This window comes from Streptomyces sp. NPDC044061, from assembly GCF_056434305.1.
This window is the reverse complement of record NZ_JBWKFL010000005.1, coordinates 242,312-357,654: the sequence shown is the minus strand read 5'-3', so window position 1 is coordinate 357,654 and position 115,343 is coordinate 242,312. Positions and strand designations below refer to the sequence as shown.

Sequence of the window (115,343 nt, the reverse complement as noted above, 5' to 3'; positions counted from 1 at the left end):
CCTGGATCTCGTCAGGGTCAGATGTAAATGCCAACCTTTCAGATGCCCAAGTAAATTCCGAGGTCCGGCGGCGGTGACGAGGCTCACGTCGCCGGGTGCTCGAGATCCTCTCGGCGGCGCCGCAGATACGCCCGCTCGGCCTCGCTCCCGGCCAGCTCGATCGCCGCCTCGTACTCCTTCGCCGCCTCGGCGGGCCGGTCCAGGCGCCGGAGCAGGTCGGCGCGCACGGCGTGCAGGACGTGGTACCGGCTCAGGGCGAGGGAGTCGACCAGGTTCAGGGCCTTGGCCGGGCCTTCCACCTCGGCCACCGCGACCGCCCGGTTCAGCGCGACGACCGGCGAGGGAGCCACGGCCGTCAACTGGTCGTACAGGCTGAGGATCTGCCCCCAGTCGGTGGCGGCGGCGGTCGGCGCGTCGCTGTGCACGGCATTGAGGGCGGCCTGGATCTGGTACGGCCCCGGCCGGCCGCGGCGCAGACAGCGGCGCACCAGGTCCTGGCCCTCGGCGATCCTCTCGCGGTCCCACAGTTCGCGGTTCTGCTCGGGCAGCGGCACCAGGGCACCGTCCGCGTCCCGCCTGGCCCGCCGGCGCGCCTCGATCAGCAGCATCAGCGCGAGCAGGCCGGTCACCTCGACCTCGTCCGGCATCAGCTCGGCCAGCAGCCGGCCGAGGCGCACGGCCTCCGCGCACAGGGCGGGATCGCCGTTGTAGCCCTCGTTGAAGATCAGGTAGACGACGGCGAGGACGCCGCCGAGCCGGTCGGGCAGGTCCGCGTCGCGCGGCACGCGGTACGGGATGCCCGCGTCGCGGATCTTCGCCTTGGCCCGCACCAGGCGCTGGGCGAGGGTCGGTTCGGGGACCAGGAAGGCGCGCGCGATCTGGGCGGTGCTCAGGCCCCCGAGCAGGCGCAGGGTGAGGGCGACCCGGGACTGCGGGGCGAGCGCGGGGTGGCAGCAGGTGAAGATCAGACGGAGCCGGTCGTCGCGCACGGGGCCCTCCTCGGGCGGTGCGTCGGGCGCGTACAGCAGGGCGGCCTCCGCGTGCCGGGCATCCCGGGAGGACTCGCGTCGCCACCGGTCGACGGCCCGGTTACGGGCGGTGGTGATGATCCAGCCGGCCGGGCTCGGCGGCATTCCGGTCCGCGGCCAGGTGCGCACGGCGGTCGCGAAGGCGTCCTGCACCGCCTCCTCGGCGAGGTCGATGTCGCCGAGGAGGCGGACGAGGACGGAGACCGCGCGCCCGTACTCGGCGCGGAAGACGGCCTCGACGCCGGGCGCGCCGGTCATCAGTGCTGGTCCACGAACGGCCGCACCTCGATGGGCAGGGTGGTCGCCAGAGCGGCCTTGCGCCCCCACTCAAGGGCCTCGTCCAGGTCGGCGGCCCGGATCAGGCAGAGCCCTCCCAGGTACTCCTTGCCCTCGGCGTAGGGGCCGTCGGTGATCAGGACGTCGCCGTCCTTGGGCCGGAGCACGGTGGCGGTCTCCGGGCCGTGCAGGCCGCCGGCGAAGACCCAGGCCCCGGCCGCGCGCAGTTCGTCGTTGAAGGCCTCGACGTCGCGCATGATCTCCGCCAGTGCGTCGGGGGCGGGCGGCTGTCCCCCGGCGGGCTGGACCACGCTGAGCAGGTAGTGCTTCATGACGTCCTCCTTGGTGTCCTGCCGGGCGTCTTCCCGGTCTCAGGGGTGTCTGTCACCTCCTACACGAACGGCGACAGCCCGGATCGACAGCGCGCCCCACGGAACGGGAAGAAAAATCCGGCGGGAATCTTCGGAAGAATCTCCCCCATGACCGACACCGCGCATCCGCTCGTCGCCTCCGCCCGCCGGCTCGCCGCCGATCTGCTCGTCCCCGAGGCCGAGCGGGTGGACCGGGAGGGCGTCCCCGCGAGCCACATCGCGGCGGTGAAGCGGTCGGGGCTGCTCGGGGTGGTCGCGCCGGTCGCGTACGGCGGCTCGGGGGCGCCGCCGGCCGTGCTGCGGGAGACCGCGGAGATCCTGGCCGGGGCGTGCTGCTCGACGTGGTTCGTGCAGACGCAGCACCACACGCCGGTGCAGACCCTGGCGCAGAGCGGACTACCCGTGCGCGAGCGGCTGCTGGGGCCGATGTCACGGGGCGAGCTGCTGTCCGGGGTGGCGTACGCGCACCTGCGGGCCTACCCGCGCGTCCCGGTGCGGGTCCGGCGGGCGGGGGACGGCTGGCGGTTCGACGGGACCGTCCCCTGGTACACCGGATGGGGCCTGAACGATGTGATGCTGCTGGCCGGGACGAGCGAGGCGGGTGAGGTCGTGTTCGCCTTCGTCGAGGCACGCGACCAGCCGGGGCTGCGGGCGTCGGAGCCGATGCGGCTCGCCGCGCTCACCGCCGCCCGTACGGTGTCGCTGGACCTGGACGGCCTGCGGGTGCCCGAGGAGGCGGTGGCGCTGCGGACGCCGTACGAGCGGTGGGCGCCCGGCGACCGGACCCGGACCCTCAACGCCAACCCGGCGGTGTTCGGCGTCGCGCGGGCGGCGCTGTCCCTGCTGGACGAGGAGTCCTCCGGACCGCTGCGCGCCCGCCTCGCAGACGTCCGCCGCCGGGCCTACGCCCTGGCCGACCACCCCGTGCCGCAGGAGCGGGCCGAGGAAAGGCTGGCCGTGCGGGCGGAGGCGTACGAGGTGCTGGGCGCCGCCACCACCGCGGCGGTGGTGGCCGGCGGCGGCCGCGCGATGTCCCTGACCAGTCCCGCCCAACGCCTCGCCCGCGAGGGGCTGTTCCTCCTGGTACAGGGCCAGACGACGGAGACACGCCGGGCCCACCTCCGGGCCCTGGCCGGGGCCCGGACCGGCTCGGCGGACGCGGCCCACGGATGAACCGGTTCAGTGGCGGCGCCGTATGCGGCGGGCCAGGGCGTGGGTGCCCACCGCCGCCGCGGCGGCGAACGCGAGGCCCTGGGCCGCGTCGCGCGGGCGGGTGGGGCGCAGGACCCCGGCCCGGCGCAGCCGGCCGCGGGCCCACAGGGTGAACGGTACGACCAGCAGCGGGCTGGTCACCGAGCCCGGTGTGTAGCCGCGGAACACGGCCGCCTGGGCCAGGTGCACCACCCCGTGCAGGCCGAAACCGTTGAGTGCCGTCTGGTAGACGGCGGAGCGACCGCCGGTGCGGTGCCCGTCGGCCGCGGCCGCCGCGACCACGACGGCCATCGCGGCGACGGCCGTCGTGAACTCGCGGCCGTCCACCGACTCCAGCTGCCGCCACACCGTCTCGGGCACCCCCGGAAACCTCTTGCGCAGCTCCGGAAGCCGCGTGCGCACCCAGCGCGGCACCATCACCACTTCCTCGGTGTCGTGCAGAGCCCAGGCGGCCAGCAGCCCGAGGGTGACGGACGCCCCCACATCCAGCGGTTCTCGTGCCATGAACCCGCAGTCTGCCAGGGCGGGTTGATCACTTCGCGAACGGCACCTGCGCCGAGGCGGCGGCCGTCTTCCCGTCGGGATGCCGCCACAGCCCCTGCGCGGCCAGCCGGGGCAGCACGCCCTCGCCGAACCAGTAGGCCTCCTCCAGATGCGGATAGCCGGAGAGCACGAACTCGTCGATGCCGAGGGCGTGGTACTCCTTGATCCGCTCGGCGACCTCGTCGTGGCTGCCGACCAGGGCCGTACCCGCGCCGCCGCGCACCAGGCCGATGCCGGCCCACAGGTTGGGGTGGATCTCCAGCCCGTCGCGGCTGCCGCCGTGCAGGGCCAGCATGCGCCGCTGTCCCTCGGACTCGCTGCGGGCGAGTCCCGTCTGGACGGCCCGTACGGTCTCCGCGTCGAAGCCGTCGAGCAGCCGGTTCGCCTCCGCCCAGGCCTGCTCGGAGGTGTCCCGGGCGATGACGTGCAGCCGGATGCCGAAGCGCAGGGTGCGGCCGTGCCGCGCGGCCAGTCCCCTGATCCGGGCGATCTTCTCGGCGACCTGTGCGGGTGGCTCGCCCCAGGTCAGGTACACGTCGACGTACCGGGCGGCGATCTCCCCGGCGATGGGCGAGGAGCCGCCGAAGTACACCTCGGGCACCGGATCGGGCACCCGGCTCAGCCGCGCGTCCTCGACCCGGAGGTGCTCCCCGTGCAGGTCGACGCTCTTGCCCTGCCACAACTCCCGCACGATCTGCAGGAATTCACCGGTACGTCGGTAGCGGCCGTCCTTGTCCAGGAAGTCGCCGTAGGCCCGCTGTTCGTGGCTCTCGCCGCCGGTGACCACGTTGAGCAGCAGCCGTCCGCCGGTCTGCCGCTGGAAGGTGGACGCCATCTGCGCGGCGAGCGTCGGCGAGACGAAGCCGGGCCGGAAGGCGACCAGGAACTTCAGCCGTTCGGAGTTCTGGCTGACCATGGCGGTGGTCAGCCACGCGTCCTCGCACCAGGCGCCGGTCGGGGTGAGCGCGCCGACGAAGCCCAGGTCCTCGGCGGCCCGGGCGATCTGGCTCAGGTAGGCGACCGTCGGCGGCCGGTCCCGCCCGGAGGCGGTGGCCGGGGTGCCGTGGCCGCCGCCGACGACGTGCCGGCTGTCGCCGTTGGTGGGCAGGAACCAGTGAAAGGTGAGGGACACGTGGGGTCTCCGTTCTGGTACGCGCGTCACAGGAGGCCGTGGCGGGGCGGCCGGGTTCCGTTCAGCACGTACCGGCCGATGTGCTGGATCTTCCAACGGGTCGGGTCGTGCAGGGTGTGGGTGCGGGCGTCACGCCAATGACGGTGCAGATTGAGTGAGTTGAGCGCCGAGCGGGTGCCGGACACCTCGAACAGGGCGCCGGACACCTCCACCGCGGCCTCGGCAGCCCGTACCTTGGCGGCGGCGACCGCGATGGACGCCTCGGCCGCCGTGCAGTCGGTCAGACGGTCACGGGCCGCGTCGACCGCGCGGGCGGCCTCCCGCAGCAGCGCCTCCGACGTCCGTACCTGGAGGGCGAGTTCACCGAAGCGCTGGATGAGCAGCGGGTCCTCGGCGGCGGTCTCGGCCTCGCTCTCGAACCAGGGGCGGCTCTTGGTGCGCACGAACTCCACGGCCTGTTCGAGCGCCGCCCCGGCGATGCCGGTGTCGATGGCGGCGTGCAGCAACTGGGCCACCGCCCCGTGGAGTTGCGGCCCCCGGAAGGTGAGGTGGTGGGGCAGGACACGGTCGGCGGGCACGGGGACGGCGGCCAGGCGGACGGTGCCGCTGGCCGTGGTCCGCTGGCCCATGCCGTCCCAGTCGTCGATCACCGTCAGGCCGGGGGCGTTGCGGGGGACGTAGGCGACGTGCAGCTCGTCGTCCTCGGCGCGGGCCGGCACGGGGATCCAGTCGGCGAACAGGGCTCCCGTGCTGTAGTGCTTGACGCCGTTCAGCAGGTACGAGCCGTCGGCCCGCGGTTCCAGGCGGGTGCGGATGTCCTGGACGTGCCGGGTGCCCGCCTCCGACTGCGCGTTGCCGAAGCGGCGGCCGGCGAGCAGCTCGGCGAAGAAGAACTTCCGCTGCTCGTCCGTGCCCTGCCGGCGGATCACGTTGACGTAGGCGAAGTGGCTCTGCGGGATCTGGGCGAGGCTGCCGTCGGCGGAGCCGAGCAGCCGGAAGATCTCCGCAAGGGTGCCCGAACCGACATCCGCGCCGCCGTGTTCGGCGGGCACGGTCACGGCGAGCAGCCCGGACGCGGACAGCCGGTCCAGCTCGGCGCGGGGCAGCCTGCGCTCGGCGTCCCGTGCGGCGGCCCCGGCCCGGAACTCCTCGGCCAGGGCCGCGGCGACCGCGAGCGCCTCCGCGTCGTCGGCGATGACATGGGCGGTCATGACGCTCAGCTCGCCGCCGCCAGCACCGGCGTGCGGTCCAGGGCCGCCGAGAACTGGTCCACGACCTGTCCCAGGGCCTCGGCGGTCGCCGGGGCCACGGTGAGCGAGCCGTCCTCCAGGACGGTGATGTCCTTGTCGAGGGTGAACCAGCCCTGGACGACATGGGCGGCGCCCATGGAGTGCAGCACCGGGCGCAGCGCGTAGTCGATGGCGAGGACGTGCGCGGTGGAGCCTCCGGTGGCGAGCGGCAGCACCGTCTTGCCGGTGAGCGCGTACTGCGGCAGCAGGTCGAGGAGCGCCTTGAGGACGCCGGAGTACGACGCCTTGTAGACGGGGGTGCCGACCACGACGCCGTCGGCGCGCGCGAACAGCTCGGTCGCCTCGACGACGGCCGGGTGCCGGAAGTCCGCGCCGAGCAGGGCCTCGGCCGGGATCGTACGCACGTCGAGCGGGACCACCCGGTGTCCCTGGGCGATCAGCCGCTGGTCCAGGTGGCGCAGCAGGCGGTTGGTGCGGGAGGCGGCGGACGGGCTGCCGGAGACGGACAGGACGGTGGCCATGGGTCACTCTTTCTGGGAGGCCGGGCACCCGCCGACGGGCGGGCGCCCGGAGAGGAGCGGTCAGGAGTGCCAGAGGGGCTGTCAGGCGTGCGCGGGCACGGACCCGGGCTCGCCGGCGGTTTCGGGCAGCCGGGCCTCGAGTTCGCGTACGAGCGGGAGCACGCGCTTGCCGAAGTACTCGACCTCCTCGTGGTAGTGGAGGAAGCCGAGGAGGAAGAGGTCGACGCCGAGCTTCTTGTAGGCGACGACGCGCTCCGCGATCTGCTCGGGGGTGCCGATGAGCCCGGTGCGGAAGCCGTCGTTGTACTGGACGAGGTCCTCGAAGCTCGAGTCCTGCCACATGCCCTTCTGGTCAGCCGTGGACCGGCCCGCCTGCCGCACCGCGGCGCCGAAGCCCTCGACGGCCTCGGTGTCGGCCTTGGCGACGATCTCGCGCAAGGTCTCGCGGGCCTCGGCCTCGGTGTCGCGGGCGATGAGGAAGCCGTTGAGGCCGAACTTCGGTGCCCGGCGCCCGGCTTCGGCGGCGGACTCGCGGACGTCGTGGATCTGCTCGACGATCCCGTCGAAGTCCTTGCCGTTGGAGAAGTACCAGTCGGAGACCCGGCCGGCCATCCGGCGGGCGGCGGTGGAGTTGCCGCCCTGGAAGATCTCCGGGTGCGGCCGCTCGGGGGTGTTGAGAGGCTTGGGCTTGAGGGAGAAGTCTCGCAACCGGTAGAAGTCGCCCGCCAGTTCGGCGTGGTCCTCGGTCCAGATCCTGCGCAGGGCGGTGATGAACTCCTCCGAGCGGCGGTAGCGCTCGTCGTGCTCCAGCCAGGGCTCGCCGAGCGCGGTGAACTCGCCCTTGAACCAGCCGGAGACGACGTTCACGGCGAAGCGGCCGCTCGACAGGTGGTCGGCGGTGGCGCCGAGCTTGGCGAGGACACCGGGGTGCCACAGGCCCGGGTGGACGGCGGCGATGACCTTCAGGCGCTGGGTGGCCAGCAGCAGGGCGAGGCTGAAGCTGGTGGACTCGTGCTGGTACTCGGCGCCGTAGCCGGCGATGTAGCGGACCTGGCTGAGGGCGTAGTCGAAGCCGTTGTTCTCGGCGAGTACGGCGAGTTCGCGGTTGTAGTCGTATCCCCAGTCGGTGCGCTGCTCGATCTTGCTGGTGACGAGCCCCCCGCTGACGTTGGGAACCCAGTAGGCGAATTTCACGGGCACTGCGGGCATGCGGAACTCCTGTTGCGGAATTGCTCGGTGAAGGTCTCGGGCACGCGGAATTCCGGCACGGAAAAGGAATGGAATTCCAGGCGTGTCGCAAGAACCCGAGGAGCGGGCAGAAGGCGGAGATCAGACCGCCCGGCAACAGGACGCGCTGGAGACGCGCGCGAGGTCGACATGGCGTCGCCGCGTGAGGTCCAGTCGCATCGTCATGCCGCCGATCGTGGCAGTCCCTCGCGAGGGCCGTCAAGGAAAACCCGACCGGTCTCGTATCGCGGACCATTGAATTTCACGAAGGTGTGACAGGGAAACCCTTGAACCCGATGCGTCCGGCCGCGCATTCTGCGTCGGTGCGGACCGAACAGCTGGAATACATCGCGGCGGTGACCCGGCTCGGCTCACTGCGCCGGGCGGCCGACGAACTGCGTCTCTCGCAGCCCGCGTTGAGCGAGACCGTGCGCAATCTGGAGCGGGAACTGGGGGTCGACCTGCTGGAGCGGAAGCGATCGGGCGCGACGATGAGCGCGGCCGGGCGGGAGTTGCTCCCTCACATCGTCAGCGTGCTGGAGGCGGTCGACCGGCTGCGCTCGGCGGCGGGCGAGCAGCACCGCATCAGCCGGATGGTGCGGGTCGGCACGGTCAACGCGGCGACCGTGCCGCTGCTGATTCCCGTGCTGCGGGAGTTCCGGGCGGCGCACCCGGTCACCCAGGTGGAGGTGGTCGGGGCACAACAGTCGGAGATACAGCGGGGGTTGGTGGAGGGCGGCTTCGACCTGGGTCTGGTCAACCACCTGCAAGGCGACGACGTGCCGGCCGGAGTGGAGTCCACGGAGCTGCTGCGCGGCCGTCCGGTGGTGTGCCTGCGTCCGGACAGCCCGCTCGCCGCGCGGTCCGTGGTGACCGTCGAGGACCTGCTCGGGGTTCCGCTGATCGCGATGCGCGCCGGGTATGTGATGCACCGGTACGTCCACCGGCTGCTGGCCGGCCGCACTCCGTCCTTCTCGTACTCGACCGACGGCGCGGAAATGGGCAAGCTGCTGGTCGCCGAGGGGCTGGGCGTCACGGTGCTGCCGGACTTCAGCGTCGTCGGGGACCCGCTGGAGCGGCGCGGCACGATCGTCCACCGGCCCCTCGCCGACGACACGGCCCGGGTGCTGCTGATGCTCCAGCGCCGGCGCGCGGAGTCGGTACCCCGAGCGGCCCGGGAACTGCACGAGGCATTCGTACGCCGGGCACGAGAGCTACCGACGCCCTGACGGCCACTCCTGACTCGGGAGCGCTCGGGCCGACCCCTGTTTCTCACGTTCTCGCTGGGGAGCGCCTGGGCCGACAGCCGCCCCGTGTGCGGGAGCTCGCGGGCGTCCGCGGCTGAACACGGGAGCGATCGACCGGCCCGACGGCCACTCCCCGCGCGCCCGCGAGCCCGACGACCCCTGCGGGGCAGTCGCGCGCGGCGTCTGTTCGCAGAGCGCGAGAGCTGCTACCGGGCTGAGAGCCACTCACGTGGGAACCCCGGGGCTACAGCCACCCCTGCGCGGCAGCCGCGCGCCGAGCGCGGTGACCGGTGGATGGCTGAGGACCACTCCTCAGGCGGGAGCCCGGGCCTACGGCCAACCCTGCGCCGCAGTCGCGCGCGGCGCTCCTGTGGCGGGTGCGGAAGCGTCGGGCGGACCCGTGCCACTTCCTGCGCGAGCCCCCGCCGACAGCCGATCCTCGCACGGACGGCCCCACGCCCGCGGCCGCTCATCACGCGCGGGGCGGCCGTCGGGTCATGGGTGGGTGTCGTCGTTGGGTCCCTCGAGCACGACGAGGAACGCGTCGGACTTCAGGTCCATCACCACGGTCGCGGGCTCGCCCACGGCGCGGCGGGCTGCCGCGTACTCCTCCGCGGGCCATGAGCCACGCGGCGCCCCGGCGGGGAACCGCTCCAACACCTTCGCACCCATGACGGCCGGTCACCTCCAGCGCGGTCGGTCTCACGACTCGTACATCCTGTACTGGTCCGGCTGCCCCGGATGAGTGCGGACATGTCACCCGAGTGGGTGCCGGCGGAAGCAGGCGCATCCGCAGGCCGCCCGGCCCGGGAAGTGACCCGACGGGGACCACCGACGCGGAGGACCTGAGCCATGGACCACGACGAGGGGGCGGCGGGACTGCGCTGCCTGGTGACGGGCGCCACGGGCTACATCGGCGGCCGGCTCGTGCCCGAGCTGCTCGCCGCCGGACACCGCGTGCGCTGCCTGGCCCGCTCCCCCGGCAAACTGCGCGACCACCCCTGGGCCGGCGAGGCCGAGGTGGTGCGGGGCGACGTCACCGACGCCGCCTCGGTCGCCGAGGCGATGCGGGACGTCGACGTGGCCTACTACCTGGTGCACGCGCTCGGCAGCGGCAGGGACTTCGAGGCGACCGACCGCCGCGCGGCCCGCATCTTCGGGGAGCGGGCGAAGGCGGCCGGTGTACGGCGCATCGTGTACCTCGGAGGTCTCACCCCGGCCGGCGTGCCCGACCACGCGCTCTCCCCGCACCTCAGGTCCCGGGCGGAGGTGGGCCGGATCCTGCTGGCGTCCGGGGTGCCCACCGCCGTGCTGCGTGCCGCCGTCATCATCGGCTCCGGCTCGGCCTCCTTCGAGATGCTGCGCTACCTCACCGAGCGGCTGCCGGTGATGATCACCCCGAGCTGGGTACGCACCCGCATCCAGCCCGTCGCCGTACGGGACGTCCTGCGCCTGCTGGTCGGCAGCGCCCGGCTGCCCGAGGACGTCAACCGCGCCTTCGACATCGGCGGGCCCGAGGTGCTGACGTACCGGGACATGATGCTCCGGTACGCGCGCGTGGCGGAGCTGCCCCGGCGGGTCATCGTGCCCGTGCCGGTCCTCACCCCGAGGCTCTCCAGCCTCTGGGTCGGCCTCGTCACGCCCGTGCCCGCGTCCATCGCCCGGCCGCTGACCGAGTCGCTGCGCCACGAGGTCGTCTGCCAGGAGCGCGACATCACCCGACACGTGCCCGATCCGCCGGGGCATCCGCTCGGTTTCGACCAGGCGGTGCGGCTGGCCCTGCGCCGGGTGCGGGAGGCGAAGGTGACCACGCGCTGGTCGTCCGCCGCGGTGCCCGGCGCCCCCAGCGACCCGCTGCCGACCGACCCCGACTGGGCGGGCGGCAGCCTCTGCACCGACCAGCGCGAGACGCCGGTGAACGCGCCGGTGCGGGAGCTGTGGCGGGTCATCGAGGGCGTCGGCGGTGAGAACGGCTGGTACTCCTTCCCGCTCGCCTGGAACCTGCGCGGCCTGCTGGACCGGCTGGCCGGCGGCGTCGGACTGCGCCGGGGCCGCCGGGACGCGCAGCGGCTGCGGGTGGGCGACTCGCTGGACTTCTGGCGCGTGGAGGAGATCGAGTCCGGACACCTCCTGCGGCTGCGGGCCGAGATGCGGCTGCCCGGGCACGCCTGGCTGGAGATGTACGCCGAGCCGGACGGCACGGGCCGCAGCCGGTACCGCCAGCGTGCCCTGTTCCATCCGCACGGGCTGCTCGGGCACGCCTACTGGTGGAGCATCTCGCCCTTCCACGCCGTGGTGTTCGGCGGCATGGCGCGGAACATCGCACGAGCGGCGGCGCGGCCGGTTCCCGCGTCCGCGCCGGCGTCCGCCCGCTGACGCCCGCGCCGGCGGGCGGGCCGAGCGCGACCGGGAGGCGCGCATCCGTCCGGCCCCCGGGGCCGGAAGAGGTCAGCGTCCACACCCCTCTCCTCGGAGTCGCACCATGCACGTCTCGGTCGTCCTGTTCACCGCCGACCTGCGCCTGCACGACCATCCGCCGCTGCGGGCCGCGCTGCGGCGGGGCCGCGAGGTGGTCCCGCTCTTCGTGCGCGACCGGGGCGTGCTCGGGACGGGGTTCGCGGTGCCCAACCGGCTGGCGTTCCTCGCCGACTGCCTGCGCGACCTGGACGACGGGCTGCGCCGGCGCGGCGGGCGGCTCGTGCTGCGTTCCGGCGACGTGGTCGAGGAGGTGTGCAAGGTGGCGGCGGAGGTCGATGCCGACGAGGTGCACCTGGCGGCGGACGTCAGTGCCTACGCCCAGGGACGCGAACGGCGACTGCGGCGCGCGCTGGAGGGCGAGGGGCGGCAGTTGCACGTCCACGACACGGTGACCACCGTGGTGGCCCCGGGCACGGTGACCCCGGCCTCCTCGGACCACTTCGCCGTGTTCACGCCGTACTTCCGCCACTGGTCGGCGCAGCCGCCGCGGGACGTCCTCGGCGCACCCCGGACGATCCACGTGCCGGAGGGGGTCGGGTCCGAGGACCTGCCGTCCCGTGCCGCGCAGTCGCGGGTGTCGCCCGGCCTGGCGACGGGCGGTGAGACAGAGGCCAGGAGACGGCTCGGCGACTGGCTGCGCTCCGGCGCCGCCGCCTACGAGGACCGGCACGACGACCTGGCCGGTGACGCGACCTCACGGCTCTCCCCGCACCTGCACTTCGGCACGCTGTCCCCCGTCGAGGTGGTCCGGCGGGCGCGCGCGGCCGACAGCCCCGGTGCGCGGGCGTTCGTACGACAGCTGGCCTGGCGGGACTTCCACCGCCAGTTGCTGGCGGCGCGGCCCGCGGCGGCCGCCGCCGACTACCGCACGAAGCGCGATCGCTGGCGGTCCGAGCGGACGGCCGGCGCGGACATCGAGGCCTGGCGGGAGGGCCGCACCGGCTACCCGGTGGTCGACGCGGCGATGCGCCAGTTGCGGCACGAGGGCTGGATGCACAACCGGGGGCGCCTGCTGACGGCGAGCTTCCTCACCAAGACGCTCTACGTCGACTGGCGGGTGGGCGCCCGGCACTTCCTGGATCTGCTGGTCGACGGGGATGTGGCCAACAACCAGCTGAACTGGCAGTGGATGGCGGGGACGGGCACGGACACCCGCCCCAACCGCGTCCTGAACCCCGTCACCCAGGCCAAGCGGTACGACCCCGACGGCAGCTACGTGCGGCGGTGGGTGCCCGAGCTGCGGGAGATCCGGGACGGCGCGGTCCACGAGCCGTGGAGGCTTCCGGGCCTCGAGCGGGCCGCCGCCGGCGACTATCCCGACCCGGTCGTCGCACTGGCCGACGGGCTGGCCCGCTTCAAACGGGCTCGGGGTCACGGCTGAGAAGCGTGCGTCCGGCGGTTGTCACCCCGGGTGCGTGGCGGCCACCGTCAGGGTGTCGAGGGCTTCGGACAGGCTCGCCGGGCGCAGCATGCCGCGCCCGGGCCGGCCCGCCCAGCCGGGGCCGCCCAGCACGACCAGCGGCTGCGACCGGGCTCCCTTCACGCCCCACTCCGTGGCGGCGACGTGCTGCGCCAGCGGGACACTCGCGGCGGAGCGGGCCTGCGCCCACAGCACCACGGCGGCCGGGCCCAGCCGGCGTACCGCTGCCGCCAGCGCCTCCGCGGGGACGGCGGCGCCGAACATCCTGGTGGTCATGCCGAGTTGGCTCAGCCCGGCGTTGAGCGCCTCCAGCGGCAGGGTGTGCTCTTCGCCGGGCACACAGGCCAGCAGCACCGGGCCCGGCGCCGCGGGACCGGGCGCCACGACGGGTGGCCGGGTGTGCCGGCGCAGGGTGGTGGAGACGTGCCAGGACAGCAGGTGCTCCACCTCCACGTAGCGGTCCCCGGCCGAGGCCCACTTGCGCCCCACGGCGTGCAGGGCGGGCACCATCACCTCCTGCCAGGCCCCGACGAGGCCGTGGCCGGCGACCGCGGCGGCGAGTTGCTCCTCGACGGCCGGAGCGTCCAGGCGTACGGCCGCGCGGGCCAGCCCCCGGAGTTCCCGGCGCACGTCATCGGACGGCGGTGGGCCGCCCGCGCGCACGGGTGCGGACACGGGTGCGCCCTCGAGCATGGTCGTGGTCGTCTCGTCCGGCCCTGCGGCGCCCCCGCCCGAGGCCGCCGTCTCCGGCCCGGCGGCGCCCAGGGGCCCGGCCGCGGCCGCCTCGGTCCGTGCGGCCCGGGCCGCCTCGGCGGGGGCCACACCGGTCGCGGTCAGCCGGCACATCGTCTCCAGCATCGCCACGTCCGGGGGCGTCCATCGCCGGTGCCGGCCTGACGCGCGCTCGGCGGGACCGATGCCGTAACGACGCTCCCAGGAGCGCAGCGTCGTGGGTGAGACCCCGAGCCGCCGGGCGAGGGCTCCCGTGGTCAGCCCGGCCTCGGCCGACCGTCCGGGGCCGAGACGCTTGCCGTCCATGGGGCCGACTATACGGTGCAGAATCGATGCGGGTTGAGGGGTGAGCCAAGGCTCGGGCGATGACAGCACCGGCCCACCCGGGGAACCGAGGTCGCTCCGGAGCTCACTCGGGCCGCAGGTGGAGGGCCGATGCGGAAACGGTGCGGTGACCGGAGGGCGCGGCTGAGGCATGGCCCGTCGACGGACACCGGGCCGCCCGCTGCCTCCGGATTTTCCCGGCCCCTACACATAAGCGGCGAATAAGAGCAAACTGGGTAAGCGGCGCTCCCGCACCACGCATCGGCGCGGTCGGGGCTGCGCGTCACGAAGGAGACAGACATGGCCAACGTCTCGCACAGGGGTGACATGGCAACCCACCCCGACGTCTCCGAAATGCGGGAACGCTATGCCCGCATGCTCGGTGGTCGTGATGTGGCGCTGGTGGACGGGCCGGTGTTCCTGCTCGGCCTGTACTGCGCGGCATCCCCATGGATCCTTCACTACTCGACGAGCCAGCCGGCGCTGACGACCCACAACCTGATCATGGGCGTCGCGATAGGCCTGCTGGCACTCGGCTTCACCACGGCCCCCGCGCGGATGTACGGCCTCAGCTGGGCCATGTGCGCCATGGGTGTCTGGATGATCATCGCCCCGTGGATCGTGGGCAGCGCCCCCGACGCCGGAGTGATCATCAACAACGTCGTCATCGGGGCACTGGCCCTGCTCCTCGGGCTGATGTGCGCCGGTACGGCGGCGAAGAGCGCCCCCAGGCCCTGACGACGGCAGCGACCCCAGGCCCTGACAACAGCTTTCCCAGACCCTGAGGAGAAGACCGAGGAAGGGAGGACCAAGCGAATAGTGAAGGCCACGAAGAACGCGAGGCCGGTTCGCCCGGGCGGACCGGCCTCCCGACGTCCACGGCTCAGCGGCCGGGCACCTGCCAGGGCGCCTGCGGCATGGTGCGGCCGGTCTCCAGCAGCGACTTGAGGTTGGACAGCACCGCCGGCCAGCCGTAGGCGACGTCGCCGCGCTCACCCTCGTCGTTGAGGTCCTCGTGGGTGACGGTCAGCCGGACGATGTCCTCGTGCTGCCGGATCTCGAAGGTCACCCGGGAGTGCCGGTCCTCCTGGTCCTCCTGGTCGGGCGCGGCCCAGGAGGTGACCAGCCGGGTCGGGGGCTCGCTCTCGATCACGCGGCCGACCACGTCGGCGACGCGGGAGCCGTCGGTGCGCACGTGCTCCCAGCGGGAGCCGACCTGCCAGTCGGAGACGTTGCGGTGACCCCAGTAGGCGGCGGTCAGATCGGCGTCGGTGAGCGCTTCCCAGACCTTCTCGGGCGTGCTGGCGATGTAGGTGACGTACACGAAACTCGGCTTGTCGGTCATGGCTTCCTCGGCTCGTCGCTTCACGGCACCGAGCGCGCTGAGGCGCGGGCGCTCGAACTTGTCGATCCACCGCTCCTGGATCTCGTGGAGCGGTACGGGGTTGAGGTAGTGCAGCTTCTCCCGCCCCCGCCGCACGGTGCTGACCAGGTTGGCGGCCTCCAGGACGGCCAGGTGCTGGGTGACCGACTGGCGCGTCATCTCGATGCGCTCGCACAGCTCACCCAGCGTCTGGCCGTTGTGTTCGTGCAGCCGGTCGAGAAGGCGTCTGCGCGTGGAGTCGCCCAGCGCCTTGAAGACCTTGTCCATCAGGCTGTCGTCCTCTGATCGCACACTCAACGTTATGCAGGCAATCACTTGCATGTCAAGGACGGCCAGGACAGGGCCGAGCCGGGGCCCTGTCCGGCGGACGGGCGGCCGAGGGGCCTGCCTCAGCTCGCCGCGAGCTCGGCGTCCGGGTCCCGGCCGGCCACGTACTCCTCGCTGATCTCCTTCGCCCCGAACGGCCACACCTTCTCCAGCCGCGCCCAGACCAGGAAGGCCGCGCAGCCGAGGGCGAGCCAGGCCAGGGACCACTCGACGGGATGGCGACCGGGCGAGTTCCTGTCGGCGTATGCGTAGATCACGCACCAGCCGACGAAGGCGACGATGCCGGGCAGCGGGTAGAGCCACATCCGGTAGGGGCGGTGGAGCGTCGGCTGCCGCTTGCGCAGGACCGTGAGCGCCACGATCTGGGCGAGCGCCTGGACGATCACCATGACCGTGGTGAGCAGCTGGATCAGGGTCGCGAGGTCGGTGTGGCGGCCGATCAGGAAGCCGATCGCCGTGATCACGCCCATGGTCGCCAGGCCCAGCATCGGGAAGCGGTGCCTGGGGTGCAGCTTCTCGTACGGGCGGAAGAAGACCCGTTCGCGCGCGGCGTCGTAGGGCACCCTGGAGCCGCCGAGCAGACCGGTGAACACCGAGGCGAAGGCCGTGATCAGGATGAGCACGGTGACCGTGTCGGCGGCCCCCTTGCCCCAGGTCTCCTCCAGCACCGCCGAGGCCACCGAGGTGGAGGCGATGTCCTTCGGGTCGGTCATGCGGTGCCAGTCGATGACGCCGAGCGTGCCGATCTGCAGCAGCAGGTAGATCGCCATGATGCCGAGGATCGAGAAGACGATGGACCGCGGCAGGACACGGCCGGGGTCCTTGATCTCGGCGCCCATGTAGGCGGTGGTGTTGTAGCCGAGGTAGTCGTAGATGCCGATGGTCAGGCCCGCGGCGAAACCGAGCCAGAAGTGGTCGCCCGTCAGGTCGAAGGCGTGCGCGGGGTACGTGAAGGCCAGGTGGGGACTGAAGTCGGTGGCCGCGGCGACGATCACCAGCAGGACGGAGGCGATCATCACCGTCCACATCACGGCGGTGATGCGGGCGATGTGCTCGATGCCCCGCCAGAGCAGCAGCACGACGAGCGCGATCACCCCGAGGCCGATCAGGTCGCCCTTGGTCCCGCCCAGACCGGGGGCGAGATAGTTCAGGTACTGGACGAAGCCGACCACGCCCGTGGACATGATCAGCGGGATGAACAGCATCGCCGTCCACACGAACAGGAACGGCATGAGCCGCCCGGTGCGGTACTGGAAGGCCTGGCGGAGATAGACGTAACTGCCGCCGGAGCCGGGCATGGCGGCGCCCAGCTCGGCCCACACCAGCCCGTCGCAGAGCGCCAGCACGGCGCCCGCGACGAATCCGACGACCGCCTGGGGGCCGCCGAACGCGGCGACCATCAGCGGGATCGTCACGAACGGGCCGATGCCGCACATCTGGCTCATGTTGATGGCCGTGGCCTGGAACAGGCCGACACGGCGGACGAAGCCACCCGAGGGTGGCGGGCTACCGGACATGGGGACTCCTGACACGACGGGCGCGCGGACCGCGCGAGGCGCGCCGACTCGCCCGGCCGGGCTGACTGGCCGATAAAGTTAAGGAGCCTTACTAGAGGCGTCAAGTACCCGCCGCGAATGCATGAGAATGGCGAGATGCCCGCCCGTGACGTCGTAGCCCAGCAGGACCAGCCCTGGAGCCGCCGCCGCCTGCGCAGCACCAACGAGCGACTGCTCCTGGACCGGCTGCGCCGCCTCGGCGCCGCCTCGCGCGCCCAACTGGCCCGCGACACGGGCCTGTCGAAGCCGACGGTGTCCAGCGCGCTGGCCTCGCTCGAGGCGGCGGGCCTGGTCCACGAGGTCGGCACCCATGCCCCCGAGCGCGGGCGCACCGCCGTGCTGTACGCGCCGGACCCGGCCGCCGGGTACGCGCTCGGGGTGGACATCGGCCGCGGCTGGCTGCGGGTGGCGGTCGTCGACCTGGACGGCACGGTGGTCGCCCGCGCCGATGTGCGCAACCGCGCCCGCGCCTCGGCCGCCATGGCCGACCTGGTCGTGGACACCGCCCGCCAGGTGATAGGCAACTCGCGCGTGGACCCGGCCGAGGTGGTGCACGGGGTGGTCGGCACCCCCGGCGTGTACGACGAGAAGCAGCGGCGGGTGCGGTACGCGATGCATCTGCCGGGATGGGGCCGCGCGGGGCTCCTCGACCGGATGGGCGAGGAGCTGGGCATCCCGCTGGAGGTGCACAACGACGCCAACCTGGCCGCGCTCGGCGAGTACACGTACGGCGTCGGCGCGGGCAGCCGGCTCTTCGCCTACATCCTGATCGGCACCGGCCTCGGGATGGGGGTCGTCAGCGAGGGGCGGCTGTTCACGGGGGCGCGCGGGCTGGCCGGGGAGATCGGGTTCCTGCCCTGGCCCGGCCGGCAGAAGCCGGAGCGGCTGGAGGACGCGGTGTCCGGGGTGGCCGTGGTGGAGGCCGCGCGGCGGTTCGGGATGAGCGGGCAGCTCACCGCGAAGGCCGTGTTCGACGCCGCCCGGCAGGGCAACCCGGCGGCGGTGCGGGCGGTGGAGCTGGAGGGCGAGCGGATCGCGCACACCGTGGCGGCCGCGGCCGCGGTGCTCGATCCGGACCTCGTGGTGCTCGGCGGCGGGGTGGGGCACAGCGTCGACCTGCTGCTCGGGCCGGTCCGCGAGCACCTGCGAACCCTGACACCGCTCCGGCCGCGGATCGCCCCCAGCAGGCTCGGCGAGGACGCGGTGCTGCTGGGCGCGGTGGCGACGGCGCTGGGCACGGCCCGGGACGTCGTGTTCGAGCGCAGGGCGGGCTAGGGCCTTTCCTTCGGATCTGGCCGGCTCGGAGCGGCGGCGCCTTGTGCGCGACCCGGACAAGATCCGAGAGAGCCGCCCTGGGCCTGACCCGTTCGCACCCACCCCAAGGCCCTTGGCGGCCAGGCTCGTTGACATGCCCCTCCCCGCCCCCTACCTTGAGCCAGGTTAGTAAAGTTTCCTAACTTTACGAGGCTGGAGACCACGTGTTCCCTCGCCCCGCCCCCCGCCGCCGGCTCGCCGCGGGCGCCGTGCTCCTGAGCCTGCTCGGCACGCTCACCACCAGCGCCTGGGCCGGGCCCCGGGACCGGCACCCGGCGCCGCACGAACACGAACCCAGTGTCACCCATGTCCCGTCCACGGCCGGGACCGCCACTCCGCTGTCCGGGTACGCGATTCAGTCCACGGCGAAGGTGACCGACTCCGCGGAGGCCGTCTCCTCCCCCGGCTACCCGGCGAGCGGCTGGTACCCGGCGGGTCCCCGCTCCACGGTGCTCGCCGCACTGCTCGCCGACGGCGTGTACGCCGACCCGTTCCACTCCACCGACCAGCAGAAGATCCCGAAGGCCGACTTCCTGGTCCCCTGGTGGTACCGCTCCGACTTCACCGTCGAGGACACCACCCGCCGCACCCACCTCGACTTCAGCGGAGTCGTCTCGGCGGCCGACGTCTACGTCAACGGCCACCGAGTGGCCGGGGCCGCGGAGGTGGCCGGTGCCTACACCCGCCACGAACTCGACATCACCTCCCTGGTGCGGTCCGGCACGAACACGGTGGCCTTCCGGGTCCGCCCCAACGACCCGAACAAGAACCTCACGATGGGCTGGCTCGACTGGCTCCAGCCGCCGCCCGACCGGAACATGGGCCTCGTGCGTGACGTCCTGGTCCGCCGGGACGGCCCGGTCGCGCTGCGCGACGCGCACGTGGTGAGCAAGCTGGCCGTGCCCTCGCTGGCCACCGCCGACCTGACCGTCAGGGCGCAGGCCCGCAACGACACCGGTTCCGCGGTCACCGCCGAGGTCACCGGCAGCGTCGCCGGGACCGGCTTCACCAGGACCGTGCCGCTCGCCGCGCACGAGACGAAGACGGTGACCTTCTCCCCCGCCGACGTCCCCGGGCTGCACCTCACCTCCCCGAAGGTGTGGTGGCCGGCGGGCATGGGCGGGCAGCCGCTGTACGACCTCGACCTCGCCGTCTCCGTGTCCGGCACCGTCTCGGACACGGCCCGCGAGAGCTTCGGCATCCGCGAGGTGCAGGCGCCGCTGAACTCCGACGGCGCCCGTCAGTACCGGATCAACGGGCGCAGGCTGCTGATCAAGGGCGGCGGCTGGTCCCCGGACGAGTTCCTGCGCTGGGACTCCGCCTATGTGGAGGACCGGCTGAAGTACGCCCTCGACCTCGGGCTGAACACCATCCGCCTGGAAGGGCACATCGAGCCGGACGAGTTCTTCGACCTCGCCGACCGCCTCGGCGTGCTGACACTGCCGGGCTGGGAGTGCTGCGACAAGTGGGAGGGCCAGGTCAACGGGGGCAGCGAGTCCGGCGAGAAGTGGACCGAGGCCGACTACCCGGTCGCCAAGGCGTCCATGGCCGCCGAGGCAGCCCGGCTGCGCGGCCACCCGAGCGTGATCTCCTTCCTGATCGGCAGCGACGCCGCGCCCGACGCGAGGATCGAGAAGGACTACCTGGACGCCCTGAGGGCCGCCGACTGGCCCACCCCGGTGGTGGCCGCCGCCTCCGACAACGCCTCCCCGCAGCTGGGCCGTTCCGGCATGAAGATGACCGGGCCCTACGAGTGGGTCCCGCCGGCCTACTGGTACGCCAAGCGCGAGGGCGGGGCCACCGGCTTCAACTCCGAGACCAGCGCCGGCCCCGACATCCCCACCCTGGACACCCTGCGCCGGATGATGACGCCCGCCGAACTCGACACGCTGTGGAAGAACCCGGACGCCCGGCAGTACCACCGCTCACCCTCGTCCGTGTTCGGCACGCTCAAGATCTACGACAGCGCCCTCACCGGCCGCTACGGAGCCCCGACAGGCCTCCCCGACTACGTGCGCAAGGCGCAGCTGGCCCAGTACGAGAACGTCCGCGCCCAGTACGAGGCCTACGGGCGCAACGCGACGGACGCGAGCAAGCCGGCGACCGGGATGATCTACTGGATGTTCAACAGCGGCTGGACGTCCCTGCACTGGCAGCTGACCGACCGCTTCCTCGACCAGGGCGGCGCCTACTTCGGCGCGAAGAAGGCGAACGAGCCGCTGCACATCCAGTACTCCTACGACGACCGCTCGGTCGTCGTCGTGAACAACCGGCACGAGACCACGGGCCCGCTCACCGCGCGAGCGACGCTGTTCGACCCGGACGGCACGCAGAAGTACGACAGGACGGTCACCGGCGTGACGGTGAACGGCGACGGCGCGCACGGCACCGCGCTCACGCTGCCGTCGTCGGTGAGCGGGCTGTCGCCCACGCACCTGCTGCGGCTGACCCTGACCGACGCGGACGGCAGGGAGGTGAGCCGGAACGTGTACTGGCTCTCCACCCGGGCCGACACGCTCGACTGGGCGCACACCGACTGGTACTACACGCCGACGACCAGCTACGCCGATCTCAAGGGACTCGCGTCGATGGCGCAGGTGCCGGTGTCGGCGACGGCCTCGACCGAGTCGCCCGGCGGCACGTCGACCACCACGGTCACCGTGCGCAACACCGGCAGCGGGAGGACGCCCTCGCTGCTGACGGACGTCCATCTGGTCGACGCGCAGGGGAAGCCGGTGCTGCCGGTGCGCTGGTCGGACAACGAGGTCAGCCTGTGGCCGGGCGAGTCGGCGACGCTGACCGTCACCTACCGGACCGCCGACCTGCACGGCTCGGCGCCCCACGTCCGGGTCTCCGGCTGGAACACACCGGAGCGGACGGTCCCGGCCGCCTGAGCCACGCGGCCGTGCGGGGGTGGGCCCGGACGGCCCACCCCCACGTGGTTCAGCCGACGTTCAGCGCGGTGTCGTCCACGACGAACGACGTCTGCAGGGTGGAGCCCTCGGTACCGGTGAACTTGACCGTGACCGTCTGGCCCGCATAGCTCGCGAGGTTGAAGCTGCGCTGGGTGTAGCCGCTCGCCGCGTTCAGGTTCGAGTAGGTGGCGAGGGTCGACAGCACCGTTCCGCTGCTGTTCAGGACCTGGGCCTTCAGGGTGTCGTAGGCCGTCGAGGTGGTCGTCTCGGCGGTGTCGACATGGAGGTAGAAGCTCAGGGTGGCGCTGGTGCAGCCCGCGGGGATGGTCACCGTCTGCGAGAGCGTGTCGGTGTGGGCCGAGCCGTAGCCGTTCAGCCAGGCCTTGTAGGAGCCGGTGCGGGCCGCCTCGCCGGAGTCGCTGGTGATGACGCCGCTGGAGGCGGTCCAGGAGGTGGCTCCGGACTCGAAGCCGGGGTTGGCCAGCAGCTGGGCGGCGGTGCAGGTGCCGCCACCGCCGCCGCCTCCGCCGGTGCTGCCGGAACCGGCGAGCCACGCGGTGGCGTTGAGGGCGAGGGCCGCGTCGGTGGCGCCGGAGTCGTTCCAGCCGTCGTACAGGGTGTTGCCGGACTGGCCGGTGCCGTCGTCGATCGGCGAGCTGTCGCCCCAGAAGGCGACACGGCCACTGCCGAAGGTGCTGGTGAGGAAGAAGGCACCGGTGTTGCCGGAGTAACCGGTACGGTAGAGCAGGCCCTTGACGGCGGAGTTGTCGGCGGCCTTGAGCGTGGCGGTCGTGCCGCTGGCGATCAGGCTCTTGGTGACGGTGCCGAAGGAGCCGTGCAGCACCGGGTCGGAGCTGTCGCTGATCGCCGACGGGTAGTCGGAGCCGATGCTCAGCGAGTCGATGGAGAAGCCGAACGGGTCGGTGGAGTCGACGCTGTTGTTCGTCATCAGGTCGTTGAGGATCTCGACCGCGTCCTCGCCGTCGTTGTTGCGGTCGGCGCCGGTGTGGTCGGAGATCATGAACAGGCCGCCGCCGTTCTTCACGAAGTTCATGATGGCGGTCTTCTCAGCCGTCGTGAACAGCGTGTTGGGCTCGGGCAGGACCAGCGTGTCGAAGTTCGACAGGTCGGTGGTGGACGAGCCGCCGTAGCTGAGGCTGGAACCCGAGGGCAGCGTCTTCAGGCTGTAGCCGCCTGCCTTCTGCAGGGCCACGCCCCAGGAGGACAGGGCACCCGTCCAGTCGGTCTCGGCGGACGGGGAGGAGTCCTGGCCGAGCGGGTCGGGCTGGCTGGTGGAGATGATCCAGTCCGCGTTGCCCGCCGTCTCGGCGTGGGCGTTGTCGAACAGGATCCGGTGCGTGGTGGCCGCGTGGGCGGGGGTGGCACTCGTGCCGATCTGCAGGGCCGCCGAGCCGACGAGCAGCCCGAGTCCGGCCAGAGCGGTGGTGAGTCTGCGGCGGGATCTTCTCGATCCGAGCATCCGGCGAACCTCCATGAGGGGTGGGGAGAGGCGGTGCGGGCGCCAAGTCTGCGCGCGTAGAACCGGGTTGAGGGTTCTACACGCGTCGATTGGTTGAAAGGTACATGGCATGACGGCTCGGTGAACAGAAAGTCCCGGCAATGTCCGGAGCGGACTACCTCGGATCGCAGCGGGCACATGGCTCATCAGCGGGGGGGGCGAGACGAAGAGGGTGAACATGGAGATATCAGGCGTCATCAGTGCCATTCTCATTGGCATCGTCATCGGTGTGCTGGGCCGGCTGGTCGTCCCGGGGCGGCAGCACATCGGCATTCTGTGGACCATCGTCGTCGGCATCGTGGCGGCACTGCTCGGCTCGGCGATCGCCGCCGGGCTCGGGGTCGCGGACACCAAGGGGCCCGACTGGATCGAGTGGCTGATCCAGATCGCCCTGGCGGCCGTGGGCGTGGCCGCCCTGGACCGGACCAGGGTCCACCGCTGAGGAAGCGGTCAACTCCCGTACAGATAGGGGGTCGTGGTGCTGAGGGCATGGAAGCCCAGGCGTTCCAGGATCGGGCGGCTCATGGATGAGGCGTCCACCTGGAGGTAGCGGTATCCGTGGGCGGCGGCGACGCGGGCGCGGTGGGAGACCAGGGCGCGGTAGATGCCCCGGCCCCGCCAGGACTCCACGGTGCCGCCGCCCCAGAGGCCGGCGAAACGGGTGCCGGGCACCAGTTCCATGCGGGCGGCGCTGACGGGCTCGTCACCGGCGAGCGCGACCACGGCGACGACCGTGCCCGGGGCGCCGGCCAGCCGCGCGAGGAGCCGGTGGCGCAGCCGGGTGCCGTCGGTGCCGAAAGCCCTCTCGTGCACGTCCACCACGAGGTCGACACCGGCCGGATCGGTGGCCTGGACGAAGCGGATGCCCGGCGGCGGCTCGGCGTCCAGGGCGAGCCGGGCGACCTCGCCGACCAGGAGCGTCTCCTCGGGCTCGGCCCGGAATCCGGCGGCGGCGAGCCGGGCGCCCAGGTCCACCGGCCGGTCGTGGCCGTAGAGCTTCCACTCGAAGTCGCGGCCGAGGCCGGTGAAGTACGCGATCTGTTCGCCGATCACCCGGTCCGCCGACCGCCCGTCGAGCGCGGACCACACGACTCCGTTCCAGCCCTGCGCGTCGGCGACCTGACGGACCACCACGCCGGTGCGCTCGATTCGGGCGCCGGGCCCGTCGGGAGCGGCGCCCTCCCGCATGTCCCGGTCGTATAGAGCGAGCACCGTGGCGTGGTCCATGGCCTCACTCCAGCATCCGCGCCCGGGCGGGGCAACGGAATTATGGGTGCCGTCGCCCTGTGGGGCGTGGCCTTCGGCGGGGCGCCGACGCCGATCCGGACCGCGCTGGTCGAGGTCTCGGGCCCAACCGACGCCGATGTGGCGAACTCGCTGCGGAACACCGTCCGCAACGCGGGGATCGCCGCCGGTTCCCTCACGGGCGGGGCGGCCCTGGACGCGCCGGGCGCCGGGGCACTGCCCTGGACGGCGTAGCCCACGGCCGTGCTCGCGCCGGCGACGGTCGCGGGTGGGCGCCGGTACGTCTTCCCGGTGGTACGGCACGACAGCGGGGCGGCGGCCGGGGCGCCGGGGCGCGAGGCGGCCGAGCGACGGCCGGCACCGGACCACGGCCGGGCCGGACCACGTCCCAAGCGCCGTGGATGATCAGCCGAGTTCGAGCGTGGTGACGCCGAAGACCCGCTCCCGGGCATGCTCGCGGACCGGTCCGGTGTACATCCGCGCGGTCTCGAACGAGGCGCTGAATCCGGCCTCCTCGGCCAGCGCGATGCCGGCCGTGTTGGTCCCGGGAACGTCGATGGCGACCTCGCGCCCGGGCACGTCGGCGGTGAGCGCGGCGAACAGGGCCCGGGCGTCGTCCGCGGTGTCGGCGAAGAGGGGGCCGATGCGCAGGGTGTCGTGGCCGGGGCGGATCACGCCGTAGCCGGTGAGGCGGTCGCCGTCGTGGCGGACCCGGGCGCGGTGGCCGGGGCCGGTCAGCCACTCGCGGAGGAAGCGCGGGCGGTCGGCCGGGGTGCAGGCGCTGTCGTACGCGGTGACGGCGGCGAGGTCGGCGAGCCCGGCGGGGCGCACACCCTCGGGTACCGCGCCCCGCGGGGCGGTACCGGTGAACCTGATGGTGCGGTGGGCGAGTTCGAAGCCGGACTGGCGGTAGTTGTCCTGCTGGGCGACGACCCCGTCCAGGCCGATGGTGCGGTTTCCGGCGTGGGCCAGGGCGGTCTTCCAGGTGGTGAGGCCGTGGCCCCGGCCGCGCAGGTCCGGGCGGACGAGGTAGCAGCCGAGGAAGGCGAAGTCGGGACCGTGATTCACGACGGAGATGGCGGACACCGGCTCACCGTCGATCCGGCCGAGGAAGAACCCCTCGGGGTCCTGGGCGAAGAAGGCGGGGCCGTCGGAGAGTCCGGGGTTCCAGCCCTCCGCCGCCGCCCACCCGCTGATCACCGGCCAGTCGTCGAGGCCGGCCTGAGTGACGACGAGGTCCTGGGGGGCCGGAGAGGTCATCGGTGCGCTCCATTCCGCGGGGTTCGGGGTGTGCCGCACGGCGCCGTTCCGGCGGCCGCACCGCAGCATCCTCGCCGACCGGCCCCGCCCCGCGCCACGCGTGCATCGGCCGTTGTGGGCCTCAAATCGCCCGGCAGCGCGGGGCGTTGGACGGGCCGCGGCACAGGGTGGACCTCCCGTGCATGCCGAAGGCCCCATCGGATCGGCGTCCGGTGGGGCCTTCGCGCGAGAGGGTGAATCAGCGGGTTCGGCGGGGGCCGAAGCGCCGGTACAGGGCCGTACCCGTCAGCAGGAGCGCGGCGCTGCCGGCGACCGCGGGTGCCGTCAGGTCCGCCCCGGTGTGAGCGAGGGTCTCCACGGACGACCGCGGGGCCGGGTCCGAGACGTGCTCGGGGGTGTGCGGAACCGACCTGGTGGGGGCCGGCGGCTTCCGGGTCGGAGGAGTCGTGGGCGTGCTCGGCTCGTCCACCCCGTTCTCGGAGTGGTTGCCGAAGACCGGGTTGCCCACGCCGACCACGTCGACGCTGTTGCCGCTGACATTCACCGGCAGGTGGACGGGGAGCTGAATGTCGTTGCCGGAGATCACACCGGGCGAGTCCGTGGTACTGCCGTGCGCCGATGCACCGCCGCCGGACGTGGTCGAGCTGGTCGTCGACCCGCTCGCCCCGGACCCGCTCGTCCCGGACCCACCGGTCCCGGACCGGTGGCCGTTCGCGCAGCCGTTGCCGAACGTGGGATTGAGCAGCCCCACCACATCCACGGTGTTCCCGCACACGTTCACCGGAACGTGCACCGGGAGCTGGATGGAGTTGCCGGAGATCACACCGGGTGAGCCGGCCGCCGAGCCATCGGCGGTGGCTCCGTCGGCCGCGTAGGCGGCGCACACCGGCATGGCCACAGCCATGGCGCCGGAGGCTGCGGCGACGGCGAACACGCCGTTTCGGGTAGCCCGTCTCATAGGTTCCTGCCTTCCAGACATCGTCGCGGGCGCTCGCCCGCATCCGCTACAACGCACGCGAACCGTCCGAGTTATGGCCAATTCGTCTTTCACCCCCCTGAGCGACATGTTCCTTCGAAACGTATGTAACGTCATCGAATGATCATTGATCACACCGGAAAGGGGCGAAGAGTAGATCACCGGACGGGGTCCCGCTCGCGGAGAGGCGGCCCGCCCAGGGGCCGCTTATGGTGAGCGAGGGCACCGCCCCGGTCCCCGGCGGGTGGGCCCCGGGAGGCTGACGATGCAGGCCAAGCTGTCCACACGGCCCGCGGTGCGGCGCTGCGCGGGCGCCGGAGCCCTCACCCTGGCGCTGCTCGGCGCCGGGCTGCCCGCGGTCGCGGCCGACCAGCCGCAGCCCGACCTGTCGCGCTTCTACCGGCAGAAGGTGTCCTGGGCGGCCTGCGCGGACGCGGACATGCCCAAGGATCTCCAGTGCGCGAAGGTCACCGTCCCGCTCGACTACGCGCACCCCGGCAAGGACACCCTCGACCTGGCGCTGGCCCGCTACCGCGCGACCGGCAAATCCCGGGGCTCGGTGCTGCTGAACTTCGGCGGTCCGGGCGGGCAGGGCATCGCTTCGCTCGCCTCGGGCGGCAAGGAGTTCATGGACCTGACCAACGGCTACGACGTGGTCAGCTTCGACCCTCGTGGCGTCGGCCGGTCCTCCCCCGTCAGCTGCGGCGGCGGCGACCTGGTCTCGCCGGCCACGCGCGAGAGCCTCGACATCAGCCGCCCCCATGCCCTGCTGAGACAGTTGCGGCAGGCCGCCGACGAGTGCGCCAGGCACTCCGGCGCGGTCCTGCCGCACATAGGGACCGTGAACGCCGCCCGCGACATGGACGTCATACGCCAGGCCCTCGGCGACAGGAAGCTCAACTACCTGGGCTTCTCCTACGGCTCCCGGCTCGGCGCGGTGTACGCGGCGCAGTTCCCGCATCAGGTGGGCCGACTGGTCCTGGACGGCGTGGACACCCTCACCGAGCCGCTGTCCGAGCAGGGGGTGGCGGGCGCCGAGGGGCAGCAGACGGCTCTGGACGACTTCCTGGACTGGTGTACGACCGACATCGCCTGTCCGTTCGGGCAGGACCGGCGGGCGGCCGGGGAGCAGGTCGTCCGCCTGGTGCGCTCGCTCGACGAGAACCCGGTGCCGACGGACTTCGGCGGCACCTTCACCGGGCAGGACCTGGTGGGCGCCTTCGCGCAGGCCCTCTACAGCAAGGAACTGTGGCCCACCCTGGAGCGGGCGCTGACCTCGCTGGTCGACGACGGCGACACCCGGGCGGTGCTCAGCCTCTCCTCCGGCGGCGGCTTCGCCGTGCCCGTCCGGCAGGGCGGACACGGCAAGGGCCACGACCGGCAGCGGAAGAGCGGCGGTCTGGTGGACGCCGAGGACATCCCGGCGGACAACCTGCCGGCCGCGCTGGTGGCGATCAACTGCGCGGACGATCCCGACCGGCCCGCCGAAGCGCGGATCGCCAAGGACCTCAAGGACCTGCGGGCCGCCTACGAGCAGGCGTCACCGGTCTTCGGCCGCTTCCGGCTCACCCAGGTGCTGATGTGCTACGGCCGCCCCAAGGGCACGACCTTCATCCGCGACAAGGTCAAGAAGGTCCACGCGGCCAAGATGCTTCTGGTCGGCACGCGCGGCGACCCGGCCACGCCGTACCGCTGGACGGTCGAGACGGCCGAGCGGCTCGGCTCGTCGGCCGTCGTGCTCGACAACAAGGGCGACGGACACACCGGTTACTCGTCGTCCGCGTGCGTGCACCGCAAGGTCAACGACTTCCTGCTGTACGGCTCCCTGCCGGCGAGCGGCAGCTCCTGTCCGGCGGACGGGAAGGACTGGAGTTCCATCCCGAGCACCACCAATTGATGACATCAGCACTGCAAGCGGGTATCAGGCCCGAATCCGGGACAACCTCCTGGCCGTCCCGGACGTCACACTGGGCAGGCGCGCCTCGGCCCGCCCTACCCGTACGTGACCGCGACAAGGGGAACCCGCCATGCGCATCCACGCCGCCCTCGCCGTACCGGCCGTCTCGGCCGCCGCCGCGGCCCTGCTGCTCACCGCCCCGCAGAGCCAGGCGGCGCAGGGGCACGCCAAGCCCGCACGCTGCGCGGAGAAGGCACTGACGATCCGGGCGAAGGCGGCCTCCGCCCACCCTTCCGTGGTACGCGTCAGCGTGACCAACCGGGCTGCCCGCGCCTGTGTCGTCGACCGAGTGCCCACGGTCACCTTCGGCGACCTGGACGGGGCCGCGCTGCCGGTGCCGGAGGGCGGCGGCGGGACCTACCGGCTCGGGGCGGGGAAGACCGCCCACGCGGCCGTGCGCACCATCGCGGACCCGGCGGACCCCGAGGCCCGCCGGGTGAAGGCGATCACGGTGGCCGCGTCGGCCTCCCAGTGGGGCCGCTCCTTCACCGCCCCACAGCTGGGCGCCGGGAGCGAGGTCCGGGTGTGGGAACCGGTGACGACGTGGTGGCAGCCGACGGCGGCGGCCGCCGACCGGGCGCTCGGCCTCAGCTGAGGGCCAGCTCCGGGGAGTAGAGGTCCAGCCACTGGGCCAGGTCCAGGGTGCGCTCCAGTCCGCGCCGGGCCACCTGGGTGCTGACGGGGGTGTCGCGTTCGGCGGCCTGCCGGACCCGCTCCCGGTCGACGAGCTCGAAGACGGGGTGGGCGGGCCGGGCCAGGAGGTCCTTGGCCTGGCCCTGCAGCGCGCAGGCGTACCGCGGGTCCTGGGTGGACGGGTACGGGCTCTTGACCCGCTCGTACACGGACCGCGGCAGGACGTCCGCGGTGGCCTCCCGCAGCAGGCTCTTCTCCCGGCCGTCGAAGGACTTCAGCGACCAGGGCGTGTTGTAGACGTACTCGACGAGCCGGTGGTCGCAGTACGGCACCCGGACCTCCAGGCCCACCGCCATGCTCATCCGGTCCTTGCGGTCGAGCAGGGTCCGGACGAAGCGGGTCAGGTGCAGATGGCAGATCTGCCGCATGCGGTACTCGAAGTCGCTCTCGCCGTCCAGGCGTCGGATCGCGGCGACGGCGGTGCGGTAGCCGTCGGCGACATAGCCCTCCAGGTCCAGGGACTTGGCCAGGTCGGGGCGCAGCACGTCGGTGTCGTCGCCGAAGTGGCGGCCGAAGCGCACCAGCCAGGGGAAGGTGTCGGCGCGGCGCGCGTCCTCGTCGAAGAACTGCAGGTAGCCGCCGAAGACCTCGTCGGCGGACTCGCCGGACAGGGCGACCGTGGACTGGTCGCGGATGGCGCGGAAGAGCAGCAGCAGCGAGGTGTCCATGTCGCCGAAGCCGGCCGGCAGGTCGCGGGCCCGGATCACCCGCTCGCGCACGGCGGGATCGGCGAGGGACTGGGCGTCGAGGACGATGTCCTGGTGGTCGGTGCGGGCGAGCCGGGACACGTCGTGCACGAAGGGGGTGTCCGGGGTGCCGCGCAACTCGTCGGCGACGAAGTTGTCCGTCTGGCCGACGAAGTCGACGGCGAAGCTGCGGACCTTCTCGCCCTGCTCGGCGAGCTGCCGGGCGGCGAGCGCGGTCATGGCGGAGGAGTCGAGGCCGCCGGAGAGCAGGGTGCAGCGCGGGACGTCGGCGACCAGCTGGCGGCGCACGATGTCGTCGAGGAGCGAGCGCACGGTGGCGAGGGTGGTGTCGCGGTCGTCGGTGTGGGGTCGGGTCTCCAGCCGCCAGTAGACGCGGGTGGCCAGGCCCGTGCGGTCGACGGTGACGACGGTGCCGGGCTCGACCTCGCGCATGCCGTCCCACACGGCGTGGCCGGGCGTCTTGATCATGGTGAACAGCTCGCGCAGGCCGTCGAGCGCGACGCGGGGCCGGGCCAGCGGGTTGGCGAGGATCGCCTTGGGCTCGGAGCCGAACAGGACGCCGTCCGGGGTCGGGTGGTAGTAGAACGGCTTGATGCCCATGCGGTCGCGGATCATCACGAGCCGGTCGTCGCGGCCGTCCCATACGGCGAAGGCGTACATGCCGTTCAGCCGCTCGGCCACGGCGTCGCCCCATTCCAGATAGCCGTGGAGCACGACCTCGGTGTCGGAGTCGGTGGTGAACCGGTGGCCGCGGCCCTCGAGTTGACGGCGGAGTTCGGTGAAGTTGTACGTCTCCCCGGAGTAGACGAGGGCGACGGTCCCCTCGGGGGTGCGGACGGACATCGGCTGGCGGCCGCCGGGCAGGTCGATGACCGCGAGCCGGCGGTGGCCCAGGGCGGCGGGTCCCTCGGCCCAGGTGCCCCGGTCGTCCGGACCGCGGCAGGCCATCGTCTCGGTCATCGCATGCAATGCGTCGGCCTCGGTGGTCAGGTCGCGGTCGAAGGAGACCCATCCGGTGATCCCGCACATGCGCTGCCTCCCGCCTCCGGCCGGCGGCCGGATCCCCGCTCAGCTGTGCGTAGCGGGGTGGACAGGAGACGGCCGCCGAACCGGTTGTATCGAGCACCTACGTGACGAGCGTCCGTCAGGCACGGGCGGCGGTCAACGCGGGCGTCGCACGGACGGGCCCCGCTCCCCCGCGGTTTCGGCCGCGTTTTGCCTTTGCGAAAACGAGGGAGCGCCGCAGCAGCGGGCGGGGGCGGCAGGAACCGGCCACAGGCAAAGACTTCCCCAAGCGGCTCCCGGCTCACACCTTCGCGCTCAGGAACCGGTCAAGCGCCGCGGTGAGCTCGGCGGGCTTCTCCACCGGCAGTTCGTGGCCCGCGTCGATGATGCGGACCTCCGCGTCCGGGTACGCCTTCGCCATGCGCAGCATCTGCCGCACCGGAAGCTGGATGTCGTGGTAGCCGTGCACCATCAGGGTGGGGGTGCGGATCTCGCCGACCCGGTCCAGGACGTCGAAGGCCCGCATGGCGCCGTAGAGCGTCATGACCACCTCGCGCGGGGTCTCGGCGGAGGCACGGATGTACTCCCGGATCTCCTCGCGCGGGTGACCGGGCGCGAAGGCCCGCTGGATGTTGGTCGCGACGAACATCTTGTACGGCACCAGGGTGGAGGCCGCCATGAGCAGGCCCCGGCCGCGACTGTAGGTCATCCGCCCGATGGAGTTGACCAGTACCATCCGCTCCACCCGCTCGGGGTGGGAGAGGGCGATGGTCTGGGAGATCATCCCGCCCATCGAGTGGCCCACCAGCACGAACCGCTCGACCTTCAGGTGGTCGAGGAGCGCGAGCACGTCCGTCGCCAGCTCCTCGACGGTGCGCACCCCCGCCCCCGTGCTCTCCCCGTGCCCGCGCAGGTCCAGCCGGATCACCCGCCGGTCGGCGGAGAAGTGCGCCAGCTGGTGGTCCCAGCGGTGCCGGTTGGCGGTCCAGCCGTGGACGAACACCAGCGGCACGCCCTCGCCGTCGCGGGGGCCCTCGTCGTCGTACGTCAGTACGGCGCCGTCGACGTCGAGCTGCGGCATGGGGGCCTCCTGGGGTGCGCTCCGGTTACTGACCGGTACGGTAACGGGCCGCACGGCCCGCCGTCACCGGCGTCCGGCGAGGAATTCCTCACCGGCGCTCGCCGAGGAACTCGAGTATGTGCCCGAAGACGTCCAGGGCGGCGCCCCGCCCGAGGAAGGTGTCCAGGTGGCCGTAGCCCGGGATCTCGGTGTACGAGACGTCCAGCTGCGGCTGCCGGCGGGCCAGCACCTCGTGGCAGAGCCGCTGCGAGTCCAGCCACAGCCCGTTCTCGCTGCCCGAGAGCAGCAGGACGGGGGTGTCGATGCGGTCGGCGGCGTCCAGCGCGTTGGGCGGCAGCGCCCGGTAGCGGTGGTCCGTCTCGTGCCAGCGGACGACACTGCGGGCCAGCTCGATCCGGCGCAGGTGGGGGAGGATCCACAGCGGGGCGGGGCCGAGGAGTTCGGCGAGCCGGTCGTGGGTGATCCGGTCCAGGTTCTCGTGGACGAAGAGCGAAGCGCCCGTGCCCCAGGCCGAGTTGTGCAGGATCTGGCAGGTCGGATCGGGGCAGTCGGCCCGGCGGGAGGCCAGTGCGAACAGGGGTGTGTACTTCGACCACAGGCCGACCTGGCGGAAGTCGACCGGGATGTGGTCGATTCGGGTCTTGAGCAACTCCCCCGCCACGGACATCCGCAGCGAGGTCCGGCCCGCCAGCTTGGGCGTCAGGAACACCCCCTGGGAGACCACGCCGGCCAGGCCCGGCACCAGCCCGGCCGCCAGGCTCAGCGAGAGGGTGAGGGACCCGATGCAGTGGGCCACGACGAACAGCGGGCGCTCGCCGATGCGCTGCCGTATGTGGGCGACGGCCTCCGGGATGTCGTACAGGGCCACGTCGTCGTAGGTGTACCGGCGGCCCGTCTCGTTGTACGGCAGCCTGCGGCTGCCCCGCCAGTCCAGCAGCCAGGGCTCGTAGCCGTCGTCGAGGAGGACGTCGACGAGGTTGCGGGTCTCGGGCAGCAGGAACATGTCGGCGGAGGCGGTGTGCCCGTGCAGGAGCAGCACGGCGGGCCTTGCCGGGTCGCCGGGGCCGACACGGGTCAGGCCGAGGCGGACGCCGTCGCTCGTGCGGAACGGGATCTCCTCGACGCGGGCCGGGTCGAGGCGGTGGCGCAGGGGGCGGAGGGCCGCCGTGGTGCGGACCCGGCGAAGCGCCGGCCGGGCCGTCCGGGAGGGTGTGGTCCTGAAGATCATCGGTTGGGCTCCGTGAGGATGGGAGTGCGGCGCAGGTCCAGCAGGTCCGCGGCGGCCCGGGCGAAGGGGGCGAGCAGCCCGCGGCCCATCTCCAGGCCGAACCAGGCCAGCCAGGTCAGCTTGGCGGCCCGCTTCTCCTGACCGGTCAGGCGCGGGTCCACCCTGATGCCGTCGATCTGGTCGCGGACGTAGGAGTCGGCGGGGACGACGACCTCGCCGAGCAGGCTCGCGGCCTCGCCGTCGCGGCCGATCTCCACGGTGAGCGCGCGGGTCTGCCGCCACAGGTCCCGCCGGGCCCGCGCGTACTTGCGGCCCTCGAGCCACCACAGGCCGCCGTCCGCGTCCCGCAGCCTGAGCCGGTAGCGCAGGAGTTGGTGGCGCAGTCCGTGCCGCTGCGGGATGCCCTCCTCGGGGCGGACCCAGACGTCGCCCCGCTCCACGGTCAGCGGCTCGGGGTGGATCGCCGGGCAGGTCACCTCGCCGGCGACGTCCACCCGGCGCTCCTTGACCAGCTGGTACATGCTCGCGATGGACAGGGTCAGCGCCATCGAGCAGGGGGTCTCGGCGGCGGCGCCGACCGGGCCCACGGTGCCCTCGGTCGTCTCGGCGAACCAGAGGTAGGGCTGGTCGTCGCGGTGCGGGAGCCGGGCGAGGCCGTCGTCGGCGAGCTTCTCGAAGGTCCTCAGCTGGGCCCGGGCGTCGTACCGGGCGGCCGGCCGGAGGCCGAGGGCGGCGACCAGGGCGTCGGTGCGCTCGCCGCCGGCGGCGGGGCCCTGCAGAGTGGCCTCGCACAGCTTGAGGGCGGTGGGGCTCTGCAACACCCTTGAGAGGAAGGCGAGTTCTGGTATCGGCTCGGCCTCCAGACGGGCGAGGGCGTCGGTGCGCCACTCGTCCCAGTCCTGGACGCGGACGTGCATGCCGCCGAAGGCCATGTCCCGCACGACGTCGTCGAGGGTGTTGGGCACGCCGGTGAGGTTGTAGTCGAAGCCCCAGGCGTCGGGTTCGCACACCGCGGCGACGGCGACCCGGCTGACCCAGTCCACGGGGGCGGCGTTGAGGTAGCGGAACGCCGGGACCGTGCGGAAGCGGCCGAAGGCGGAGATCAGGCCGCTGCTGAGGTCCAGCGGGTTGTAGGCGCCGGTCTTCGTGTGGCCGCCGATGCCGCCGGGGCGCAGCGCGGTGACGACGAGTCCGTGGTCGCGGGCGCGGCGCAGGGCGACCTCGGCGGCCCACTTGGACTGGTCGTAGCCGGAGATGAGCCGGTCGACGTGGGCGAGGGGGTCGTCCTCGCCCATGGAGGTGATGCCCACCTCGTTGAACACGGCGATGGACGAGATGTGGTGCAGCGGTTTGGGGCGGCCGGTGGCTGCCAGTTCGGCGAGGGTGAGGGTGCCGAGGACGTTGCTGGAGCGCAGCGAGTGGTAGCCGCGCAGGAAGTCCACGGCGGCCGCCACACCGACGACGCTGTCGAGTTCGTGGGCGAGGGTGTGCCACTGCTCGTCGGTGAGGCCGAGGCGGGGGCGGCGGATGTCGCCGGGCAGCACCGTGATGCGTCGGCGCACCTCCGAGGACCACGGCAGCCGGTAGCTCCGCAGCTGGGCGCCGAGCCGTGCGGTCGCGGCCTCCTGGTCGGCCGCGCGGACCAGGCAGTACACGTGGGCGTCGCTGTGCCGCAGCAGGTCGAGCAGCATGTGACTGCCCAGGAAGCCGGTCGCGCCGGTCAGCAGGATGCGGCGGGGCGGCAGCGGTTCGGGTACGTCGGTGAACGGGAGCCGGTCGGCGAGGGCGAGGTCGTCGAGTATCCGGTCGAGGTCCTCCCGCCGGGCCCGGGAGTGGGGGTCGTCGGCTCGGTGGGGGGTGCCGAGTACGGCCGGCGGGGTGCGGGGGGCCGGGATGGGCAGGGTGCTGGGGGCGGGTGCCGGCGCGGCGAGGGGTGCCGGTGCTGCGGAAGGCGCCGATGGGGCGAGAGGCGTCCCGGCGGCCGGGGACGCCGTGCAGGGGAACGCCGACGGCGCGGCGATGGGGGCTTCGGCGATGGTGCCGGGCGAGCCCAGGGGGTCGGCGAGGTCGGCTGGCGGCGCCGCAGTGGTCGGGGGTGTCGCAGCCGTCCCCACCAGGGGCAGCCATCGGCGGGCCAGGCTGACCGGACGGGCGTCCGCGAAGACCTCGTCGAGGTCGACCTCGATGCCCAGCTCGCCCTCCAGTTCGGCGGCCAGCTCCACCGCGTCGACGGACGTGCCGCCCGCGTCGAAGAAGTCGGCGTCGGGCGCCAGCCGGCCCGAGGGCAGGTGGCGTCCGGCCGCGGCGGCGATGGTGGCCGTCAGGCCCTCCAGGTCCGGCGCCGGGGCCGCGGTGGACCCGGTCGCGGTGCCGGCCGCCCGCACCCTGGCGAGCAGGTCGGCCACGCGGAGTTCGCCACCGCCCCGTTCGATCGACTCGGCGATCGCCCGCCGGCCGGCGTACGCCGGTTCCTCGTTCACGTCACGCATGAGAGCCCTTCGGGTTGTGCTTGGTCTGGTTCCTCACTGCTGCTCCCAGGAGCGGAACGCCCGCAGGTGGTCGGGCGTGACCACGACGTCCAGCCGTTCGTCGTCCGGGTCGCAGCCGCCGAGCGCGGCGAGCAGCCGGCGGGCGGGCGCGTTGCGCGGGGTGCGCTCCGCGGTCAGCCGGACCTTGGCGCAGCCCAGCCGCTCGGCACGGTCGGCGAGGAAGGCCAGCAGCCGTTCCTCCACCCCGCGGCCGAGGGCCCGGCAGCTCATCAGCCAGGCGAGGACGTCGAGTTGGTCGCCTTCGGCGCGGACCGCGAGGAGCGCGATCTGGCCGTAGTCGCCGAACCGGTCCCGGGCAGCCGCCGTCCACACCTCGCCGTGCCCGCGCCACCGCGCGAGGTCGCCGCCGTCGGCGGAGCGGGCGCGCAGGGTGAACTGATTGGTGCGGCGGACGAGTTGTTCGCCGCGCTCGACGTCCGGGTCCGCCAGTTCGCGGATGTCCACCTCGAGGTTCAGCCGGGCGAGGAACTCCTCGAACCCAGCGCCCTCGCGGACGGCGTCCCGCTCGCGTTCCTGTGCGTAGAAGCGGGCCCGCAGGGCGTCCTCGGCGGTCGCCGCGGCCGGGACCAGGGGCCACAACCGGTCCAGGAACGCGTCGAGTCCGGTACCGGGCGGGCAGGTCACGGACAGCACCTGCGGGAGCGCCGAGCGCATCTTCGCGATCTCGGCCGGGTTGTCGTCGAGGAACAGGAAGCTGTCCAGTCCCAGGCTGAGGGTCCGGGCGGCCTCGGCGAGACGGCCCGGCTTGGGGCCCCAGGCGGCGGAGAGCACGCTGAAGTGCTCGGGCTTCAGCAGGCTGTCGGGACGTTCGAGGACGGCCCGGACCGTGGCCTCGTCGTTGTTGCTGACCAGCGCCAGCAGCGCGCCCGCCGCCCGCCACTGGAGCAGCCTGCGGGCCAACCGGGCGCGGGGTCCGGTGAGGTCCACCGCGTCCGGGCCGATCTCGCCGGCCACTCCGCCCCACAGGGTCTCGTCGCCGTCGACGGCGATCACCTTGGGCGCGGGGCGCCGTACGGCCCGTACCGCGTCGGCCAGACGCAGCGCGACCGCCGCCTGGAAGGCCGGGGTGAAGGGCAGGTGGGCGAGCCGTTCGGTGCGCTCGTCGAAGCGGTCCTCGACGGTGTGGTGCCGGGTCCACTCGTCGGGGCCGAGCACGGCGATGCCGGGTGTTTCGGCCAGGTCGGCGGCGACGGCCCGCTCCCAGTCGAGGAGGCGGCCGGCGGAGCGGGCGGTCGGCAGGACGCCGACGACGAGCGGCCTGCGGGTGCGCTCGGCCAGCGACTTCAGCGCGGCCGGGTAGGCGCTGCGCAGTTCGGCGAGGACCGTGTCGTCCACCGGTCCGTAGCGCTCCAGGTCGCCGGCCCGCAGCAGGACGACGCCCACCGCGGTGCCCGGGTCGGCGAGCACGCCGGCCGGGTCCTGGAGGGCGGCGAGCACCTGGTGGTACGGCGCCTCGGCGACGGTCGCCCGCTCGTCCTCCAGCGCCGCCTCGCACATCAGGGGCAGGTTGCCGAGGGCGAAGGTGGCGGCGAGGGCGAGCCGGGGTCCCTCGGCGGTGACCGCGGGCGCCGTGCGCACGTGTCCGGTCGCGTCCTCGGCCGTGTCGGCGAGCAGGCGCAGGAACTCCTCGCCGAGTTCGGTCGCGGTGTCCGCGTCCAGGATGTCGAGGTTGTGGTCGAGGCGGACGGTGCCCGCGTCCGGGGTGATGGTGACCATCAGATCCAGGTCGGTGTGGCCGACCCCGGCGGGCAGCACCTCCAGGTGCTTCAACTCCCCCGAGAAACGGACGTAGTTGAAGTACACCTCGACGAGCGGCGCGTTGGCGCGGTGCAGGCCCTGCCGGGCGAGCGTGGCTAGGACGTCGGAGAACATGGCGCCCTTCGCCAGGATCTTCTGCAGGCGCTGGTCGGTGCGCACGAGCACGTCCGCGACCCGTTCGCCCGCCGCCGCCTGCGCCGGGAAGGGCACGGGGACGCCGAAGAAGCCCACCGCGCCGTACGCGTCGGCGTGGATGCGGGTGTCCACGGGCACCGCGAGCACGAACCGCTCCCGCTCCCGCTTCCGGGCCAGCAGCACGGTGAGCGTGCCGAGGCAGAACGCGGCGGGAGTGACGGCCAGGGCGCTCGCGGCGGCCGAGATCCGCTCCGTGAGCCCGTCGGGGACGGTCACGGTGACGCTTCCGGACCGGTAGGAGCGGGTCTCGGGGCGCGGGCGGGCGAGGGTCAGGTCGAGCCGTTCGCTGCCCTGGAAGGCCTCGCGCCAGTCGTCGCCGGGGCCCTCGCCGCCGCCTTGCTGGGCCTCGATCAGCAGGTCGACGTCCCGGTTGGTGACGGTGCCGTCCAGCGGGGTGCCGGACAGCTCGGCGTCGATCTCCGCGGCCACGAGGAGCAGGGACTGCAGGTCGCCGACGGCGTGGTGGGCGCCGAACACCAGGATCTGGCCCCGCGGGTCCCCGTCGACGAGTTCGAACCGCCACAGCGACGGGACGGCCAGGTCGAACGGCGGCTCCAGCAGCAGCCGCAGCCGCTCGGCGGCGTCCGCTTCCGATGCCTCGGTCCAGCGCAGCAGGGGTGTGGGCGGCTGCCGGTCCACCCGCAGCTGCCGGCCGCCCTCGTCGCCGGTCACGACGGCCGTCCGCAGGGCGGCGTGCCGGGCGGCGAGCCGGTCGAGCATGCCGGTGAGGGCCTCGCGGGAGGCCGGTGCGGTGAGGCGTACGGCCAGGCCGACGCCGTGGGCCGCGTCGGGCATGCCGGGCTGGGCACTGCGCAGGAGTCGTACGACGTCCCGGGTCGCCGGCCGCAGTTCGGTCTCCGGCACCTCCGGCGCCGGTCCGGTGCCGGGCGACCGCTCCTCCGGTGCGGCGCGCTCGGGGAGGGCCTCGGCGAGGGCTTGGGCGAGGCCGCGGATGTCGGCGGCGGAGAACACGTCGGCGGCCGGCAGCTCCACGCCCAGCTCGCGGGCGAAGGCGTTGCGCAGCCGGACCAGCATCAGCGAGTCCAGGCCGAGTTCCTTCAGGGCCGTGGTGGCGAACACGTCCACGGCACCGCCGGAGACCTCGCCGACCCGGGCCCGTACATAGCTCTCGAGCCACTCGGCGCGCTCCTGCTCCGTACCGGCCGCGAACACCCGACGCACGAGGTCGTCGGTGTCCCCGCCGCCGGCCGGGGCGGTCACCAGGTCGGCGAGCAGGGAGCGGCCGCGTGCCGCGTCCGGGTCGAGGGCGAGCAGGTCCCAGTCGAGGGCGATCGGGGCGAGCTGGCGGCGGGTGGTGGCCAGTACGCGTTCGAACAACTCGCCGCCGTCCTGCGGGGAGAACGCGACCAGTCCCGAACGGCTGGTCTCGGCGGCGCGGGTGCCGGACCCGGAGACCATGCCGACGCCCGCCCAGGCACCCCAGTCCAGGCTGAGCGCCCGCCGGCCGGTCCTGGACAGGTGGTGCGCCCAGGCGTCGAGGAAGGCGTTCGCGGCCGAGTACGGGCTCTGGCCGGCCGAACCCAGCAGTCCGGCCGCCGAGGCGAACAGGATCAGGTTGCCCGCCTCCGGGACGAGTTCGGTGAGCAGGGCGGTGCCGAGCACCTTGGGCGCGAGGACGCGCCGGACGCGGTCCTCGGTGAGGTTGGCCAGGACGGCGTCGTCGAGGACACCGGCGGCGTGGACCACGGTGGCGACGGGTCCGGCCGCCTCGCGTACGGCGTCCAGGGCGGCGGAGAGTCCTGCGCGGTCGGCGACGTCGGCGCGGGGGAGGTGCACGGTGACCCCGCGCCGCTCGAGGTCCCGGATCCAGGCGGCGGCGGCCGCGTCGGGCGTGCCGCGGCTCAGCAGGGCGAGCCGCCGGGCGCCCCGGCGCACCAGCCGTTCGGCGACGACCCGGCCGAGGCCGCCCAGGCCACCGGTGATCAGGTGCACGCCGTCCGGCTGTCCGGGTTCGCCGCCGTCGTCGGGTCGGGTCCGGGCCAGGCGCGGGACGAGGCGGCCGGCGTCGCGCAGCGCGACCAGCCGTTCGTCGTCCGCGTGCCACAGCTGGGTCCACAGCCGCTCGGTGCCGCCGTCGGCGGGCAGGTCGACCAGCGTGGTGGCGAGTTCCGGATGCTCCTGGGCCACGGCGAGTGCGAAGCCCCAGGCGAGCGCCTGCTGCGGGTGCGTCACCTCCGTGCTGTCACCGGCGGCCTGGCTGCCGCGTACGACGACGAACAGGCGCGGTGCCCGCTCCTGCGGGCGGCGGCGCCCGGCGAGGGCCCGGACCAGGTGCAGAGTGGTCAGGCAGCAGAGCCGGGTGGCTTCCTCGGCGCCGGGGGCGTCGGAGACCGGCGGGGCGTCGAGCGCGGTCAGCTGGACCACCCGCCCGGGCGCCGCGTCCGGGAAGGCCTCGTCCAGCAGACGCGTCCACTGGGCCGGGTCGGTCGGGTCGAGGACGTAGCGGCCGGGGCCTTCCGCGGCGTACGTGTCGCCCGGGCGGGCGACGACGTGCGGGGTCGAGTCGCCCAGGCGGTGGGCGAGTTCGTCGGCCACTCCGGTCTCGTCCGCGACGATCAGCCAGCTGCCCCCGGCCGGCGGCTCCTGCGCATCGGGGCGGGGCTGCCAGTGGGTCTCGAAGAGCGCTCCGTCCAGCGGGGAGAGGGCGGCCAGCCGGAACTCGTCCGCCGTCAGCAGGAGTCGGCCGTCGTCGTCCCACAGGCGCAGGTCGAGTACGGCGGTGTCGCCGTCCAGGGCGCGCAGGTCACAGCTCACCCAGGCGGGCGCGGTGCGCAGCCCGGTGAACCGTACCCGTCCGGCGCCGGCGGGCACGAACGCCCTGCCCTGCGGGGCGGCCGACGGCAGCGCGGCCGCGTGGAAGGCGGCGTCGAGCGTGGCGGGGTGCAGGAGGTGGCCGGCGGCGGGCCGGGCCGCGAGGCGGGCAACAGCCGCCGTGCCGGTGTCCCGGTGGCCGTCCGCCAGGCCCCGGAAGGCGGGGCCGTAGTCGATGCCGAGGGCGGCGAGGCCGGCGTAGACGGCGGGCACGTCGACCCGCTCGGCGCACCGCTCGCGCAGGGCGGCGAGATCCGGGCCACGGTCCGGGCCGGGCTCCGGCGTGACGGCGACGCGCCCGGTCACGTGCCGTTCCCACCGGCGCTCACCGGCGGGGGCCGAGGCGATCGCGAAGTCCCGGTGGCCGTCCTCGGCGGGCCGCAGCACGAGCTGCAGCCGTACGGGCCGGTCGGCGTCCAGTCGCAGCGGCTGGACGAACCGGACGTCGGCCAGCCGCACCTCGTCGCCGTCCGAGAGCGTGGCCGCGGCCTCCAGCACCATGTCGAGGAAGGCGGCGCCCGGCAGCCACACCTCGCCCGTGACCCTGTGGTCGGTCAGGTAGGCGAAGCGGCTGTCGTTCAGGTCGATCTCGCTCTGGAACAGGTCCCGGCCGGGTTCGTCGCTGGCCTGGACATGGGTGCCGAGCAGGGGCGAGCCGCCGGTCGTGGTGTCCCGGACCGGGGCGAGCCAGTGGCGTTCGCGGGCGAAGGCGTAGGTGGGCAGGTCGGCGCGGCGTCCGCGCGGGAAGAGCGCCGTCCAGTCGGGCATGTGTCCGGCCGTGTACAACTCCCCCAGTCTGCCGAGGAGTACGTCGTGTCCGTCGCGGCCGCGGCGCAGCGAGCCGACACCGGCCGCCTCGGTCCCGGCGTCGGCCGCGACCGCCTCGATCACCGAGGTGAGCGAGGGGTGCGGGCTGAGTTCCACGAAGTAGCGGTAGCCGTCCTCCAGCATCCGGGCGACGGTGTCCGCGAAGCGGACCGGCCTGCGCAGGTTCGCGAACCAGTAGGCGGCGTCCAGGCCGTCCCCGGGGACCGGTTCGGCGCTTACCGACGAGTAGAGGGGCGTGGGTGTGCGGGTGCCCCGGATGCCGGAGAAGCGTTCGAGGAGTTCCTCGCGCAGGGGCTCCATGAGCGGGGTGTGCGAGGCGAACGGTGTCGACAGGACGCGGGTGGGGACGCCGCGCTCCTCCAGTTGCCGGCGCAGTCCGGCGAGCGCGTCGCTCTCGCCGGACACGGCCGTGGCGCGCGGGCCGTTGACGGCTCCGACGAACAGGCGGCCTGCGTAGGGCTCCAGCAGGTCCTCGACGTCCGCGGGCGGCAGCTCCACGGCGAGCATGCCGCCGTGTCCGACGAGCGGGACGACGGCCGCCGCCCGCCCGGTGACGGCGGTGACGGCCTCGTCCAGGGTGAGGGCGCCCGCGCTGTACGCGGCGGCGATCTCGCCCAGGCTGTGGCCGACGACCGCGTCGGGGGTGACGCCGAGTTCCCGCCAGGCGGCGGCCAGGGCGGCGTTCACGGCGAAGAGGACCGGTTGCAGGTATTCGGTGCGGTCGAGCGGGGAGAACTCCTCGGGCGCGCGCAGCACGTTGAGCACCGACCAGCCGGCCTGCCGCTCGACGGCGGCGTCGATCCGGGTCAGCTCGGCCCGGAAGGCCTCCGACTGGGACAGCAGCTCCAGTCCCATGCCGGTCCACTGGCCGCCGTGTCCGGCGAACACGAAGGCGACCTTGCCGGTCTGGTCCTCGCGGGGTGCGGGCAGGGGCTTGCGTCCCCCGCTCAACGCCTTGAGCGAGGAGAGGAGTTCCTCGTGGTCGCCCGCGACCACCGCCGTACGCCACTCGAAGTGGCCGCGATGCCGGGCCAGGGTGTGGGCGACGTCCGGCAGGGCGGTGTCGGCGGTGACGTGCCGGGCCAGCCGGGCCGCCTGCCCGCGCAGCCCGGCCTCACTGCGCGCGGAGAGCACGAACAGCCGCTTGCCGTCCGGGAGTTCCGTGTCCTCATGGACGGATCCGGCCGGGGCCTCCTCCACGACGATGTGGGCGTTGGTGCCGCTGATGCCGAAGGCGCTCACCCCGGCCCGGCGCACCCGCTCCGGTGTCGACGGCCAGGCGACCGGTTCCTGGAGCAGCCGGAGCCCGCTGCCCTCCCACTCGACGTGCCGGCTCGGTGTGCCGGCGTGCAGGGTGCGCGGCAGCGTCCGGTGGCGCAGCGACTGCACCACCTTGATCAGTCCGGCGACGCCCGAAGCGGCCTGCACATGGCCGATGTTGGACTTCAGCGACCCCAGGTACAGCGGGCGGTCCTCGGGCCGGGAGCCGCCGAAGACCTCGGCCAGGGCGCCCGCCTCGATCGGGTCCCCGAGGCTGGTGCCGGTCCCGTGCGCCTCGACGTAGTCGATGTCGGCGGGCGTCAGCCCGGACACCTCCAGGGCGCGGCGGACCACCTGTTCCTGGGCCGGGCCGTTGGGCGCGGACAGGCCCTGGCTGCGGCCGTCCTGGTTGACGGCGGTACCGCGCAGCACGGCCAGCACCTCGTCGCCGTCCCGTTCGGCGTCCCCGAGCCGCTTGAGGACGAGCATGCCCGCGCCCTCGGCCCAGATAGCGCCGTCGGCGTCGTCGGAGAAGGAGCGGCAGCGGCCGGTCGGGGACAGGCCGCGCAGACGGCTGAACTCGACGAAGGTCTGCGGGGTCACCATCAGGGTCACCCCGCCGGCCAACGCCAGGTCGCACTCCCCGGCGCGCAGTGCCTGGGCCGCCAGATGCGTCGCCACGAGGGAGGAGGAGCAGGCCGTGTCCACGGTCAGCGCCGGGCCGTGCAGGCCGAGGGCGTAGGCGAGCCGGCCGGAGGCGACGCTGAGCGCCGAGCCGGTGCCCACGTAGCCGTCGAGCTGGTCGAGCCGGGAGCCGGCCAGGTAGTCGCTGCCGAACATGCCGACGTACACGCCGGTGGTGCTGCCCGCGAGCCGGGCGGGCACGATTCCGGCGCGCTCCAGGGCCTCCCAGGCCGTCTCCAGCAGCAGCCGCTGCTGGGGGTCCATGGCGGCGGCCTCCTTCGGGGTGATACCGAAGAAGCCCGCGTCGAAGGACTCGATGTCGTCCAGGAAACCGCCCTCGCGGGCGTAGGACTTGCCGAGGGCGTCGGGGTCGGGGTCGTACAGGGCCTCCACGTCCCAGCGTCCGGCCGGGAACGGGCCGACCGCGTCGCGGCCCTCGGCGACCAGCCGCCACAGGCCGTCGGGATCGGTGACTCCACCGGGCAGCCGGCAGGCCATGGCCACGACGGCGATCGGCTCGTCGCCGGCGGGCGCGGTCGTGCGGACCGGACGGGCCTTGCGCGGGGTGCGGCCCAGCACGCCGGTCAGCAGGTGCTCGGCCAGCCGGTCGGCGGTGGGGTGGTCGAAGAGGAGGGTGGCGGGCAGGCGGGCGCCGAGTCGGGCGCCGATGCGGTTGCGCAGCTCGACGGCGGTGACGGAGTCCATGCCGAGGTCGCGCAGCGGCTGGTCGGGGCGCACGGACTCGGCCGAGCGCAGGCCGAGGGCGCGGGAGGCCTCCTCGCGGACCAGAGCCAGGACGCGCTCGGCCCGTTCGGGTTCGGGCAGCCGGGCCAGGCGGTCGGCCAGGGCGTCGCCCGCGTCCGCGCCGGTGCGCGGCGCGGGCAGCAGCGTGCGCCACAGGGCGGTGCCGGTGGCGTCCGACGCCCGCAGGCGGGGCAGGTCGAGGGCCCAGGCGACCAGGTGCGGGGCGCCTTGCCGCAGGGCCAGCGCCACCAGGTCGCGGCCCTGGTCCGGGGTGAGCGCGCGGTGGCCGAGCCGGGCCATGCGGTCCAGGTCGGCGTGGGCGGCGGCGAGGCCCTCACCGGCCCAGGCGCCGAAGGAGACGGAGACGGCGGGCAGGCCCAGGGAGCGCCGGTGGTGGGCGAGTTGGTCGAGCAGGACGTTGGCGGCCGCGTAGTTGCCCTGGCCGGGGTTGCCCACGACACCGGCGGCCGACGACACGAGCAGGAACAGGTCCAGCGGGACGTCGGCGGTGAGCCGGTGCAGATGGAGCGCTCCGTCGGCCTTGGGCCGCAGCACCCGCGCCAGCCGCTCGGGCGTCAGTTCGGCGATCACGCCGTCGTCGAGGATCCCGGCGCAGTGCACGACACCGCGCAGCGGCACCTCCTCGCCGACCTGGGCGAGCACGCCGGCCACCGCGGCGGGGTCGGTGACGTCGCACGCGACGACCTCGGCGGCGGCACCGAGCGCGGCCAGCTCCGTGACCGTCCCGGCGGCGCGGGGGTCGTCCGCGCCCCTTTGGGCCGTCAACAGGAGCCGGGGGACGCCCCGTTCGGCGAGAAGGCGGGCGATGTGCCGTCCGACGGCTCCCAGGCCGCCGGTGATCAGGACGGTTCCGTCCGTGGGGACGGCGGGGTTCGCGGGGCCGGCTTCCTCCGCCGCGCGCGGGGTGCTCGCCGGGCGGGCGCGCACCAGCCGGGGCGCGAGCAACATGCCGCCCCTGAGCGCCAGTTCGGGCTCGTCGGCCAGCCCGGCGGCCCCCGCGAGGACCGCCGCCGGGTCGCCGTCGCCCGGCTCGACGTCGGGGGCAACGTCGAGCAACGTCAGTCCGAGGCCTGGGTGTTCGGCGCGGGCGCTGCGGGCCAGGCCCCACAGCACCGACTGTGCGTGTCCGGGCACCGGGTCGCCGTCGGCGGCGGCGATCGCGCCGCGGGTCACCCACAGGATGCGCGTGGGCGCCTGGTCCTCGGGGAGCGCGATGAGATGCTGCAGCTCGGCGAGGGCGGCGGCCGCCATCTCGTGTGCCGCGCGCGCCGGTTCCTCCTCCGGTGCCGGACGCGGCCAGAACCGTACGGCGACGCCGGCGCCCTCCGTGCGGCGCTCCAGTCCGCGCAGCGCGGCCTCGGCCCACGGGTCGGCCGAGTCACCGGAGACGGCCCAGGTGCTGTCCGGCGCGATCGCCGGCTCCTCGGTGACCGCCGTCCAGGCCACCTCGTACAGGTGCCGCGCGTTCTCCGATCCGGCGTCGAGGTCGGCGGGGTCGGCGGCGCGCAGGCGTACGTTCTCCAGGCGTCCGGCGGGCAGTCCGTCGGCGTCCCACAGGGTGACGTCCAGGGTGAGGTCCGTGCCCGAGCCACCGGTGCGCCGCACCCGCGCGGTCAGCTCGCCGGCGCCGCCGGGCGGCAGGACGGCGCGGCCGACGGCGACGGGGAGCAGGGCGCGTCCGTCGGCCGGCGCGAGGGCGGCGGTCACATGGAGGGCGGCGTCGAGGAGGGCCGGGTGCACCGGGTACGGGTCGGCCGTGTCACGGGCGGTGGCGGGCAGGGAGAGCCGGGCGAGGAGTTCCCCGTCGCTGGTCGTGACCGCCGATCGTACGGCCTGGAACGCGGGCCCGTAGCCGAGGCCGAGGGCGGCCAGACGGTCGTACGTCCGCGCGGTCCAGGCCTCTTCGGCGGTGTCCGGCCGGTTCGGGGGGCGGCCCGCGGTGGGCGCGGCCGGTTCGGCGGCCGAGGCGGTGGCGTGCAGGGTCCAGCCCGTGGCGTCCTGGCCGCGCGGGCGGCTGTGCACGGTGATCTCGGGCACGGAGCCTGCGGTGACGACCTCGACGGAGACCTCGACGGTTCCGGACCCGGGCAGGACGAGCGGGCTGAGCAGGAGCAGGTCGGTGACGTCGGCCGCGGCGTCCGGGCGGGCCACGGCGAGCGCGGCCCGGCACAGCTCCAGCAGGGTGGTGCCGGAGACGACGGTGCGGCCGAACACGGTGTGGTCGGCCAGCCAGTCGGCGGTGTCCGGGGACCACTCGTTGCGGAAGGTCCAGCGGGTCTCGTCGGCGGACTGCAACTGGATGCCGAGGAACGGGTGCGCGGCGCGGTCGAACAGGGTGGGGCCGCCGGTCGCGTGGTCCGGTTCGGTCCAGTGGCGCTGCGGGTCCCAGGCGTAGGTCGGCAGGTCGGCGCCGGCGCCGTCCGGGACCGGGCGGCGCCAGTCGATCGGCCGTCCATGGACGTGGAGTTCGGCGGCGGCCCGGTCCAGGCAGGCGGTGCCGTCCGCGTCGCGGCGCAGTGAGCCGACGGCGGTCGGGTCGTGGCCGGTGTCCTCGCCGATGGTGCGCAGGGCGGTGAGCAGGGAGGGGTGCGGGCTCAGTTCGACGAAGTGACGGTATCCGTCGGCGAGCATGCGCTCGACGGCGGGCGCGAAGCGGACGGTCTCGCGGAGGTTGGCGTACCAGTAGCCGGCCTCCAGTTCCTCGGTGACCGGTTCGCCGGTGACCGTGGAGTACCAGGCGACGTTAGACGGGTACGTGGTGACGCCGTCGAGTTCGTCGAGGATCCGCGCGCGGACCGGTTCGACCCGGTCGCTGTGGGAGGCGTAGTCGACGTCGAGGCGGCGGACGAACACCTGGCGCGCCTCGAGACCGGTGAGCAGATCCTCGAGCGGTTCGACGGCACCGGCGACGACGGTGGCCCGGCCGCTGTTGACCGCGGCGACACAGACCTGTCCGTCGAGGCCGTCGAGTGCGGCGCGCACCTCGGTGTGGGGCAGGGCGATCACGGCCATGGTGCCGGTGCCGGACAGGCCGGTCAGCGCCTGGCTGCGCAGGGCGACTACGGCGGCCGCGTCGTTGAGGCTGAGCGCGCCGGCCACACAGGCCGCGGCGACCTCGCCCTGGCTGTGCCCGATCACGGCGTCCGGGCGGACGCCCCGGGCCCGCCACACGGCGGCCAGCGACACCATCACGGCGAACAGGGCGGGCTGGACGACGTCCACCCGGTCCGGGGAGGGGGCGCCGGCGTCGCCGCGCAGCACGGCAGCCACGGACCACTCGGTGAACGGGCGCAGGGCGGAGTCGCAGCGGTCCAGCTCGTCGGCGAACACGGGGTCCCGGTCCAGCAGGTCGCGGGCCATCCCGGCCCACTGGCTGCCCTGGCCGGGGAAGACGAAGGCCAGCTTTCCGGCGGGGGCGATCCGCCGGGGACCCGTGGTGAGGTCCGGGTCGGGGTGCCCGTCGGCGAGGGCGCGCAGGGCGTCGAGGAGTTGGTCGCGGTCGGAGGCCTGGACGACGGCCCGGTGGTCGAGGTGGGTGCGGTGGTGGGCGAGGGTCGCGGCGACCGCGGGCAGGGGCTGCTCCGGGCGCGCTTCGAGGGCGCCGAGCAGCCGGGCGGCCTGGCCGTGCAGGGACGGCAGACTGCGGGCGGAGAGCGGGAAGAGGGTGGGGGTGGCCCGTTCGGCGGGGGCGGGCCGGTCCGCGGGCTCGGGGGCCTCCTCCAGGACCACATGGGCGTTGGTCCCGCTGATCCCGAACGCGCTGACACCTGCCCGCCGGACCCGGCCCGCGGTGCGCGCCCAGGGCTGTCCGGCGCCGTGCACGCGCAGCCCGCTGCCGGTCCAGTCGATGTGGTCGGTGAGGTGCTCGGCGTGCAGGGATGCCGGCATGTGTTCGTGAGTCAGCGCGAGGACGGTCTTGATGACGCCGCCGATGCCGGCGGCCGCCTGGGTGTGGCCGATGTTGGACTTCAGGGAGCCGATGCCGAGGGGGTGGTCGGACGGGCGGTCCGGGCCGAACACGTTGGCCAGGGCCCGCAGTTCGATGGGGTCGCCGAGCGGGGTGCCGGTGCCGTGGGCCTCCACGTGGTCGAGGTCGTGCGGAGTGAGTCCGGCCGCGTCCAGGGCGGCGCGCAGCACCCGCTCCTGGGCGGGGCCGTTGGGGGCGCTGAGGCCCTGGCTGCGGCCGTCCTGGTTGATCGCCGAGCCCTTGACGACGGCAAGGATCCGGTCGCCGTCGCGGCGGGCGTCCGCGAGCCGCTTCAGCAGCACGAGGCCGCAGCCCTCGGCCCACACGACACCGTCCGCGTCGGCGGAGAAGGGGCTGCACCGCCCGGACGGGGACAGCCCGCGCAGCCGGCTGAACTCCACGTGGCCGCGCGGCGTGACCAGCAGCGTGGCCCCGCCCGCCAGGGCGAGGTCGCACTCCCCGCTCGCCAGGGCCCGTGCCGCGAGGTGCAGGGCGACCAGCGAGGACGAGCAGGCGGTGTCGACGGTCACCGCCGGACCCTGCAGGCCGAGGGTGTAGGCGATGCGTCCGGAGGCCACACTGGCCGCCGAACCGGTGCCGACGTGTCCGTCGAGCTGCCCGAGCGAGGCGGAGGCCAGGTAACCGCTGTCGTACAGGCCGAGATAGACGCCGGTGGAGCTGCCGCTCAGCGACTCGGGGAGGATGCCGGCGCGTTCGATCGCCTCCCAGGCGGTCTGCAGGAGCAGCCGTTGCTGGGGGTCCATGGCGGCGGCCTCGCGCGGGGAGATGCCGAAGAAGGCCGCGTCGAAGCGGTCGATGCCGCCGTCGAGGAAGCCGCCGCGCAGGGTGTAGGCCTTGCCGGTGGCCTCGGGGTCGGGGTCGTACAGGCCACTCGTGTCCCAACGGCCCTTCGGCACCTCGCAGATGGCGTCCTCGCCCGTGGCCAGGAGCCGCCACAGGGCCTCGGGGTCGTCGGCGCCGCCGGGGAAGCGGCAGGCGAGGGAGACGATCGCCACGTCGTCGACGGCGCCGCTCCGGTCCACGGCCGTGTCCGGCGCCGGTGTCCGCGCGGGCACCGGGGCGAAGACGGCCTCCGCGACGGCGGCGACGGTGGGGTGGTTGAAGACGAGGGACGGTTCCAGGGGGCGGCCGGTCAGCGTGCCGAGTTCGGCGGCCAGGGCGACCAACTGACGTGACCCGAGGCCGAATTCGGCGAGCGGTCGATCCGGGTCGACCAGCGCCGGATCGGTCCCGGCCACCTCGGCGACGGCCGACGCGAGCCAGGCCCGGACGCCCTCGGAGGTCGTCAGGGCCGGCTCGGGGGTCTGCTTCGGGGACTCGTTCGCAGGCATCTGGGCAGGTGTCCTCGTGAACTCGGTCGCCGGCTGGTTTCGGCACCGGACGACGTGCGGTGCGGTACGGCGAGGTGGGCGGCGCACGGCGCGCGGGGCGGGCCGCACGGGCGCGGCCGGGGGCCTCCGGCGCCGACGGGCGCGCCGGAGGCGGGCGGTGTCACGACACCGCGGGAGCGGTCACCACCGCGAGGGTGCCGTCGAGGTACGCCGCCCGGGTGGCGCGGCGCTGGATCTTCCCGCTGGACGTCTTGGGAATGGTGCCGGGTCCCACCAGGACGACGTCGCGCAGGGACAGGCCGTGGGCCTCGCCGACCGCGCTGCGGATCAGGTCGGTGATCTTCTCGGACTCGCCCGCGGTGTCCGGGGCGATCTCGGCTACCAGGACGGGCTGTTCGCCCTCCGCGCCGGTGTCCACGGAGAACGCGGCGGTGCAGCCGGGACGCAGGGCGGGGTGCGCCAGTTCGGCGGTCAGCTCCAGGTCCTGGGGGTAGTGGTTGCGGCCGTCGATGACGATGAGGTCCTTCAGTCGGCCGGTGACGAAGAGTTCGCCGTCGCGCAGCAGGCCGAGGTCACCCGTGCGCATGAACCGTCCTTCACGGTCGGGGAGTTGGGCGCGGAAGGTCTCACGGGTGGCGAGCGCGTTGCGCCAGTAGCCCTTGGCGACACTCGCTCCGCCCACCCAGATCTCCCCGACCTCGCCCTCGGCCAGCTCCTCCTGCCGCTCGGGGTCGACGATCGCCAGGGTCACGCCGGGCCCGGGCCGGCCGCAGCCGACGGCGGCCGCGTCGGCCTCGCCGGCGTTCGGGGCTCCGTCGGCGGCGGCGAGCAGCGTCGGCGGGGTGTCCACGGTGCCGCCGGTGACCATCAGGGTGGCCTCGGCCAGGCCGTAGCAGGGGTAGAGGGCCTCACGCCGGAATCCGGCGGGGCGGAAGGTGTCGGCGAAGCGGCGCAGGGTGGCCGCGCGCACCGGCTCGGCCCCGTTGAAGGCGACCTTCCAGGAGCTGAGGTCGAGACCGTCGAGCAGGTCCGGGTCGGCGTGCTTCAGGCACAGCTCGTAGGCGAAGTTGGGGCCGCCGCTGGTGTGCGGGCGGTACCGGCTGACCGCGGTGAGCCAGCGGTCCGGCCGCTGCAGGAAGTGCAGGGGTGAGAAGAGGGTGGCGGTGACGCCGAGGTACACGGTGTTCAGGACCGGGCCGATGAGCCCCATGTCGTGGTAGACCGGCAGCCAGCTGACGAACATCTCGTGGCCGTGCTCGGCGATGGCCCCCGGCGTGTGGCCCATGCGCTCGGTGATGACCCGCTCGTTGTCCAGCAGGTTGCCGTGGGTGACCGCGACACCGCGCGGGGCCGAGGTGGATCCGGAGGTGTACTGGAGGAACGCGACGGAGTCCGCGGTGAGTTCGGGTTCCCGCCAGGCGGCCGCCGCGTCGTCGGGGATGTCCTCGGTGGCGACGCGGGCGATGCCGTCGAGTTCGGGCAGGTGCTCGGCCATGCCGTCGAGCGCGGCGATCACGTCGCGGCCGCCGAGGATCACCTTGGCGTCGGCGTCCGCCACGAGGCGCTTCATCCGGACCAGCGCGCGGTGGTTCTGCGAGCGGCCCTGCGGGGGCACGCCCGGCACGGCGACCACACCGGCCGACAGGCAGCCCAGGTAGGCGCAGACGAACTCCAGGCCGGGCGGGTACAGCAGCATGGCGCGCGAGCCCGCCAGCCCGCGTTCCTGCAGCCAGGCGGCGACGGCCCGGGAGCGGGTGGCCAGCCGGTCGTAGGTGAGTTCCTGGATCTCTCCGTCGCAGTCACCGGTGGCGAGATGGCGGTACGCGGTGCGCTCGGGATGGTTCGAGGCGTGCGCGGTCAGTAATTCGACCAGGGAACGTGCCATGGGACGAGTCTCACCTGTCTGAAGAGGTGGGCGCGGAAGGGGCGTTCGAGGACCGGACCGGGCGGGCGGGTCGACGGTCACGGCCAACCCGGCGTCCTTGCCGGGTCGTTGAAGTCGGCCCCCGATCGAGGAGCCGCGCGTCGGACAGCTGCGTGTGATCCCCCCAGCAGCGACTTCCTACCGACGAGTAGCACCATAGCAACTCCGTTCGGCCGGTCGACCGAACGAATGTAAACGGTACGTGACCAAAGGAGTTGGACCAGCACTCACCCAGCGCATGCGATCTACGACACAGTGCGGTCGCTCGCCCTCCGTGCCCCGAATGCCGGACAGGTGAATCCGCCCTATCGTTCTGTCATGGAGCACGCACTCAGTCCCGCAACCCTCGCCGAACTGCGGCGCCCGCGTCCCTACCCGGCGGTGTCCGTGCTGACACCGACTCACCGCCGTGAACCCGAGAACGGCCAGGATCCGGTCCGCCTGCGCAATGTGGTGGCCGAGGCCAGGAAGCGGTTGGAAGCCGATCCCGCGGTCACCCGGGAGCGACGCGCCGAGGTCGTGGCACAGCTCGACCGTGCCCTGACGGAAGTGGACCTCGCCCACGTCGAGGACGGCCTGGTGATCTTCGCCGCCCCGGGCGAGCACCAGGTCTGGTCCCTGTCCCGCACCGTCCCCGAGCGGGTGGTCCTCTCGGACACCTTCCTCACCCGCAACCTGGTCTCCGCGCACGCCGCCGAGCACCCCTTCTGGGTGCTGACGGTCTCCGCCGACCGCATTTCCCTGTGGAGCGGCAGCACCGAGGGGGTGGTCGAGGACCGCTCCGGCGGCTTCCCGCTCGTCCGCAGCCGCGAGAACTTCGACGCCGAGCGCCAGCAACGCATCGGCGACCTGCCGAGCACCTTCCGTGACGAGGGGACGCGCCAGTTCCTGCGCGAGGCGGACACCGCCATGAGCACGGTCCTGCGCGACCAGCCCCGCCGGCTCTACGTCACCGGCGAGCAGGCGGCGCTCTCGCTGCTGGACGAGGTCGGCAGCTCCGCCAAGGCCGCCGTCCACGTGGGGCACGGCGGGCTCGCCCACGCCGGCGCCGAGTCCGTGTGGCAGGCCATCCGCCCGGTCCTCGAGGCGGAGGCGCGAAGAGACACCGCCACCGTGGTCAGGGAGCTGACGTCGGCGCGCGGCCACCGCACGTACGCGGCCGGGCTGGACGAGCTGTGGCAGAGCGCCCGGGACGGCCGCGTCCGGCTGCTGGCGGTGGAGGAGAACTTCCGGGTGACCGTCCGCGACCTGGGCGACCACCTCGTTCCCGCCGAGCTCGGCGATCTGGACGCCCGCGACGACATCGTGGACGAGATCGTCGAGCAGTGTCTGGAGACCGGCGCCGACGTCCGCTTCGTCCCCGACGGAACCCTGGGCGACGCCGACGGCATCGCGGGAGTGCTGCGCTACTGAGGCACTCCCCCGGCAGCGCTCCCTGACCGACGTACGCTACGAAGTGATCGTCGGCGAGAGGGAGCGCGCGCATGGGTGACCTGTTGGGTGTGGCCGTACTGGGTGCCGGACACATGGGCGCCGACCACATACGACGACTCGACGAGGCGGTGAGCGGCGCGAGGGTGGCCGCCGTCGCCGACCCCGACGTCGAACGGGCGAAGGCGGCGGTGGCCGGCCTGGACGGCGTCGCCGTGCACACGGACCCGACGGCCGCGCTCGACGCGCCGGACGTGGCGGCCGTGCTGATCGCCTCGCCCGGCCCCGCGCACGAGGAGGCGCTGCTCGCCGCCTTCGAGCGCGGTCTGCCCGTGCTGTGCGAGAAGCCCATGGTGCCGGACTCCACGGGTGCCCTGCGGGTGGTGGAGGCCGAGGCCCGGCTCGGCCGGCGGCTGGCGCAGATCGGCTTCATGCGGCGCTACGACACCGAGTACCGGCGGCTGAAGTCCCTGCTGGACGGGGGCGGCCTCGGGCGCCCGCTGATGCTGCACTGCACCCACCGCAACGTCTCCTCCCCCGGTCACTTCACCAGCGCCATGCTGATCAACAGCTCCGTCTCGCACGAGATCGACGCCGCCCGCTGGCTGCTCGGGCAGGAGCTGACGGCGGTCACGGTGCTGCGTCCGGCGTCCTCGGCGGGCGCTCCGCAGGGCCTGGCCGATCCGCAGTTCGTGCTCTTCGAGACCGAGCGCGGCGCCCTGGTCGACGTGGAGGTCTTCGTCAACTGCGGCTTCGGCTACCAGGTGCGCTGCGAGGCCGTGTGCGAGTCGGGCAGTGCGAGGATCGGCGACGAGCACACCATGGTGGTCACCACCCGGGGCGGCGCCGCCGAGGAGGTGGCGCAGGACTACCTCGTCCGGTTCGCCGACGCCTACGACCGCGAGGTGCAGGCGTGGGTCGACGCCACCCGGCGCGGCGAGGTCACCGGGCCGAGCGTCTGGGACGGCTACGCGGCCTCCGTCGTCGCCGAGGCCGGGGTCCGGGCGCTGGAGACCGGGGGCCGCGTCGCCGTCGGTCTGGCCCCGCGCCCGGACCTGTACGCGGAGCTCAGCCGCTGACGCTCGCGGCGCCCGTCTCCAGGTGGCCGGTGAACCGGCGCGACCAGGTGGCGTCGGAGTCGACGGCCACCGTGAAGTCGTACCAGCCGTTCTGGTACGCGACGGCGTTGAAGAAGTCCTCCGCCGAGGTGCCCGCGGCGACGGTGTAGGTCCAGGGGCCGTCGCCGCGGTAGTGGTTGGAGGTGATGGTGAACTTCACCGCCGACGAACCCGAGTTGGTCATCTTGAAGTAGATCGCGAGCTTGCCCGTGCCGGGCTCCACGGCGTAGCGGGTGCTCACCTCCGCCGACCTGCCCTCCTTGGTGGCGTCGCCCTGGAAGCGGCGCAGGAAGCGGTTGGGGCCGACCATGGTCAGGTCGTACTTGCCGTTGCCGTAGCCGGTGCCGATGTTGAAGGAGTCGGACGCGGTGCCGGCCGGGTCGACGGTGTACTGCCAGGGTGTGGTGTCGCGGTAGGCGTTGGGGTGGATCGAGAAGTGTGCCGCCCTGGCCGCCGGGCCGCCCTGGTTGGTCATGGTGAACCAGGCGAGGATCTTCCCGGCGGACCCGAACTCCAGGTGGTCAAGGTAGCCGCCCGGCTGGTAGGGCAGCGCGCGGGCCGGGCGGGTGCCGGGCTCCTGGACGGGCAGGGCGTTGTTCGTCGGCACGGGGTTGGGCAGCGGGCCGCAGGTGTTCATGCCGATGACGCTCGTCGCGGGCAGCGCGAGGGAGCCGTGGACCGGGTTGGCGAAGTCGAAGACGCCGGTCAGGTCGCCGCTCACCTTGCGCCGCCAGGCGCTGATGTTGGGACAGTCGGCGGGCTTGCCCAGGGCAGCCGTCCAGGTCTCCAGGAAGCGCAGCACCGAGGTGTGCTCGAAGACCTCCGAGGAGACCCAGCCGCCGCGCGTCCAGGGCGAGACGACGATCATCGGGACGCGGAAGCCGAAGCCGTACGGCACGCCGTTCAGGAACTCCCCGGCCGTACCGGCGGGCGGGACCGGCGGCGGGACGTGGTCGAAGCAGCCGTCGTTCTCGTCGTAGTTCAGGAACAGGACCGTCGAGTCGAAGACGTCCGCGTCCGCGGCGAGGGCCTGGTAGACCAGGCTGACGAAATGGGCGCCGTCGCCGGGCGGGGCGTACGGGTGCTCGGAGAAGGCCTGGTTGGGGACCACCCAGGAGACCTGCGGGAGGGTGCCCGCGAGGACGTCGGCCTTGATGGCGGCGGCGATGTCGTCCGGCGTCGAGCCGGTGACCTTCGGGACGGAGGACATGCCCCGGTCGTGGAGCGGGTCGCCCGCCTTGGCGTTCGCGAAGTTCTTGAAGTAGGCGCAGCCGTTGTCGCCGTAGTTGTCCGCCGCGTTCTGGTAGACCTTCCAGGTCACTCCGGCGGCCTGCAGGGACTCGGCGTAGTTCTGCCAGGTGAGGCCGGACTCGTCGCCGCCGTCGTAGCTGGTGGAGTCGACCTTGCCGCTCCACAGGTAGGTGCGGTTGGGGCCGGTGGCACTCAGGGCGGAGCAGAAGTAGGCGTCGCAGACCGTGTAGTTGTCGGCGAGCGCGTAGTGGAAGGGGATGTCGGATCGGTCGAGGTAGCCGAGCGAGCGGACGTTGCCGACGCCCGCGACCCAGTTGTCCAGCCGGCCCCTGTTCCACGCGGAGTGCTGGGAGGACCAGGAATGCGGCAGGTCGCCGTTGCACTGGGCGAGGGTCTCGCCGTCCTTGCCGCCGGCGGACGGCGTGGCGCTGAGCTTCCACGGGTACTGGCGGCCGGTCCCGTTCGGCTGGTCGAAGACGGGGTGGCCGCCGCTCAGGGTGATGCCGCTGCGGTCGTCGAAGCCGCGGACGCCCTTCAGGCGCCCGAAGTAGTGGTCGAAGCTGCGGTTCTCCTGCATGAGGACGACCACGTGCTTCACGTCCTTGATCGTGCCGGTCGCCGCGGTCCCGGCCGCGGCCGCCGTGCGGGCGTTCGCGCCGCCCAGCGCCACGCCCGCCGCCACGGAAGCGCCGAGCCCCACGAAGCCTCTTCGGCTGATCGGTGTCATTCGCCCCGCCCTCGTCAGCGGAGTGCCCCTGCGGCACACCGCGCGCCAGGGTGCACGCGGTGGTCGTCGGGGTCCATACACACGCGGTGAGGCACGGGTGAACAGCAGCCTAAGTCGCCGCCCCCAGGGGCGGATCCCTCTCACACGCCGCCGAACAGGGCGCTCAGTCCCCGTTCCACGACCGCCCCGACGTCCTCCTGTCCGGCCGGCACCAGGGCGTAGCTGTGCAGCAGGAAGCGGCGCAGCGCCGAGGTCGGGAACTGGAGCAGCGCGAGGCCGCACGGCGAATGGAGTTCGAAGACCGTCCGGGTGCGGCCGTACGGCCAGATCTGCACGTCCCCGTGGCCGGCCGGGGCCCGCAGGCCCTGGTCCAGCAGGGAGCGTGCGAAGGTCCAGGTGACCGCGTCGCCGTCCAGGGTGGCCTCGGGCGGGAAGTCCACGAAGACGGCCAGCGGATCGTCCGCCGCGTAGCGCAGGACGGCGGACACCGGGACCTCCTCGTCCTCGGCTGTGATGAGACGGGCATGGGCGGGCTGCTCGATGATGACGTCCATGCCATTAAGGAGTCGGCGGGAGCCGTTCCCAGGACGCCAATTCCGGACAGAGTTGGTGCGCGTCGACAGGTCGGCGCATCATGGAACACCAGAGCGTCGAACAAGCGCCTGAGCGCTACGCCGAAGCTTTCGACTCTCCGTCAAGTCTCGTAGTCCGTCTACGACTTGCGGCGCGTCACGCGTACGCGGTCCATACCCCCGGAACACGCCGGGAAGACTCTGGCATATGCCGGAAGCACCACCGTATCGTGTGTTGCCAAATCCCTTACAGGGCGTCGCGGGCTGTGCCACAGTCGTAGCGGTCCCTCCGTCCTCCCTGGCCGTACCGTCCCCCATCGGAGTGCGTCATGCCGTCCCCAGTCTCCGCGGACCGCTCAGCCGCCCAGCCGCCCGGTCGCGGCTCGGTCGAGGCCTTGATAACGCAGGCGCGACGACTCAAGGGCGACGTGGACGCGGTGCGGCGGGACACGCCCAGCGAGGGCTCGGACCCGGAGGAACGCTGGCAGCGAGCACTGTACGACCTCGCACTGCTCCAACTCGACGACCTGGACGGCCACTTGGCGCAACTGCGGGACGGCCCGGCACCCCTCCCGGTCCCGGAGCCCGCCGGCACCCCGGTGGTCCGGCCTGCATCGGCCGCCGCACTGCGCGGCTCGCTGCTCAGCCGGGTCGGCAGCGCGGAGTGGAACCTGCTCACGGACGAGGCGAGCTGGTCAGGGGAGCTGTACCAGATCCTGGGGCTCGACCCGTCGGCCCCCGCGCTCACCCTGGACGAGCTGCCCGCCCTGGTCCTCGCGGAGGACCGGCCGAAGCTGACCTCGATGGTGACGGACTGCCTGGTCGACGGCAGGCCGATCGACGGCGAGTTCCGCGTCGTACGGCCGGACGACTCCGTGCGGACCGTGCACATGATGGGCGAGCCCGTGCTCGGCGCCGACGGCGGCACCGCCTCGATGTGGGCCGTGCTCCGCGACGTCAGTGAACTGCGCCGCCACCGGCGGACCGTGCGCGAGACCCGTGACTCGCTGCAGCACCACCGGAGCCAGGCCCAGACCGAGCACCGGCTCGCGGTCGAGTTGCAGGAAGCCGTGCTGCCGCCATGGCGCGGCTCCCTGCGGCTCCCGCACCGCGGCCCGCAGACCCTCGACCTCGCCACCCACTATCTGCCGGCCACGACGAGCGCCCTGATCGGCGGCGACTGGTACGACGCGCTGGAGCTGTCCGACGGCGCGACGCTGCTCAGCGTCGGCGACCTCACCGGACACGGTGTCGCCGTCACCTCCGGCATGGCGATGCTGCTGGGTGCCGTGCGCGGCATGGCGATGGCAGGCAGCGAACCCGGCCAACTGCTGGCCATGCTCAACCAGTTACTCGACGCCACCGTGCAACCCGCCCTCGGCAGCGCCGTCTGCTGCCACTACCGGCCCGAGACCCGCACCCTGGCATGGGCGCAGGCAGGACACCCCGCCCCACTGCTGTACCGCGACGGGACGGGGCGCCCGCTGAGGGCACCGGACGGCGTCCTGCTCGGCGCCACCACGGGCGCCACCTACGGGCAGGCCGAAGTGACCCTGGAGCCCGGCGACCTCCTCCTGCTGCACACCGACGGGCTGGTGTCCGGGCACACCGGGACGACCGCCGTGGACCGCCTGCTCGACCTCGCCCCGCGCCTCGACGCGGCGCGCACCGCACAGGACTGCGTGCGGACGGTCGTGGAGGAGTTCGGCGGAGCCGGGCGCGAGGACGACGCCTGTGTACTCGTCGCCAAGGTCACCGCGTGAACTGACCTACGTCACCTGCCGAAGAACACAGCGCACGGGCCGCTACGCCTGTGCGCTGTCGTCGCGCCCTCCCCTCGGCTTCGGCAGGGCGAGCCTGATCTGCTCCCGCAGTTCGTGGATCTTCGGGTATTCGGCGTACTCCGCGGTGAGCCGGTACATCTGCCGCAACCGGTCCCAGGTACGGCGGGAGGAGTTCGAGCCCATCGACATCAGGGCCAGCCGTGCGTAACGGTCGGCCTGTTCCGGGTCGTCGGCGATGAAGCAGGCCGAGGCCATGGACAGATGGTCGAAGATCTTGGACCGCTCCCGTCCGTCGACGCGCAGGGCCAGGGCCTTCTCCGCGTAGTGCTGGGCGTGCGCGGCCGCACTCGGGTCGAACTCCGCCAGCGTGCGGTAGGCGAGGGCCTGCATGCCGTACAGATCCTCGTCCTTGAAGGTCTGCATCCAGTCCGGCGGTTCCGCGTCCTGCCGGTCGGAGACGAAGAGGTCCTCCGCCTGGCCGAGGGTGCGGCGCATCGCCTGGCTCTTGCCCATGGCCGCCTGCGCCCAGGCCTCGATGGTGTGGAACATCGCCTTCGTACGCGGCTGCAGGCGCTCCCCCGCACCGGACTGGGCGAGCTTCATCAGGTCCAGCGCGTCGTCGGGCCGGCCGAGGTGCACCATCTGACGGGCCGCCCGGGACAGGGCTTCCCCGGCGCGCGGCCGGTCACCGCCCTCTCTGGCGGCATGGGCGGCGATGACGAAGTACTTCTGGGCCGTGGGCTCCAGGCCGACGTCGTGCGACATCCAGCCCGCGAGGACGGCGAGGTTGGCGGCGACGCCCCACAGGCGCCGCTGGAGATGGGGTGGGTGGTGGTAGGCGAGCATGCCGCCCACCTCGTTGAGCTGGCCCACGACCGCCTTGCGCTGGAGCCCGCCGCCACGGGCGGCGTCCCAGGCGCGGAACACCTCGACCGAACGCTCCAGTTCCTCGATCTCCTGCGACCCGATGGGGGCGGCCTCGTAACGGTCGAACCCAGCGGGGTCGGCGTGCAGGGGGTCGTGGACGACAGGGGCGTCGGCCTTCAGGGTCGGGTCGGTGTGCAACCAGTCGTGCATGGCGCTGCTGAGTGTGGATCCCGCGGCGAGCGCGGCACCCGCGCCCACCAAGCCGCGTCGGTTGAGCATGAGGTCCATTCCCGTGAATTCGGTGAGGACCGCGGCGGTACGTTCGGGCGCCCATGGCACGTCGTCGGGATGTTCCTCGATCCCGTCGCCCTGCCGTTTCCCCGTACGCCCGTGCCGTACCAGACCGAGGTCCTCGATGGTCACGACACGGCCGAGACGCTCGGTGAACAGGGCCGCCAGCACCCGCGGCACGGGATCGCGCGGGATCTCTCCCGTGTCGATCCACCGCCGCACCCGGGAGGTGTCGGTCGACAGCTGGGGGTGGCCCATGGCCACCGCCTGCTTGTTGACCAGCCTCGCGAGTTCGCCCTTGGACCAGCCGGCCAGGCCGAACAGGTCCGCCAGGCGGGCGTTGGGTTGTCCGCTCACGTCAAGCCCCCAGGTTCTCGGCTGAGTTGACAGTAGCCCCGTGGAGGTTGCCGGGCGACTATTCGCCACGGTTCGCCAGGGTGCGCCAGATGGTGTGCCACTGGGCATCGGGTGTCGAGTAGGAACGCGCCACCCCGACCCGGTCGCCACTGGATATGACGGGCACATTCCCCAGGGTGTACCCGGGCGGCCGGGGCGGGTGGGCGTATGGACTCAGAACACGCTCTGGCACATGTGTTCCGGGCGTTGAGTCACAGGCAGGCACCGCAGGCACAGGAAGGGATCTGTATCTCCCATGAACGCAGCGTCGTCCTCCGTGTCCGCTCCGCCCCGGCCACTGCGTCCCCGCCCGGCGGGCGGCGGGCCGTACCTCGACCCGGCGGCGCGGCCGGGAACCCCCGTGCTCGGCACGGGCCGGCTGCGGCGCATTCCGGGCCAGGCCGGACCGCAACCGCTCAGCGGCAGACTGGACCTGTCGGGTCCCCAGGGCGCACAACTGCGCACCGCGATCGCCTCGGTGCACCGGATCTGTCCCGAGTTCGCCCCGGTGCAGGTGCTGCGCCGCAGCGGACGGTCCGTCCTCCTGGTCGGGACGACGGGACGCAGTACGGCCGTGGCCAAGTGTCTCCTGGACCAGTCGCCCGCGTGGGCGGATCGGATCCGCCACGAAATAGCCGCATACCGCTCGTTCGTCCGGCACCGGCCGCCGGTGCGGGCGCCGAGGCTGATCGCGGCGGACCCGGACAACTGCACCCTGGTGATCGAGCGCATGCCGGGCCGGGTGGCGGCGCTCCATCGGCACCCGTTGGAGGCCCCGCCCCGGCCGGACATCCGGGCCGCGCTCGGCGCGATCTGCCGGCTGAACGCGTGGCGGCCCCCCGCGGGCACCTTCGACGCCCCCCTGGACTACGCCGCCCGCATCTCCCGGTACCACGAGCTGGGCCTGCTGACCGACCGGGACCTGGGCGACCTGCAGAAGCTGCTGCGCGGGATCGCACACGCGGCGGGCCGCCAGGGGATGGGCCAGTTCTGCCACGGTGACGCACTGCTCTCGAACATCCTGCTCTCACCGGCCGGTCCAGTGCTGGTGGACTGGGAGCACGCGGGCTGGTATCTGCCGGGGTACGACCTGGCGACGCTGTGGCTGGTACTCGGGGACGCGCCGGTGGCACGACGTCAGATCAGCCAGATCGCCCAGTCGGCGGGCCCGGCCTCCCGGGACGCCTTCCTGGTGAACCTGATGCTGCTCCTGACCAGGGAGATCCGTACGTACGAGACGGCCGTGCAGCGTTCGATGCACGATACGGCCCCGGCGGCACCGGGCACGGCCCACCCGGGTGCTGCGCCGTCCGGCGAGGAACAGCGGCTGCTGCTCAGGCGGCTGCACGACGACTGCCAGCTGGCCCGCCGGGCCGTGCGAGCGGCGGTCGGCACTCGCTGACGGGGACGACGGTTCCGCGGTGTGCCCAGAGCGGCGGCGCACCGCGGACCTTCGTGTGTTCGGACCCGGGCCGTTCCAAGGCGCCCACTGGTGTACGCCACTGACGCCCCGCAGGCCCGCGCGCCGCCGCCGCGAAACTCGCCGAACCCCTTCGTGACGTGGGAAATCAGCTCCGTGAAGGCATCATTGACGGATCATCGGCAAGCCGGTACGACTGACCCTGCTCGGCGCCGCCCGTCCCGCCACGCCCCGCCCGTCACAGGAGGCCGCATTGCGAGGATCCGCCACCGACCCCACGTCCACACCCGGCCACAGACAACTGAGGCGGACCGCGGGCACACTGGCCACCGCGGCCCTGGTGCTGCCGCTGCTCGGCGCCGCCCCGGCCCAGAACTCGGCGGAGTCCTCCGCCGGCCGGCTGCAACACGCCTTCGCCACGGCGGCAGCCGAGTACCAGGTGCCGCAGAGCGTCCTGCTGGCCGTCTCCTACCTGCAGTCCCGCTGGGACTCGCACGCCGGCGCGCCCAGCGTGGCCGGTGGCTACGGCCCGATGCACCTGACGGACGCCCGTACCGCGCTCGCCACGACCGAGCACCTCGCCGAGGGCACCGAGGACGCCCGCGGCGACAGCGCCCGCGCGGCCCTGCACCCGGACGTCGACGTGCCCGCGAACTCGGCGCTCCCGGCCCGCCTCAAGACCCTGCCCAGGGCGGCCGAGCTGACGGGGCGTCCGGCGGCCGAGCTGCGCACCGATCCGGCCGCCAACATCGCCGGTGGCGCCGCCCTCCTCGCCGCGGCCCAGAAGGAGCTGGGCGAGCCGGCGAGCGCGAACCCGGCGGACTGGTACGGCGCGGTGGCCCGCTTCTCCGGCGCGGACGACACGGCGACCGCGGCGGCGTACGCGAACGACGTGTACCACGTGCTGCGCACGGGCGGGGAACGCACCACGGACGACGGCCAGCTGGTCGCCCTCGCCGCCCAGCCGCACCTGGCAGCCGACACCGCCCAGCTGAGGCGCGCCGGGCTGCGCACGGTCCCGGCGGACGAGGTCGAGTGCCCCCGGTCGGTGTCGTGCGAGTGGATCCCGGCGCCGTACGCCCAGTTCGGGAACGACGACTACGGCAACCACGACCTCGGCGACCGCCCGGCGTCACAGCGCATCAAGTACATCGTCATCCATGACACGGAGGGCTCCTGGGACGGGGTGCTGAACCTGATCCAGGACCCGACCTATGTGTCCTGGAACTACACCATCCGGTCCACCGACGGTCTGATCGCCCAGCACGTCAAGGCGAAGGACGTCGCCTGGCACGCGGGCAACTGGGACATCAACGCCCGGTCCGTCGGCATCGAGCACGAGGGCTTCCTCACCGCTCCGGACGCCTGGTACACGGAGGCTATGTACCGGTCCTCGGCGCGGCTGGTGAAGTACCTGGCCCGCGCGTACGACATCCCGCTGGACCGGCAGCACATCCTGGGCCACGACAACGTGCCCGGCCCGACCACCTCCACCATCCCCGGGATGCACACCGACCCGGGCCCGTACTGGGACTGGCGGCACTACTTCCAGCTGCTGGGCCACCCCTTCCACCGCACGGGCGGCAAGCACTCCGCGCTGGTGACGATCCTGCCGGACTACGCCTCGAACCAGCCGGTGTACACGGGCTGCACCACCAAGGGCGAGCCCTGCACGGCGCACGGTTCCGGCGAGGTGCGGCTGTACTCCGACCACGACGTCAACGCGCCGCTGATCAAGGACATCGGGCTGAAGACGGATCCGACCACCGGGGTGAACGATCTGTCCTCCCGGGTCTCCACCGGCCAGCAGTACGCGGTCGCCGACCGCTGGGGCGACTGGACGGCGATCTGGTACCTCGGGCAGAAGGCCTGGTTCGAGAACCCGCGCAAGGAGCCCACGGCGGTACGGGCCTCCGGTCTCGTCGTCACACCGAAGGACGGTCTGGCGAGCGTGCCGGTGTACGGCAGGGCGTACCCGGAGAAGGAGGCGTACCCGCCTGGGGTGCCCGCGCAGTCGGTGGTCGCGCTGCCGTACACGATCCCGGCCGGGCAGAAGTACGTGGTCGGTGACGCGGTGCCGGGCGAGTACTACTACGCGGTCACCTTCACCACCGACTCGCACCGGGTCGTGGTGGGCAAGGACCTGTACTACGAGATCCAGTACGGCCACCGGGTGGCGTTCGTGCGCGCCGCGGACGTCAGCCTCGAGGGTTCCGCCCGCTAGCCGGGGCCGACCGCGTCAGCCCTGCTGGAACAGCTCCGCCGGGAGCGGCTTCAGCAGGGCGTACAGGTCGTCGGTGATGGGGCGGTCCCAGGCGGCGATGGTCACCAGGACGCCGTCGCTGCGGTCGAACTGGACACAGGAGATCCGGCTCTCGGAGAGCTTCAGACGCCGCACGATCAGCAGGTTGTCGCCCTGGAGGACCGGCGTGTCCTCGGTGCCGACGACGGTGACCTCCTCGTCGTTCTCCAGCGCCAGCAGCAGCTGGCCCACCTCGAAGGGGATCTCGCCCTCGGTGACGTCCCGGGCCGGGGAGCCCTCGGGGAGGTTGCCGATGATCATGGCGGGGCCGCGGCCGCCGAAGAGGTCGTAGCGCAGGAAGACACCCTGGCAGGTGCCGTCCGGGGCGGGCAGCAGACCCGCGCCGAGGTTGCCGGGCCAGTCACCCGGATCCATGGCCAGCACGTCGAAGTCGGGTCCGGCGGGAGTGGCGCTGCGGCGGCGGAGGAACGACATGCGGCCATGGTACGTGCACGCGCCTGGTCGGCGACGTGTGGGCGGCCTGCCCGGCGGCCGCCTTTCACCCTCCTCCGCGACGGTGCGTGCCCGTGCAGCGGCCCGGCGCGCTCACTCCTCGGACGGTGCCGGCGGTACGACCGCGACCGGGCTCGCCGCGTGCAGCAGGACCGCGTGGGTGACCGAGCCGATCATGCGTGCGGGCGCTAGCAGGCGCCGCCGGTGGCGGCCCACGACGACCAGGTCGGCGCCCTTGGAGGCGGCGACGAGGTGGCCGGCCGCGTCGCCGGGGAGCACCTGCACGTCGGCGCGGACGTCGGCGTGCCGCTCCCGGGGCGGAGCCAGGAAGCCCTCGGCGAGGGACCTGGTCTCGCCCGCGACGGCGTCCTGGTCGATCGGTGGCGGCACCGGCTGACCGGGCGCCGACCAGATCTGCACCGGCCAGGGGTAGGCGGCGATCACCTGGACCCGGGCCCCGCGCAGCGCGGCCTCCGCGAAGGCGAGGTCGAGAGTGGCCTCGTCGGGACTGTCGGCGTGCAGGCCGACGACCACCCGGGGCCCGGCCTCGGCGGGCCCGTCCCCGTGGACCTCGCGGTCCGGCGGTGGTACGACGACCACCGGGCACTCGGCATCCCGCGCCGCGGCCATGCTGTTGGAGCCGAGCAGCAGGCCGGCGAAGCCGCCCCGGCCCCGCGAGCCGAGGACCAGCAGCTGGGCGTCGGTGCCGAGTTCGGGCAGCACGGCGCCCGGTACGCCCTCCATGGCGACGTACTCCACGACGGGCGGATTCACGCGCTCCAGGAGCAGCGCGCGTACCTCGTCGAGCACCGGGTCGCCCGCCGCGTCGGGCGGGCCGGCGACCAGTACGTCGGCCTGTCCCCAGGCGGCGTACTGGCGTACGTGCACCACCCGCAGCGGTGCCGCGCGGCGGCGGGCGGCGTCCAGGGCCCAGTCCAGGGCGCGTCGGCTTCCCTGCGAACCGTCGACCGCCGCGATGACCGGCGCACTGCTCATCTTCTGCCCACCTCCGGAACACGACCTTCCCCTTGTCGGGGCCAGCCTGGCTCAGGCGTCGGCCACGGCAGGGCGCTGTCCGTCGCGTGTCCGGAAATCGGGGCGGAACACCCCCGGATCGGCTCGCGGTACCGGATCGGTACCGGATCGTTCAGGTGAGGTCGAACTCCCCTTCGCGTGCGCCGGAGACGAAGGCGCCCCATTCGGCGGGGGTGAAGATCAGGGAAGGGCTTTCCGGGCGGCCGCTGTTGCGCATCGCGATGAACCCCTCGACGAAGGCGATCTGGACATCGCCAAGTCCTCGGCTGCTGGACTGCCACTCGGCCTTGCTGAGGTCCAGATCCGGCTTGTCCCAGCCCTTGAGCGGCTGCTGCTGGATGGTGCTCTCGGCCACGTCCGTGCTCCTCCCGTTTCGTCGTCCGCGGTCAGCCTAGCGAGCGGTTGTGACGGCGGACAGGCCGTGTGGGGAGGACCTTTCAGGAGTCGGGGGGCTCGGAGCCCACGAGCCACATGGAGAAGAACTGCGAACCGCCGCCGTAGGCGTGTCCGAGCACCTTCCGGGCGCCGTCCACCTGGTGTTCTCCGGCCTGTCCGCGCACCTGCAGGGCGGCCTCGGCGAAGCGGATCATGCCGGATGCGCCGATGGGGTTGGTGGACAGCACACCGCCCGACATGTTGACGGGCAGGTCCCCGTCCAGCTCGGTCACCCCGGACTCGGTGAGCTTCCAGCCCTCGCCCTCCTCGGCGAAGCCGAGGTTCTCCAGCCACATGGGTTCGTACCAGGAGAACGGCACGTACATCTCGACGGCGTCGATGTCCCGGCGCGGGTCGGCGATGCCGGCCTGCCGGTAGACGTCGGCGGCGCAGTCCTTGCCGGCCTGCGGAGAGACGAAGTCCTTGCCCGCGAACAGGGTCGGCTCGCTGCGCATGGCGCCGCCGAGCATCCAGGCGGGCGGCCGCGGCGCGCGGGCGGCTCCGGCGCGGTCGGTGAGGACCATGGCGCAGGCGCCGTCGGAGGACGGGCAGGTCTCGGAGTAGCGGATCGGGTCCCACAGCATGGGCGAGGCCTGGACCTTCTCCAGGGTGATGTCGTGCTCATGGAGGTGGGCCCAGGGGTTCTTCAGCGCGTTGCGCCGGTCCTTGTAGGCGACGAGGGAGCCGACGGTGTCGGGGGCGCCGCTGCGCCGCATGTACGCGCGCACGTGCGGGGCGAAGAAGCCGCCCGCCCCGGCGAGCAGGGGCTGCTGGAAGGGGATGGGGAGCGACAGGCCCCACATGGCGTTCGACTCGGACTGCTTTTCGAAGGCGAGGGTGAGGACGGTGCCGTGGACACGGGCCGCGACCAGGTTGGCGGCGACGAGGGCGGTGGAGCCGCCGACCGAGCCGGCGGTGTGCACCCGCAGCATGGGTTTGCCGACCGCGCCGAGGGCGTCGGCGAGGTACAGCTCGGGCATCATGACGCCCTCGAAGAAGTCGGGGGCCTTGCCGATGACCACGGCGTCGATGGCGGCCCAGGTCAGCTCGGCGTCCTGGAGCGCCCGCCCGGCGGCCTCGCGGACGAGTCCGGCGATCGAGACGTCCCGGCGGGCGGCCACGTGCTTGGTCTGGCCGACTCCTGTGACGGCCACGGGCTCCTTGCTCATCGTGGATCCCCTTCGAGTACGGCGACCAGGTTCTGCTGCAGGCAGGGTCCGGAAGTGGCGTGGGCGAGGGCGCGGTCGGACCCGCCCCGGTGGATGCGGGCGGCGGCCTCGCCGATGCGGATGAGCCCGGCGGCCATGACCGGGTTGGCGGCGAGAGCACCGCCGGAGGGGTTGACGCGGACGCCGTCGCCGAGCCGGAGCGCCTTGCGCAGCACGACCTCCTGCGCGCTGAACGGCGCGTGCAGCTCGGCGGTGTCGACGGGGCGTTCGAAGAGGCCGGCCCGCTCGGCGGCCAGCCGGGTGGAGGGCGAGTCGGTGAGGTCGCGCACGCCCAGGCCGTGTGCCTCGATGCGGTGGTCGATGCCCCGGATCCAGGCGGGCCGCTCGCACAGTTCCCGGGCCCGCTCCCCCGCCGCGAGGATCACGGCGGCGGCACCGTCGCCGACCGGCGGGCAGTCGCCGGTGCGCAGGGGGCGTACGACGTAGTCGCCGCGGGGCATCGAACCCCTGTGCTGCGCATGGGGGTTGGCGGTCGCGTCGGCCCGGCTGCGGGCTCCGACGGCGGCGAGGGCGGGCTCGTCGGTGTCTCCGGCGTCGATGAGGGCCTGCGCCTGGAGCGCGGCCAGGGCCACCGAGTCGGGCCAGAGGGGGGCCACGTAGTACGGGTCGAGCTGGCGGGTCAGCACGTCCCGTACCGAGCCCGGTGAGCACTTGCCGTAGGAGTAGACGAGCGCGGTGTCGGCGTCGCCGGTGAGCAGCTTGGTCCACGCCTCGTACAGGGCCCAGGCGCCGTCCATCTCCACATGGGACTCGGAGATCGGCGGCCAGGCGCCGACGCCGTCGAGGGCGAGGGTGAAGGAGAAGGCGCGGCCGGCGAGGTAGTCGCTGGAGCCGGAGCAGGTGAAACCGATGTCGGCGGTCCTCAGCCCGGTCCGCCGCAGGACCTCGTGCAGCACCGGCATGAGCATCTCGACCTCGGAGGACTCCTCGGTGGAGCGCCGGTGGTCGGTCTGGGCGAAGGCGACGACGGCGATGTCCCGGCGGCCGGGGGCCTGCTCGCTGGTCACAGCAGCTCCTTGTACGTCTCGTAGTCCGCGTCGGGTTCGCCGGTGGGCCGGTAGTGGTCGGGGAAACGGACGTCGTCCGTCCACACCGGCTCGACGCGCAGGCCCATGCGCACCTGGTCGTAGGGGATGCCGCCGATGCGGGCGTGCAGGGCGAGGTCGGCGCCGTCGAGGGCGATGTGCGCGTAGACGTACGGCACCTCGATGTCGAGGCCCTTCGCTTTGATGTTGACGATGCAGAAGGTGGTCACCGTGCCGCGGGGACCCAGCTCGACCTGTTCCGTCGTGGCGACACCGCAGGTGGGGCACGCGCCCCTCGGCGGGACGTACACCTTGCGGCAGACGGGACAGCGCTCACCCACGGTCCGGCGGTCGGAGAGGGCGTCGATGTAGGCGGTCTGGGCGCGGCCGGGCGAGTAGGTGTAGTCGAGGCGGGCCGGGGCGACGATCCCGGTGAGCGAGTCGTCGAAGGCGCCGGTGTGGCCCCCCGGTCGCTCCGGTTCGCCGTCGTAGGGCTCGAAGCAGGCGATGTCGGTGATGGCGCCGGTGCGCTCCCCGGCCCACCGGATCCGCACCCGCATGCCGGTGTGCACGGTGTCGGGGCCGGTGGTGTCCAGGGCGTGCAGCAGGGCGGTGTCGGCGCCGTCGAGCCGGACCAGGACCCAGGCGAAGGGGGTGGCGAGGGGCTGTCCGCGGCGGGGCTCGTGGTTCCAGGCCCAGGTGGTGACCGTGCCGGTGGGCGCGACCTCCACCAGGTCGCGGATCTCGTCGGCGGTGACGGGGTCGTACTCGACGGGCGGGACGAGGGTGCGGCCGTCGGTGGTCTTCACCCCGAGGACCACGCGTTCGCGCAGGCCGGTGAGGAAGGCGCTCTGGACGGGGCCGAGGGAGCGGGTGAAGGGGAACTCGACGACGAGCGGGGCTTTGAGGACTTCGGGCATCGGGGGCTGCCTCCTTCTCGGGCGGGCTGCTGGGCCGGGGCCGAGCGGTCGGTGCGGGCACGCCCCGGGAGGGGCGCGGGGCGGTGTCGATGTGTGCTCCGCCGCGGGCGCGACCGGCCGCGGCGGGCCCGCGGGCTCGTGAGCGGCGCTCGCCGGCCGCTCGCCCCCGGGGAGCGGCTAGGCGCGCCTGTAGACCGGGGGCCGCTTCTCCGCGAAGGCACGCGCTCCCTCCTTGGCGTCGGCGGTGTCGAAGACCGGCCAGCCGCGGGCGAGTTCGGCGGCGAGTCCGTCGCGCTCGGTCATCTCGGCGGTCTCGTACACCGACGCCTTGACGGCCTCCACGGCGAGCGGTCCGCAGGCGTTGATCCGCTCGGCGATCTCCAGCGCCTCGGCGAGCGCGGTGCCGTCGGGGACGACGTGCCCGATCAGCCCGACGGCGGCGGCCTCGCGCGCGCTGTAGGGCCGCCCGGTGAGCAGCATCTCCAGGGCGTGGGTGCGCGGGATCTGGCGCTGCAGCCGGACGGTCGAGCCGCCGATCGGGAACAGTCCGCGTCTGACCTCGAACAGGCCGAAGGTCGCGGACTCGCCCGCGACCCGGATGTCGGTGCCCTGCAGGATCTCGGTGCCGCCGGCCACGCAGTACCCCTCGACGGCGGCGATCACCGGTTTGCGCGGCCGGTGGTGGCGCAGCATGGCCTTCCAGTGCAGGTCGGGATCGGCCTTGAGCCGGTCGCGGTACTGCTGCCCCGCCATGCCGCCCCCGGCCAGCGCCTTGAGATCCATGCCGGCGCAGAAGGCGCCCCCGGCCCCGGTGAGCACGATCGAGCGGATCGCGTCGTCCTCGTCGGCCTCGGCCCAGCCGTCATGGAGGCCGACGAGCATCGGGAGCGAGAGGGCGTTCTTGGCGTCGGGCCTGTTGAGCGTGAGCACCAGTGTGGCGCCTTCGCGCTGCACGGTGAGGTGTTCGGTCCCGCCCATTGCCCATCTCCCCTCGGTAAGAACGAGAACAGGTTGCAGTAGGCGGGGAGGCACTTCAAGGGAACTTCAAGAGTTTTCTGACAGACAGTCAGATTTCTTGGCGCGGACCCTTCACAGTTGCGGCGCCCTTTGCTCTGATGACCGGCGAACCGGTGGATCGCCAGGCCGTGCGAGGTCAGGAGGAGCGGTGGAGTACAACCTTGCCGATCTGTTCGAGTCGGTCGTCGACGTGGTCCCGGACCGTGAGGCGCTCGTGTACCTCGACCACCCCGGCACCGGCGCGGAGCGCCGCCTGACGTACGCGGAGCTGGACGCCGCCGCCAACCGCGTCGCCCACCACCTGATCGACAGCGGGATACGGCCCGGCGAGCATCTGGGCCTCCACCTGTACAACGGTGTCGAGTACCTGCAGACCGTGCTGGCCTGCCTGAAGGCGCGGATCGTCCCGGTCAACGTCAACTACCGGTATGTCGAAGAGGAGTTGGTGTACCTCTACCGGGACGCGGATCTGGTCGCGCTGGTCTTCGACGGGGAGTTCGGCGACCGGGTGGCGGCGGCGCTGCCGCGCGCACCGCGGCTGCGGCATCTGCTGCGGGTGGGGCCGGGGGCGGCCGAGGTGCCCGGTGCGTCGGCGTTCGCCGAGGCCGAGGCGTCCGGGTCCCCCGAGCGGGGCTTTCCGGCCCGCTCCGGGGACGACCAGTTCATCCTCTACACCGGCGGTACGACCGGCATGCCCAAGGGCGTGATGTGGCGCCAGGAGGACCTGTTCTTCGCGGGCCTCGGTGGTGGGGCGCCGACGGGCGAGCCGGTGAAGACCCCCGAGGAGCTGGCCGAACGGGTCGCGGCGGGCGGCTCGGGGATCACCTTCTTCCCCACGCCCCCGCTGATGCACGGAACGTCCACCCTCACCGCGTTCATCGGCTTCGGATTCGGCCAACGGGTCGTGCTGCACCGCAAGTTCATACCGGAAGAGGTGTTGCGGACCATCGAGCGGGAGAAGGTCACCAGTGTGTCGCTGGTCGGCGACGCGATGCTCCGGCCACTGATCGACGCACTCGGCGGCCCGCTGAAGGGTACGGACTGCTCTGCGCTGTTCAGCGTCTCCTCGTCGGGCGCCATCATGTCGGAGACCGTGCGCCGGCAGTTCCGGGAACTCGTCCCGAACGCCATGCTGCTGAACAACTTCGGCTCCTCCGAGTCCGGCTTCAACGGCACCGCGACGGACGACTCGGGTCCCGAGCGGGGCTTCCGCATCCGGGTCAACTCCCGTACCAGGGTGGTGGATCCGGCGACACACGAGCCGGTCGTCGTGGGCGAGATCGGCCGGGTGGCGCAGTGCGGTCACGTGCCGCTCGGCTACTACAACGACCCGCGCAAGACGGCCGAGACCTTCTTCGAGAGGGACGGGCAGCGCTGGGTGCTGCTCGGGGACATGGCGACGGTGGACGAGGAGGGTGTGGTCACCGTGCTCGGCCGGGGCTCGCAGTGCATCAACACCGGGGGCGAGAAGGTGTACCCCGAGGAGGTCGAGCAGGCGCTCAAGGCACATCCGGACGTGTACGACGCCCTGGTCGCCGGGGTGCCGGACGCCACGTGGGGCAACCATGTGACTGCCGTGGTGCAGCTGCGCGAGGGTGCCCGGCGTCCCTCGCTGACCGACATCCAGGACCACTGCCGTACCCGGCTGGCCGGATACAAGGTCCCGCGCCAGCTGGTGATCACGGACTCCATCCAGCGGTCCCCGAGCGGCAAGGCGGACTACCGGTGGGCCCGGGAGGTGGCGGTGGCGGCGGACGCCTCCTCCGCGCGGGCACGGGGGCCGTTGCGACCGGCGTAGTCTTTGCGCGCGGTTGACCCGGGACTTTGAACGGAGAGTGAACCCGGGCCGTACGGAGGTCGGCGGCCCGGCCCTGCGAGCCCGGTCCGCCGTGCCATCACCGGGCTTCGCACGGAAGGACCTACGGGTGCCGCACCTCACGCCCCCTCGTCAACTGCCCGACAACCCGGCGGAAGTCGGCCCTGACCCCGTTGTGGACGCTGATGCCGCCACGACGTCGGGCGACAAGGCCGCGGCGGAACCGGCGGCCCCGGCCGAGCCGTTGAGCGCCGACCAGGCAGCCGCGTCGCCGGCCCGCCCCGGCTGGTTCGGTTGGCGCCGTCGTCACCCCCGCGCCGCACGTGCCGTTCGGGTGGGTACGAGTGTTCTGGCCGCCGCGCTGGTGCTCGCCGTGCTCCTCGTGCCCAACCGCCTCGACTGGATCACTGTCCAGTCGTTCCTCCGCCTCCCCGTCGAGGCGATCTTCCTCGCTGCCGTCCTGCTCGCGCTGCCGTCGAAGGCACGGCGGATCACGGCCGTCGCCCTGGGAGTGTTCCTCGGGCTGTCCGCCATCCTCAAGTGCCTCGACATGGGCTTCCGCCAGACCCTGGCCCGGCCGTTCGACCTGGTCTTCGACTGGGTTCTGCTGAGCGACGCCGCGGACTGGACGAAGGACTCGTTCGGCCGCTCCGGTGAGATGCTCGCGGTGATCGGAGTGATCGTCCTGGTCGTCGTCGTGCTCGTGGTGAGCGCGCTCGCGATGGTCCGGCTGGCGAACGTGGCGGCCCGGCACCGCCCCGTGGCCGTACGCACCACACTGGTCCTCGGTGTCGTGTGGGTCATCTGCTTCACCCTGGGGGTGCAGTTCGGCGGTGTCACCCTCGCCACCAAGGGCTACGCCCAGTACCTCTCCAACCGTGTGCAGTACGTCCGCGACGGCCTCGGGGACGCCGACGTCTTCAAGAAGCAGATGGCCGTCGACGCCTTCGCCAAGACCCCGCCGGACCAGCTGCTGACCGGGCTGCGCGGCAAGGACGTGATGCTCACCTTCATCGAGAGCTACGGCCGGGTGGCGATCGACGATCCGGCGATGGCACCGGAGATCGACGCGACGCTCAAGGAGGGTGATGCCAGGCTCGAGTCGGCCGGCTTCGCGGCACGCAGCGGCTGGCTCAGGTCACCCGTGACGGGCGCGGGCAGCTGGCTCGCCCACTCGACGTTCCTGTCCGGGACGTGGATCAAGAACCAGCAGCGGTACCGCACCCTGACCACCAGTGACCGCGCGACCCTCACGAGCTACTTCCGGAAGACCGGCGCCTGGCGCACGGTCGGCATCGTCCCCGGCGTGCGCAAGTCCTGGCCCGAGGGCAAGTACTTCGGCCTCGACCACATCTACGATTCCACGCACCTCGGCTACCAGGGTCCGTACTTCAGCTGGACGCCGGTGCCGGACCAGTTCAGCCTGGAGGCCTTCCAGAAGCTGGAGCACGGAAAGAAGCACCGCGACCCGGTCATGGCGGAGATCATCCTCGCCTCCAGCCACAATCCCTGGTCCCCCATCGCCCACACGATCGACTGGAACGACCTCGGGGACGGCAAGGTCTTCTACAAGATCAAGAAGGAGGGCACGAACCCCACGGAGGTCTGGAAGAGCGCGAAGCGCGTGCGGACCGAGTACCGCAAGGCCATCCAGTACTCCCTGGACAGCCTGACCCAGTGGGTCCAGCGCTACGGCGACAAGAACACCGTCCTCGTCTTCCTCGGCGACCACCAGCCCGTCCCGACGGTCACCGCGGGCAGCACCAGCAGGGACGTACCGGTCACCATCGTCGCCCGCGACCCGAAGGTCCTGGACCGCGTCGCGAACTGGGGCTGGACGGAGGGGCTCAAGCCCGCGGACAACGCCCCGGAGTGGAGCATGAACAAGTTCCGCGACCGCTTCATGACGGCGTACGGCCCGGGGACCCGCTGAGCCGCACGGGCCGGGCGGAGTTCGGGTCCGCGTCCAGGAAGGCGAGGGTCTCGCGGACGAAGTGCTCCGGGTCGTCCAGCCACGGATAGTGGCCGGCGCCCGGCTGCACCGTGAGCGTGGCGTTCGGGAAGGTCTCGGCGGTGCGGCGGGCGAGGCCGGGGCGGGGGCCGCCGTCGACCTCGCCCGCGTACACCAGGACCGGGGCGGTCAGCGCGGCGAGCGCGGCACGGGTGGCGTCCGGGGTGAAGGCGCCCTCGGCGAAGTAGCGGTCGGCCGCCTCGTCGTTGGTCTGCTCCTCCTCGGGCTCCGTGTGGGCCCGGGCGGCGGCGTCCCAGCGGCCGTAGAAGAACGGCAGGAACACCTCGTCGAAGTCGGCCTCGCCCCTGAGCCAGGCCTCGAACGCGGGATGAGCCTCCTCGAACCACGGTTCCCCCGCCCGCAGCCGGGCCGCGGCCAGCCGGTCCTCGCTGGTCGCCCGCATGCCGAGGGCCGAGGGATTGGGGGTGATCAGCACGAGCCGCCGTATCCGCCTGGGGTGGCGGGCCGCGTAGAGCATCGCCAGGCTGCCGGCCGCCGAGTGCGCGAGCAGATCCATGCGGTCCAGGCCCATGTGGGCCCGCCACGCCTCCACGTCGTCCACCAGCCGGTCACAGCGGTACGTCGCCGGGTCGGCCGGCTCCGCGGAGTCCCCGGTGCCCCGCAGGTCGAGCAGGGCCAGGCGGCGATGGGCGGAGAGGCCGCCCAGCTCCCCGAGATACGCGGAGGCCCGCATGGGCCCACCGGGCAGCACGGCGAGCGGCTCACCCGAACCCCGCAGATGGTAGGCGAGCCGGGTTCCGTCGGCAGCGGTGAAGGTCGGCATACGACCGATGATCACGTTCCCCCACACCGAGCCGCAACGCCTTTGTACGAGCGGCGCGCCTGCCTCCTCACAGGGCGATGACCCGGTAAGGCAAGCATCTCGTCCACAATGCGCTCAGGAGCGGCGTCCACCAGGCCGACGGGCGGATGGAATACGAGGTCGGCAGGGCGGGGGTGCACGATGCTCGCCCGGAGCACCAGCAGGTAGTGGTCGACGTCGGCACCACCGGCCATGATCCTGCGGACGATCTCGGCCGGCTCGTCGCGGGTGACGTCCGCGACGCGCGGCCACGCCGGCCGGGCGGCCTCCAGCGCGAAGTCCTCGAGGTCGCAGGCTCCCGACCGGCTGTGGAAGTCGAACGGCTCGTAGGCGTGCCCCGTCGCCGCGTTGAATGCGTCGATCGCCTCCTGGACTGCCGCCCCGTCCTCCTGCAGCAGCGCCCCGATCCGCTCGATCTCCGCGCCCAGCTCCGCCACGCGCCGGGCGGACACGGCCGGGGGCAGCAGTTCCCGTCGCAGGTCCATGCGCCCATTGTGTGCGACGCCCCCGCCCGCCGGGTCCGGAAGCTAGTCGCCGAACCGGTCCCGCAGTTCGCGCTTGAGGATCTTTCCGCTGGCGTTGCGCGGCAGTTCGTCCACGAACAGCACGCGTTTCGGTGCCTTGAAAGCAGCGATCTTCTCCCGTACGTGCGCGATGAGCTGATCCTCCGTCACCTCGCCGCGCGGGACGACGACCGCCGTCACGACCTCGATCCACCGCTCGTCGGGCAGCCCGATCACGGCGGCCTCGGCGACGGACTCGTGGGTGTAGAGCGCGTCCTCGACCTGGCGGGAGGCGACCAGCACCCCACCGGAGTTGATGACGTCCTTCACCCGGTCGACGACGGTGAAGTAGCCCTCCGCGTCACGCACCGCGAGGTCGCCGGAGTGGAACCATCCATTCCGGAAGGCGTCGGCGGTCTCCTCGGGCTTGTCCCAGTAGCCCTCGCACAACTGCGGTGAGCGGTAGACGATCTCACCCGGGGTGCCGTCGGGCACGTCCTCGCCCTTGTCGTCCACGACACGCGCGTCCACGAACAGCACGGTCCGGCCGCAGGAGTCCAGCCGGCCCTCGTGCTCGTCGGGCCCCAGCACCGTGGCCAGGGGACCGATCTCGCTCTGCCCGAAGCAGTTGTAGAAGGCGAGGTCCGGCAGGCGTTCGCGCAGCCGCCGGAGCACCGGCACGGGCATGATCGAGGCGCCGTAGTAGGCCTTGCGCAGACCACCGAGGCCCCGGGTGGCGAAGTCGGGCCGGTTGGCCAGTGCGATCCACACCGTGGGCGGCGCGAACAGGCTGTCCACGCGGCCCGTTTCGATCAGATCGAAGAGACGGTCCCCGTCCGGCGCGTCCAGGACGATGCTGGTCGCGCCGACGGCGAGGTACGGCAGCAGGAACACGTGCATCTGCGCCGAGTGGTAGAGCGGCAGGGCGTGCACGGGCCGGTCGCCGGCGCTCAGGTCGAGGGCGGTGATCGCGCTCAGGTACTCGTGCACCAGCGCCCGGTGGGTCATCATCGCCCCCTTGGGCAGGGCGGTGGTGCCTGAGGTGTACAGCAGCTGCACCAGGTCCTCGGTACGCGGCTCTGGACCGTCGTACGGCGGCGCGTCCGCCAGCCGGGCGAGGAGGGAGTCGTCGGCGTCGCGCAGGGGCAGCACCCGCACTCCCCCGGAAAACCGCCCCGCGAGGGCCGGGTCGGCGAGCACCAGTGTGCTGCCCGACTGGCCGACGATGTACGCCAGGTCGTCACCGGTCAGGTTCTGGTTGACCGGCACATGGACCAGCCCCGCGCGGGCGCAGGCGAGGAAGGCGATCAGGTAGGCGTCTGAGTTGTGGCCGTAGGCGCCCACCCGGTCCCCGGGGACGAGCCCCTCGGCGAGGAGGAGGCCCGCCGCGCGGGAGACGGCGGCGTCGAGTTCCTCGTACGTCCAGGTGCGTTCGCCGTACTCCAGCGCCACCCGCGCCGGGGTGCGGCGGGCGCTGCGCCGCAGCACCCCGTCGACCGTGCTGCCGTGTCCCTGCGTCATGACAGCCGATCCTCGGCCCGCGGGACGCGCGGGTCAAGAACCCTCACACCGGCCGCGCGCGGCCCGCCCAGTACGGCTCCCGCAGCCGCCGCTTGTACAGCTTGCCGTTGGGGTCGCGGGGCATCTCGGCGATGAAGTCGACGCTCCTCGGCCGCTTGTACCCGGCGAGCCGCTCGGCGCAGTGATCGAGGAGGGCGGCGGCGAGCGCGGGACCCGGCTCGTGCCCGGGTGCCGGTTCCACGACGGCCTTGACCTCCTCGCCCCAGTCGTCGTGCGGGATGCCGAAGGCGGCGGCGTCCGCGACGGCGGGGTGGGCCAGCAGCGCGGACTCGATCTCGGCCGGGTAGATGTTGACCCCACCGGAGATGATCATGTCGATCTTGCGGTCGCGCAGGAACAGGTAGCCGTCCTCGTCCAGGTAGCCGAGGTCGCCCACGGTGAAGAAGTCGCCGATGCGGTTCTTGCGCGTCTTGGCCTCGTCCTTGTGGTACGAGAACCCGCCGGTGCTCATCTTCATGTAGACGGTGCCCAGTTGGCCGGGCGGGAGCCGGTTGCCGTCGTCGTCGAAGATCGCGAGTTCACTGATGGGCCAGGCCCTGCCGACGGTTCCGGGCTTCTTCAGCCAGTCCTCGGCGGTGGCGAAGGCTCCGCCGCCCTCGCTGGCCGCGTAGTACTCCTCCACGCAGCCGCCCCACCAGTCGATCATGGCCCGCTTCACATGGTCGGGGCAGGGGGCGGCGCCGTGGATGGCGTGCCGCATGGACGTCACGTCGTAGCGTGCCCGCACCTCGTCCGGGAGCGCCAGCAGGCGGTGGAACTGGGTGGGGACCATATGGGTGTGCGTGCACCCGTGGGCGTCGATGAGGCGCAGCATCTCCTCGGGAGTCCACTTGTCCATGAGCACCAGTCGATGACCGATGTGCAGGGACGCGCCCGCGAACTGCAGGACGGCCGTGTGGTACAGCGGCGAGCAGACCAGGTGGACGTTCTCGTCGAAGGGCCGGATGCCGAAGATGCCGAGGAAGCCGCCGAGGTAGGACTCCTCGGGGGGCTTGCCGGGCAGCGGGCGGCGGATGCCGCGCGGGCGTCCGGTGGTACCGGAGGTGTAGTTCATGACCCAGCCGAGGGTGCGGTCGTGGGGGGCCGACTCGCTCCGTCCGTCGAGGAGTTCGGCGTACGGCCGGAAGCCCTCGACATCGCCGACCGCGTACCGGTGGGTGGCGGGAAGCGCGGCCTCGTCGGCGGCCCGGCGCGCCGCGTCGGCGAACCTCTCGTGTGCGACGAGGACCTTGGCACCGGAGTCGGAGACGATCCAGGCGATCTCCGGGCCGACCAGGTGGTGGTTGACCGGGACGAGGTAGAACCCGGCCTGGGTCGCGGCCAGGTAGGCGGTGAAGAACTCGACGCCGTTGGGCAGGACGACGGCGAAGGCGTCGCCGCGCTCCAGGCCCGCCGCCCGCAGCCCGTGCACGAGCCGGTTGGCGGCGGCGTGCAGGCGTCCGGCGGCCCACTGCTCGCCGTCGGGGGCGATCAGCACGGTGCGGTCGGGATCCTGGGCGGCCTGGGCCCAGAAGCCGGTGGGGGGTGTGCTCACGACTGGCCGCTCCTTCCGGCGATGCGGTTGATGCGGTCCACGGCCTGCTCGAAGCCGCGGGTGAGGTCGTCGAAGACGGCCTGGACACTGCGTTCGGCGGTCATCCGGCCGACGATCTGGCCGACGGGTGTGCCGAGCAGCGGGTCGACCTCGTACTTCTGGATCCGGGAGACCGCCTCGGCGACCAGCAGGCCCTGCAACGGCATGGGCAGGGTGCCCGGCCCGGCCGGATCGTCCCAGGCGTCGGTCCACTCGGTGCGCAGCTGGCGCGCGGGTTTCCCGGTCAGGGCGCGCGAGCGGACGGTGTCGCCGGATCCGGCGGCGAGGAGTTTGCGGGTCAGGGCGGGCGAGTGGAGATCCGCTTCCGTGGTGGTCAGCCACAGGGAGCCCAGCCACACACCCTGGGCGCCGAGGGCGAGGGCGGCCGCCACCTGCTGTCCGCTGCCGATGCCCCCCGCGGCGAGCACGGGCAGGGGGTCGACCGCCTCCACGACCTCCGGGGTGAGCACCATGGAGGCGATCTCCCCGGTGTGACCGCCTGCCTCGTAGCCCTGGGCCACGACGACGTCGAGGCCCGCCTCCTGGTGCTTGCGGGCGTGCCGGGCGCTGCCCGCGAGTGCGGCGACCAGGACGTTCCGGTCGTGGGCGCGGGCGACGACGTCGGCGGGCGGGGAACCCAGGGCGTTGGCGAGCAGCTTGATCGGATAGTCGAACGCCACGTCCAGCTGGGTCCGGGCCACCTGCTCCATCCAGCCGGTGATGCGCCACCCGGACGCCTCGCCCTCGGCCAGTTCGGGCACCCCGTGCTTGGTGAGCGTGTCCCTCACGAACTGCCGGTGCCCGTCGGGGATCATCGCCTCGACGTCCGCCTCGGTGACGCCCTCGACCTTCTTCGCGGGCATCACCACGTCCAGCCCGTAGGGCCGGCCCTCCGCGTGGGCCTCGATCCAGTCGAGGTCCCGCTTGAGCTCGTCGGGCGCGGTGTAGCGGACCGCGCCGAGCACTCCGAAGCCGCCGGCCCGGCTGATGGCCGCGGCGACGGCGGGGAACGGCGTGAAGCCGAAGACGGCGTGCTCGACGCCCAGTTTCCTGCTCAGCTCCGTCTGCATGGGCGCAGGATGCCGCAGTCCCCCGTACGACGGAAGACCTTTTCTGATGCTCCGTCAGATCACCTGGGTCGGTCGCTCTCTCCCTCCAGCACCGCCATCGCCGCGTTGTGCCCCGGCACCCCGCTCACGCCTCCCCCGCGCACCGCGCCCGAGCCGCACAGCAGGACGCCCGGGTGCCGGGTCTCCACGCCCCAGCGCCCGGAGCCCTCTTCGGCGTACGGCCAGGACAGCGCGCGGTGGAAGATGTTGCCGCCGGGCAGGCGCAGGTCGCGTTCGAGGTCCAATGGGGTCTTCGCCTCGATGCAGGGACGGCCGTCGGCATCGGTGGCCAGGCAGTCGCTGAGGGGTTCGGCGAGGTGGGCGTCGAGCTGGGCGAGCGTGGACTTCAGCAGCTCCGCGCGTACGGCGTCGTTGTCCCGGGCGAAGAGCCGGGCGGGGGTGTGCAGACCGAACAGGGTCAGGGTCTGGTAGCCGCGCTCGGCGAGATCGGGGCCGAGGATGGTGGGATCGGTCAGGGAGTGGCAGTAGATCTCCGAGGGCGGCGCGGTGGGGAGTTCGCCGGCCGCCGCCTGGGCGTGAGCGGTGGCCAGTTGCCGGTAGCCCTCGGCGATGTGGAAGGTGCCGGCGAAGGCCTCGCGCGGGTCGACGGAGGGGTCGCGGAGCCTGGGAAGTCGCGTGAGCAGCATGTTGACCTTGAGCTGGGCGCCTTCGGCGGGCTCGGGGGGCGTGTCACCGGTCAGGGCGGCCAGTTCCCGCGGGGAGGCGTTCACCAGGACGTGCCGGGCGGCGGCGACGCCCTCGCCGTCGGCCGTGCGGTAGAAGACCTCGGCGGTACGCCCGTCGGTGTCGATGCGGACCGCCTCGTGTCCGGTGGCGATGACCGCGCCCGCCTTGCGGGCTGCGGCGGCCAGGGCGTCGGTGAGGGCGCCCATGCCGCCGACGGGCACGTCCCAGGCGCCGGTGCCGCCGCCGATGACGTGGTAGAGGAAGCAGCGGTTCTGCGCCAGGGAGGCGTCGTGGGCGTCGGCGAAGGTGCCGATCAGCGCGTCGGTGAGGACCACGCCCCGGACGAGGTCGTCGGTGAAGTTCTCCTCGATGGTGACGCCGACGGGCTCCTCGAACAGCGCCCGCCAGGCGGTGTCGTCGTCGATGCGGCGACGCAGCTCGTCACGGGTGGGCAGCGGCTCGGTCAGGGTCGGGAAGACCCGCTGGGCGACCTCGTGGGTCATGCCGTAGAAGCGCTGCCAGGCCTCGTACTCGCGCTCGCCGCCGGTCAGCCGGGAGAAGGCCTCCCGGGTGCGCTGCTCGCCGCCGCCGACGAGCAGTCCGGTGGACCGTCCGCCACGCTCCACGGGGGTGTACGAGGAGATGGTGCGCCCGCGGATCCCGAACTCCAGACCGAGGTCGCGCACGATCTTCTGCGGCAGCAGGCTGACCAGGTAGGAGTACCGCGACAGCCGGGCGTCCACCCCGGCGAACGGGCGGGTGGAGACGGCGGCGCCGCCGGTGTGGTCCAGCCGCTCCAGCACCAGCACGGAGCGGCCGGCCCGGGCCAGGTAGGCGGCGGCGACCAGACCGTTGTGGCCACCACCGACGATGACGGCGTCGTAGCTGCGGGTTCCCTCATTGGCAGGCATGGTTCTTCGTAACACGAGGTGATCAAGACGGGCCAGAGGTACGCGTCGGCCGGGTGGCGCGGGGCGGTGCCGCCTGCGCATGCGCACCCCCGCCCCGCAGGCTCAGCGGCCCCCCGCGGCCTGTCGCTGGCGTAGTACCGCGACCCTGCGGTACAGCTCCACCGCCTCGGCGCCGCGGCCGAGCTGTTCCAGGCAGTGGGCCTCGTCGTTGCGGCTCGCGAGGGTGTCGGGGTGGTCGGGACCGAGGACGCGCTCGCGGGCGGTGGCGACCCGGCGGTACTCGGTGAGCGCGTCCGTCCAGCGGCCCAGCCAGCCGAGGGCGACGGCGACCTCGCGACGGCTGACCAGGGTGTCGGGGTGGTCGGCGCCGAGGACGCGCTCGCGTTGCGCGCACACGTCGCGGGCCTCGGTGAGGGCCTCCTCCCAGCGGCCGAGGCGGCCGAGGTTCACGCCCAGGCCGTGCCGGGCGCGCAGCGTCTCGGGGTGGGCGGCGCCCTGGACGCGGGTGCGGTCCTCGACCAGGTCGCGGTAGAGCCGGAGGGCGTCCGCGCTGCGGCCGAGGCGGCCCAGGCTGATGCCGGCCTCGTAGCGGGCGGCGAGCGTGTCCGGGTGGTCCGGGCCGAGGGTCCGGGCGCGTGCCTCGGCGACCTCGCGGTAAGTGCCCAGCGCCTCCTCCCAGCGACCCAACTGTCCCAGCGCGTAGGCGACTTCGTAGCGGGTGACCAGGGTGTCGGGGTGGTCGGGGCCGAGCACGCGGGCCCGGGCGGCGGCCACGTCGAGTGCCATGCGGTACGAGTCCTCCAGGCGGCCGAGCCGGCTGAGGCTGAAGGCGAGGTTGTGGCGGCAGCGCAGGGTGTCGGGGTGGTCGGGGCCCATGACGCGCATGCGGGCGGCCAGCACCGAGGTGTAGCCCTGGTGCGCCTCGAAGTGGCGGCCCAACTGGCCCAGGACGTAGGCGGTTTCCTGGCGGGCGGCCAGGGTGTCGGGATGATCGGGACCGAGGACGCGCTCCCTGGCCTCGGCGACTCCGGTGTAGGCGCGCAGCGCGGCGGCGGCCCGCCCGGTGCGGCTGAGGGTGAAGGCGGCCTCGTAGCGGCTGGCGAGGGTGTCGGGGTGGTCGGGTCCGAGGAGCGCGGCCCGTTCGGCGGCGACGGCCAGGTGGACCTCGCGCGCCTCGGCCCAGCGGCCGCGCCTGGCCAGGCCGAGTCCCTCGTGGTGCCGTGCGGTGAGCGCCGCGACGGCGTCCGGGGACGGCCGGGCCAGGACGGCCACCTCGGCACCGGTGGCGGCCGGCCGGGTGGTCCACGCACCGGTCAGGGCCGCGCCCGGGTCCGGCGGGACGGTGCGCAGTCCGGCTCCGACCGCCTTGTGTCCGGTGGTCATGCCACGGGTCCACGACGGCAGGCGCGTCTCGCGCGCGGCGGTCTCGTCGGCCTGCGGCCGTGCGGTCACGACGGTCGGCACGTACGACGGCGCGGTGCGGCCGGCGGCCAGCCGGCGCCCCAACTCGCGGGCATCGTCCGGCCGTTCGTCGGGGTGCTTGGCGAGCAGGTCGAGGACGATCCGCTCGAAGTCGGCGGGCAGTTCGGGGCGGTGGGTGCGCGGCGGCCGGGGCGGGGTGTCGCGGTGGCCGATGAGGATCGCCCAGGCGTCGTCCAGGTCGAACGGGGGTGCCCCAGTGGCGATCTCGTACAGGACGCAGCCGAGCGAGTACAGGTCGCTGCGCCGGTCGACCTCGGTGCCGCCGATCTGCTCCGGGGACATGTAGTGCGGGGTGCCCATCGCGATTCCGGTGCCGGTCAGCCGGGCGGTGAAGCCGATGTCATGGCCGAGGCGCGCGATGCCGAAGTCGCAGATCTTCACCGTGCCGTCGGTCAGCCGCACGATGTTGGCGGGCTTCAGGTCGCGGTGGACTATGCCCTGCCGGTGGGTGTAGGCGAGGGCGGCAGCGACCTGTTCCGCGATGTCGAGCACGTCGTCCACGGGCAGCGGATGCCCTTTGTTGTCCTCCAGGAGCCGGCTCAGGTCGCGCCCCTGCAGGAGTTCCATGACGAGGTAGAGGACGCCGTCGTGCTCGCCGAAGTCGTGGACGACGGTCACTCCGCGATGGGAGAGCGCGGCGGCCACTCTGGCCTCCCGGCGGAACCGTTCCCGCACGACGCGGGTGAAGGACGGGTCGTGGTGCGGGCCCCGCGGCTTGAGGCACTTCACCGCGACCTGCCGGCCGAGCGACTCGTCGCGGGCCCGCCACACCTCGCCCATGCCGCCCCGCCCGATCAGATCGAGCAGCCGGTAGCGGCCCTGAATCAGTCTGTTCTCCCCCATCGCGCGCGTCGCCCCCGTCGCCGTCCGCCCCGCCCCCTGGGGGACGGCGCCACGGTCCCCCGGCCGCGCGCAACGCGGCCCGATCCGTGACACACCCCCCTGCTCGTCCAGTATGGCGAGCTATCGCCCCACTTTGTACGGTGCCGGTCGCACGTCCGGGCCGAGCCTCGTCATGGCCCGCAGGATGTGTTTGGGCGGAAGCTGCCAGCGCAGACGTGCGGGTATGCACCGCAGCAGGGCTCCCGTGGCCCGGAGCCGGCGGGTGACGGCGGCGGGTGCGGGGGCCGGTCTGCCGTACAGCTCGTGGGCGTACGGGGGCAGGGAGGCGTACGCCAGTTGCGCCACGCGCCGCCACAGCACCTCACGCGCCGGGACCAGCAGAGGGTGCGTCGGCGGGCGGAGGAGGAAGTCGTCCACCTCGCGTGCCTCCCGTCCCGCGGCCAGCTCCGGCCGCACCTTCTCGAAGTACGCGTCCATCCCGGCCCGGTCGGCCGGTACGGCGTCGGGCTCGAGGCCCACCAGGCGGGCGCTGACGCGGTGTTCGGCGAGGTACCGGTCGGCCTGGGCGTCGGTGAGCGGGAAGCCGGAGCGGCGCAGGACGTGCAGGTAGGAGTCGATCTCCGCGCAGTGCACCCACAGCAGCAGCCCGGGCTCGTCGATGCCGTACCGCTCCCCGGTGTCCGGGTCGCTCGCCCGGAGCATGCTGTGGATCTTCCGCACCCGGGCGCCGGCCCGCTCGGCCGCCTCGCCGGTGCCGTACGTCGTCGTGCCGACGAAGTCGGCGGTGCGCATCAGCCGGCCCCAGGCGTCGCGGCGGAAGTCGGAGTTCTGCATGACACCGCGGACCGCGCGCGGGTGCAGTGCCTGGAGGTAGAGCGCGCGCACGCCGGCGACCCACATCATGGGGTCGCCGTGCATCTGCCAGGTCACCGAGGAGGGGCCGAACAGCCCCGGGTCGGCCGCGCGGGGAAGGTCCATGTCCGTCAGTGTGTGCGGGTGCGGTCCGGGTCATCAAGGAGTCGGCCGGCCTCACGCGGCGGCCGCCGGTGCCGGTGTGACCGGGCTCGCTAGTGCCGCATCAGGCAACGTTCGCCCTGTCGATGGCTACTCTGACGACGTGGCCGATGAGAAGGACAGTGGGAGCGGCTCGATCCGACGCCGCTCGTGGGACCCGGTAGTGTCCACCGTCGCGCTGGAACTGGTCGGCCTCGCTTTCTCCGGGTTGGTCGCTCTGGTGGGGTGGCCGTTCGGGTGGCTGCCCGACACCAGTCTCGTCGGCCTCGTGACGGGCCTGATCGCGATCGGGCCTGCGGCTGAGTTGTACCGCGGGGCGGGCCCGCCGCGTCGGCTTGCTGTTGTTGCCGCTCTCCTTGCGCTGGCAACGGTGAGACTGCTCGTGGCTCCAGCAGTGAACTGGGCCTTTCCTGCGCTGGCTGATCCGGGCGTCGGTATCCTCGTCGGCTACCTTGTTGCGTTACCCATCGGCGTGGCTGTGTTGGCTTGGTTCCTCACCAGGGCGAACGTTGCTTGATGCGGCACTAGTTGGCACCAGGCCACGTTCATGACCTGCACTGATGCCAAGTAGCTTCGGCAGCCGGAGACACAGAATCAGCGAGATAGTTGGCACTGTGGAACAGCGCAGGTCAGGAGGCGTGTCGTCGCAGGTCACCATCGAGGTCCTGGCGCTTGAGGTAGGCGGTGCCACATCCCGCCCACCGGGGGAGCCGACGGAATGCGCTGGTCAGACGCCACTCCGGCCATTCGGTGATCGCTCGGGGGCCCCTGTATCGACTCGATCAAGTTCGACGTCACTGACCAGGAACGTTGACTGTGACAGGTAACAGTCGCCCACGCCGCCGAGTCGCCACGCGGTGGTAGTAGCCAGCCATGTTCTCGTCCGCCGGGGCGGTGTACGGTGTCGCACCTTCGGCCAGGCGCGGACCTGGGGTGGTCACCACGTTCGCCGAACGCTCCGGTGACAGCCGAGCCACGGTCACCGCCACCGGCCGCAGCAGCATCTCCTTCTCGGCCGTAGTCTGACCGGCTCCGACAACAACGGGCGGGCTGACGCATTCGCCACGGCATAGCCCGGGATCGGTGCGCTCTGCACCATCGGCTGTTTGCAGGCGACGCGGCGCCTGGCGTGGTCCGAACAGACTGTTCCCTACGGCGTATGGAAGCGCCTCCACAGGATTACCATACGATGTACGGAACTGTCGAGGGGGGCGAAAACGGCTGGCACCGCCGACAGCGGCACGAACGGCTCGACGTCGTCGCCCGAACCACCTCGGCCGCCTGGACGAAGTCCGCCTCCTGAACCGATCATCTCGGGCCCCGCAGCGAGGAGATCGACTGCACTGGCGGCAACTCGCTTCCAGCACACCAGTGTTCACGCGGACCCGGCCCTCGTCCGTGAAGGGCGAGTTGCCTCCGGAGCTGTGGCATGCGGGCGCCCGGGTCCGGCCCCCACGCTGGAAGCAAGGGGTGAGACGAGGCAGGTAGTGGTGGGGATGCAGACCGTTGTGGATCTCACGCGCTGCCCGGGCTATGCGCAATGCGTGTTCCTCGCGCCGGAGGTGTTCCAGTTGCACGGAGAGGAGGGCTTGCTGTATGCCACGGCCGTCCCCGACGACCAGGTCCAGCGCGTGCGCCAGGCAGCGGCCGTGCATCCGGTGCGAGCGGTCCTCCTCGGTAAGGAGGTGAGCGCCGGTGGCCGGTGACCTCAAAGATGGCCGCATCGTCATCGTCAGCGCGTCGCCGGCCAGACTCAGGGCCAGAGGAGGAGGCTTCACCGGTTCACTGCTCGGTTTCCAACTCACGGATCCGTCGACGCGCTGCACGCAGCTCTGCGGACTCCTCCGAGATCCTGCCAGGCCGTCGGCCGTTGTCGATGTCGTCCTGGCGCAACCACTTCGACAACGTGACCGGATGGATGCCGAGTTCAATGGCGGTCTGCTTCTGTTCTTTCCCTGCCCGAACCAGCGCGATGGCACGGGCGCGGAACTCAGCGGGGTAGGCGCGGGGCATGTCCGGCAGCCTTTCGTGAAGGCCGTCAGTTGCCACCAGAACTGGAACCTGAGAGGTGGGGCACGTCAACACCTCGCCATCCTCAGGGAACAACCGGTGATCTTGGTGCCAACTATCCCTCTTTTGTGTCAACTAAAAAGCTTGGTCACAGCCGTGTGACCAGGATTGCTGGTTGGCACCAGGCGACGTGCGCGACCTGCACCGATGCCAAGCAGCTTCAGCGACTGGAGGTACGGAATCAGAGAGATGGTTGGCACTTTGGTACAGCGCAGGTCATGAGGCGTGTCGCTGCAGCTGGGCAGGCAGGCGCCCAGCACTCTCGGTCATGGGAGTCGTGGATTCATGGGAGTCGTGGATTGCCCCGACAAGGCGCCGGGCGGCACAGCAGGGTGAATCGCGTGCCGGGGCATGTGTTGGGAGAGCGCGGCCGTCACCGTGGGGAGTTCGCGCCGTGCGGTCGCGCTCGGTGGTGGAGTCGAGTCCTCGGAACATCACGTGTCCCGGAGGCGGACTACCTTTGCGGGACCGGTTGCTCGGCGTGACCGGATGTGAGCATGAACCGGGTGAGCAGCCCTCCCGCAAGGCCGACCAGGGTGGCGGCCGCGGTCCACCAGCCGCTCCAAGGGATGAGTCCGAGGACGTGGTCGACGGACCAGCGGCCGGGTCCGGTGAGGGACAGAGCGGCGGGCGCGAGAGCGAGGAGGAGGGGGTATTCGTAGCCGTCGTTCTGCGCCCAAAGGCCGTTGCGGCGTTTGACGGACACGGCGACCGTCATCACGCCGACGCTTGCGGCAGCCGCGAGGGGGGTGAGTGCTCCGGTGGTCACGAGGAGCCCGCCGGCGATCTGACTGCCCCCTGCCGCGAGGGCGGTGAGGCGGCCGCCGCGGAATCCGTCGGCGCGGAATTCGGCGGCCCCGCCTTCGAGACCCTTCCCTCCGAGGCGGAAGCTGACCTTCTGGACTCCGTGGCCTGCGATGAGCAGGCCGATGGCCAACCGGAGGGCGAGCAACCCTGCGTCCATTTCTGTCTCCTTTCGTAGCTGTGAATGGGTGGCGGGTGTTACAGGACGAAGCAGGCGTCGAAGATCTCGGGTGCGGTCTCGGGGGTGAAGCCGCGGGCGGCGCGCCACTGACGGTGCTGTTCGGATTCGGCGACGGCCTGGCCGAGGAGTTCGGCCTGGCGGGCGCCGGAGATGCTGGGCTTGACGGTGGCCTGGTAGCCGCCGAAGTGCGCCACCGGGCTCCACAGGGGGCTGACCGGCGGGAGCTGCTCGTCCAGGCCTTCGTATTCGCCGGCGGCGTAGACGATCCGGCCGCCGGTGAGGGTCAGCAGCGACTCGATGTGCGCGATGTCCTGCTCGGGGACGGTGAAGAAGTCCTCGGAGAGGATGGCCAGGTCGGCGTAGTAGCCGGGGGCGAGGATGCCCTTGACGTCCTGCTCGCCAGTGAGCTCGGCACCGGCCTGGGTGTACATTTCCAGGGCCTTCTCCCGGCTGACGCGGTTGTTCGGCGGGTAGATCGTCAGGTCGCCGACGGTGCGGCCGGCCACCAGCCAGTGCAGGGCGACCCAGGGGTTGTAGGAGGAGACCCGCGTGGCGTCGGTGCCGGCACCGACGGTCAGGCCGCGCTCGAGCATCGCGCGGATCGGCGGGGCCTCCGCGGCCGCGGCCGCGCCGTAGCGGCGGACGAAGGCCTCGCCCTGGAAGGACATCCGGTTCTGCACGGACATCGCGCCGCCCAGGGCAGCGATGCGGTCCAGGCTCTCGCGCGAGACGGTCTCGGCGTGGTCGAACAGCCAGCGGTTGCCCGCGGGGAAGAGGCCGTCGGCGGCGAGCTTTTCGAAGACCGCCAGGTCGCGGCGGATGGTCTCGTCATAGGTGGCGTGCAGGCGAAAGCCCCACCCGTTCTCCATCAGCAGCCGGACGGCCTGCTCGAATTCGGTTTCGTAGGAGTCGAGTTCGGGCCTCGGCTGGGTGAAGTTCTCGAAGTCGGCGGCGGCCCAGGTGAGGTTCTCGCCCGCGCCGTTCAGCCGCAGCCACTCGTCGCCGTCGCCGGGGCGGACCATCTCGGTCCAGCGCTTGAGGTCGGCGATCTCCTGCCCGCCGGTCTGCGGGAAGAGGTGGTAGGCGATGCGCAGGGACAGCTGCCCGTCCTTGGCGAGGTCGATGACGGTGCCGTAGTTCTCGGGGAAGTTCTGGAAGCCGCCAGCGGCGTCGATGGCGGAGGTGAGTCCGAAGCGGTTGAGTTCGCGCAGGTAGTGACGGGTGGAGTTCTTGAGGTCCTCGCCCTGGAGGGTGGGGGCCTTGGCCAGCGTGGAGTACAGGATCAGGGCGCCGGGGGCGGCCAGGAGCATGCCGGTGGGTTCGCCGTTCGCGCCGCGGACGATGTGCCCGCCGCGGGGGTCGGGGGTGTCCTTGGTGAAGCCGGCTGTCTGAACGGCGGCACGGTTCATGATGGCGGACTGGTAGAGGTTGAGGACGAAGACGGGGGTGTCGGGGGCCGCGGCGTTCAGTTCCGAGACGGTGGGCAAGCGCTTCTCGGCGAACTGGTCGGCGGAGAAACCACCGACCACGCGGACCCACTGGCCCTTGGGGGTGCGGGCGGCCTGCTCGCGGAGCATGGCCAGGCCCTGGCGCAGGGTCGGCACACCGTCCCAGCGCAGTTCCAGGACGTAGTTCAGACCGCCGCGGATCACATGGAGGTGGGAGTCGTTCAGGCCCGGGATCACCCGCCGGCCCAGCGCGTCCACCACGCGGGTCTGCGAGCCGATCAGATGGACGACGTCGGCGTCGTCCCCGACCACCAGGACCCTGCCGTCCTTGATCGCGACCGCGCTCGCCTGCGGACGGCGCGGGTCACCGGTGTAGAGCTTGGCATTGCGGACCACCACGTCCGCGACGTGGTCGCCGTTTACGGCAGGGAGGCCAGCCACAGGCATAGTGGCCATGGAAATCATCTCCAGTGAGTGGGGGGGCAGAAGATGTACGAGGGTGAAACGGCTGCCTCGGGGCAGCAGCGAGGTGGGGAAGCGGCCGGGGCTTTGCGTCAGCTGGAGGACGAGCCGCGCCGCACGGCCAGAGCGGCAGCGGCGGTACCGAGCGTGCTGGCCAGCAGGAGCCAGCCGAGCCCCGTGTGCTGTACGAGCGAGGCTCCCCCGAGTGCGCCGGCCAGCATCGCCAGCACCGAGGCCAGCCGGCGGCCGGCACGGGGATTGGTACCGCCGGCCGGAGTCGAGTCGGATGCCAGTCCGGTCAGCGTGAGGGTCAGCACCGTCGTGGTCACATCCGGCACGGCGAGTTTGCGCACCGTCCCGTTGCGCAGGCCCATGGCCGGCGCGATCAGGGCGATCAGCGCGTAGACCGCATGGCTCGCGGCGAAGGCGACGGTGGTGGCCGTGGCCAGCAGCACCGTTTCCACCACCAGGGTCCAGCGCAGCCGAAACGGCGCAGTACGGCGGCGCATCGCGGTCTCCAGGCGGCCGGCGACTCCGGCTCCGACCAGGAAGGCGGCCAGCGACACCAGCGAGCCGAGCACCGAGAAGCCGGGGACGCCGGCGGTGGCGAAGCCGATGATGACCACGTTGCCGGTCATGTTCGCGGTGAAGACGTGGCCCAGCCCCAGATAGCTGACCGCGTCGACGAGGCCGCTCACCGCCGTCACGGTCATGAGGGCCGGCAGCAGCGGCTCACGGCTGCCCGGCGCACGCTGGGCCGGGGAATGGTTGATAGTCACTGTTGTTTCCTCGGGCCACGGCCCGTGTTCGTCCGATTTCTCTTCCCGCAGGCCTCCTGCGCCGTGCCCGCTGCACTCGGCAGGAGCTCCCGAGAGCGGCCCGTCGGTGGCGTGCAGGTCCGGCGCCCACCCGTGGCGGGTGGCGTTTCTGCCGATGAAGCCCGCGAACGCCATGCACATCGCGGTCCGGGGCAGCGGACCGCGCCGGCCCGGGGCGAGGGGCCCCGGGCCGGCCGGCTGACCGCCCGTCGTCAGCCGGCGGCGTGGGCGCCGATCACGGACTGGGCGTAGACGACGCCGAGGCCGTAGGCGCCGCCGTGCTCCTTGACGATCTCCATGACGTCCATGTAGGTCTCGCCGCGGGCCCAGTCGCGCTGCAGCTCGAGCAGGACCTGGATCCAGGTCACCGGCACGGCGCCGGCGTTGACCATGCGCTGCATGGCGTGCTCGTGGGCGGCAGGGGTTACGCCACCGGAGGCGTCGGCGACCACGTAGACCTCGTAGCCCTGGCCGAGCGCGGAGAGCGCCGGCAGCACCAGGCAGACCTCGGTCCACAGGCCGGAGAGGATGATCTTCTTGCGGCCGGTCGCCTTGATCGCCTCGACGACCGCGTTGTGCTCCCAGGCGTTCATCGTGGTCCGGTCGATGATCTCCTCTCCCGGGAAGACCTCGGCCAGCTGCGGCAGGATCGGGCCGGAGAAGGACTTGGCGGCGACGGTGGTCAGCACCACCGGGACGTTGAACGCCTTGGCCGCCTTCGCCAGGCCCTCGGTCGCGTTGATGATCGCGGTGCGGTCGCCGCTGCCGACGCCGAAGAACATCTGCGGCTGGTGGTCGACGAACAGCATCACCGCGTTGTCGGGAGTCAGCAGGTCGGTGCTCGGGGCAGCCTTGACGCTGTGGAAGTTGAACATGACATGGCCTCTCTAGGGCTGGAAGGGGTGCGGGGTCCGCTGATTCGGCGGCCCGCGCTACACGGGTGCGAACCCGGTCCACCTGGGCATCCGTTGGAGGAGCCGGTGCGGCGGACCGGGATCCGCGAAAACCAGCATGCCGACGGCGGTAATCGGCCCTGTAGGTCAAACGACTACTCGTGATGCGTACCGTCTACTGCGTCCACGACGGTGGCGTTGAGGGCCACCCCCCGAAACCACATTCCGGTCCCGCTGATCCAGCGCTCCCCACTCCGGCTCCGCACAGCCTGGCCGACTGTCCCGCGACCTGACAGGGCGCGCCGAGCCGGGCAACCGCACGTCGTCGTGGATCACAGGCAGTCATATGACCTACCGGGCCCTCGAACGGCTTCACCATGCTGGAACGTGTGGATCCTCCTGTGCCGGACCCTTCAGGGCATGGCCGTGCGGCGTCCCGCGACGGGGACGTCCCGTGAACACGGACGTCCCGTGAAATGGATTTCGCCTGCCCGAGCGGGACCCACCGAGGAAAGGACGTCGTTACTGACCGGCGTCACTCCTGCGATGCCACGGGCCTCGGCGTGATCATGGAAGCGCACCGCCGTGCAGGCCGGGCGAACCGCCGCCTCGTTCTGCGCGGCGTACCCCCGCAGATGAAGCGGCTGCTCGTCGCGACGCGCCTCACCGCATCGTCACCATCGACCACCCCCGCGCCGGCGGCCGATGTGATCTTGGGTGGGCGGGTCCTGGGGCACTCGCAGATCGCGGTGACGATGAACGTCTACACCCACGTAAACAACGGCGACCGCCGGGACGCCACGGGCCACATGGATCGCCTGCTCAGGCAGCGCCGCTGGGCGGGACTGCCCTCAAGAACACGTCGACCCTGCGCGACCCGGCACGGCTTCCTCTCGTACCGCTGGGATCTTGGGTCGTGGCTATCCCTGAACCGTGGCCGCCACGGTGATGAACATCTCTTCCACTCACTCGAGGTCAGCGGGCGGCTGCGCAGGTATCGGCGCCCGTCGATCCCCGCGTTGCCCGGGCACCCCACCTCGAAGCAACAGGCGATCATCCTGGATGGATCGTCGTACAGGGACTTCTCAGGTCCGCGTGCTCCATTGAGCCAATTCCTCAAGCTCCTCGCCCGGAGTCGACTCCTCGATCTCTTCGAGGAGCGGACTGCCTTTGCGACCAGCTCCCAGCTGAGATGCCTCAGTGCCTCCGACGAGAGGGTAGACACTCATAAATCTCTTCTCCGGAATAACCGTCAAGGGTGTTTATCTTATGATTTCTGTAAGGCGTGTTCGAGGAGGCAAAGATCGGAATTCGGCATTCCAGCGAGGGACGCAGCGGTCCTGTGGCGCTGGTGGGCAGGTCGGCGGAGCTCGCCGTGTTGGGATCGGCGGTGGACCAGGTACACGAGGCCGGTGCGGCTTTGCTGTTGCGGGGTGAGCCGGGAGCGGGCAAGACGGCTCTGCTGGACTGGACGGCGGACCATGCGGTACAGGCGGGCTTGCGGGTGCTACGGGCCGCGGGGGTGGAGCAGGAGTCCGAGCTGGCTTTCGCGACCCTGCACCAGATCCTGTGGCCGCTGCTCGACCGCATCAAGGAGCTCCCCCCGGCCCAGCAGACGGCGTTGAACCGGGCTTTCGGTGTGGTCGACGACGGGGCACCGGACCGCTTCACCATCTCGGTGGCAGCCCTGGCCCTGCTGCAGCATGCGGCGCACACCGAGCCCCTGCTCGTGATCGCTGATGACGTGCAGTGGGTCGACGCCTCCAGTGCCCAGGTCCTCAGTTTCATCCAGCGCCGCATCGCCCCCCTGCCCGTCGTCGTCTTGACAGCGGCTCGCAACGGATGGCGCAATCCCCTGGACTCGGCCGGCATCGACATGCTCGACGTCGCACCGCTCCCTGCTCAGGACGCCGCCGCCCTGCTGGCCTCGGCACATCCAGGCCTCGCCGCGCCGACCGCGCGCAGCGTCCTGGGCGAGGCCATGGGCAATCCCCTGGCGCTGGTCGAGCTGCCGGCGCAGCTCACCCGGCGCCAGCAGCGCGGGGCGGATCCGCTGCCGTCCTGGCTTCCGCTGGGCGAGCGGCTGGAAGAAGGCTTCGCGGGCCAGATCCGTACGCTGCCCCAACCGGTCCGCAACACGATGCTTCTGGCAGCGCTGACCGGACAGGGACCGGGCGGCTTGCGGACGGTGCGGGAAGCCGCCCGCACCTGGCACGGCTGGGACGAGGAGGCTCTGGACGCCGGCCAGACCAGCCGCCTGGTCACCGTGTGCGCCGGGAGCCAGAAGATCGAATTCCGGCATCCGCTGGTGCGATCCGCGGTTGTGCGGATGGCCCCCTTGGTGGTGCGCCGCGCCGCGCACCAGGCCTTGGCGCAAGTGCTCGCGGCCGATCCGGTGCGGCGGGCCTGGCATCTGGCAGAGGCGGCCGACGGCCCGGACGAGGCCGCGGCCCAGGCCCTGGTCGACGCCGCCGAGCGCGACCTGAGCCGCGGAGGTGCCGCGGAGGCGACGGCAGCGCTGGCACGTGCGGCGGAGTTGAGCCCCGACCCGCACGATCGGGCCTGTCGATTGGTCGAGGGCGCGTTCGTGGCCGTCACCGGCGGACAACTGCAGACAGCCGAACGTCTGCTGAAGGCAACCGACCAAGAGGAGTTGCCCACCGAGCTCGCGGTGCGCCGGACCACGACGGCCGCGCTGTTGATGTTGTACCGCGACGGCGACGCCGAGGGCGCCTACCAGGCCATTCTCCCCGTGGCGGAGGCCATCGGGCCCGACGAGCGACACGATCCGGCAGTGGAGGACGCGGTCGAGGCCCTGACGCGGGCCTGCTTCTGGTTGGGAGGACAGGAGCGGTGGGAACCGGTGCGCCGGTTCCTGGACCAGGTATCGCCCCTGGCTCGATTGGCTTACGACACAGTTGCAGACCCGGCCCGCACCGCGCACACCGTGCGCGAGCGGTTGCAGCGGACGGTCACTGAACTGCCACAGGGTCGACGCACCGCCCGGGTGGGTTGGCTGGTGGGTGCGGCGCACTCCATCGATGCCTTCGGCGACTCCCCTGCGATGTGGCGCGAACTGATGGGGCGTTCCTACGAGAGCCAGCCGCTCGTGATGGCCGCGCGGCAACACGACGCCTACGCCCGCGGCCGCTGGGAGGAGATCGAGGCGCTGTCCGGGGAGGGCATCGAGCGGATCCACTCGGACCTCAGCACGTATCTCTCGCGCTGCGTCGAGGCCAAGGTGGCGGCATCCCGCGGCGACCAGACACGACTTCAGGCCCTCAGTGACACGATCACCGCATGGGCGCGACCGCGACGCATAAACCGGCTGCTCGACAGGGTCGCCGAGGCCCGTATTCGGGAGGCCGTCACGCGGGGGGCGTACGAGGAGGCCTATGCCCGCGCCAGCGCAGTGACGCCACCGGGTGAACTCCCCGCATTCTTGCCCGACTTCCACGAGGTCTTCCTTGACCTGGTCGAGGCGTGCGTCCGCACCGGACGCATCGATCAGGCACGCGCCCACGTGGCCGCCGCTCAAGCGGCCCGCGCCGGTGCCATCTCCTCGCGCCACGCGCTCATCCTGGCCGGATCGGCGGCACTGGCAGCCGACGACGAGCAAGCCGACACGCTCTTCCAGACCGCGTTGGCCGTACCCGACGCCGACCAGTGGCCCTTCGAACTGGCCCGCATCCAACTCGCCTACGGTGAATGGCTGCGCCGCCGCTCGGACCGGACGGCCGCACGGGTTCACCTGGGGCAGGCTCTGGAGATCTTCCGCCATTTGCAAGCCGAACCATGGGCCAAGCGCGCCTCCGAGGAACTGCGCACCGCAGGCATACCGCAAACAGCAGCCGCGGTCTCGGGCTTGGCTTCCTTGACCCCGCAAGAACTGCGCATCGCGGAACTGGCGGCGCAGGGCATGACGAACAAGCAGATAGGGCAACTGCTGCACGTGTCACCACGCACCATCGGCGCCCACCTGTACAAAATCTTTCCGAAACTCGACATCACCTCCCGGGTAATGCTGCGCGACTCCCTGCTCGCCGCGTGAGGGCGAGCGTGTCTGAAAGTTCGTGCAACTCCGTGCTGTGACGACCGGCCGAGGCCCATCTGTGGGGCCTTGACCAGCCGGGACGGACGGACATGGCAACTGACCTCCACGGTGGTGCCGCCAGACGCTCCTGGGCCATGTCGACGTCGATGCAACGGATGGCCTTCTTTCCTCCATCATCGGCCGGCTCGGCCTCGCAGTCGGCCGGCTGTCGGAGTGAGGTCGCCCCATGCGGTCACTGGGCCGTCGGGGCGGCAAGACACCGGGTCCGCCTGTTCGGCGAACGACCAGGTGGGTATCCCGTTCGAGAAACATCGCGCTCGCCGATAGCCTGCGTCACCATGAAGCGCGCTCGGACCCTGCCCTTGCTGCTCGGGCTGTGCGGCTCAGCCGCCATGACAACCAACGTCCCCTGCTGTCACGGACTCCACGCTGTCTACAAGTACGGGGCCGCGTGTCGATCATGCAGGATGCCCTGGACCGCCTCGTCGCCCGCACAGCCGTCCCTGTGGGGAGCTATCGCTTCTCACTGACGAGGCGGATCAGAGAGTCAGTTGGCGCCGGCTTCGGGGAGGGCATGGTCGATCAGGACGCGTGCGGCCTCTAGCGCGTCGTGACGCGGGCAGGGGCTGTCGAGGGAGGTCGACAGAGCGGTGGCGCCCTCGAGGAGGACGGTCAACTGACGGCCCAGTTGCTCCGGGGCTGCCGCACCGGCGCGGGCGGCGATGGCGGTGAGCTGCTCGGTGATGCCGTTCTTGTGCTGGTGGACGAGTTCCCGCACATCGGGCATGTGCCCTGCAGCTTCGACAGCGGCGTTGTGGAGCGGGCAGCCGCGGGTACTAACGGCCCCCGAGGGCCCCGGAAACGTCTCGGCAATCATGGTGAACAGGGCCAGCAACTGGTCTTGGGGGGTGAGCCCCTCGCGGGTCAGTTTCCGTTCGATCTGCTGGGCCAGTCCGGTCTCGTAGGTGCGCAGGTATTCCTCCACCAGTGCCGTCTTGGTGGGGAAGTGCTGGTAGAAGGTGCGCGTGGAGACCTCGGCCGTCTCCACCAGGCGCGCGACGCCCGTGGCGTGAATGCCTTCTTCATAGAAGAGCGTCGCGGCCGCCTGCAGGATGCGCTCGCGTGCCCCTCGACCGCCACGGCGCCGTGTACCACTCACGCTCTGTGTCTCCACGGCGTAAGTATAGCAGTCGCTTTACTTTGACGGCCGGCTGCATTAGCGTTGCGGTAAAGCGATCGCTGTACATGGCTGAGCTGCCTGTGCCTTCGGAGCGCGGCGCCACCGCCGCGCCGAGCCGTACCCCCGTCGAAGCGATTCACTCCAACCACGATCAGGCATTGCGAAGGAATTTCATGCGATCAATTACCAACAGTCCGGTTGTCTCCATCGCCTACCACTCGGGCTACGGCCACACCGCCGTGCTCGCCGAGGCCGTCCGTGCCGGCGCCGGCCAGGCCGGTGCTGTCGTGCATCTGATCAGGGTTGACGAGATCACTGATGAACAGTGGTCGGTCCTGGATTCGTCGGACGCGATCATCTTCGGCTCGCCCACCTATATGGGGACAGCATCCGGCGCATTCCACGTCTTTGGCGAGGCCACCACGAAGCGGTTCCAGTCCGGCGCGTGGCGCGACAAATTCGCCGCCGGGTTCACCAACTCCGGGTCGAAGAGCGGCGACAAGCTGCATACCCTCCAGTTCTTCAGCGTGCTCGCCGCCCAGCTCGGCATGCTCTGGGTCAGCCTCGGCCTGCCTCCGGGCGGGCACACTTCACAGGCCTCTGAGAACGACCTGAACCGGCTCGGCTTCGCCCTTGGTGCAGGCGCCCAGTCCCCTGTCGATCTGGGGGCCGAGGGAGTGCACAAGGCAGACATCGCAACTGCAGAACACCTTGGCAGCCGAGTGGCGCACATCGCCGCGACGTTCGCTGCCGGCCGGGCAACTGCCGCGTAAGAAGCCGTGGTCGTACCGATCACGGGACTTGGTACGTGTGGTCCGGATTCGGATGTCCGGACCACACATCCGCGGCGGTATTTCGCCGGGCCCCTGTCTCTCGTGGAGAACCCAGTCTGAGTCGCGCGCCATGCCGACCGACATTCCGCCGTGGGAACAGGTATGTGCCTTCTTTCGCCGCTGGCACGACCAGGTGCCGGTCAAGGAGTTCCACGACCGGCTGCGCGGCCGGGTCCGCGAGCGGCTGGGGCGGGATGCCGAGCCGACGGCCGGGTGATCGACTCTCAGTCGGTCGGGGCGGACGCCGTCGTCGGCGCCGACAGCCGGGGCCTCGACGGCGGCAAGCAGATCAACGGGCGCAGTCGGCATATCGTGGTGGCCACGCTCCGCCTGCTGCCGGAGGTGATGGTCACCGTCGCGGATGTCGGCGACCGCGCCGCCGCGCAGGTGCTGCTGGAGCAGGTGGCCGACGCGCACCACCGGCTGAAACTGGTCTGGGCCGACGACGACTACACCGGCAGCCTCGTCGAGTACTGCCTGACCGCGCTCGCGCTGGTCCTGGCAATCGTCAAGGGCAGCGACGACATACGCGGCTTCGTGGTGCTGCCCAGGCGGTGGATTGTCGAGCGCCTCTTCGTGCACCTGATGCGCGCCCGCCGCCTGGCGAGGCCACACCCCTCGCGAGCGTGATCCGACCCTGCGCCGGCTCGGTCAGCCATCGCGCCACCAGCCGTTTCGCCTTCGAGTGCAGCGCCTCAACTCGCGCCGGCACCACCTCCAAGCCGAACAAGGTGGCCATCTCCTGACAGGTCAGCGGCCCCTGGCCCAGCCGGAGGCGGTCCGCGAGGGCCTTAAAGATGGGCTGGTAGTCCACCGACAGCACCGACCAGTTCAGGCCCTCACGCCACACAGGCACCTGCGACTTCGGCTTCGCCGCGTCCCGGGGTGCCGACGGCGCTTCCGCATTCTGCGGATCCTCGGTGACCTCCGTGCCGGCAGTGTTGCCGCCGTCCGGAGCCGGCACCGCGTCGACCCGCCTACGAGCGATCGTCCACTCCTGCGATTACAGCTCGGCCGCGGCCAGCTCGGCCTGGAGGCGATCGGCCTCCTCGCGCAGCCCGTCTACGCGACGGCGAGCGGCGCGCTCATGCTGTTCCAGCAGTCCGACGACCGACGGCATTAGCAACCTCCCGGGGAGCGACGAAACGACACGCCACCCTCCCACGGACTCACCGGTCCTAGGCCCGTCCAGCGGAAACGCAGCGATCACGTCCGGAGAGACAACAGCTTCTAACCGACGATGATCCGGCCACTGGAACCACGGTGTCCGGCGCCCTGGGCGAGGAACAGCGAATCAGGCTCTGCCGCCCTCGATTTTCACCGCCCACCCGTGCTGCGGCGCCGCCATCGCGAGGCCTGGGCCAGCGCCCGCCACCGAGCCCGACGAGCGGTCAGCCGACCACCACCCCGAGCTGCAGCGCCCGAATCGATCTACAACTGAAGGGGCAGTTTCAGTTCAGTGGCCGCGAATGGGTTCTAGTAGGCGGTGTGCGGTGGCGAGGGTCCTGCTGACGAAGTCGTCCGCGGGCTCGTCGTAGCCGGGGCCGGGAAGTACCAGCAGATCCGACGGCGGAACAACGCTGCTGCAGATGGCGCACGTTCCGTCCGGCTCGAGCATGCCCGCGTCCTGGGCATGCTGGAAAATCCGGCGCGGGCCATTGGCCGAGTAGTAATCGTCGCCCCAGCTGGTCAGATCGCGCACGACGGGCCAAAGGCGCACACCCTTGTCGGTCAGGACGTACTCGCTGTAGCCGTGACTTCCCCGCGTCTCCGCAAGCACAGCGGCCCCACGCAAGGTCTCGAGGCGCTCGGTGAGTACGGCGCGCGGCACCCCGAGGTGCGCGGCGAAGTCGCCGAAGCGACGCACGCCGAAGAACGCGTCACGCAGGATCAGCAGCGTCCAGCGCTCGCCGACGATCTCGAGAGCACGCGAGAGCGAGCACCGCTGTCCCGCGTAGTCCTTGGGAAGAGCCATGGCCCAAGACTACCAGCAATAGTTCATTGACAGAACTATGTCCCTATGCAAGGATTGGTTCACTCAATGAACTGACCTCTTCGTTCGGAAGAACGATGACGACTGCGCCAGGAACGCAGACCAGGGGCCCGGAACGGGCCCGGGCGCGCGCTGCCGGCTGCCGGGTTCTCGTCGTTCCCGCGCCCATCGCCGAGCCTGCTGGCCAGCACCGAGTGCAGTGAATAACCGCAGGACATGCAAGGACGCTCCGAAATTCCTAGTCTGTAAGGGAGGAGGGTTCGGAGCACAGGAAAGGATGGAAACAATGGCTGCCCAGAGCGCTCCGCGCGACATGAACAAGTGGCAGGAAATGCTCTACGATTCAAATATCCGATTCCCCGGCGAGTCAAGCGAATACCGGCGCGCCCGCAACCAGTTGTTGGAGGCAGAGGCCGAGCTCGGGCAGATGACCGAGCAGGTCGCCGCACAGCGCCGCGCACTCCCACTGGGCGGTCTCGTCCCGGAGGACTACGTCTTCGAGTCCGCGGACGATGGCAGCGCGGTGAGACTCTCGGAGCTGTTCGCGCCGGGCAAGGACACGCTGCTCACCTACAACATGATGTTCCCGCGTTGGTCCGAAGATCCGCGGAAGGGTCTCGCTCGGGGCGAGACAGCCCTGTTGCCGCTTACCGAGCAGCCGTGCCCGTCATGCACCTCCTTCGTGGACGGGCTCGACGGTCCTGCTCTCCACCTCGCCGCGCGGATCAACCTCGCCGTGGTGGCGAAGACGGACCCCGCTCGGTTGAGCACTTATGGACAAGAACGCGGGTGGCGCAACCTTCGGCTGCTGTCCTCGCGGAGCAACACCTTCAACCGCGACTATCACGCGGAAACGCCGGAGGGTGAGCAGCTTCCGGTCCTGAATGTGTTCTCACGCGACAGGGACGGAATCCACCACCGGTGGGCGAGCGAGCTGCAGTTCGCGGCGGCAGATACCACCGCGATGGCTCCGGTCTGGTCACTCCTGGGCTTTCTCGATTTGACGCCGAACGGACGCGGGAACATGGCCGGTTATCCCGCGCTTCAGTACGACGAGTAGAAGTCCTCCAATTCCCGCCCGTTTCCCTTCACTAAACCGCATTTCCGTGCTTTACGGGGGCGGGGCAGCGTCGCGCGAAATGCCGCCGGTCACGCCCCAGGATCCTCCGATCCCCGCCCCACATCAGGAGTCAAACTAATGCAGCCCTTGCTTATGCCGTACCCCATGCGTGATGTCGCTCTGGCGAACCGCGTGGTCATGGCCCCCCTGACCCGGACTCGCGCACGCAACAGCGACCTCTTGCCCACCGACCTCCACGTCGAGTACTACGCCCAGCGGGCCTCGGCCGGGCTGATCATCTCCGAGGGCGTGTGGATCAGCCGGGACGCGGTCGGATGGCATGACGTCCCGGGGCTGTTCACCGAAGAGCAGGTCGCCCACTGGAAGCGCGTGACGGACGCGGTCCACCATGCGGGCGGTGTCATCTTCGCTCAGCTGTGGCACACCGGCTCGACTTCCCACCCCGACTTCTTCGACGGCCGGCCGCCCCTTGCGCCGTCGGCGGTGAACCCCGGGGTGCTGTCTCCGACGTCGTCCGGCCGCCAGCCGACCGTGGAGCCCCTGGCGATGTCGGCGCAGGAGGTCCGGCAGACGATCGCCGACTACGCGAGGGCGGCCCGCAATGCCATGGCGGCGGGATTCGACGGTGTGCAGCTGCAGGCGGGCTTCCACTATCTGATCAGCCAGTTCCTCAATCCACGCACCAATCGGCGCACGGACCTCTACGGCGGCTCGATCGAGAACCGCGCCCGGTTCCTCTTCGAGACCATCGAAGCCGTCGGCGAGTTCGTCGACCTGCGGCGCGTCGGCGTGAAGGCCGGGCCCGCCTGGGGTGAGACGGGAGAGTTCGTCTCCGGGCCCGAGGCGCTCACAGAGAGCGAGTACGTGCTCGGACGGCTCAACGACTATGAACTGTCACATCTCCTGCTCATGGGGATGGTGACCGACCCCGCCGGAGGACCGTTCGAGGACCTGGCCGGCGATGGCATGTTCCGGCACTTCCGGAAGGTCTATCAAGGCACCATCATCGCGAACGTCGGGTTCGATAGGCACCGGGGCAACGCGGTCCTGACCGACGACCTGGCCGATCTCGTCGCCTTCGGGCAGCCGTTCATCGCCAATCCCGATCTGCCGGCGCGGTTCGCTTCCCATGCGCCGCTCACCGAACCGAGGCGGGATCTCTTCTACGGTCCGGGTGCCGCCGGCTACACCGATTACCCCCGGCTGGAGGGGTGACGGAGGCATGAATCACGGCCAGGCGGGTGGCCGCGGAAGCGAGTGACTCGGCCGTGGGTCCCCCTTGCCGCGTCGTGAAGGGGACGGCTGGACGCTTCGACCCCGGACCGAAGGTGGGAGCTGCATCGTGTACCGCAGCGGCCCGCTTCTCGGTCCGGGGACACAGGGCCCGCCTCTCCTCGGCGCTCTCACAGCCAAGTTCGGTAATACACCCGACGAATTCCCCCGATTCATGCGGGTCGCTGGTGCGACTGGATCTCGCACCGGCTCACACACTGCCTGATCCGGCGGAGTGCTCCCCTGGCCGCGGTATCCCCGCTCCGGCCCGGCTTTGCTCTTCAGACTCAGCTTGCCAAGGCGGCCGTCGTAAGAGCTCGAAATCTGAACCAACCCCGAAAGGATCGTGCATGGCGAGCCACGCCGCTGAGGCGCCTGCCGCCCGGACGATTGCCAACACGCCGACGCCCCAGCGGGCGCCACGGCGGTGGATCGGACTCATCGTCGCCTGCCTCGGACAAATGGTGATGTTCGTGAACATCACGCAGACGACAGCGACCCTGGCACCTATCCAGCAGGACCTGCACGTCTCCGGCTCGACCCTGGTCTGGATGGCCAGCCTCTACTCCGTGATGGTCGCCAGCTTCGTCCTTTCCGCCGGGACGGTGGGCGACATCGTGGGACGCCGTCGGACCTTCGCCCTCGGCGCGTTCCTGCTGGGCGCGGGAAGCCTGACCGTCTCCCTGTCGCACGGTTCGACCGGAGTCCTCGCCGGAGAGGCGATCATGGGTCTGGGCGGGGCCGCGGTCCTACCCAACAGCCTGTCGATCGTCACCCACCTGTTCACCGATCCTCACGAACGGACCAGGGCGGTTGGCATCTGGGCCGCGGTCTCCGGCATCGGCCTGGGCTTCGGCCCCATAGCCGCCGGAGTGATCCTGGAGCGTTACTCCTGGCACGCGGTGTTCCTGGTCAATGTGGTCCTGGCGGCCATCGTGCTGCTCCTCGCACCCCGCTTCGTCACCGAAAGCCGGCACCCCGGCCGTCATCTCGATCCCCCGGGCCTGGTGCTCGGGGTGGCAGCCATCGGCGCCCTCAACTACGGCGTCATCGACGGCGGCCACTCGGGCTTCGGGGCGGCCCGAGCCGTGTGGGCGTTCGTCGTGACCGCGCTGGCGCTGGTGGCGCTCATCCTGGTCGAGGCGCGTACACGCACGCCGATGCTGAAGCTCCGCCTGTTCCGCATTCCGTCGTTCACCACGGCGAACGTGGTCGCGCTGATCGTGCAGTACGGATTCGTGGCCACGGCGTTCGCCCAGGTGCTCTACCTCGAGCGGGTCCGGCACGAGTCCATCCTCAGGGTGGGTGTCCTGCTGCTGCCGCTGATGCTGGCTTACGTGATCTTCAGCCCCGTGGCCGCTCCGCTCGCACGGGTGATCGGCTTCAAGGCGACGCCGGGCATCGGTGCGCTGCTCGCCGCGGCCGGCAACCTGCTGATGATCAACCAGAACCCCTCGACGTCCTTGGTGACCGTCGGGGTCCTGATGGCGATGTTCGGGGCCGGAGCAGGGCTGATCCTCCCCCCGGTCACCGCGGTGTCGGTGATCAGCGTGCCGCACGCCGACGCCGGCATGGCCAGTGGGACCGTCAACCTGTTCCGCCAGGTCGGCGGCACGCTGGGGGCGACCATCACCGGGACGATCCTCACCAGCGGGCTGACGTCCCGACTGCCCGACCAGTTGACCGGCCGGGGCCTGCCGCGGTCCGTCGCCGAGAAGCTGACCGCTGCCGTCAGCAGCGGGGCGCCCCCATCCAGCGCCTCCGCCGCTCTGCGGGAAACGATGACCGCAGCCGTGGGCGGGGCGTTCTCCGGGGCGCTGCACCTGGCTGTTCTGATTCCGGGTGCGGCCATATCGGCAGGCGGCGCGGCAGCCGTCGTCCTCATCCGCAACCGGCCGGGACAGCCGGCCGCCTCGCCGGTCGTGGCAGGGAACACCCAGGTCACCGTCCGGGAACCGGCCCCTGAGCCGCAGCTCGTGCGTGCCGACTCCGCCGCTGTCGGACAGCCGGCCACCGGGTACACCGCGGCGCTCTCGGGGCCGTCCGGCCGGGAGGTTCTCCTGGACGGCATGACCGGCACGGTCATTCACGGATCTGTCCGCGACGGCACGGGCACCGCGGTCCGAGCGGCCACGTTGACCCTGATCTCATTGCAGGGGACGCAGTTGGGCCGCGCCCATGTCAGTCCGGACGGCGGATACGTACTGACCGCTCCGGCCGGCGGTAGCTATGTGCTGATCGTGTCGGCCGACGGGCGTCAGCCGCAGGCCGCCACCGTAGTCGTGGGGGAGGCACCGCTCGGCTACGACGTGGTCCTGTCGGGTGCCGGCGGCCTGACGGGAGTGGTGCGCGATGCGGCCGACGGGAAGCCGGTGGCCGAAGCCATGGTCGTCGTCACTGATGTCCGCGGCGAGGTGCTGGTAACGGCCACGACCGGCGAGTCGGGTGCGTTCACCTTCAACCAGCTGGCCGCGGGCAGCACCTTCACCGTGGCGGTCAGCGCCGCCGCCTACCGACCGGTCGCGCTGCCGGTGGAGGTGAGTGACCACGTCACCCGCCTCGAAGTCGACCTGAGCCGCGGTGCCGAACTGCAGGGCACGGTGAGGGCGGGGGCCGGCCGTCAGCCGCTGCCCGACGCGCGGGTCACGCTGGTGGACGCTGCGGGCAATGTCGCAGGCACCGCGATCACCGGCGACGACGGCTCGTACGCCTTCACCGACCTGGACAGCGGCGAGTACACACTGACCGCCGGCGGATACGTGCCCGTGGCCACATCGCTGTCGCTGCACGGCCCCGGGCGGAGCGGTTACGACGTTCGAAGCGTATGTTGGCCGCCCGTAGTGGACTGGCCAGAAGAACCCTGATCGAGATTGAGCAGGGGCGCACCATCGGCACCCTGAAGACGTGGCACGCCTTGGCCCACGCGCTGAATACACCCCTGGACGAGTTCTTCGGTGCCCTGTGCCGCGGCCATGAGCAGCCGGCGGCGGGCGCCGACTGAAGGGCCTTTCGGGTGCGTGGAGAGTTACATCCGAACGGGTAGCTCAATGCGAACCTTCGATCGATGAATCGAAAGCGCGTTGTCATCATTGGGGCCATCTGGTGGACCGGGTCGGCTCGGCTGCCGCGGTCACGGCGAGGCGCCTGGCGCTTTCCCGCACATGCGCTCCTCACCCGGTCCCCGCCGTCGCTGGGACGGCAGCTTTGCAAACGACCACAGGCCTCGTTCACTACGTGTAGACCCCGCGAGCCCCACCCGGATTCCTCGTTGCGCTCAGCGTGACCGCTGCCGTGAATGCGGCGTCGTAGCTCCACCCCCGTGCTGCCCGCAGCCGAGCGAGCCCGAAGCGCAGAGCCTCGAAGTCAGGGTCGGGCGGGAAGATCGTCACCCGCCCACTACGGCCAGGTGCAACGCCCTGATGCTCGACGTCGTATCACGATCCCAGGGAGGACGGCGGAACTTGGCCCTGGCAGCCCGCGACCTCAAAATGGGCCGCGGTACCGACCACCCGGAACTCCTGCTCTTCACCAGCCGGAGCGACCTCCAGGAGTGCGCCGCGTACGACCCCGGCGGCCGTGACCTAATAGACCCCAAGATCCACTACCTTCGGTGGTACACGGCTCAACTAGTGCCAACTATCCCTCTTTTGTGCCAACTAAAAATCTTCGTCACAAACGGGTCACCGCCGCACCCGGGGCATCCCCAGCCCGATCCACGAGATGATCTCGCGCTGGATCTCGTTGTTGCCGCCACCGAAGGTGAAGATGACCGCCGAGCGGTAGCCGCGTTCCAGTTCGCCGTGGAGCACCGCGCCCGCCGAGCCCTCCTTCAGCGGGCCCGCGGCGGCGACGGCCTCCATGAGCCAGGCGTAGGCGTCCCGGCGCGCCTCGCTGCCGTAGACCTTGACGGCGGAGGCGTCCTGCGGGGTGAGCGTGCCGTCCTGGACGGCCGACACCATCTGCCAGTTGAGGAGCTTCATCGCGTCGAGCCGGGTGTGGGTCCGGGCGAGCAGACGGCGCACCCAGGGCAGGTCGACCACCCGGCGGCCGTCGGCGAGCTTGGTCTCCATCGCCCAGCGCTGCACGTCGTGCAGGGCGCGGATCGCCATGGTGCCGTGGGCGGCGAGCGTGACGCGTTCGTGGTTGAGCTGGTTGGTGATGAGCCGCCAGCCCTGGTTCTCCTCGCCGACGCGCCGGGATACGGGGACCCGGATGTTCTCGTAGTAGCTGGCGGTGGTGTCGTGCGAGGCGAGGGTGTTGATGAGGGTGCAGGAGTAGCCCGGGTCGGAGGTCGGCACCAGGAGCATGGTGATGCCCTTGTGCGGCGGAGCCCCGGGGTCGGTGCGCACGGCGAGCCAGACCCAGTCCGCGGTGTCGCCGTTGGTGGTCCAGATCTTCTGTCCGTTGACGACGTACTGGTCGCCCTCGCGTACGGCACGTGTCTTCAGGGACGCGAGATCCGTGCCCGCCTCGGGCTCGCTGTAGCCGATCGCGAAGTCGATCTCGCCGGAGAGGATGCGCGGCAGGAAGTACGCCTTCTGCTCGTCCGTGCCGAACCGCATGAGCGTCGGGCCGACCGTGTTCAGCGCCATCAGGGGCAGCGGTACACCGGCCTGCGCGGCCTCGTCGAAGAAGATGAACTGCTCCATGGCCGTCATTCCGCGCCCGCCGTACTCCTCGGGCCAGCCCACGCCGAGCCAGCCGTCCGCGCCGAGCCGCCGGATGGTCTCGCGGTAGAACCGCTTCTGTGCTGCCGGGTCGGTGTACCGCGCGTAGGCGCCCGCGGGCACCAGCTCGGCGAAGTAGGCGCGCAGTTCGCTGCGCAGCCGCTGCTGCTCGGGCGTGTGGTCGAGGTGCACGGCGCCTCCAGGGTCCCCAAGGGCGGTCCTGACGGCGCACACCGTAGAACGTGTTTCAGAAATAGGGAATGGCGTGCCGGGGATCGGTTCAGCTCAGCGTCGCCACGAAGTCCGTGCACGCCTCCGCGCAGGAGCGACAGGACTCCGCGGCCGATTCGGCGCCGGGCTGCGCGTCGAAGCCGTGCGCGCAGTCGAGGCAGACCGAGCGGCACCACTCCAGCTGGATTCTGATTCCCTCTTCGTCCTGACGGTTCTGCTCGGACAGCATCCGGCAGGTGGCGTCGCACACCTCGGCACACATGATGCCCAGCCGGCGCACGCGCTCCTGGCGCTCGGTGCCGTCCGGGTCCAGGAGGCTCGCCCGCACGGCACAGGCTCTGGCGCACTCCGTGCACGCCTGGGCGCAGGTAAACCGGTCCTCCAGGAACCTGTAGAGCTGCTGCGGTGAAGTCGACGATGTCACACCGGGCGGGTAGCCGGGCGGGGAGACCGCAAACACCTGCACGGGCCGCAGTCGCCGGGCGAAACAGAAGGGGTGGGAGGCGACACCGCACACGGGTCGCGGACTGTGGAGCTCCGGCAACCCAAGGTGTCCGGTTCGTCCACGTCTGGGTTGGGTATTCCTGTCCTATGAGTACCGCACAGACGCAGCTGGCCGCGGCGAGCGGCCTCATGAGCCTCGTGCTCTTCCTGGTGGCCGTTGCCGTGCTGGCGCTCCTCGCCGGCGGCTTCTGGATGAACTCCCGCATCAAGTACCGCGAACCCCCTCGCCCCCGCCCCGAGGAGCAGCCGCACCTGCCACCGGACGGTGCGGTACGCGAGATCAAGGAGAACAGGGAACCCTCCGAGGTCCCGTTCGTCGAGAAGGGCGGCCACGCGCTCACCCCGTACGAGCTGTCCAACATGCACACCAGGCCGAGCGACTCGAAGGAGCGCCCGCGCTGGAGCAAGGGATCGAGCGGCTCGTTCGGCGGCGGCGGGCTGGGCGCCCACTGACTCCGGACCCGAGACCCGAAGACCACACCCTTTCCTCCGGCCGCGTCGGCCGCCGTACGGCTCTAGGAGAGGTTTTTCCTGGGGGCGTCGAGGCGGCCGACGCGGGCCACGTTCTTCAGATCCTCCGGGTCCTGGCTCGGTTCCGCCGCGAACCAGGCGTCGAGGATCTCCGACAGGACCGGTGCCGAGGTGAGCCGCAGGCTGAGGGCCAGCACGTTGGCGTCGTTCCAGCGGCGCGCGCCCTCGGCCGTACCGGCGTCCGTGCACAGGGCCGCGCGGATGCCCGGCACCTTGTTCGCGGCGATGGAGGCGCCGGTGCCGGTCCAGCAGCACACGACCGCCTGATCGGCCGCGCCCCCGGCGACGTCCCGGGCGGCCGCCTCGGAGCAGACCGCCCACTGCGGGTCGGCGCCGGGCCGCAGCGCGCCGTGCTCCCGCACCTCGTGGCCGCGCCGGCGCAGCTCCTCGACGAGGAGGCGGGCCACGGGTTCGTCCATGTCGGAGGAGACGGAGATCCGCATGGTCCGGAGCCTAGCCCGTCCGGCACCGGGCGCGAAGCGGCGGCCCGTACGGCACCGGGCACGAAGCAGCCCCGGGGGGGTCGGTCACGCCTCCGGGGCCGACGGCTGAGCGGTTCGCTGATCAGGGATGGTCGGGCTGCCGCGGATGGGGCACGCGCCGGGGCCCCTCCGGGTGGTGCTCGTTCCCTGCGGGGTCCGGGTTCCCCGGTGGGCGGGAGTGACGCACACCCGGGGCCCATGCGGCGCGGGATCGACGAGACGTGTCCGGTCGGCGTGGGATTCAGGAGCCGTGTCCGCCCAGCGTGCTGTGCAGGTGCTCCAGCGCGTCCGGGAGCACCGAGCGGTGGTACCAGCTCAGCCAGGCCGCCGCGTCGGCGGCCAGCAGGTCGAAGGCCTCGGCCTGTGCGGCGGTCGGCTCGTGTCCGGCGTCCGGCCAGTGCAGGGTGATCACGCCGATGCAGGATCCGCCGGAAGTGACGACGGGCAGGCTCTGGAGCGCACGGACGCCGGTGGCCAGCAGGGCGCGCCTGCCGTCGGCGGAAAGCAGCGGGTCCTCGGCCACGTCGGGTACGCCCACGCGGCGTCCCGCGCTGCGGGCGGCCGCGTCGGCCGTGCCCTCGTCCCGGCCGCGTGCGACGAGGTCGAGGAGCCTGTCGTCGCAGCCGTGGTGGGTCTCCAGCGTCAGGGCGTTCACCGCGGGATCGACGAGCCGGACGTATCCGGTGGGGGCCCGTCCGACGGCCAGGGCCTCGCGCAGTGCGGCGTCGATCATCTGCCGCCGGCAGCGCGGGTCCCGGCCGCCGCGGGCGAGGATCCGCAGCGGCGGGACGAGCAGGGGGCGACGGCCGGGGAACCACACCGCGCCGTCCGGGGGCCGGGCCGCCACCACGGCGGACACCAGCACCCGCAGCGGCACGTTGAACCGCTGGGAGGCCTCGCGCAGCACGTGGAAGGCGCTGCCGGAGTCGGGCAGGCCGTAGCGGGCCATGAGCATGCCCTGGGCCATGCCGATCACGGGTGCGGTGCGCATCCGTGCCCGCAGGGCGTGGACCTCCTTGTGCAGGTCCTCGTACGACGGCCGCAGCGGGTCCGTGATCTGCGAGCGCCAGGCGGGCAGGTCCTCGACCGCGGACGCGACCCGCGCCATCTCCCTGAGCGCGTCGTCGAACGTGGCGAAGAGCCGTACGCCGCCGAGCCGGGCCAGGTGCACCGCCTCGCGTACGCCGGGGCGGGCCCGCACGACGATCAGCTCCGGGTGTCCGGCGCGGGACCGGGTCGCCTCGCTGAGGGTGCGCAGCACGGCGGTGCCGCCCAGCTGTGCATGGCCCATGTCGAGGACGGGACGCAGTCCGGCGCGGTCGGCCTCTTCCAGGTGACCGCGCAGCTCGTCCGACCACGCCTCGGCCCCCCGGGGGTCCAGGCTGCCGGACATCCGCAACAGCAGGACGCTCCCGACGGGCAGGCCCTCGACGAGGTGCGACTCGATGACGAGGGGGGCCGGCGCGGCCGGGTCGGAAGAGATTTTCATGGCATCACCACAAAGGACGTCACGGAGAACTCGTTCGGCCTGTTCCCGACCTTGGACCACCTTGCACGCTCGGTGGCCTGCCATCAGCCGGACGGCTTCGCGCTCCGACGGCGGGTCCCCCGGCTCCCTCGGCTCATCCGACGCGGCGCCGTGCGGGCGACGTCCTGCGGACGCTGTCCGGTGCGGCCCGGCCGGTGTTCCGGCTCCGGCGGTCCTGGACCTGTTCAGTGGACATGCGCCACCACCGCTGCGGTCCGCACCGGACGGGTGCGGGCCTGCCGCAGCTGCGTCAGGCAGGCAGCGGCGTCCACCTAGGGGCCGCCGGTGAGCACCACGTGGTGTCCGGTCGCACGCAGGCACCGTACGACCGCCGGGCGGACGGCCTCCGCGGCGGTGGGCAGCAGGCGGACCCGGCGTCGTAGGGCACGTCCGCCATGAGGGTGCCGTCGCGGTCGAACAGGGCGGCGCGGACGGGCGGCCGGCCGGTGCTCACTCGGCGCTTCCCAGGGGGACGGCCTTGCGGTGGCGGACGGCTCCGCGCAGCCAGTGCCGGACGGCGAGCGGGGGGATGAGCACGCTGGTGCCGAGCATGCCGGCGATCTCCCGGACGGTACGGGGGCCGGGCCGGATGCGGGCGAGGGCGAACTCGGCGGTGCCTAGGGTCCACACGGCCGCGCAGGCGGTGGCGGCCCGGCGGCGGCCCGCCAGGGCACAGGCGGCCGCCGCGAGCGCCGCACCGGTCACCGCCAGGTGCCGCGGCAGCCGTCCCCGCGGTGCCTGGGCACGGCTCCACCAGTCGCGTCCGTGCAGCCGGCTCATCAGGGCGTCATCGGCGTTGCCACGCTGGGCGGGCAGCGAGGCCCACCAGTGCGCGGCTCGTACCGGGTGCCGGGTGACGCGGGTGCCGCGGTGCAGGGTCCAGCCCGCGCGCTCGACGCGCAGGGCGAGGTCGGCGTCCTCCCGGAAGGCCCTGGGGAAGCGCTCGTCGAAGCCGCCGACCAGAGTGAGCGCGGCGGTCCGGTACGCCATGTCGGCGGTGGCCCAGGCCGCGTTCTCCAGCCCCTTGGTGGTGCGCTCCCAGTCGGTGGGCCGGCGGTCCAGGGGCAGGGGGACACGCAGCCGCCCCTGGATGCCGCCGACCTCCTGGCCGGCCGCCCGCAGATCCTCGGCGAGCCTGCGGGACCAGTCCGGCAGCACCTGGACGTCGTCGTCGAGGAAGACCGTCCAAGGGGTCCGCACGGTGCGCCAGCCTGCGTTGCGGGCCGCGGCGGGGCCCTTGCCCCCGGTGCGCAGGGTCCGTACCCGGTCGAGCAGGATCGCTGCCGCCTCCAGCGGCAGGTCGCCCTCGGTGTCGGGCCGGTCGTCGACCACGATCACCTCGTGCGGCGGGTGTCCCCCGGCCCCGGCCAGGGCACGCAGGCACTCGGCGAGGCACGGGCGGCCGACGGTCGGGACGACGACGGTGTACGCGGGTGCGGGCGTCATATGAAGGCCTTTCCGCCGAAGGCCGCGCCCCGCCGGATCGCGAACGGGCCGAGGACCAGCAGGTCGACGGGGGCGGAGCCGAAGCACTCCAGGGCGTCACGGGGATCGTCCACCATGGGCCGCCCGGCGGTGTGCGGGCTGGTGTCGACCACCACCGGCAGGCCGGTCCGCCGCTCGAGCGCGGGGTCGTAGGAGCAGGCGACGGCGTCCAGGTCGGCGGGGGTCGGGCCGGCCTGCTCCAGGCGCCGGCGGGCCGAGCGCTCGGGCAGTTCCCAGGCGGAGAAGGGGACGGGCCGCTTGCCGTGCTTGCGACGGGAGAACCGTTCTTCCTCCGCCGCCACCACGACCTTGCCGTCCGCGAGGAGGGCCGCGGCGGGGTCGTGGAAGAGTGCGTTGATACCGAGGACGTGCATGCGCTGTCTCCAGTGCGGCGGAGGGACGAGTGGTCAGGACCGCGCGGCCGGCTCACCGTCCGGCGGCAGGGCGGCGAAGTAGGCGATGGTCTGCTTCAGTCCCTCCTCCCAGGGCACCTGCGGCCGCCAGCCGAGCAGTTCGCGCGCCAGGCTGGTGTCGGGGCGGCGCCGGCAGGGGTCGTCGACGGGCCGGTCGATGAAGACGATCGGCGAGCGGGAGCCGGTCAGCGCGACCACGCGGCGGGCGAGGTCGGCCATGGTGATCTCGTCGGCGCCGCCGATGTTGACGGGCCGCACGGACCGGCGGGCGGCCACCCTCAGCACGCCGTCGACGGTGTCGTCCACGTAGCACAGGGAGCGGGTCTGGCTGCCGTCACCGGTGACGGTCACCGGTTCACCGGCGAGGGCCTGGCTGATGAAGGTGGGCACGGCACGACCGTCGTGCGCGCGCATGCGCGGTCCGTAGGTGTTGAACAACCGGACGATCCCGGCGTCGGTGCCGTGGGCCGCGGCGTGCGCGGTGACGAGCGCCTCGGCGAACCGCTTGGACTCGTCGTACACGCTGCGCGGGCCCACGGGGTTCACGTTGCCCCAGTAGCCCTCGTACTGGGGATGCACGAGCGGGTCGCCGTACACCTCGGAGGTGGAGGCGAGCAGGAGACGCGCGCGGTCACGTGCCGCCATCGTCAGGGCGTTGCGGGTTCCGAGGCTCCCCGCGTCCAGGGTCTCCAGGGGCAGCCTCAGATAGTCGGCGGGCGACGCGGGGCAGGCGAAGTGCAGGACGAGGTCGTAGGGGCCCGTCAGTTGCTCCGGGCAGGCGGGTGCGGTGACGTCGCAGTGTACGTACCGGAAGCCGGGCCTGCCCTCCAGGTGGGCGATGTTCTCGCGTCGCCCGCAGACCAGGTTGTCCGCGCAGTCGACTTCGGCGCCCGATTCCAGCAACCGCTCGCACAGATGAGAACCCAGGAAGCCCGCGCCGCCGGTCACGACGGCACGCCGCCAGGGGACCGCAAGGGTTTCACCAGTCATGGGGGGCCTTTTCCTTCGTCCGCGTCGGCCACCTGGCCGCGCGCCCGGAAAATGCTCCTGCCAGGGCACTTCGGCGCATGCCGACGTAGGACCGACGTCGTCGTCGGCTCGCGGAGGGACAGACGCTGATGGATGACGACAGGGCCCGGGTCCCCGCTGATCCGGAGGACCGCCCTGTCGGCCGCCGCCGGCTGGACGGCACTGGCACCAGTGTTCCCGTGCCGGTTGCTTTCACACGTTGATTCTTATTGTCAGGAATGCCGGGTTCGCCCGCGACTTCGGTCACCGTGCGCAACGACGGAGGCGCGCGGAGTGGGCCCCGGTCGAGGCGGGCCGGACGGCGGCGGCCCGCCACTCGACGCGGTGACGAGGCACCCGTGGGCCGTGTAGCGCGCCCGGGACGGGGCACTCGGCGCGACGACCGGCCGTCGGGCACTGGCGGCCGCCGCACGTCCGAGGAGGTAAGGACATGGGTCACGGCGGAAACGTCATCCAGGAACTGACGACCGATCACCGCGAGGTCGAGGAGATCTTCGGCCGCATCGAGGCGCTGCCGCCCGGCTCCAAGCAACGCAAGGTACTGGCCGACCAGGCCACGATCGAACTGGTGCGCCACTCGGTGGCCGAGGAAGCCTACCTGTACCCGGCCGTGCGCAAGCACCTGACGGGCGGGGACGCCCTGGCGGACAAGGAGCTCGAGGACCACGCCGAGGCCGAGCAGATCATGAAGGACCTGGAGGGTCTGGAGGCGGACGACCCCCAGTTCGACACCCTCATGACCCGGCTGATGAGCGAGATCCGGTCCCATCTGACGGACGAGGAGGAGAACCTCTTCCCCATGCTGCAGTCGGCCTGCTCGCCGGAGGCGCTGGACGACCTCGGCGACAAGGTGCGCCGTGCGAAGAAGACCGCGCCGACCCGGCCGCACCCCACGGCTCCGGACAAGCCCCCGGCCAACAAGATGCTGGCACCGGGTGTCGGGCTGGTCGACCGGCTGCGGGACGCGATGTCGGGGCGTGGCAAGGAGAGCTGAGGCAGACACCGGGGCGCTCGGGGACACCGCGATCCGGGGTCGTCCGACCTCCGGGGGTGATCCGAGCGCGGACCTTCCGGCCTCGGGCGGGCGCCGGAAGATCCGCGCTCGGCGGCCTTCGGTGTCGACGCGACGGACGTGGGCGGCCGTTCGCGGTGCCGCCGTGGGGGGGGGGGGGGGGGGGGGGGGGGGGGGGGGGGGGGGGGGGGGGGGGGGGGGGGGGGGGGGGGGGGGGTGTGGGGGGGGGGGGAGTCCCCCCCCCCCCCCCCCCCCCCCCCCCCCCCCCCCCCCCCCCCCCCCCCCCCACGACGGGATCTTCGGCGGTCCCTCAGAGCCACGGGGTCACGCGGTCGCCGGACGGGCCGCGACGGACGGCACGGCGCAGCAGGCGGAAGGCCTGCAGCAAGGTCAGCGGCCACAGCACGGCGAAGCACCACAGCAGCGCGGGGTCCGAGGTGCGGATGCCCATGACGGCCACGAACGCGGACGCGAGTACCAGCAGCAGGACCGCCACCGGCAGCCACATGCGCCGGTGGGTCCGGGCCGTGCGCTGCGCCGAGCGCATCCGGTGCACCAGCCGGCGGTCCTTGCGCAGGTCCGCCTCGATCAGCAGCAGCGCGACGCGCTCGCGCGGCGAGAGCCGTACGTCGTCGGGAATCTCCCACTCGTCCACGGAAACGGCACCTCCTCCGGCCGCCCGGCGGCCTCCGTGCTCCCCTCACCCGGACGACCGAGTTCCCCGCCACGACCCCGCCGAAGCGGCCCTGCCGTCCCCGGCGCTTCTTCGCCGACTGCCGGAAAGCGGCGGACAACTGCCCTGCCGGGCACGTCAGTCTCGGCGGAATGAAGATGGCCGGTGGGACGGTCCTGAACTGCTGGAAAGCACCGTGGACGCGGCGGTGCGCCGCCACAGGACCGGCTCCGCGCCGGTCCTGTGGCGGTGGATGCGCGAGGACTGTGCACCGCCGCGGCCGAAGACCGCCAGGAAGCTGCACCTGCGGTGCACATGACCTTGGCTGCCGCAAGGCCGATACTGAGGAGCAGGACCCCGTCCGGCTGTCCTCAAGCACCGACTTGACCAGGGAAAACGCAGGTCAGAGACGCACTCATAGGCTTCTTAGGAGACACAGATGAGGATGCTGATCAACGTCCCGGAAACCGTCGTGGCGGATGCGCTGCGGGGTGTCGCGGCCGCGCATCCGGACCTGACCGTGGACGTGGAGAACCGGGTGATCGTCCGCCGGGACGCCCCCGTGGCCGGGCAGGTCGCGCTCGTCTCGGGCGGCGGGTCGGGACACGAGCCGCTGCACGGGGGGTTCGTCGGGCCGGGCATGCTCTCGGCCGCCTGCCCCGGAGAGGTGTTCACCTCGCCGGTGCCGGACCAGATGGCCCGGGCCGCGGCCGCCGTCGACAGCGGGGCCGGTGTGCTGTTCGTCGTGAAGAACTACACCGGCGACGTGCTCAACTTCGACATGGCCGCCGAACTCGCCGAGGACGAGGGCATCCAGGTCGCGAAGGTGCTCGTCAACGATGACGTCGCGGTCACCGACAGCCTGTACACGGCAGGCCGGCGCGGCACCGGGGCGACCCTGTTCGTGGAGAAGATCGCGGGTGCCGCCGCGGCCGAGGGCCAGCCGCTGGAGCGGGTGGAGTCCATCGGGCGCCAGGTGAACGAGAACGCCCGCAGCTTCGGTGTCGCGCTGAGCGCCGTCACCACGCCCGCCAAGGGCACCCCGACCTTCGACCTGCCCTCCGGGGAGCTCGAGTTGGGCATCGGCATCCACGGCGAGCCGGGCCGGGAACGGCGGGCGATGATGACCTCCGGGGAGATCGCCGACTTCGCGGTGCACGCCATCCTGGAGGACATGACCCCGCGCAACCCCGTGCTCGTCCTGGTCAACGGCATGGGCGCCACCCCGCTGCTGGAGCTGTACGGCTTCAACGCCGAGGTGCAGCGGGTGCTCGGGGAGCGCGGTGTGGCCGTCGCCCGCACCCTGGTCGGCAACTACGTCACCTCCCTCGACATGGCGGGCGCCTCCGTCACGCTGTGCCAGGTCGACGAGGAGCTGCTGCGGCTGTGGGACGCGCCGGTGAAGACCCCGGCGTTGCGCTGGGGGATGTGATACGGCGGAGTAAGCGGCCAACGTCCCTACCACGCAAGGAGATCAAGTGCTCGACGCCGATTTCTTCCGCCGTTGGATGACGGCGACCGCCGCGTCCGTCGACCGGGAGGCGGAACGGCTCACCGCCCTCGACTCGGCCATCGGGGACGCCGACCACGGCAGCAATCTGCAGCGTGGGTTCACGGCCGTCATGGCCGTCATGGAGAAGGACGCGCCGCAGACCCCGGGTGCCGTGCTGACCCTGGCCGGACGCCAGCTGATCTCGACGGTCGGCGGGGCGTCCGGACCGCTGTACGGCACCCTGCTGCGCCGGGCCGGCAAGGCGCTCGGGGAGGACGCGGAGGTCAGCCAGGCGCAACTGGCCGAGGCGCTCAGGGCGGGCGTGGACGGGGTGATGGCGCTCGGCGGCGCGGCGCCCGGCGACAAGACCATGATCGACGCCCTGGTCCCGGCCGTGGACGCGCTCGCCGACGGCTTCGCGGCGGCGCGGTCGGCCGCCGAGGAGGGCGCGGTGGCCACCACCCCGCTGCAGGCCCGCAAGGGGCGGGCCAGCTATCTCGGCGCGCGCAGCATCGGCCACCAGGATCCGGGCGCCACGT

Annotated in this window: 86 protein-coding genes and 5 pseudogenes (1 of these 91 cut by a window edge); 34 read left to right on the top strand and 57 right to left on the bottom strand. The window is 72.2% G+C overall.

What is annotated here, in order from left to right; translation table 11 throughout:
* Positions 1-83: 83 nt before the first annotated feature.
* Together AC07CM_RS10965 and AC07CM_RS10960 are read right to left on the bottom strand one after the other, a co-directional pair.
* Positions 84-1,286, bottom strand: coding sequence for an RNA polymerase sigma factor (locus AC07CM_RS10965; protein WP_478876035.1), 1,203 nt, complete (start codon positions 1,284-1,286; stop codon positions 84-86).
* Positions 1,286-1,636 (bottom strand): YciI family protein, encoded by a 351-nt coding sequence (locus AC07CM_RS10960; RefSeq protein WP_478876034.1) that lies wholly within the window; start codon positions 1,634-1,636, stop codon positions 1,286-1,288. The genes AC07CM_RS10965 and AC07CM_RS10960 overlap by 1 nt, the downstream gene beginning before the upstream one ends.
* A gap of 147 nt (positions 1,637-1,783) precedes the next feature.
* On the opposite strand from AC07CM_RS10960, the gene AC07CM_RS10955 reads away from it, so the two are divergent.
* Positions 1,784-2,848, top strand: coding sequence for an acyl-CoA dehydrogenase family protein (locus AC07CM_RS10955; RefSeq protein WP_478876033.1), 1,065 nt, complete (start codon positions 1,784-1,786; stop codon positions 2,846-2,848).
* Positions 2,849-2,854: 6 nt separating this feature from the next.
* Here the strand turns inward: AC07CM_RS10955 and AC07CM_RS10950 are convergent, their stop codons facing one another.
* The 6 genes from AC07CM_RS10950 to AC07CM_RS10925 form a co-directional block, all read right to left on the bottom strand.
* Positions 2,855-3,391, bottom strand: a complete 537-nt coding sequence (locus AC07CM_RS10950) for an HXXEE domain-containing protein (protein WP_478876032.1) — start codon at positions 3,389-3,391, stop codon at positions 2,855-2,857.
* Positions 3,392-3,419: 28 nt separating this feature from the next.
* The gene (locus AC07CM_RS10945; RefSeq protein WP_478876031.1) at positions 3,420-4,562 is read right to left on the bottom strand and encodes an LLM class flavin-dependent oxidoreductase; all 1,143 of its coding nucleotides are present in this window, start codon (positions 4,560-4,562) and stop codon (positions 3,420-3,422) included.
* 26 nt (positions 4,563-4,588) lie between these two features.
* Entirely contained in the window at positions 4,589-5,773 is a 1,185-nt protein-coding gene (locus AC07CM_RS10940) for an SfnB family sulfur acquisition oxidoreductase (RefSeq protein WP_478876030.1), read from the bottom strand.
* Positions 5,774-5,778: 5 nt separating this feature from the next.
* Positions 5,779-6,333: an NADPH-dependent FMN reductase gene (ssuE, locus tag AC07CM_RS10935; protein WP_478876029.1), complete on the bottom strand. Its 555-nt coding sequence runs from the start codon at positions 6,331-6,333 to the stop codon at positions 5,779-5,781.
* An 81-nt stretch (positions 6,334-6,414) separates the two neighbouring features.
* Entirely contained in the window at positions 6,415-7,542 is a 1,128-nt protein-coding gene (gene sfnG, locus AC07CM_RS10930) for a dimethylsulfone monooxygenase SfnG (RefSeq protein WP_478876028.1), read from the bottom strand.
* Between the two features lie 120 nt (positions 7,543-7,662).
* Positions 7,663-7,740 (bottom strand): putative leader peptide, encoded by a 78-nt coding sequence (locus tag AC07CM_RS10925; RefSeq protein ID WP_478876132.1) that lies wholly within the window; start codon positions 7,738-7,740, stop codon positions 7,663-7,665.
* 143 nt (positions 7,741-7,883) lie between these two features.
* Between AC07CM_RS10925 and AC07CM_RS10920 the strand changes: the two genes are divergently transcribed.
* Positions 7,884-8,789: a LysR family transcriptional regulator gene (locus AC07CM_RS10920; RefSeq protein WP_478876027.1), complete on the top strand. Its 906-nt coding sequence runs from the start codon at positions 7,884-7,886 to the stop codon at positions 8,787-8,789.
* A 513-nt stretch (positions 8,790-9,302) separates the two neighbouring features.
* Here AC07CM_RS10920 and AC07CM_RS10915 read toward each other — a convergent pair.
* Entirely contained in the window at positions 9,303-9,479 is a 177-nt protein-coding gene (locus AC07CM_RS10915) for a hypothetical protein (RefSeq protein ID WP_478876026.1), read from the bottom strand.
* A gap of 180 nt (positions 9,480-9,659) precedes the next feature.
* Here AC07CM_RS10915 and AC07CM_RS10910 point away from each other — a divergent pair, with 180 nt between their 5' ends.
* Entirely contained in the window at positions 9,660-11,183 is a 1,524-nt protein-coding gene (locus AC07CM_RS10910) for an SDR family oxidoreductase (RefSeq protein WP_478876025.1), read from the top strand.
* 106 nt (positions 11,184-11,289) lie between these two features.
* On the top strand, positions 11,290-12,666 hold the full coding sequence (locus tag AC07CM_RS10905; protein WP_478876024.1) for a cryptochrome/photolyase family protein: 1,377 nt from the start codon (positions 11,290-11,292) through the stop codon (positions 12,664-12,666).
* Positions 12,667-12,687: 21 nt separating this feature from the next.
* Here the strand turns inward: AC07CM_RS10905 and AC07CM_RS10900 are convergent, their stop codons facing one another.
* On the bottom strand, positions 12,688-13,743 hold the full coding sequence (locus AC07CM_RS10900; protein ID WP_478876023.1) for a MerR family transcriptional regulator: 1,056 nt from the start codon (positions 13,741-13,743) through the stop codon (positions 12,688-12,690).
* Between the two features lie 318 nt (positions 13,744-14,061).
* Between AC07CM_RS10900 and AC07CM_RS10895 the strand changes: the two genes are divergently transcribed.
* Positions 14,062-14,499 (top strand): SPW repeat protein, encoded by a 438-nt coding sequence (locus AC07CM_RS10895; protein WP_478876022.1) that lies wholly within the window; start codon positions 14,062-14,064, stop codon positions 14,497-14,499.
* A gap of 145 nt (positions 14,500-14,644) precedes the next feature.
* Here the strand turns inward: AC07CM_RS10895 and AC07CM_RS10890 are convergent, their stop codons facing one another.
* Complete coding sequence (locus tag AC07CM_RS10890; protein WP_478876021.1) at positions 14,645-15,412, bottom strand: ArsR/SmtB family transcription factor; 768 nt, start codon at positions 15,410-15,412, stop codon at positions 14,645-14,647.
* Between the two features lie 122 nt (positions 15,413-15,534).
* On the bottom strand, positions 15,535-16,989 hold the full coding sequence (locus AC07CM_RS10885; RefSeq protein WP_478876020.1) for an APC family permease: 1,455 nt from the start codon (positions 16,987-16,989) through the stop codon (positions 15,535-15,537).
* Between the two features lie 135 nt (positions 16,990-17,124).
* Between AC07CM_RS10885 and AC07CM_RS10880 the strand changes: the two genes are divergently transcribed.
* The gene (locus AC07CM_RS10880; RefSeq protein WP_478876019.1) at positions 17,125-18,303 is read left to right on the top strand and encodes an ROK family transcriptional regulator; all 1,179 of its coding nucleotides are present in this window, start codon (positions 17,125-17,127) and stop codon (positions 18,301-18,303) included.
* 203 nt (positions 18,304-18,506) lie between these two features.
* The gene (locus AC07CM_RS10875) at positions 18,507-21,236 is read left to right on the top strand and encodes a glycoside hydrolase family 2 protein (protein ID WP_478876018.1); all 2,730 of its coding nucleotides are present in this window, start codon (positions 18,507-18,509) and stop codon (positions 21,234-21,236) included.
* Positions 21,237-21,285: 49 nt separating this feature from the next.
* On the opposite strand, the gene AC07CM_RS10870 is transcribed toward AC07CM_RS10875, so the two are convergent.
* Positions 21,286-22,737: a hydrolase gene (locus AC07CM_RS10870; protein ID WP_478876017.1), complete on the bottom strand. Its 1,452-nt coding sequence runs from the start codon at positions 22,735-22,737 to the stop codon at positions 21,286-21,288.
* 217 nt (positions 22,738-22,954) lie between these two features.
* Here AC07CM_RS10870 and AC07CM_RS10865 point away from each other — a divergent pair, with 217 nt between their 5' ends.
* Complete coding sequence (locus AC07CM_RS10865) at positions 22,955-23,218, top strand: GlsB/YeaQ/YmgE family stress response membrane protein (protein ID WP_478876016.1); 264 nt, start codon at positions 22,955-22,957, stop codon at positions 23,216-23,218.
* Between the two features lie 8 nt (positions 23,219-23,226).
* Here AC07CM_RS10865 and AC07CM_RS10860 read toward each other — a convergent pair whose 3' ends face one another.
* Positions 23,227-24,003, bottom strand: coding sequence for a GNAT family N-acetyltransferase (locus tag AC07CM_RS10860; protein ID WP_478876015.1), 777 nt, complete (start codon positions 24,001-24,003; stop codon positions 23,227-23,229).
* 42 nt (positions 24,004-24,045) lie between these two features.
* Between AC07CM_RS10860 and AC07CM_RS10855 the strand changes: the two genes are divergently transcribed.
* Positions 24,046-24,255, top strand: a complete 210-nt coding sequence (locus AC07CM_RS10855) for a hypothetical protein (RefSeq protein ID WP_478876014.1) — start codon at positions 24,046-24,048, stop codon at positions 24,253-24,255.
* 171 nt (positions 24,256-24,426) lie between these two features.
* Here AC07CM_RS10855 and AC07CM_RS10850 read toward each other — a convergent pair whose 3' ends face one another.
* Positions 24,427-25,281 carry a GNAT family N-acetyltransferase gene (locus tag AC07CM_RS10850; protein ID WP_478876013.1) on the bottom strand — a complete coding sequence of 285 codons (855 nt, stop codon included), beginning with the start codon at positions 25,279-25,281 and terminating at the stop codon, positions 24,427-24,429.
* Between the two features lie 238 nt (positions 25,282-25,519).
* A complete protein-coding gene (locus AC07CM_RS10845; protein WP_478876012.1) occupies positions 25,520-26,215 on the bottom strand; it encodes a chaplin in 696 nt (231 codons plus the stop codon).
* Positions 26,216-26,522: 307 nt separating this feature from the next.
* Here AC07CM_RS10845 and AC07CM_RS10840 point away from each other — a divergent pair, with 307 nt between their 5' ends.
* Together AC07CM_RS10840 and AC07CM_RS10835 are read left to right on the top strand one after the other, a co-directional pair.
* Complete coding sequence (locus AC07CM_RS10840) at positions 26,523-28,154, top strand: alpha/beta fold hydrolase (RefSeq protein ID WP_478876011.1); 1,632 nt, start codon at positions 26,523-26,525, stop codon at positions 28,152-28,154.
* A gap of 130 nt (positions 28,155-28,284) precedes the next feature.
* Positions 28,285-28,809 carry a DUF4232 domain-containing protein gene (locus AC07CM_RS10835; protein ID WP_478876010.1) on the top strand — a complete coding sequence of 175 codons (525 nt, stop codon included), beginning with the start codon at positions 28,285-28,287 and terminating at the stop codon, positions 28,807-28,809.
* Here the strand turns inward: AC07CM_RS10835 and asnB are convergent.
* From asnB to AC07CM_RS10805, 6 genes are all read right to left on the bottom strand, one after another.
* The gene (gene asnB / locus AC07CM_RS10830; protein WP_478876009.1) at positions 28,802-30,643 is read right to left on the bottom strand and encodes an asparagine synthase (glutamine-hydrolyzing); all 1,842 of its coding nucleotides are present in this window, start codon (positions 30,641-30,643) and stop codon (positions 28,802-28,804) included. The two genes, AC07CM_RS10835 and asnB, sit on opposite strands and share 8 nt — an antisense overlap.
* Positions 30,644-30,920: 277 nt before the next feature.
* Complete coding sequence (locus AC07CM_RS10825; protein ID WP_478876008.1) at positions 30,921-31,700, bottom strand: alpha/beta fold hydrolase; 780 nt, start codon at positions 31,698-31,700, stop codon at positions 30,921-30,923.
* Positions 31,701-31,788: 88 nt separating this feature from the next.
* The gene (locus AC07CM_RS10820) at positions 31,789-32,928 is read right to left on the bottom strand and encodes an alpha/beta fold hydrolase (RefSeq protein WP_478876007.1); all 1,140 of its coding nucleotides are present in this window, start codon (positions 32,926-32,928) and stop codon (positions 31,789-31,791) included.
* Entirely contained in the window at positions 32,925-35,417 is a 2,493-nt protein-coding gene (locus tag AC07CM_RS10815) for a thioester reductase domain-containing protein (protein ID WP_478876006.1), read from the bottom strand. Before AC07CM_RS10815 ends, AC07CM_RS10820 begins: the two co-directional genes overlap by 4 nt.
* 33 nt (positions 35,418-35,450) lie before the next feature.
* On the bottom strand, positions 35,451-49,118 hold the full coding sequence (locus AC07CM_RS10810) for an SDR family NAD(P)-dependent oxidoreductase (protein WP_478876005.1): 13,668 nt from the start codon (positions 49,116-49,118) through the stop codon (positions 35,451-35,453).
* Between the two features lie 160 nt (positions 49,119-49,278).
* A complete protein-coding gene (locus AC07CM_RS10805) occupies positions 49,279-51,003 on the bottom strand; it encodes a fatty acyl-AMP ligase (RefSeq protein ID WP_478876004.1) in 1,725 nt (574 codons plus the stop codon).
* Positions 51,004-51,360: 357 nt separating this feature from the next.
* Between AC07CM_RS10805 and AC07CM_RS10800 the strand changes: the two genes are divergently transcribed.
* Positions 51,361-52,455 carry a baeRF3 domain-containing protein gene (locus AC07CM_RS10800; RefSeq protein WP_478876003.1) on the top strand — a complete coding sequence of 365 codons (1,095 nt, stop codon included), beginning with the start codon at positions 51,361-51,363 and terminating at the stop codon, positions 52,453-52,455.
* A gap of 71 nt (positions 52,456-52,526) precedes the next feature.
* Positions 52,527-53,552: a Gfo/Idh/MocA family protein gene (locus tag AC07CM_RS10795; RefSeq protein WP_478876002.1), complete on the top strand. Its 1,026-nt coding sequence runs from the start codon at positions 52,527-52,529 to the stop codon at positions 53,550-53,552.
* Here AC07CM_RS10795 and AC07CM_RS10790 read toward each other — a convergent pair.
* Both AC07CM_RS10790 and AC07CM_RS10785 read right to left on the bottom strand, forming a co-directional pair.
* Positions 53,542-55,569 carry a phosphocholine-specific phospholipase C gene (locus AC07CM_RS10790; RefSeq protein WP_478876001.1) on the bottom strand — a complete coding sequence of 676 codons (2,028 nt, stop codon included), beginning with the start codon at positions 55,567-55,569 and terminating at the stop codon, positions 53,542-53,544. The genes AC07CM_RS10795 and AC07CM_RS10790 overlap by 11 nt on opposite strands.
* Before the next feature lie 140 nt (positions 55,570-55,709).
* Positions 55,710-56,123 carry an SsgA family sporulation/cell division regulator gene (locus AC07CM_RS10785; protein ID WP_478876000.1) on the bottom strand — a complete coding sequence of 138 codons (414 nt, stop codon included), beginning with the start codon at positions 56,121-56,123 and terminating at the stop codon, positions 55,710-55,712.
* A 347-nt stretch (positions 56,124-56,470) separates the two neighbouring features.
* Here AC07CM_RS10785 and AC07CM_RS10780 point away from each other — a divergent pair, with 347 nt between their 5' ends.
* Complete coding sequence (locus AC07CM_RS10780; protein ID WP_478875999.1) at positions 56,471-57,904, top strand: PP2C family protein-serine/threonine phosphatase; 1,434 nt, start codon at positions 56,471-56,473, stop codon at positions 57,902-57,904.
* A 42-nt stretch (positions 57,905-57,946) separates the two neighbouring features.
* On the opposite strand, the gene AC07CM_RS10775 is transcribed toward AC07CM_RS10780, so the two are convergent.
* The gene (locus AC07CM_RS10775; protein ID WP_478875998.1) at positions 57,947-59,440 is read right to left on the bottom strand and encodes a DNA-binding protein NsdB; all 1,494 of its coding nucleotides are present in this window, start codon (positions 59,438-59,440) and stop codon (positions 57,947-57,949) included.
* Between the two features lie 295 nt (positions 59,441-59,735).
* Here AC07CM_RS10775 and AC07CM_RS10770 point away from each other — a divergent pair, with 295 nt between their 5' ends.
* Positions 59,736-60,881, top strand: coding sequence for an aminoglycoside phosphotransferase family protein (locus AC07CM_RS10770; RefSeq protein WP_478875997.1), 1,146 nt, complete (start codon positions 59,736-59,738; stop codon positions 60,879-60,881).
* A 271-nt stretch (positions 60,882-61,152) separates the two neighbouring features.
* Positions 61,153-63,123 (top strand): N-acetylmuramoyl-L-alanine amidase, encoded by a 1,971-nt coding sequence (locus tag AC07CM_RS10765; RefSeq protein ID WP_478875996.1) that lies wholly within the window; start codon positions 61,153-61,155, stop codon positions 63,121-63,123.
* 15 nt (positions 63,124-63,138) lie between these two features.
* On the opposite strand, the gene AC07CM_RS10760 is transcribed toward AC07CM_RS10765, so the two are convergent.
* The 7 genes from AC07CM_RS10760 to AC07CM_RS10730 all read right to left on the bottom strand — a co-directional run bounded on the left by AC07CM_RS10760 (position 63,139) and on the right by AC07CM_RS10730 (position 69,276).
* The gene (locus AC07CM_RS10760) at positions 63,139-63,636 is read right to left on the bottom strand and encodes a glycosyltransferase family protein (protein ID WP_393882404.1); all 498 of its coding nucleotides are present in this window, start codon (positions 63,634-63,636) and stop codon (positions 63,139-63,141) included.
* Positions 63,637-63,747: 111 nt separating this feature from the next.
* Positions 63,748-64,650 carry a universal stress protein gene (locus AC07CM_RS10755; RefSeq protein ID WP_478875995.1) on the bottom strand — a complete coding sequence of 301 codons (903 nt, stop codon included), beginning with the start codon at positions 64,648-64,650 and terminating at the stop codon, positions 63,748-63,750.
* Positions 64,651-64,801: 151 nt separating this feature from the next.
* A complete protein-coding gene (locus AC07CM_RS10750; protein ID WP_478875994.1) occupies positions 64,802-65,044 on the bottom strand; it encodes a DUF397 domain-containing protein in 243 nt (80 codons plus the stop codon).
* Positions 65,045-65,126: 82 nt separating this feature from the next.
* Entirely contained in the window at positions 65,127-66,293 is a 1,167-nt protein-coding gene (locus tag AC07CM_RS10745; protein ID WP_478875993.1) for a thiolase domain-containing protein, read from the bottom strand.
* Positions 66,290-67,360, bottom strand: a complete 1,071-nt coding sequence (locus AC07CM_RS10740) for a thiolase domain-containing protein (protein WP_478875992.1) — start codon at positions 67,358-67,360, stop codon at positions 66,290-66,292. Before AC07CM_RS10740 ends, AC07CM_RS10745 begins: the two co-directional genes overlap by 4 nt.
* Positions 67,357-68,298 (bottom strand): Zn-ribbon domain-containing OB-fold protein, encoded by a 942-nt coding sequence (locus AC07CM_RS10735; RefSeq protein ID WP_478875991.1) that lies wholly within the window; start codon positions 68,296-68,298, stop codon positions 67,357-67,359. Before AC07CM_RS10735 ends, AC07CM_RS10740 begins: the two co-directional genes overlap by 4 nt.
* Before the next feature lie 177 nt (positions 68,299-68,475).
* Positions 68,476-69,276 (bottom strand): crotonase/enoyl-CoA hydratase family protein, encoded by an 801-nt coding sequence (locus AC07CM_RS10730; RefSeq protein WP_478875990.1) that lies wholly within the window; start codon positions 69,274-69,276, stop codon positions 68,476-68,478.
* A 187-nt stretch (positions 69,277-69,463) separates the two neighbouring features.
* Between AC07CM_RS10730 and AC07CM_RS10725 the strand changes: the two genes are divergently transcribed.
* Both AC07CM_RS10725 and AC07CM_RS10720 read left to right on the top strand, forming a co-directional pair.
* Entirely contained in the window at positions 69,464-71,113 is a 1,650-nt protein-coding gene (locus AC07CM_RS10725; protein WP_478875989.1) for an acyl-CoA synthetase, read from the top strand.
* 262 nt (positions 71,114-71,375) lie between these two features.
* A complete protein-coding gene (locus tag AC07CM_RS10720; protein ID WP_478876131.1) occupies positions 71,376-73,064 on the top strand; it encodes an alkaline phosphatase family protein in 1,689 nt (562 codons plus the stop codon).
* On the opposite strand, the gene AC07CM_RS10715 is transcribed toward AC07CM_RS10720, so the two are convergent.
* The 8 genes from AC07CM_RS10715 to AC07CM_RS10680 all read right to left on the bottom strand — a co-directional run bounded on the left by AC07CM_RS10715 (position 73,033) and on the right by AC07CM_RS10680 (position 83,632).
* Positions 73,033-73,926, bottom strand: a complete 894-nt coding sequence (locus AC07CM_RS10715; RefSeq protein ID WP_478875988.1) for an alpha/beta fold hydrolase — start codon at positions 73,924-73,926, stop codon at positions 73,033-73,035. The genes AC07CM_RS10720 and AC07CM_RS10715 overlap by 32 nt on opposite strands.
* A gap of 11 nt (positions 73,927-73,937) precedes the next feature.
* Positions 73,938-74,450: a hypothetical protein gene (locus AC07CM_RS10710; RefSeq protein ID WP_478875987.1), complete on the bottom strand. Its 513-nt coding sequence runs from the start codon at positions 74,448-74,450 to the stop codon at positions 73,938-73,940.
* A 42-nt stretch (positions 74,451-74,492) separates the two neighbouring features.
* Positions 74,493-75,989 (bottom strand): acyl-CoA synthetase, encoded by a 1,497-nt coding sequence (locus tag AC07CM_RS10705; protein ID WP_478875986.1) that lies wholly within the window; start codon positions 75,987-75,989, stop codon positions 74,493-74,495.
* 43 nt (positions 75,990-76,032) lie between these two features.
* Entirely contained in the window at positions 76,033-77,583 is a 1,551-nt protein-coding gene (locus AC07CM_RS10700) for an acyl-CoA synthetase (RefSeq protein ID WP_478875985.1), read from the bottom strand.
* Positions 77,580-78,692: an NAD(P)H-dependent flavin oxidoreductase gene (locus AC07CM_RS10695; RefSeq protein ID WP_478875984.1), complete on the bottom strand. Its 1,113-nt coding sequence runs from the start codon at positions 78,690-78,692 to the stop codon at positions 77,580-77,582. The genes AC07CM_RS10700 and AC07CM_RS10695 overlap by 4 nt, the downstream gene beginning before the upstream one ends.
* Positions 78,693-78,751: 59 nt before the next feature.
* Positions 78,752-80,329 carry a phytoene desaturase family protein gene (locus AC07CM_RS10690; protein ID WP_478875983.1) on the bottom strand — a complete coding sequence of 526 codons (1,578 nt, stop codon included), beginning with the start codon at positions 80,327-80,329 and terminating at the stop codon, positions 78,752-78,754.
* 102 nt (positions 80,330-80,431) lie between these two features.
* Complete coding sequence (locus AC07CM_RS10685; protein ID WP_478875982.1) at positions 80,432-82,654, bottom strand: serine/threonine-protein kinase; 2,223 nt, start codon at positions 82,652-82,654, stop codon at positions 80,432-80,434.
* Positions 82,655-82,774: 120 nt separating this feature from the next.
* Positions 82,775-83,632, bottom strand: coding sequence for an oxygenase MpaB family protein (locus tag AC07CM_RS10680; protein WP_478875981.1), 858 nt, complete (start codon positions 83,630-83,632; stop codon positions 82,775-82,777).
* Between the two features lie 139 nt (positions 83,633-83,771).
* Between AC07CM_RS10680 and AC07CM_RS10675 the strand changes: the two genes are divergently transcribed.
* The 3 genes from AC07CM_RS10675 (at position 83,772) to AC07CM_RS10665 (ending at position 85,374) form a co-directional block, all read left to right on the top strand.
* On the top strand, positions 83,772-84,185 hold the full coding sequence (locus tag AC07CM_RS10675; RefSeq protein ID WP_478875980.1) for a hypothetical protein: 414 nt from the start codon (positions 83,772-83,774) through the stop codon (positions 84,183-84,185).
* Between the two features lie 356 nt (positions 84,186-84,541).
* Entirely contained in the window at positions 84,542-84,694 is a 153-nt protein-coding gene (locus AC07CM_RS10670; protein ID WP_478875979.1) for a hypothetical protein, read from the top strand.
* A 470-nt stretch (positions 84,695-85,164) separates the two neighbouring features.
* Positions 85,165-85,374 carry a ferredoxin gene (locus AC07CM_RS10665; protein WP_478875978.1) on the top strand — a complete coding sequence of 70 codons (210 nt, stop codon included), beginning with the start codon at positions 85,165-85,167 and terminating at the stop codon, positions 85,372-85,374.
* A gap of 82 nt (positions 85,375-85,456) precedes the next feature.
* Here the strand turns inward: AC07CM_RS10665 and AC07CM_RS10660 are convergent.
* From AC07CM_RS10660 to AC07CM_RS10640, 5 genes and pseudogenes are all read right to left on the bottom strand, one after another.
* A pseudogene (locus AC07CM_RS10660) lies at positions 85,457-85,681 on the bottom strand (transposase); the annotation flags it as partial.
* A gap of 511 nt (positions 85,682-86,192) precedes the next feature.
* Positions 86,193-86,702, bottom strand: coding sequence for a DoxX family protein (locus AC07CM_RS10655; RefSeq protein WP_478875977.1), 510 nt, complete (start codon positions 86,700-86,702; stop codon positions 86,193-86,195).
* Between the two features lie 38 nt (positions 86,703-86,740).
* Entirely contained in the window at positions 86,741-88,627 is a 1,887-nt protein-coding gene (locus AC07CM_RS10650) for an amidohydrolase (protein WP_478875976.1), read from the bottom strand.
* 98 nt (positions 88,628-88,725) lie between these two features.
* Entirely contained in the window at positions 88,726-89,412 is a 687-nt protein-coding gene (locus AC07CM_RS10645; protein WP_478875975.1) for a YoaK family protein, read from the bottom strand.
* Positions 89,413-89,663: 251 nt separating this feature from the next.
* Positions 89,664-90,326 carry a hydrolase gene (locus AC07CM_RS10640; protein ID WP_478875974.1) on the bottom strand — a complete coding sequence of 221 codons (663 nt, stop codon included), beginning with the start codon at positions 90,324-90,326 and terminating at the stop codon, positions 89,664-89,666.
* A 557-nt stretch (positions 90,327-90,883) separates the two neighbouring features.
* Here AC07CM_RS10640 and AC07CM_RS10635 point away from each other — a divergent pair.
* Together AC07CM_RS10635 and AC07CM_RS10630 are read left to right on the top strand one after the other, a co-directional pair.
* Positions 90,884-91,009 (top strand): annotated as a pseudogene (locus AC07CM_RS10635) (STAS domain-containing protein); the annotation flags it as partial.
* Between the two features lie 620 nt (positions 91,010-91,629).
* Positions 91,630-94,395, top strand: coding sequence for a helix-turn-helix transcriptional regulator (locus AC07CM_RS10630; RefSeq protein WP_478875973.1), 2,766 nt, complete (start codon positions 91,630-91,632; stop codon positions 94,393-94,395).
* A 550-nt stretch (positions 94,396-94,945) separates the two neighbouring features.
* Here the strand turns inward: AC07CM_RS10630 and AC07CM_RS10625 are convergent.
* Entirely contained in the window at positions 94,946-95,572 is a 627-nt protein-coding gene (locus AC07CM_RS10625) for a TetR/AcrR family transcriptional regulator (protein ID WP_478875972.1), read from the bottom strand.
* A 179-nt stretch (positions 95,573-95,751) separates the two neighbouring features.
* Between AC07CM_RS10625 and AC07CM_RS10620 the strand changes: the two genes are divergently transcribed.
* From AC07CM_RS10620 to AC07CM_RS10610, 3 genes are all read left to right on the top strand, one after another.
* On the top strand, positions 95,752-96,351 hold the full coding sequence (locus AC07CM_RS10620) for a flavodoxin family protein (protein WP_478876130.1): 600 nt from the start codon (positions 95,752-95,754) through the stop codon (positions 96,349-96,351).
* Positions 96,352-96,481: 130 nt separating this feature from the next.
* Positions 96,482-96,628 carry a hypothetical protein gene (locus AC07CM_RS10615; RefSeq protein WP_478875971.1) on the top strand — a complete coding sequence of 49 codons (147 nt, stop codon included), beginning with the start codon at positions 96,482-96,484 and terminating at the stop codon, positions 96,626-96,628.
* The gene (locus AC07CM_RS10610; protein ID WP_478875970.1) at positions 96,625-97,041 is read left to right on the top strand and encodes a transposase; all 417 of its coding nucleotides are present in this window, start codon (positions 96,625-96,627) and stop codon (positions 97,039-97,041) included. The genes AC07CM_RS10615 and AC07CM_RS10610 overlap by 4 nt, the downstream gene beginning before the upstream one ends.
* Here AC07CM_RS10610 and AC07CM_RS10605 read toward each other — a convergent pair.
* Both AC07CM_RS10605 and AC07CM_RS10600 read right to left on the bottom strand, forming a co-directional pair.
* Positions 97,004-97,531 (bottom strand): annotated as a pseudogene (locus AC07CM_RS10605) (hypothetical protein); the annotation flags it as partial. The gene AC07CM_RS10610 and the pseudogene AC07CM_RS10605 sit on opposite strands and share 38 nt — an antisense overlap.
* Positions 97,532-97,867: 336 nt before the next feature.
* Positions 97,868-98,386: a winged helix-turn-helix transcriptional regulator gene (locus tag AC07CM_RS10600; protein WP_478875969.1), complete on the bottom strand. Its 519-nt coding sequence runs from the start codon at positions 98,384-98,386 to the stop codon at positions 97,868-97,870.
* 304 nt (positions 98,387-98,690) lie between these two features.
* Here AC07CM_RS10600 and AC07CM_RS10595 point away from each other — a divergent pair, with 304 nt between their 5' ends.
* The 4 genes from AC07CM_RS10595 (at position 98,691) to AC07CM_RS10580 (ending at position 103,758) form a co-directional block, all read left to right on the top strand.
* On the top strand, positions 98,691-99,464 hold the full coding sequence (locus AC07CM_RS10595; protein WP_478875968.1) for a DUF899 family protein: 774 nt from the start codon (positions 98,691-98,693) through the stop codon (positions 99,462-99,464).
* A 138-nt stretch (positions 99,465-99,602) separates the two neighbouring features.
* A complete protein-coding gene (locus tag AC07CM_RS10590; protein ID WP_478875967.1) occupies positions 99,603-100,700 on the top strand; it encodes an alkene reductase in 1,098 nt (365 codons plus the stop codon).
* Between the two features lie 407 nt (positions 100,701-101,107).
* Positions 101,108-103,621 (top strand): MFS transporter, encoded by a 2,514-nt coding sequence (locus tag AC07CM_RS10585; RefSeq protein ID WP_478875966.1) that lies wholly within the window; start codon positions 101,108-101,110, stop codon positions 103,619-103,621.
* On the top strand, positions 103,531-103,758 hold the full coding sequence (locus AC07CM_RS10580) for a helix-turn-helix transcriptional regulator (protein ID WP_478876129.1): 228 nt from the start codon (positions 103,531-103,533) through the stop codon (positions 103,756-103,758). The genes AC07CM_RS10585 and AC07CM_RS10580 overlap by 91 nt, the downstream gene beginning before the upstream one ends.
* A 301-nt stretch (positions 103,759-104,059) precedes the next feature.
* Here AC07CM_RS10580 and AC07CM_RS10575 read toward each other — a convergent pair.
* The 3 genes and pseudogenes from AC07CM_RS10575 to AC07CM_RS10565 all read right to left on the bottom strand — a co-directional run.
* Positions 104,060-104,146 (bottom strand): annotated as a pseudogene (locus tag AC07CM_RS10575) (XRE family transcriptional regulator); the annotation flags it as partial.
* A gap of 291 nt (positions 104,147-104,437) precedes the next feature.
* Positions 104,438-105,616 carry an acyl-CoA dehydrogenase family protein gene (locus tag AC07CM_RS10570; RefSeq protein WP_478875965.1) on the bottom strand — a complete coding sequence of 393 codons (1,179 nt, stop codon included), beginning with the start codon at positions 105,614-105,616 and terminating at the stop codon, positions 104,438-104,440.
* Between the two features lie 88 nt (positions 105,617-105,704).
* A complete protein-coding gene (locus tag AC07CM_RS10565; protein ID WP_478875964.1) occupies positions 105,705-106,079 on the bottom strand; it encodes a four-helix bundle copper-binding protein in 375 nt (124 codons plus the stop codon).
* A gap of 167 nt (positions 106,080-106,246) precedes the next feature.
* Here AC07CM_RS10565 and AC07CM_RS10560 point away from each other — a divergent pair, with 167 nt between their 5' ends.
* Entirely contained in the window at positions 106,247-106,612 is a 366-nt protein-coding gene (locus tag AC07CM_RS10560) for a DUF6479 family protein (RefSeq protein ID WP_478875963.1), read from the top strand.
* A gap of 62 nt (positions 106,613-106,674) precedes the next feature.
* On the opposite strand, the gene AC07CM_RS10555 is transcribed toward AC07CM_RS10560, so the two are convergent.
* From AC07CM_RS10555 to AC07CM_RS10535, 5 genes and pseudogenes are all read right to left on the bottom strand, one after another.
* Positions 106,675-107,133, bottom strand: a complete 459-nt coding sequence (locus tag AC07CM_RS10555; RefSeq protein WP_478875962.1) for an RpiB/LacA/LacB family sugar-phosphate isomerase — start codon at positions 107,131-107,133, stop codon at positions 106,675-106,677.
* Between the two features lie 280 nt (positions 107,134-107,413).
* Positions 107,414-108,661: an ANTAR domain-containing protein gene (locus AC07CM_RS10550; RefSeq protein ID WP_478875961.1), complete on the bottom strand. Its 1,248-nt coding sequence runs from the start codon at positions 108,659-108,661 to the stop codon at positions 107,414-107,416.
* A gap of 489 nt (positions 108,662-109,150) precedes the next feature.
* On the bottom strand, positions 109,151-110,146 hold the full coding sequence (locus tag AC07CM_RS10545) for a glycosyltransferase family 2 protein (protein ID WP_478875960.1): 996 nt from the start codon (positions 110,144-110,146) through the stop codon (positions 109,151-109,153).
* Positions 110,147-110,235: 89 nt separating this feature from the next.
* Positions 110,236-110,559: pseudogene (locus AC07CM_RS10540) on the bottom strand (carbamoyltransferase N-terminal domain-containing protein); the annotation flags it as partial.
* Positions 110,560-110,592: 33 nt separating this feature from the next.
* A complete protein-coding gene (locus tag AC07CM_RS10535) occupies positions 110,593-111,588 on the bottom strand; it encodes an NAD-dependent epimerase/dehydratase family protein (protein ID WP_478875959.1) in 996 nt (331 codons plus the stop codon).
* 469 nt (positions 111,589-112,057) lie between these two features.
* On the opposite strand from AC07CM_RS10535, the gene AC07CM_RS10530 reads away from it, so the two are divergent.
* A complete protein-coding gene (locus tag AC07CM_RS10530; protein WP_478875958.1) occupies positions 112,058-112,621 on the top strand; it encodes a hemerythrin domain-containing protein in 564 nt (187 codons plus the stop codon).
* Between the two features lie 328 nt (positions 112,622-112,949).
* Here AC07CM_RS10530 and AC07CM_RS10525 read toward each other — a convergent pair whose 3' ends face one another.
* Positions 112,950-113,294 carry a DUF3040 domain-containing protein gene (locus AC07CM_RS10525; RefSeq protein WP_478875957.1) on the bottom strand — a complete coding sequence of 115 codons (345 nt, stop codon included), beginning with the start codon at positions 113,292-113,294 and terminating at the stop codon, positions 112,950-112,952.
* 457 nt (positions 113,295-113,751) lie between these two features.
* Between AC07CM_RS10525 and dhaK the strand changes: the two genes are divergently transcribed.
* Positions 113,752-114,744, top strand: coding sequence for a dihydroxyacetone kinase subunit DhaK (dhaK, locus tag AC07CM_RS10520; protein ID WP_478875956.1), 993 nt, complete (start codon positions 113,752-113,754; stop codon positions 114,742-114,744).
* A gap of 46 nt (positions 114,745-114,790) precedes the next feature.
* Positions 114,791-115,343 carry the 5' portion of a dihydroxyacetone kinase subunit DhaL gene (gene dhaL / locus AC07CM_RS10515; RefSeq protein ID WP_478875955.1) on the top strand. It continues 50 nt past the right edge of the window, so the window shows 553 of its 603 coding nt (coding positions 1-553); its start codon is at positions 114,791-114,793; its stop codon lies beyond the right edge, outside the window.

What these genes read in the sequence shown, in the direction of transcription:
- sfnG (WP_478876028.1), bottom strand. Translation starts at nt 7,542, where the DNA reads ATGCCCGCAGTGCCCGTGAAATTCGCCTACTGGGTTCCCAACGTCAGC.
- AC07CM_RS10865 (WP_478876016.1), top strand. Translation starts at nt 22,955, where the DNA reads ATGGAGATATCAGGCGTCATCAGTGCCATTCTCATTGGCATCGTCATC.
- AC07CM_RS10710 (WP_478875987.1), bottom strand. Translation starts at nt 74,450, where the DNA reads ATGGACCTGCGACGGGAACTGCTGCCCCCGGCCGTGTCCGCCCGGCGC.
- AC07CM_RS10965 (WP_478876035.1), bottom strand. Translation starts at nt 1,286, where the DNA reads ATGACCGGCGCGCCCGGCGTCGAGGCCGTCTTCCGCGCCGAGTACGGG.
- AC07CM_RS10680 (WP_478875981.1), bottom strand. Translation starts at nt 83,632, where the DNA reads ATGGACCTTCCCCGCGCGGCCGACCCGGGGCTGTTCGGCCCCTCCTCG.
- AC07CM_RS10835 (WP_478876010.1), top strand. Translation starts at nt 28,285, where the DNA reads ATGCGCATCCACGCCGCCCTCGCCGTACCGGCCGTCTCGGCCGCCGCC.
- AC07CM_RS10535 (WP_478875959.1), bottom strand. Translation starts at nt 111,588, where the DNA reads ATGACTGGTGAAACCCTTGCGGTCCCCTGGCGGCGTGCCGTCGTGACC.
- AC07CM_RS10590 (WP_478875967.1), top strand. Translation starts at nt 99,603, where the DNA reads ATGCAGCCCTTGCTTATGCCGTACCCCATGCGTGATGTCGCTCTGGCG.
- AC07CM_RS10640 (WP_478875974.1), bottom strand. Translation starts at nt 90,326, where the DNA reads ATGTTCAACTTCCACAGCGTCAAGGCTGCCCCGAGCACCGACCTGCTG.
- AC07CM_RS10530 (WP_478875958.1), top strand. Translation starts at nt 112,058, where the DNA reads ATGGGTCACGGCGGAAACGTCATCCAGGAACTGACGACCGATCACCGC.
- AC07CM_RS10555 (WP_478875962.1), bottom strand. Translation starts at nt 107,133, where the DNA reads ATGCGGATCTCCGTCTCCTCCGACATGGACGAACCCGTGGCCCGCCTC.
- AC07CM_RS10915 (WP_478876026.1), bottom strand. Translation starts at nt 9,479, where the DNA reads ATGGGTGCGAAGGTGTTGGAGCGGTTCCCCGCCGGGGCGCCGCGTGGC.
- AC07CM_RS10955 (WP_478876033.1), top strand. Translation starts at nt 1,784, where the DNA reads ATGACCGACACCGCGCATCCGCTCGTCGCCTCCGCCCGCCGGCTCGCC.
- AC07CM_RS10805 (WP_478876004.1), bottom strand. Translation starts at nt 51,003, where the DNA reads ATGGCACGTTCCCTGGTCGAATTACTGACCGCGCACGCCTCGAACCAT.
- AC07CM_RS10545 (WP_478875960.1), bottom strand. Translation starts at nt 110,146, where the DNA reads ATGACGCCCGCACCCGCGTACACCGTCGTCGTCCCGACCGTCGGCCGC.
- AC07CM_RS10790 (WP_478876001.1), bottom strand. Translation starts at nt 55,569, where the DNA reads ATGACACCGATCAGCCGAAGAGGCTTCGTGGGGCTCGGCGCTTCCGTG.
- AC07CM_RS10785 (WP_478876000.1), bottom strand. Translation starts at nt 56,123, where the DNA reads ATGGACGTCATCATCGAGCAGCCCGCCCATGCCCGTCTCATCACAGCC.
- AC07CM_RS10655 (WP_478875977.1), bottom strand. Translation starts at nt 86,702, where the DNA reads ATGGACGCAGGGTTGCTCGCCCTCCGGTTGGCCATCGGCCTGCTCATC.
- ssuE (WP_478876029.1), bottom strand. Translation starts at nt 6,333, where the DNA reads ATGGCCACCGTCCTGTCCGTCTCCGGCAGCCCGTCCGCCGCCTCCCGC.
- AC07CM_RS10560 (WP_478875963.1), top strand. Translation starts at nt 106,247, where the DNA reads ATGAGTACCGCACAGACGCAGCTGGCCGCGGCGAGCGGCCTCATGAGC.
- asnB (WP_478876009.1), bottom strand. Translation starts at nt 30,643, where the DNA reads ATGTGCGGGATCACCGGATGGGTCTCCTTCGACCGCGACCTGACCACC.
- AC07CM_RS10860 (WP_478876015.1), bottom strand. Translation starts at nt 24,003, where the DNA reads ATGGACCACGCCACGGTGCTCGCTCTATACGACCGGGACATGCGGGAG.
- AC07CM_RS10685 (WP_478875982.1), bottom strand. Translation starts at nt 82,654, where the DNA reads ATGGGGGAGAACAGACTGATTCAGGGCCGCTACCGGCTGCTCGATCTG.
- AC07CM_RS10585 (WP_478875966.1), top strand. Translation starts at nt 101,108, where the DNA reads ATGGCGAGCCACGCCGCTGAGGCGCCTGCCGCCCGGACGATTGCCAAC.
- AC07CM_RS10940 (WP_478876030.1), bottom strand. Translation starts at nt 5,773, where the DNA reads ATGACCGCCCATGTCATCGCCGACGACGCGGAGGCGCTCGCGGTCGCC.
- AC07CM_RS10885 (WP_478876020.1), bottom strand. Translation starts at nt 16,989, where the DNA reads ATGTCCGGTAGCCCGCCACCCTCGGGTGGCTTCGTCCGCCGTGTCGGC.
- AC07CM_RS10550 (WP_478875961.1), bottom strand. Translation starts at nt 108,661, where the DNA reads ATGAAAATCTCTTCCGACCCGGCCGCGCCGGCCCCCCTCGTCATCGAG.
- AC07CM_RS10880 (WP_478876019.1), top strand. Translation starts at nt 17,125, where the DNA reads ATGCCCGCCCGTGACGTCGTAGCCCAGCAGGACCAGCCCTGGAGCCGC.
- AC07CM_RS10670 (WP_478875979.1), top strand. Translation starts at nt 84,542, where the DNA reads ATGTTCTCGTCCGCCGGGGCGGTGTACGGTGTCGCACCTTCGGCCAGG.
- AC07CM_RS10950 (WP_478876032.1), bottom strand. Translation starts at nt 3,391, where the DNA reads ATGGCACGAGAACCGCTGGATGTGGGGGCGTCCGTCACCCTCGGGCTG.
- AC07CM_RS10810 (WP_478876005.1), bottom strand. Translation starts at nt 49,118, where the DNA reads ATGCCTGCGAACGAGTCCCCGAAGCAGACCCCCGAGCCGGCCCTGACG.
- AC07CM_RS10900 (WP_478876023.1), bottom strand. Translation starts at nt 13,743, where the DNA reads ATGGACGGCAAGCGTCTCGGCCCCGGACGGTCGGCCGAGGCCGGGCTG.
- AC07CM_RS10735 (WP_478875991.1), bottom strand. Translation starts at nt 68,298, where the DNA reads ATGCCCGAAGTCCTCAAAGCCCCGCTCGTCGTCGAGTTCCCCTTCACC.
- AC07CM_RS10595 (WP_478875968.1), top strand. Translation starts at nt 98,691, where the DNA reads ATGGCTGCCCAGAGCGCTCCGCGCGACATGAACAAGTGGCAGGAAATG.
- AC07CM_RS10620 (WP_478876130.1), top strand. Translation starts at nt 95,752, where the DNA reads ATGCGATCAATTACCAACAGTCCGGTTGTCTCCATCGCCTACCACTCG.
- AC07CM_RS10855 (WP_478876014.1), top strand. Translation starts at nt 24,046, where the DNA reads ATGGGTGCCGTCGCCCTGTGGGGCGTGGCCTTCGGCGGGGCGCCGACG.
- AC07CM_RS10600 (WP_478875969.1), bottom strand. Translation starts at nt 98,386, where the DNA reads ATGGCTCTTCCCAAGGACTACGCGGGACAGCGGTGCTCGCTCTCGCGT.
- AC07CM_RS10815 (WP_478876006.1), bottom strand. Translation starts at nt 35,417, where the DNA reads ATGCGTGACGTGAACGAGGAACCGGCGTACGCCGGCCGGCGGGCGATC.
- dhaK (WP_478875956.1), top strand. Translation starts at nt 113,752, where the DNA reads ATGAGGATGCTGATCAACGTCCCGGAAACCGTCGTGGCGGATGCGCTG.
- AC07CM_RS10840 (WP_478876011.1), top strand. Translation starts at nt 26,523, where the DNA reads ATGCAGGCCAAGCTGTCCACACGGCCCGCGGTGCGGCGCTGCGCGGGC.
- AC07CM_RS10895 (WP_478876022.1), top strand. Translation starts at nt 14,062, where the DNA reads ATGGCCAACGTCTCGCACAGGGGTGACATGGCAACCCACCCCGACGTC.
- AC07CM_RS10715 (WP_478875988.1), bottom strand. Translation starts at nt 73,926, where the DNA reads ATGCCGACCTTCACCGCTGCCGACGGAACCCGGCTCGCCTACCATCTG.
- AC07CM_RS10760 (WP_393882404.1), bottom strand. Translation starts at nt 63,636, where the DNA reads ATGTCGTTCCTCCGCCGCCGCAGCGCCACTCCCGCCGGACCCGACTTC.
- AC07CM_RS10800 (WP_478876003.1), top strand. Translation starts at nt 51,361, where the DNA reads ATGGAGCACGCACTCAGTCCCGCAACCCTCGCCGAACTGCGGCGCCCG.
- AC07CM_RS10730 (WP_478875990.1), bottom strand. Translation starts at nt 69,276, where the DNA reads ATGGGCGGGACCGAACACCTCACCGTGCAGCGCGAAGGCGCCACACTG.
- AC07CM_RS10890 (WP_478876021.1), bottom strand. Translation starts at nt 15,412, where the DNA reads ATGGACAAGGTCTTCAAGGCGCTGGGCGACTCCACGCGCAGACGCCTT.
- AC07CM_RS10825 (WP_478876008.1), bottom strand. Translation starts at nt 31,700, where the DNA reads ATGCCGCAGCTCGACGTCGACGGCGCCGTACTGACGTACGACGACGAG.
- AC07CM_RS10705 (WP_478875986.1), bottom strand. Translation starts at nt 75,989, where the DNA reads ATGACGCAGGGACACGGCAGCACGGTCGACGGGGTGCTGCGGCGCAGC.
- AC07CM_RS10960 (WP_478876034.1), bottom strand. Translation starts at nt 1,636, where the DNA reads ATGAAGCACTACCTGCTCAGCGTGGTCCAGCCCGCCGGGGGACAGCCG.
- AC07CM_RS10925 (WP_478876132.1), bottom strand. Translation starts at nt 7,740, where the DNA reads ATGCGACTGGACCTCACGCGGCGACGCCATGTCGACCTCGCGCGCGTC.
- AC07CM_RS10665 (WP_478875978.1), top strand. Translation starts at nt 85,165, where the DNA reads ATGCAGACCGTTGTGGATCTCACGCGCTGCCCGGGCTATGCGCAATGC.
- AC07CM_RS10695 (WP_478875984.1), bottom strand. Translation starts at nt 78,692, where the DNA reads ATGCAGACGGAGCTGAGCAGGAAACTGGGCGTCGAGCACGCCGTCTTC.
- AC07CM_RS10905 (WP_478876024.1), top strand. Translation starts at nt 11,290, where the DNA reads ATGCACGTCTCGGTCGTCCTGTTCACCGCCGACCTGCGCCTGCACGAC.
- AC07CM_RS10615 (WP_478875971.1), top strand. Translation starts at nt 96,482, where the DNA reads ATGCCGACCGACATTCCGCCGTGGGAACAGGTATGTGCCTTCTTTCGC.
- AC07CM_RS10910 (WP_478876025.1), top strand. Translation starts at nt 9,660, where the DNA reads ATGGACCACGACGAGGGGGCGGCGGGACTGCGCTGCCTGGTGACGGGC.
- AC07CM_RS10780 (WP_478875999.1), top strand. Translation starts at nt 56,471, where the DNA reads ATGCCGTCCCCAGTCTCCGCGGACCGCTCAGCCGCCCAGCCGCCCGGT.
- AC07CM_RS10820 (WP_478876007.1), bottom strand. Translation starts at nt 32,928, where the DNA reads ATGATCTTCAGGACCACACCCTCCCGGACGGCCCGGCCGGCGCTTCGC.
- AC07CM_RS10870 (WP_478876017.1), bottom strand. Translation starts at nt 22,737, where the DNA reads ATGCTCGGATCGAGAAGATCCCGCCGCAGACTCACCACCGCTCTGGCC.
- AC07CM_RS10690 (WP_478875983.1), bottom strand. Translation starts at nt 80,329, where the DNA reads ATGCCTGCCAATGAGGGAACCCGCAGCTACGACGCCGTCATCGTCGGT.
- AC07CM_RS10770 (WP_478875997.1), top strand. Translation starts at nt 59,736, where the DNA reads ATGAACGCAGCGTCGTCCTCCGTGTCCGCTCCGCCCCGGCCACTGCGT.
- AC07CM_RS10795 (WP_478876002.1), top strand. Translation starts at nt 52,527, where the DNA reads ATGGGTGACCTGTTGGGTGTGGCCGTACTGGGTGCCGGACACATGGGC.
- AC07CM_RS10650 (WP_478875976.1), bottom strand. Translation starts at nt 88,627, where the DNA reads ATGGCCACTATGCCTGTGGCTGGCCTCCCTGCCGTAAACGGCGACCAC.
- AC07CM_RS10755 (WP_478875995.1), bottom strand. Translation starts at nt 64,650, where the DNA reads ATGAGCAGTGCGCCGGTCATCGCGGCGGTCGACGGTTCGCAGGGAAGC.
- AC07CM_RS10745 (WP_478875993.1), bottom strand. Translation starts at nt 66,293, where the DNA reads ATGAGCAAGGAGCCCGTGGCCGTCACAGGAGTCGGCCAGACCAAGCAC.
- AC07CM_RS10850 (WP_478876013.1), bottom strand. Translation starts at nt 25,281, where the DNA reads ATGACCTCTCCGGCCCCCCAGGACCTCGTCGTCACTCAGGCCGGCCTC.